The sequence below is a fragment of the Dyella sp. 05T440 genome (genome assembly GCF_056395965.1).
Map to the genome: position 1 here is coordinate 1 of NZ_JBFTKN010000008.1, position 115,343 is coordinate 115,343.

Annotated in this window: 92 protein-coding genes, 1 other RNA gene and 1 riboswitch (1 of these 94 running past the window's edge); of the genes, 28 read left to right on the top strand and 65 right to left on the bottom strand. The window is 64.5% G+C overall.

The annotated features are described in order from the left end of the window. Nucleotides 1–634 precede the first annotated feature (634 nt). On the bottom strand, nt 635–1,255 hold the full coding sequence (locus tag AC1DE1_RS11930) for a hypothetical protein (protein WP_441605283.1): 621 nt from the start codon (nt 1,253–1,255) through the stop codon (nt 635–637). A gap of 316 nt (nt 1,256–1,571) precedes the next feature. Here AC1DE1_RS11930 and AC1DE1_RS11935 point away from each other — a divergent pair, with 316 nt between their 5' ends. Continuing rightward, a complete protein-coding gene (locus AC1DE1_RS11935) occupies nt 1,572–2,381 on the top strand; it encodes an SDR family NAD(P)-dependent oxidoreductase (protein ID WP_477176696.1) in 810 nt (269 codons plus the stop codon). 163 nt (nt 2,382–2,544) lie between these two features. Further along, nucleotides 2,545–2,922 carry a DoxX family protein gene (locus AC1DE1_RS11940; RefSeq protein WP_441605281.1) on the top strand — a complete coding sequence of 126 codons (378 nt, stop codon included), beginning with the start codon at nt 2,545–2,547 and terminating at the stop codon, nt 2,920–2,922. A 54-nt stretch (nt 2,923–2,976) separates the two neighbouring features. On the opposite strand, the gene AC1DE1_RS11945 is transcribed toward AC1DE1_RS11940, so the two are convergent. The 15 genes from AC1DE1_RS11945 to AC1DE1_RS12015 all read right to left on the bottom strand — a co-directional run bounded on the left by AC1DE1_RS11945 (nt 2,977) and on the right by AC1DE1_RS12015 (nt 25,612). Beyond that, nucleotides 2,977–5,445 carry a tetratricopeptide repeat protein gene (locus AC1DE1_RS11945; protein ID WP_477176695.1) on the bottom strand — a complete coding sequence of 823 codons (2,469 nt, stop codon included), beginning with the start codon at nt 5,443–5,445 and terminating at the stop codon, nt 2,977–2,979. A gap of 116 nt (nt 5,446–5,561) precedes the next feature. Continuing rightward, nucleotides 5,562–6,902: a BatD family protein gene (locus AC1DE1_RS11950; protein WP_477176694.1), complete on the bottom strand. Its 1,341-nt coding sequence runs from the start codon at nt 6,900–6,902 to the stop codon at nt 5,562–5,564. Next, complete coding sequence (locus AC1DE1_RS11955) at nt 6,899–8,518, bottom strand: VWA domain-containing protein (protein WP_477176693.1); 1,620 nt, start codon at nt 8,516–8,518, stop codon at nt 6,899–6,901. Before AC1DE1_RS11955 ends, AC1DE1_RS11950 begins: the two co-directional genes overlap by 4 nt. 1 nt (nt 8,519) lies before the next feature. Continuing rightward, entirely contained in the window at nt 8,520–9,542 is a 1,023-nt protein-coding gene (locus AC1DE1_RS11960) for a vWA domain-containing protein (RefSeq protein WP_477176692.1), read from the bottom strand. Beyond that, nucleotides 9,529–10,029: a DUF4381 domain-containing protein gene (locus AC1DE1_RS11965; RefSeq protein ID WP_441605276.1), complete on the bottom strand. Its 501-nt coding sequence runs from the start codon at nt 10,027–10,029 to the stop codon at nt 9,529–9,531. The genes AC1DE1_RS11960 and AC1DE1_RS11965 overlap by 14 nt, the downstream gene beginning before the upstream one ends. Nucleotides 10,030–10,032: 3 nt before the next feature. Continuing rightward, nucleotides 10,033–10,983, bottom strand: a complete 951-nt coding sequence (locus tag AC1DE1_RS11970) for a DUF58 domain-containing protein (RefSeq protein WP_477176691.1) — start codon at nt 10,981–10,983, stop codon at nt 10,033–10,035. A gap of 16 nt (nt 10,984–10,999) precedes the next feature. Beyond that, nucleotides 11,000–11,980 carry an AAA family ATPase gene (locus tag AC1DE1_RS11975; RefSeq protein ID WP_477176690.1) on the bottom strand — a complete coding sequence of 327 codons (981 nt, stop codon included), beginning with the start codon at nt 11,978–11,980 and terminating at the stop codon, nt 11,000–11,002. Nucleotides 11,981–12,008: 28 nt separating this feature from the next. After that, nucleotides 12,009–14,522, bottom strand: coding sequence for a spermidine synthase (locus AC1DE1_RS11980; protein ID WP_477178430.1), 2,514 nt, complete (start codon nt 14,520–14,522; stop codon nt 12,009–12,011). A gap of 211 nt (nt 14,523–14,733) precedes the next feature. Further along, on the bottom strand, nt 14,734–16,404 hold the full coding sequence (locus tag AC1DE1_RS11985) for an arylsulfatase (RefSeq protein ID WP_477178431.1): 1,671 nt from the start codon (nt 16,402–16,404) through the stop codon (nt 14,734–14,736). 98 nt (nt 16,405–16,502) lie between these two features. After that, a complete protein-coding gene (locus tag AC1DE1_RS11990) occupies nt 16,503–17,540 on the bottom strand; it encodes an HAD family hydrolase (RefSeq protein WP_441605271.1) in 1,038 nt (345 codons plus the stop codon). A 353-nt stretch (nt 17,541–17,893) separates the two neighbouring features. Beyond that, nucleotides 17,894–19,330, bottom strand: a complete 1,437-nt coding sequence (locus tag AC1DE1_RS11995; protein ID WP_477176687.1) for a DUF1254 domain-containing protein — start codon at nt 19,328–19,330, stop codon at nt 17,894–17,896. 127 nt (nt 19,331–19,457) lie between these two features. Continuing rightward, nucleotides 19,458–20,987: a CehA/McbA family metallohydrolase gene (locus AC1DE1_RS12000; protein ID WP_477176686.1), complete on the bottom strand. Its 1,530-nt coding sequence runs from the start codon at nt 20,985–20,987 to the stop codon at nt 19,458–19,460. A gap of 73 nt (nt 20,988–21,060) precedes the next feature. Beyond that, nucleotides 21,061–23,859: a TonB-dependent receptor gene (locus tag AC1DE1_RS12005; RefSeq protein WP_477176685.1), complete on the bottom strand. Its 2,799-nt coding sequence runs from the start codon at nt 23,857–23,859 to the stop codon at nt 21,061–21,063. Nucleotides 23,860–23,988: 129 nt separating this feature from the next. Continuing rightward, a complete protein-coding gene (locus tag AC1DE1_RS12010) occupies nt 23,989–25,104 on the bottom strand; it encodes a FecR family protein (RefSeq protein ID WP_477176684.1) in 1,116 nt (371 codons plus the stop codon). Then, nucleotides 25,097–25,612 (bottom strand): RNA polymerase sigma factor, encoded by a 516-nt coding sequence (locus AC1DE1_RS12015; protein WP_441605266.1) that lies wholly within the window; start codon nt 25,610–25,612, stop codon nt 25,097–25,099. The genes AC1DE1_RS12010 and AC1DE1_RS12015 overlap by 8 nt, the downstream gene beginning before the upstream one ends. Before the next feature lie 195 nt (nt 25,613–25,807). Here AC1DE1_RS12015 and AC1DE1_RS12020 point away from each other — a divergent pair, with 195 nt between their 5' ends. Further along, a complete protein-coding gene (locus AC1DE1_RS12020) occupies nt 25,808–26,332 on the top strand; it encodes a gluconokinase (RefSeq protein WP_477176683.1) in 525 nt (174 codons plus the stop codon). Between the two features lie 362 nt (nt 26,333–26,694). On the opposite strand, the gene AC1DE1_RS12025 is transcribed toward AC1DE1_RS12020, so the two are convergent. Together AC1DE1_RS12025 and cynR are read right to left on the bottom strand one after the other, a co-directional pair. Beyond that, a complete protein-coding gene (locus AC1DE1_RS12025; protein ID WP_477176682.1) occupies nt 26,695–27,246 on the bottom strand; it encodes a cytochrome b in 552 nt (183 codons plus the stop codon). Between the two features lie 164 nt (nt 27,247–27,410). Further along, complete coding sequence (gene cynR / locus AC1DE1_RS12030; protein ID WP_477176681.1) at nt 27,411–28,298, bottom strand: transcriptional regulator CynR; 888 nt, start codon at nt 28,296–28,298, stop codon at nt 27,411–27,413. A gap of 176 nt (nt 28,299–28,474) precedes the next feature. Between cynR and AC1DE1_RS12035 the strand changes: the two genes are divergently transcribed. Beyond that, nucleotides 28,475–29,299, top strand: a complete 825-nt coding sequence (locus AC1DE1_RS12035; RefSeq protein ID WP_477176680.1) for a fumarylacetoacetate hydrolase family protein — start codon at nt 28,475–28,477, stop codon at nt 29,297–29,299. Nucleotides 29,300–29,451: 152 nt separating this feature from the next. Here AC1DE1_RS12035 and ssb read toward each other — a convergent pair whose 3' ends face one another. The 12 genes from ssb to AC1DE1_RS12095 form a co-directional block, all read right to left on the bottom strand. Continuing rightward, nucleotides 29,452–30,027 (bottom strand): single-stranded DNA-binding protein, encoded by a 576-nt coding sequence (gene ssb / locus AC1DE1_RS12040; protein WP_477176679.1) that lies wholly within the window; start codon nt 30,025–30,027, stop codon nt 29,452–29,454. A gap of 232 nt (nt 30,028–30,259) precedes the next feature. Then, entirely contained in the window at nt 30,260–30,952 is a 693-nt protein-coding gene (locus AC1DE1_RS12045) for a response regulator (protein WP_477176678.1), read from the bottom strand. Then, nucleotides 30,949–33,615 (bottom strand): ATP-binding protein, encoded by a 2,667-nt coding sequence (locus AC1DE1_RS12050; protein ID WP_477176677.1) that lies wholly within the window; start codon nt 33,613–33,615, stop codon nt 30,949–30,951. The genes AC1DE1_RS12045 and AC1DE1_RS12050 overlap by 4 nt, the downstream gene beginning before the upstream one ends. Before the next feature lie 650 nt (nt 33,616–34,265). After that, nucleotides 34,266–34,835: a potassium-transporting ATPase subunit KdpC gene (kdpC, locus tag AC1DE1_RS12055; protein ID WP_441604378.1), complete on the bottom strand. Its 570-nt coding sequence runs from the start codon at nt 34,833–34,835 to the stop codon at nt 34,266–34,268. Between the two features lie 10 nt (nt 34,836–34,845). After that, nucleotides 34,846–36,336, bottom strand: a complete 1,491-nt coding sequence (locus AC1DE1_RS12060; RefSeq protein ID WP_477179100.1) for an outer membrane beta-barrel protein — start codon at nt 36,334–36,336, stop codon at nt 34,846–34,848. 84 nt (nt 36,337–36,420) lie between these two features. After that, nucleotides 36,421–36,621, bottom strand: a complete 201-nt coding sequence (locus tag AC1DE1_RS12065; RefSeq protein ID WP_441604380.1) for a hypothetical protein — start codon at nt 36,619–36,621, stop codon at nt 36,421–36,423. Nucleotides 36,622–36,667: 46 nt separating this feature from the next. Beyond that, on the bottom strand, nt 36,668–38,749 hold the full coding sequence (gene kdpB / locus AC1DE1_RS12070) for a potassium-transporting ATPase subunit KdpB (RefSeq protein WP_441604381.1): 2,082 nt from the start codon (nt 38,747–38,749) through the stop codon (nt 36,668–36,670). Nucleotides 38,750–38,773: 24 nt separating this feature from the next. Further along, nucleotides 38,774–40,576: a potassium-transporting ATPase subunit KdpA gene (gene kdpA, locus AC1DE1_RS12075; protein WP_477179101.1), complete on the bottom strand. Its 1,803-nt coding sequence runs from the start codon at nt 40,574–40,576 to the stop codon at nt 38,774–38,776. Beyond that, nucleotides 40,573–40,665, bottom strand: a complete 93-nt coding sequence (gene kdpF, locus AC1DE1_RS12080; protein WP_121882515.1) for a K(+)-transporting ATPase subunit F — start codon at nt 40,663–40,665, stop codon at nt 40,573–40,575. The genes kdpA and kdpF overlap by 4 nt, the downstream gene beginning before the upstream one ends. A gap of 381 nt (nt 40,666–41,046) precedes the next feature. Further along, on the bottom strand, nt 41,047–42,021 hold the full coding sequence (locus AC1DE1_RS12085; RefSeq protein ID WP_441604383.1) for a VTT domain-containing protein: 975 nt from the start codon (nt 42,019–42,021) through the stop codon (nt 41,047–41,049). Between the two features lie 103 nt (nt 42,022–42,124). Beyond that, nucleotides 42,125–43,864 (bottom strand): gamma-glutamyltransferase, encoded by a 1,740-nt coding sequence (gene ggt / locus AC1DE1_RS12090; RefSeq protein ID WP_477175194.1) that lies wholly within the window; start codon nt 43,862–43,864, stop codon nt 42,125–42,127. A 192-nt stretch (nt 43,865–44,056) separates the two neighbouring features. Continuing rightward, nucleotides 44,057–45,274, bottom strand: coding sequence for an MFS transporter (locus AC1DE1_RS12095; protein WP_477174968.1), 1,218 nt, complete (start codon nt 45,272–45,274; stop codon nt 44,057–44,059). Between the two features lie 136 nt (nt 45,275–45,410). Between AC1DE1_RS12095 and AC1DE1_RS12100 the strand changes: the two genes are divergently transcribed. Further along, entirely contained in the window at nt 45,411–46,412 is a 1,002-nt protein-coding gene (locus tag AC1DE1_RS12100) for a polyprenyl synthetase family protein (RefSeq protein WP_441604385.1), read from the top strand. A gap of 121 nt (nt 46,413–46,533) precedes the next feature. Continuing rightward, nucleotides 46,534–47,010 (top strand): hypothetical protein, encoded by a 477-nt coding sequence (locus tag AC1DE1_RS12105; RefSeq protein ID WP_477179102.1) that lies wholly within the window; start codon nt 46,534–46,536, stop codon nt 47,008–47,010. A 44-nt stretch (nt 47,011–47,054) separates the two neighbouring features. On the opposite strand, the gene AC1DE1_RS12110 is transcribed toward AC1DE1_RS12105, so the two are convergent. The 3 genes from AC1DE1_RS12110 to ubiH are packed head-to-tail and all read right to left on the bottom strand — an operon-like array spanning nt 47,055 to nt 50,324. Then, complete coding sequence (locus tag AC1DE1_RS12110; protein WP_477174969.1) at nt 47,055–47,843, bottom strand: dienelactone hydrolase family protein; 789 nt, start codon at nt 47,841–47,843, stop codon at nt 47,055–47,057. Nucleotides 47,844–47,877: 34 nt separating this feature from the next. Then, nucleotides 47,878–49,098 carry an FAD-dependent oxidoreductase gene (locus tag AC1DE1_RS12115; RefSeq protein WP_477174970.1) on the bottom strand — a complete coding sequence of 407 codons (1,221 nt, stop codon included), beginning with the start codon at nt 49,096–49,098 and terminating at the stop codon, nt 47,878–47,880. After that, entirely contained in the window at nt 49,095–50,324 is a 1,230-nt protein-coding gene (ubiH, locus tag AC1DE1_RS12120; RefSeq protein WP_477174971.1) for a 2-octaprenyl-6-methoxyphenyl hydroxylase, read from the bottom strand. The genes AC1DE1_RS12115 and ubiH overlap by 4 nt, the downstream gene beginning before the upstream one ends. A 146-nt stretch (nt 50,325–50,470) precedes the next feature. Between ubiH and AC1DE1_RS12125 the strand changes: the two genes are divergently transcribed. From AC1DE1_RS12125 to AC1DE1_RS12135, 3 genes are read left to right on the top strand one after another with little or no spacing between them, the layout of a single operon-like run. Next, a complete protein-coding gene (locus AC1DE1_RS12125; RefSeq protein WP_441604390.1) occupies nt 50,471–51,076 on the top strand; it encodes a hypothetical protein in 606 nt (201 codons plus the stop codon). Between the two features lie 19 nt (nt 51,077–51,095). Beyond that, a complete protein-coding gene (locus AC1DE1_RS12130) occupies nt 51,096–51,662 on the top strand; it encodes a cob(I)yrinic acid a,c-diamide adenosyltransferase (protein ID WP_477174972.1) in 567 nt (188 codons plus the stop codon). A gap of 6 nt (nt 51,663–51,668) precedes the next feature. Then, nucleotides 51,669–52,592, top strand: coding sequence for a histone deacetylase family protein (locus tag AC1DE1_RS12135; protein WP_477174973.1), 924 nt, complete (start codon nt 51,669–51,671; stop codon nt 52,590–52,592). 10 nt (nt 52,593–52,602) lie between these two features. Here AC1DE1_RS12135 and msrB read toward each other — a convergent pair whose 3' ends face one another. After that, complete coding sequence (gene msrB / locus AC1DE1_RS12140; protein WP_477174974.1) at nt 52,603–53,007, bottom strand: peptide-methionine (R)-S-oxide reductase MsrB; 405 nt, start codon at nt 53,005–53,007, stop codon at nt 52,603–52,605. Between the two features lie 92 nt (nt 53,008–53,099). On the opposite strand from msrB, the gene AC1DE1_RS12145 reads away from it, so the two are divergent. The 6 genes from AC1DE1_RS12145 (at nt 53,100) to AC1DE1_RS12170 (ending at nt 60,082) form a co-directional block, all read left to right on the top strand. Beyond that, a complete protein-coding gene (locus AC1DE1_RS12145; RefSeq protein ID WP_477174975.1) occupies nt 53,100–55,574 on the top strand; it encodes an LPS-assembly protein LptD in 2,475 nt (824 codons plus the stop codon). 39 nt (nt 55,575–55,613) lie between these two features. Continuing rightward, nucleotides 55,614–56,963, top strand: a complete 1,350-nt coding sequence (locus AC1DE1_RS12150; protein ID WP_441604395.1) for a peptidylprolyl isomerase — start codon at nt 55,614–55,616, stop codon at nt 56,961–56,963. A 7-nt stretch (nt 56,964–56,970) separates the two neighbouring features. Further along, entirely contained in the window at nt 56,971–57,981 is a 1,011-nt protein-coding gene (gene pdxA, locus AC1DE1_RS12155) for a 4-hydroxythreonine-4-phosphate dehydrogenase PdxA (protein WP_477174977.1), read from the top strand. Next, nucleotides 57,978–58,763 carry a 16S rRNA (adenine(1518)-N(6)/adenine(1519)-N(6))-dimethyltransferase RsmA gene (rsmA, locus tag AC1DE1_RS12160; RefSeq protein WP_441604397.1) on the top strand — a complete coding sequence of 262 codons (786 nt, stop codon included), beginning with the start codon at nt 57,978–57,980 and terminating at the stop codon, nt 58,761–58,763. The genes pdxA and rsmA overlap by 4 nt, the downstream gene beginning before the upstream one ends. Before the next feature lie 87 nt (nt 58,764–58,850). Further along, entirely contained in the window at nt 58,851–59,234 is a 384-nt protein-coding gene (gene apaG / locus AC1DE1_RS12165; RefSeq protein ID WP_046972288.1) for a Co2+/Mg2+ efflux protein ApaG, read from the top strand. Beyond that, a complete protein-coding gene (locus tag AC1DE1_RS12170; protein WP_477174978.1) occupies nt 59,234–60,082 on the top strand; it encodes a symmetrical bis(5'-nucleosyl)-tetraphosphatase in 849 nt (282 codons plus the stop codon). The genes apaG and AC1DE1_RS12170 overlap by 1 nt, the downstream gene beginning before the upstream one ends. 143 nt (nt 60,083–60,225) lie before the next feature. On the opposite strand, the gene secA is transcribed toward AC1DE1_RS12170, so the two are convergent. Together secA and AC1DE1_RS12180 are read right to left on the bottom strand one after the other, a co-directional pair. After that, nucleotides 60,226–62,961, bottom strand: a complete 2,736-nt coding sequence (gene secA / locus AC1DE1_RS12175; RefSeq protein ID WP_441604399.1) for a preprotein translocase subunit SecA — start codon at nt 62,959–62,961, stop codon at nt 60,226–60,228. A 244-nt stretch (nt 62,962–63,205) separates the two neighbouring features. Continuing rightward, nucleotides 63,206–64,135 (bottom strand): M23 family metallopeptidase, encoded by a 930-nt coding sequence (locus AC1DE1_RS12180; RefSeq protein ID WP_477174979.1) that lies wholly within the window; start codon nt 64,133–64,135, stop codon nt 63,206–63,208. Between the two features lie 30 nt (nt 64,136–64,165). Between AC1DE1_RS12180 and AC1DE1_RS12185 the strand changes: the two genes are divergently transcribed. Next, complete coding sequence (locus AC1DE1_RS12185; protein WP_441604401.1) at nt 64,166–64,648, top strand: DciA family protein; 483 nt, start codon at nt 64,166–64,168, stop codon at nt 64,646–64,648. A 234-nt stretch (nt 64,649–64,882) separates the two neighbouring features. On the opposite strand, the gene lpxC is transcribed toward AC1DE1_RS12185, so the two are convergent. From lpxC to rsmI, 17 genes are all read right to left on the bottom strand, one after another. Beyond that, entirely contained in the window at nt 64,883–65,797 is a 915-nt protein-coding gene (gene lpxC / locus AC1DE1_RS12190) for a UDP-3-O-acyl-N-acetylglucosamine deacetylase (RefSeq protein WP_046972236.1), read from the bottom strand. A 461-nt stretch (nt 65,798–66,258) separates the two neighbouring features. Next, entirely contained in the window at nt 66,259–67,443 is a 1,185-nt protein-coding gene (gene ftsZ, locus AC1DE1_RS12195; protein WP_441604402.1) for a cell division protein FtsZ, read from the bottom strand. Between the two features lie 118 nt (nt 67,444–67,561). Continuing rightward, complete coding sequence (gene ftsA, locus AC1DE1_RS12200; RefSeq protein WP_121882535.1) at nt 67,562–68,794, bottom strand: cell division protein FtsA; 1,233 nt, start codon at nt 68,792–68,794, stop codon at nt 67,562–67,564. Then, entirely contained in the window at nt 68,791–69,528 is a 738-nt protein-coding gene (locus AC1DE1_RS12205) for a cell division protein FtsQ/DivIB (protein WP_441604403.1), read from the bottom strand. Before AC1DE1_RS12205 ends, ftsA begins: the two co-directional genes overlap by 4 nt. Then, nucleotides 69,525–70,460, bottom strand: a complete 936-nt coding sequence (locus AC1DE1_RS12210; RefSeq protein WP_441604404.1) for a D-alanine--D-alanine ligase — start codon at nt 70,458–70,460, stop codon at nt 69,525–69,527. The genes AC1DE1_RS12205 and AC1DE1_RS12210 overlap by 4 nt, the downstream gene beginning before the upstream one ends. Further along, nucleotides 70,457–71,896, bottom strand: a complete 1,440-nt coding sequence (gene murC / locus AC1DE1_RS12215) for a UDP-N-acetylmuramate--L-alanine ligase (RefSeq protein WP_441604405.1) — start codon at nt 71,894–71,896, stop codon at nt 70,457–70,459. Before murC ends, AC1DE1_RS12210 begins: the two co-directional genes overlap by 4 nt. Further along, a complete protein-coding gene (gene murG, locus AC1DE1_RS12220; protein ID WP_477174981.1) occupies nt 71,893–72,966 on the bottom strand; it encodes an undecaprenyldiphospho-muramoylpentapeptide beta-N-acetylglucosaminyltransferase in 1,074 nt (357 codons plus the stop codon). Before murG ends, murC begins: the two co-directional genes overlap by 4 nt. Beyond that, on the bottom strand, nt 72,963–74,201 hold the full coding sequence (gene ftsW / locus AC1DE1_RS12225; protein WP_477174982.1) for a putative lipid II flippase FtsW: 1,239 nt from the start codon (nt 74,199–74,201) through the stop codon (nt 72,963–72,965). The genes murG and ftsW overlap by 4 nt, the downstream gene beginning before the upstream one ends. A 1-nt stretch (nt 74,202) precedes the next feature. Continuing rightward, on the bottom strand, nt 74,203–75,303 hold the full coding sequence (gene mraY, locus AC1DE1_RS12230; protein ID WP_441604408.1) for a phospho-N-acetylmuramoyl-pentapeptide-transferase: 1,101 nt from the start codon (nt 75,301–75,303) through the stop codon (nt 74,203–74,205). Continuing rightward, the gene (locus AC1DE1_RS12235; protein WP_477178485.1) at nt 75,293–76,663 is read right to left on the bottom strand and encodes a UDP-N-acetylmuramoyl-tripeptide--D-alanyl-D-alanine ligase; all 1,371 of its coding nucleotides are present in this window, start codon (nt 76,661–76,663) and stop codon (nt 75,293–75,295) included. The genes mraY and AC1DE1_RS12235 overlap by 11 nt, the downstream gene beginning before the upstream one ends. Further along, entirely contained in the window at nt 76,660–78,132 is a 1,473-nt protein-coding gene (locus AC1DE1_RS12240) for a UDP-N-acetylmuramoyl-L-alanyl-D-glutamate--2,6-diaminopimelate ligase (protein WP_477174984.1), read from the bottom strand. Before AC1DE1_RS12240 ends, AC1DE1_RS12235 begins: the two co-directional genes overlap by 4 nt. After that, complete coding sequence (locus tag AC1DE1_RS12245; protein ID WP_441604411.1) at nt 78,129–79,943, bottom strand: peptidoglycan D,D-transpeptidase FtsI family protein; 1,815 nt, start codon at nt 79,941–79,943, stop codon at nt 78,129–78,131. Before AC1DE1_RS12245 ends, AC1DE1_RS12240 begins: the two co-directional genes overlap by 4 nt. Then, on the bottom strand, nt 79,940–80,212 hold the full coding sequence (gene ftsL, locus AC1DE1_RS12250; RefSeq protein ID WP_441604412.1) for a cell division protein FtsL: 273 nt from the start codon (nt 80,210–80,212) through the stop codon (nt 79,940–79,942). The genes AC1DE1_RS12245 and ftsL overlap by 4 nt, the downstream gene beginning before the upstream one ends. Then, nucleotides 80,209–81,132, bottom strand: coding sequence for a 16S rRNA (cytosine(1402)-N(4))-methyltransferase RsmH (rsmH, locus tag AC1DE1_RS12255; RefSeq protein ID WP_477174985.1), 924 nt, complete (start codon nt 81,130–81,132; stop codon nt 80,209–80,211). The genes ftsL and rsmH overlap by 4 nt, the downstream gene beginning before the upstream one ends. Before the next feature lie 56 nt (nt 81,133–81,188). Next, nucleotides 81,189–81,635: a division/cell wall cluster transcriptional repressor MraZ gene (mraZ, locus tag AC1DE1_RS12260; RefSeq protein WP_046972286.1), complete on the bottom strand. Its 447-nt coding sequence runs from the start codon at nt 81,633–81,635 to the stop codon at nt 81,189–81,191. Between the two features lie 311 nt (nt 81,636–81,946). Next, nucleotides 81,947–82,313, bottom strand: an RNA gene (gene rnpB / locus AC1DE1_RS12265) — RNase P RNA component class A. 138 nt (nt 82,314–82,451) lie between these two features. Beyond that, complete coding sequence (gene rsmI, locus AC1DE1_RS12270) at nt 82,452–83,279, bottom strand: 16S rRNA (cytidine(1402)-2'-O)-methyltransferase (RefSeq protein ID WP_477174986.1); 828 nt, start codon at nt 83,277–83,279, stop codon at nt 82,452–82,454. A gap of 93 nt (nt 83,280–83,372) precedes the next feature. Here rsmI and AC1DE1_RS12275 point away from each other — a divergent pair, with 93 nt between their 5' ends. From AC1DE1_RS12275 to AC1DE1_RS12290, 4 genes are all read left to right on the top strand, one after another. Further along, a complete protein-coding gene (locus tag AC1DE1_RS12275) occupies nt 83,373–85,226 on the top strand; it encodes a penicillin-binding protein activator (protein ID WP_441604416.1) in 1,854 nt (617 codons plus the stop codon). 15 nt (nt 85,227–85,241) lie between these two features. Beyond that, entirely contained in the window at nt 85,242–85,598 is a 357-nt protein-coding gene (locus AC1DE1_RS12280) for a YraN family protein (protein WP_441604417.1), read from the top strand. A gap of 93 nt (nt 85,599–85,691) precedes the next feature. After that, on the top strand, nt 85,692–87,185 hold the full coding sequence (locus tag AC1DE1_RS12285) for an alpha/beta hydrolase (RefSeq protein WP_477174987.1): 1,494 nt from the start codon (nt 85,692–85,694) through the stop codon (nt 87,183–87,185). Between the two features lie 47 nt (nt 87,186–87,232). After that, complete coding sequence (locus tag AC1DE1_RS12290) at nt 87,233–88,603, top strand: FAD-binding oxidoreductase (RefSeq protein ID WP_477174988.1); 1,371 nt, start codon at nt 87,233–87,235, stop codon at nt 88,601–88,603. 246 nt (nt 88,604–88,849) lie between these two features. Here the strand turns inward: AC1DE1_RS12290 and rhtC are convergent, their stop codons facing one another. Then, a complete protein-coding gene (gene rhtC / locus AC1DE1_RS12295; protein WP_441604420.1) occupies nt 88,850–89,473 on the bottom strand; it encodes a threonine export protein RhtC in 624 nt (207 codons plus the stop codon). Nucleotides 89,474–89,693: 220 nt separating this feature from the next. Between rhtC and AC1DE1_RS12300 the strand changes: the two genes are divergently transcribed. From AC1DE1_RS12300 to AC1DE1_RS12315, 4 genes are all read left to right on the top strand, one after another. After that, the gene (locus tag AC1DE1_RS12300) at nt 89,694–90,962 is read left to right on the top strand and encodes a nucleoside permease (RefSeq protein WP_441604421.1); all 1,269 of its coding nucleotides are present in this window, start codon (nt 89,694–89,696) and stop codon (nt 90,960–90,962) included. A gap of 156 nt (nt 90,963–91,118) precedes the next feature. Next, nucleotides 91,119–92,105, top strand: coding sequence for a tRNA dihydrouridine synthase DusB (gene dusB, locus AC1DE1_RS12305; protein WP_477174989.1), 987 nt, complete (start codon nt 91,119–91,121; stop codon nt 92,103–92,105). Between the two features lie 66 nt (nt 92,106–92,171). After that, nucleotides 92,172–93,095 carry an alpha/beta hydrolase gene (locus AC1DE1_RS12310; RefSeq protein WP_477174990.1) on the top strand — a complete coding sequence of 308 codons (924 nt, stop codon included), beginning with the start codon at nt 92,172–92,174 and terminating at the stop codon, nt 93,093–93,095. An 85-nt stretch (nt 93,096–93,180) separates the two neighbouring features. Next, on the top strand, nt 93,181–94,002 hold the full coding sequence (locus AC1DE1_RS12315) for a class I SAM-dependent methyltransferase (RefSeq protein WP_477175195.1): 822 nt from the start codon (nt 93,181–93,183) through the stop codon (nt 94,000–94,002). Nucleotides 94,003–94,012: 10 nt separating this feature from the next. Here the strand turns inward: AC1DE1_RS12315 and AC1DE1_RS12320 are convergent, their stop codons facing one another. Further along, nucleotides 94,013–94,738, bottom strand: coding sequence for a hypothetical protein (locus tag AC1DE1_RS12320; RefSeq protein ID WP_477174991.1), 726 nt, complete (start codon nt 94,736–94,738; stop codon nt 94,013–94,015). A gap of 105 nt (nt 94,739–94,843) precedes the next feature. Then, nucleotides 94,844–95,539, bottom strand: coding sequence for an SGNH/GDSL hydrolase family protein (locus AC1DE1_RS12325; protein ID WP_477174992.1), 696 nt, complete (start codon nt 95,537–95,539; stop codon nt 94,844–94,846). 211 nt (nt 95,540–95,750) lie between these two features. On the opposite strand from AC1DE1_RS12325, the gene AC1DE1_RS12330 reads away from it, so the two are divergent. After that, nucleotides 95,751–97,571, top strand: a complete 1,821-nt coding sequence (locus AC1DE1_RS12330) for an FAD-dependent oxidoreductase (RefSeq protein WP_477174993.1) — start codon at nt 95,751–95,753, stop codon at nt 97,569–97,571. Nucleotides 97,572–97,837: 266 nt separating this feature from the next. Further along, a complete protein-coding gene (metK, locus tag AC1DE1_RS12335) occupies nt 97,838–99,037 on the top strand; it encodes a methionine adenosyltransferase (RefSeq protein ID WP_477174994.1) in 1,200 nt (399 codons plus the stop codon). 85 nt (nt 99,038–99,122) lie between these two features. Here the strand turns inward: metK and AC1DE1_RS12340 are convergent, their stop codons facing one another. Together AC1DE1_RS12340 and AC1DE1_RS12345 are read right to left on the bottom strand one after the other, a co-directional pair. Next, nucleotides 99,123–99,770, bottom strand: a complete 648-nt coding sequence (locus AC1DE1_RS12340) for a hypothetical protein (protein ID WP_477175196.1) — start codon at nt 99,768–99,770, stop codon at nt 99,123–99,125. Between the two features lie 80 nt (nt 99,771–99,850). Continuing rightward, the gene (locus AC1DE1_RS12345; protein ID WP_477174995.1) at nt 99,851–100,972 is read right to left on the bottom strand and encodes a D-alanyl-D-alanine carboxypeptidase family protein; all 1,122 of its coding nucleotides are present in this window, start codon (nt 100,970–100,972) and stop codon (nt 99,851–99,853) included. Nucleotides 100,973–101,371: 399 nt separating this feature from the next. Here AC1DE1_RS12345 and AC1DE1_RS12350 point away from each other — a divergent pair, with 399 nt between their 5' ends. After that, nucleotides 101,372–103,234, top strand: coding sequence for an ATP-binding cassette domain-containing protein (locus AC1DE1_RS12350; RefSeq protein WP_477174996.1), 1,863 nt, complete (start codon nt 101,372–101,374; stop codon nt 103,232–103,234). A gap of 83 nt (nt 103,235–103,317) precedes the next feature. Here the strand turns inward: AC1DE1_RS12350 and ppc are convergent, their stop codons facing one another. Further along, complete coding sequence (ppc, locus tag AC1DE1_RS12355) at nt 103,318–106,023, bottom strand: phosphoenolpyruvate carboxylase (protein ID WP_477174997.1); 2,706 nt, start codon at nt 106,021–106,023, stop codon at nt 103,318–103,320. 137 nt (nt 106,024–106,160) lie between these two features. Then, nucleotides 106,161–108,656 (bottom strand): S9 family peptidase, encoded by a 2,496-nt coding sequence (locus tag AC1DE1_RS12360; RefSeq protein WP_477174998.1) that lies wholly within the window; start codon nt 108,654–108,656, stop codon nt 106,161–106,163. Nucleotides 108,657–108,796: 140 nt separating this feature from the next. Beyond that, nucleotides 108,797–108,898, top strand: a riboswitch (S-adenosyl-L-homocysteine riboswitch). A gap of 40 nt (nt 108,899–108,938) precedes the next feature. Between AC1DE1_RS12360 and ahcY the strand changes: the two genes are divergently transcribed. Next, entirely contained in the window at nt 108,939–110,372 is a 1,434-nt protein-coding gene (ahcY, locus tag AC1DE1_RS12365) for an adenosylhomocysteinase (protein ID WP_477174999.1), read from the top strand. Nucleotides 110,373–110,514: 142 nt separating this feature from the next. Here ahcY and AC1DE1_RS12370 read toward each other — a convergent pair whose 3' ends face one another. The 5 genes in view from AC1DE1_RS12370 to AC1DE1_RS12390 are tightly spaced (at most 2 nt apart) and all read right to left on the bottom strand, a layout consistent with a single transcriptional unit that may run on beyond the window. Continuing rightward, nucleotides 110,515–111,237 carry a sulfite exporter TauE/SafE family protein gene (locus AC1DE1_RS12370; RefSeq protein WP_477175000.1) on the bottom strand — a complete coding sequence of 241 codons (723 nt, stop codon included), beginning with the start codon at nt 111,235–111,237 and terminating at the stop codon, nt 110,515–110,517. Next, the gene (gene ccoS / locus AC1DE1_RS12375; RefSeq protein WP_477175001.1) at nt 111,227–111,409 is read right to left on the bottom strand and encodes a cbb3-type cytochrome oxidase assembly protein CcoS; all 183 of its coding nucleotides are present in this window, start codon (nt 111,407–111,409) and stop codon (nt 111,227–111,229) included. Before ccoS ends, AC1DE1_RS12370 begins: the two co-directional genes overlap by 11 nt. Further along, the gene (locus AC1DE1_RS12380; RefSeq protein ID WP_477175002.1) at nt 111,406–113,811 is read right to left on the bottom strand and encodes a heavy metal translocating P-type ATPase; all 2,406 of its coding nucleotides are present in this window, start codon (nt 113,809–113,811) and stop codon (nt 111,406–111,408) included. Before AC1DE1_RS12380 ends, ccoS begins: the two co-directional genes overlap by 4 nt. Nucleotides 113,812–113,813: 2 nt before the next feature. Further along, on the bottom strand, nt 113,814–114,296 hold the full coding sequence (locus AC1DE1_RS12385) for a hypothetical protein (RefSeq protein ID WP_477175003.1): 483 nt from the start codon (nt 114,294–114,296) through the stop codon (nt 113,814–113,816). Continuing rightward, nucleotides 114,293–115,343, bottom strand: partial view of a 4Fe-4S dicluster domain-containing protein gene (locus AC1DE1_RS12390; RefSeq protein ID WP_477175004.1) — the 3' portion only. It continues 503 nt past the right edge of the window; only the last 1,051 of its 1,554 coding nucleotides appear in the window; its start codon lies off the right edge, out of view; its stop codon occupies nt 114,293–114,295. The genes AC1DE1_RS12385 and AC1DE1_RS12390 overlap by 4 nt, the downstream gene beginning before the upstream one ends.

Sequence of the window (115,343 nt, forward strand, 5' to 3'; positions counted from 1 at the left end):
GTGCGCGACAAACCTACGGAGCGGTACACCGCGGCGTGGCTGTCGCGCACAGGGTGCGCTCCCACAGACAAGCMCGCGTGGCAAAGGGAAGCGGGACGACGAAAGCCGATGCGCAGCGAGGCCCCGCTTTAAGTCCTCAGCGATTCGGGCGCGTTGCGCAGCGCATTGAGGTACGCGCTGTGTACCCTCGGAGGTTGTCCCATAAGGACGCGCCTCGAGCGTTCGGGCTTATCTCAACACGATGCTGCGGGCGTTATCAGGCCATTTTCTTTGGGTTACTTTCGACGCGAAGCTAGTCCCGAGGGCTCTCTTGGGCCAGCAAAAGAAAAGTGATTCGAGCGGCGGCAGCCGATCGAAACGCCCGCCGCGCAGGCGGCACCCTGGCGTCAACGCAACAACTAAGCACCGGGGCTCTGGATGACCAGCCATGCGGCGCTTGAAAAGCCCTTCCGGCCTGCGCCGGGATGACAAGCCAAGGTCCGGCCTCCGCCGGGATGTCGCGCAAAAAAAAAACGACCTCGCCCACCGAGACGCCAAGCAGAAACCAAATCTGCGCCCAGCATCAAGATCAACACCAGCCGCACAACGATGCCAAACAAGAAAGGGCCGCCACGCGGCCCCCTCAAGCCCCACCTTACTTCGCCGCCTTCCCCTTCGGCGTCACCGTCAACGCCAACGCCTCGACATAAGTGACGACCATCATGTCGCCTACTTTCAGCTTGTTCAGTTGCGCCTGGCGCTCCGGATCCTTCACCTCGATCGTGCGGCTCTTGCCGTCCGGACCGGCCACGGTGATGGTGTGGTGCTTGAGGTCTACCGCGGTCAGCCTGCTCGTCACCGTGACGCTCTGACTTGCCTTGGCGCCCGGCTCGCTGCCCTTGGGTGCAGAAGACTGGCCTGCCGAATAGTCCACGCCTGGCTGGGCGCTGTCTGCGGACATCACCTGCAAAGCTACCGCGGCCTGATAGTGCGCTGTCACCTGATCGCCGGCCTTGAGCTTGTCGAGGTTCTGCACATCGGGGCCAGCCTGCACTGTGACTTCCTTGCCCTTGGGACCCTTCAAGGTGACCAGCCGCTTTTCCTGATCGACGGATACGACGGTTGCCGTGATCGTCTTGTCCTCGCGACCCAGCTCGTGCACCGTTGAATTGACCGCAGACTCGGAGGCAGCCTGTTGTGCCGTCGCAAACATGGGCGCGGACATCGCCATCGCCGCGGCCAGCACACATGCCGTGGAATGCTGGAATGTCTTCATGAGCTTGTCTCCTTTGGGTGTCGATCGCCGTTTGGCGGTTGGTGCGTTGGAAGGCGGACGCCAGGCGCCGGCCAGTTTCCTGGAGGGCCCGCGTGACGGTGTTTCACGTCGGCGTGATGGGCGTCCCCTCGCCCGATCATGTTCGGTCAGGACGTCGCGGCCCACGAGCGTAAAACCACCCAAGAGTGCTAGGTACTTTTACGGCTCGTGCGAACCCCATGGGGCGTGACAGGGCCGCCGGTGGGGAGCAAGCTTGCCGGCATGCATCGCGGCGAGTCACGCGATCTGGCCATCCATACTTGCGGAGTCATCGCTCATGTCCGTTGCCGAACCGCTCGACACCGTCCTTATCACCGGCGCCTCCACCGGCATTGGCGCCACGTATGCCGACCGTTTCGCCCAGCGCGGCCACCCGCTGGTGCTGGTGGCGCGCCGGGTGGAGCGTCTGGAAGCACTCGCAACGCGACTTTCCCGTGAATATCACGTGAAAGTGGACGTTTTGGCGGCCGACCTGACCTCGCAATCCGAACTCGCCAAGGTCGAACAGCGCCTGCGCGATGATGCGGCCATCGGCATCCTGGTGAACAACGCAGGCCGCAGCGGCGGATCGGTACTCGCGCAGACCTCGCCCGACGACGTGCAGGCCATGATCGCGCTCAACATCACGGCGCCCTCGCGGCTGGTCGCTGCCCTGCTCCCGCGACTGGTCACGCGCGGCCAGGGCAGCATCATCAATATCGCGTCGGCTCTGGCCATTGCGCCCGAGCTCTTCGGCGGCGCCTATGCGGCGAGCAAGAGCTATGTGCTGACTTACACCCTCGCGCTGCACAAGGAGGTGGCCGAGCGCGGCATCCGCGTGCAGTGCGTATTGCCCGGCGTGACGCGCACCGAGATCTGGACCCAGGCGGGCCTCGATGCCATCCCCGCGCACATGATCATGGAAGTCGACGAAATGGTGGACGCCGCGCTTTCTGGTTATGACCAGGGCGAAGTGGTGACGATTCCTTCGCTGCCCGACATCGAAGCATGGAACCGCTACGACGAGGCGCGCCGCCGGATGGCTCCGGAGCTGTCGCGCGACGTGGCGGCCGATCGCTATAAGAGCGATATCCCCGAAGACGCCTGAACTGAGAACGCCGGCTACGCCATTGCACGCGTGCAGGCTTATAGTGTGCTCGACCGCACCGCGCATTGGTGCGATCCACGCGGGCCTCTTACCCGCATGCCTTGCGTAGAGTCATGGGAGAACGACCATGCGATATACGTTACTGGCAGACAGCAGGGACGGCATGCTTCTGCTTGCCCGCCTTCTGCTGATGGTTCTGTTTGTTATCTTCGGATGGAACAAGATCGAGGGCTTTTCCGCGACCGTCGCTTATATGGGTTCCGTTGGCGTCCCGATGCCAGCGGCCACGGCCGGCATCGCGGTGATCATGGAGTTCGTCGTGGGACTGGCCATCGTGGTGGGCTTCTACACGCGGCCGCTGGCCTTGCTGTTGGGCCTTTATACCTTGGCTGCCGCGGTGATCGGCCACCAGTTCTGGCATATGGTCGATCCAGAACGCGTCGGCACGATGATCAATTTCTACAAGAACGTGAGCATTGCCGGCGGACTGCTGTTGCTGGTGATTGCCGGCCCCGGGAGGTACTCGCTGGACAAGCGATAAGGCGGTTCCACCGACCCTGGCGCGACGGTGCGCGCCAGGTGGCAGCTGGCCCGATCAATGGAAGACGGGCGTGTTGTCGCCGCCCAGGCTTTGCAGCAGTTCGTGCGCTTCGCGCGAACGCGGGGCCACGGCCACCAGGCGCTCGGCGTACTCCCGGGCCTTGTCCGCATGGCCCGCATCTCGCTCCGCACCGGCCAGCGCAAACAGCAGCGACGCATCGTAGGGTGACGTGCGCAGGCTTGCTTCCCATAGCGTGCGCGCCTGCTCGTTCTTGCCTGCGGAATTCAACGCCACGCCATAGACGTAAGCGAAGCGCGCATTGTCCGGTTCGGCGCGATGGGCACGCTCGAGCCATGGCATGGCCTCTTTCGTCTCGTTCTGCCGAATCAACGACAAGCCCTTGGCGTGCAGCAGGTTGGCGTTGCCTGGCACGGCGCGCAAACCGTCGTCGATCACACCTTCCGCCTGCGCCTCATGGCCACTGTTTCGATACATGTCGGCGAGATTCACGTAGGCCGGCACAAAGTCCGGCTGCAGCTTGAGCGCCTGGCGGAATGCCTGTTCCGCAGCCGCCGTGTCGCCTCGCTCAACATAGACCACGCCAAGGTTGTAGTGCGACTCCGGACGATCGGCAATCGCCGCCTGCGCCTGTTGATACGCGGTGAAGGCACGATCGCGTGCGCCACGCTGGGTGACATCGAGTTGCTCGTCCGGCACGCCGGCCAGCACGCGGCCCGCTTTCACGCGCACATCGAGTACTGCGTCGTCGGCCAGCGGCGCCGCCAGTGGTCCGCGCACTTGGGTGGGAAATGCCAGCAAGGCATCGAGTGCGGCGGCACGCATCAGCGGATCGGCGTCGGCCAGTGCGGACTGGATCGCCGGCAACGCATCGGGACTGGCGTAACGACGAAGCTCGTTGACCGCCGTGGCGCGCGCGATCACCGGCGAGCTGGCATCGGCGGCCAGCGTGGTCAGCAGGGATGACGCACCCGGCTTGCCGCGACGCGCGGCATCCAGCGCCTCGACGAAATGCTGGTAGCCATTGCGCTCGGGGCCATGCGCCCTGGCGATGGCATCGGCCGCCCACTGCGCACCTTTGTCGGCGTGACAGTTGGCGCAGGCGTTGGGCACGCCGTATTGCACGGTGAGATCCGGACGCGGCACGCGGATGGAATGATCCGGACGCGCATTGATCACCATGTAATTCTTCGACGGCATATGGCAGGCCACGCACTGCGAACCCGCGTTGCCTTCCTTATGCATGTGGTGTGCCGCGGTGTCGTATACCGCTGGGGTATGGCAGCTCTCGCACAAGGCGTTGCCCTGTGCACGGGTCTTGCCGGTATGCGGATCGTGGCAGTCGCTGCAGGTCACGCCCTTGGCGTACATGCGGCTCTGCAGGAAGGAGGCGTACACATACACCTCGTCCAATTGCTGACCGTCGGCGTGATAGCGGCCTTCGGCCAGCAGCACGGGATCGTGCGTGTCCATCAGCCGACCGGTGGGCGCGGTGTCCTTGGCGATGATGCTGCGTCGCGAATGGCAGACTGCGCAGGTATCCACCTCGCGATGCGTCGCCAGTGGCGCGCTGCGCGCCGGGTTGCCGCTGGCAGGATTGGGAATCCAGCGCACGCCCTTGCGCTCGTCGAGCGCGATGGTGAGGCCCATCGACGGATCGGCCTGCTGCGCAGCCTGGGTTGCCTTCGACCATTCCATATGACGCGAGCCTGGACCATGGCAGGCTTCGCAGGCGACGTTGATCTCGTTCCAGCTCGTCTTGAAGGTGTTGCTCGCCAAGTCGTAGTTGCGCTGCACATGGGTGGAATGGCAGTCGGCGCACATGTAGTTCCAGTTCTGGTTCAGGCGCGTCCAGTGCAGCGTGTCGTGCGCGTCGATATGCTCGCCGGGATACAGATTGAACCAGCGCTGCCCGCCTTCGGCTGCCGGACGCGCGTCCCATGACGCGCGCAGCGCCTGCAGACGGCCATCGGGAAACGCGACGAGATACTGCTGCAACGGATAGACGCCGAAGGTGTACTTCACTTCGAACTCGCCGGGCTTGCCGTCGGGACCGTCCGTCTTGACGGTATACGTGCTGCCTCGCTTGGAGAAACTGGCGACGGCGCCGTCTTGCTTCAGCGCACCTTCGAAATGACCTTCGACGGTCTGCTCATTGGCCACCTGCATGGCCAGCGCGTGATGCGATGACTGCCAGGCCTGGGTCTCTTTCGCATGGCATGAAGCACACGCTTGCGTGCCCACATAGTGCGCGGGCGGCAACGCGGCGGCAGGTGGTGTTGGCGCCGAGGCGACGGAGGCCACGGGCGTGGTGGCCACACCAGGTGCCGGCACGCGCAGCCACCAGATGCCCAGCACCACCAGCACCAGCAAGGCCACGCCGAGCGGAAGCCACCAGAGCCCGCGACGCTCTTCGGTCGACGGGGGCGCGCTTGCGGGTGCGGCGGGACGCGCGGACGCGCTCTTGCCAGAGCGCTTGCCGTGGCTCTTCCTGGAACGCCCCATGCCCTCTCCCCAAGCCTCTACGAGTGTATGCGCCGCTTCCCGTGGCGCTGTGTTTCAACAGCCGCGCGGGCATGGTAACGGGTATCTGCGATGACGCCGTGAATGCGCGCCGCGCTTCACGCGGCGGGATTGAGCGGCGGCAACGCCGACTGTTGTCGCCAGCGCCAGCGACTGCGCTTCCACTGGCGCCTTGCGGCGGCAAGCCCATCGACCAGTACGTTGGCGGACCATGGCGAACTGTTGCCGCCATAGAGGGAATCCTGCAGCGCGTTCCACTGATCGCGCAGCGCGGCATCGCCATGGCGCGACACCCAGGCGTCGATGCTGGCGGGTGCGCCATCGTCCGCGGCCCGTCGTACCCATGCATCGATGGCCTGCGATAGCACGGCCGCTGAAGTCTCGCTGCGTCGACGGCGAACGGCGCGGAATGCGACGGCTTCACGATGGCGCCAGCGGAAACGCGCATCTTTCCAGCGCTGCCATTGACTCACGCACCAGGCGCGGAAATACCAGGCGAGTCCCGCCAGCACGGCAAGCATCAAGATCGCCAGTCCTGCATCGCTGGAGAACCAGCCGATCAGCCGTGGCATGAAACCACGCTGCGGTAACGCAAATCGCGGCTTGTTCGCCGCTCCCCACCATGCATGGAAATGCACAGCGGGCACGGTGCTCTCGCGCCATTCGCGCGTGCGGCTGTCCATCCAGCGCACGCTGATCGGCGGCAGGGTATAGCGACCACGGTGATCGATCACGTAGCTGGCTGCATCCACGCGGGTGCCACCGACGAAACCGCCGTGGTTGTCCACCGCATCGCGCACCACCGGCGAGGCCGGGTACAAGGTCAAACCATCCACCGGTGCGAACTTGCTGGGCGGCAGCATCATCGCCGGCGCGCCTTCGGCGGATATCTCGATGCGACGCGTCAGTGTGTCGCCGACATGCAGCCTGCTATTGTCCGGCGTAATGGTCTGGGTGATCTTCAGCGAACGGGCGATCAGCGCCTCGGTGACGCCGGCCGGCAGCACCAGCGCCCGCACCTCCAGCGACAGGGGCTGGGTCTGCACGGCAACAGGCGTGCGTTGGGCGCCGAGATGGGCGGTGATCTCGAACGACGGAATGTCGATCGGCCCCGACATCAGGGGCGTGATCAGATACGTGCGTGAAACGCCGGACCACGACTGACCGTCCACCGTCTCCACCAGGTGTCCCGGTGTCTCAGCCGACAGCGACAGATAAGCGCCGTCGACGTGCAGCTCCGGCAGCACGGGTGCATCGATGAAGAAATCGGAGGTCAGCACGTCAACCACGATGCGGGCTGTCTCGCCCTGCATCAGCGTACCCGCCGGCTCCTGGTGCACGCGCACCCGCACTGGCGGCGTTGCGGGTGGTGCCACGGGTTCGTCGGCATAAGCGAGCACGACGCACAGATACAGCAGGCATGCCATCAGCCATTTCATGGTGGCGTTCCCGCTGTGCTGCTGGCGGGCGCGGGTGCCGGTTGGCCCTCTTCGATGCTGAACTTGGTGCGCAGGAAATCCGCAGGCGACACGCCCAGGTTGCGCATCCACACATCGGCGGGCAGCTGCGAGGGACGCTTGCCCGTCACCTGCATCTTGCCCTTGCCCTTGGCGCCCTCCTTGTCCTGCTTGACCTGGTCGGGGCGACTTTCGTCGTCCTCGTCCTCGGCCGGCACGCTCTCCCGCTGCTTCATCAGCGTGACCATCAGGCGCAGATTGGCTTCGGCGTCCGGGAAGGGATGACGCAGGCGCAGCGCTTCGTCGTAGGCTTCCTTGGCTTCCTCGTATTCGAACTGGTGGGCATAGCTGTTGCCGGTCATGAACTTAGCGTCCGCACCAGGCAAGGTTTCGAAGATCTTGCGTGCATCGTCCCAGCGGCCATGCTGGTACAACGCCCAGCCCTTCCAGGTGGGATCCTGAAAATGCCGGGCCGCCTTTTCAAAATCGCGATGCTCGTAGTACCAGCGGCCTTGCTGATCTGGGGTGAAGAACCAGTCGGCCACATGCCAGTCCGCCGCCATCGCGGATGATGGATGCATGGCCAGCCCGGCAACGCCGAGCACGAACACCCAGCGCACCATCCAGCCGCGCCGGAACCAGAACAGCGCGATCAGCACCAGCGGGTAGCACAGGAAGTAGCCATACTCCTTCCAGTGCACCGACGATTTGTCCTTGACGATCTGCAGGTGATGGACGGCCTCGCGCTGCACCCATTGCATGTCTTCGCCACCTGAGGTGATGCTGGCCAGTGGAACATGCGCTTGCGCGGAGAGCCGCTGCAGCGCGCCGTCATCAAGTTTGGCGTTGAGGGGTGTGCCATCCGATCCGGTCTGGATCTGGCCATTGGCCCCGCGCAATGGGCCGCCCTCGGTGGTGCCCACCGCCAGCATCAACACCTGCTGTCGCGAGTGCTGCCGATGCGCCACGAACGCCGGGATCTGTGCATCGTCGAACCCGCTGGTGAAGAACACGATGGTACCCGGGTCGCTTTCCGCGTTGAGCAGCTTGTCGGCCAGCGCGAGTGCGGCGCCTGCGTTGAGTCCCTTGCCGGCTGGCAGCAGGTCGGTGCTCAGCGCCGAAAGGAACATTTCCATCAATGCCGCATCGTCGGTCGGCGGCAACACCATATGCGCCGAACTGGTGTAGACGATCAGGCCGGTGCGGCCGCCCACGCGCAGGGCCATCAGGTCGCGCACTTTCTGCTTGGCGCGCTCCAGCCGCGTGGGCGAGACATCCATCGCGTTCATCGCCGCGGAGAGATCCATTGCCACGACGAGCGGCGCGCGGTCCTCCGCAAACGGCGGCGATTCCAGTTCCCACGTGGGGCCGGCGCAGGCAATGCTGCCCAGCACGAGCACAGCGCAGACCAGGTGAATGGGACGGGGACGCCAGCGCTCGCTGTCGCCGACCACCAGATGCGCCAGCAGGTGCGGCGCGATCATGCCTTTCCAGCGTTGCAGCGGGTCGTTGCGACGGCCCCACCACCACAGCAGCAACGGCCCTGCCGGCAGCAACAGCAGCCACAGCGGTCGGATGAAATGAAAACCCTGTTCCATCTCAGCTCTCCGACGTACCGGGCGACAGCCGGGACACGTCGCGGCGGCGTGCCAGCGGCGCCAACACGCCAAGCATCACCAGGTGATAGGCGATCATCAACAGCAGCGCCGCGCCCAGGGGAACGTAGTAGAGCCTGACCTTCGGCCGGTAGACCGAATGCTTCACCTTGCTGGGTGTCACGCGATCGAGCAGTGCATAGATGCCGGCCAGCTGTTCGCGGTTTTCGCCGCGGAAGGTGCGCCCGCCCGTGGCGCTGGCAATGCGCTTGAGTGCGTCCAGGTCGACGCGGTTTTCGCCTTTGGCCATCGGATCGCCGATGCCTATGGTATGGATCACGATATGGCCGGCCTTGGCGATCTCAGCGGCCTTGTCCGCGGGAATGCGGCCCGCCGTATCGTTGCCATCCGTCAGCAGGATCAGCACGCGCTCGCGTTGCTGGGAATGTTCGGTCATCTTCACGGCCACGCCGATGGCGTCGCCAATGGCCGTCTGTTCGCCCGCCATGCCCACGCGCAGCTCGTCGAGCAACTCGCGCACGGCCACATGGTCGAGCGACAACGGCGCCTGCGGAAACGCGTTGGTGCCGAACACGATCAGGCCGATGCGATCGGTCGTGCGATGGGCGATGAAATCATCGACCACGCCCTTCACGGCGCTCAAGCGATCGATGCGCTGCCCTTGTGGATCCAGGAAATCGGGCGTGGCCATGGAGCCGGACAGATCGATCGCCAGCAGCAGGTCGCGCGCCGATTCAGTGCGTTCGATCGGCGGCTCCAGATGCTGCGGTCCGGCCAGGGCCAGCACGACCAACGCCCAGCACAATGGCGCCAGCACGCGGCGCAGCCAGTTGCCACGCAATACGACGGCACCACGCGCGGGCGTTTGACCTGTAGCCTTGGTCAATTCGTCGAAGAACGGCACGCGCACAGCGCGCGTGCGTTCGCCGTACGGCGGCAACAGCCACCACACCAGCAGCGGCAGAGGCAACACCAGCAGCAGCCAGGGGTGCTCAAGCTGCCACATGGTCGTCGATCCAGTGGCGCAGCAGTGCCATCAAGGCAGCGAGTTCGTCCTTGCCGAGCTCACGCGGCCCGTAAGCGAGTGCATCGAGCTGACGCCCCGGCCCTTGCACGAATCCACCCCGGGGATAGGTCCGATCGAGATAACGTAGCCACGCTTCGCCCGTCAGCGGCGCCACCTCTTGCCGTGGCGCCCACGACAGCACCGTGCGCTTGACCAGCACGGGCAGCGCGGCCAGTGCCTCATGGCGCGTGGCCGCATCGTTCGCTGCGCGCTCGATGGCGTCCAGCTCGACCTGCGCTTCGCGCCGATAGCGATTGCGCCGCCACCTGCGCCAGCGAAAGAACGCGTACAGCAGCAAGCCGAGCACGATCAGGCCGCCGACTACCCACCATCCGGCGGTCTGCGGTGCGTAGGACACCGGCGGCGGCGCCGGAATATCCTTGAGATCCGCAATCGATGCCATCGGCTTGTCGGGAAGCAATAGCACCACCTACCTCCCGCGCAGGGCGAAGCGCCCAAGCATGCGCGCCACCTGCAGGAGCGTGGGCTGTTCGGTATCGATGGCCAGCATGGGCACGCCGCAACGCTGCACCAGTTCGACGGTTTCCTGCAGGCGCCGGTCGAACATGACGCCCAGCGGCTCGCGAACCGTCTTGCGGTCGAAATCCAGCTCCACTTGCAGCTCGCCCTCGGTGACGACGATCTTGCCCCGATCCGGTAGAGCGCGGGCGGATGGATCGAACACCAGGGCGGCGACAACGTCGTTGTGCGTGGCCAGCTCACGGATCAGCTGCAGAGTCTCTTCGTCCGCCCCCAGGAAATCGCTGACGATGAAGACCAGGTAATCGTGCGTCGCCAGATGCAGTGCGGCACGCAGCGCGGCATCCAGTTGCCCGGGATTGATGCGCACCGGATCATCCGCGCGCAAGGCCTGGTTGCTGCGCGCCAACGCGCCAAGCATCGCAAGCACGCGCGATCGGCTGCGATGGGCGCGGATGCTTTGGATATGGTTGTCATCGAACACTACCGCGCCGGCACGGTCGCCAGCCTGGAACGACATCCACGCGCCCAGTGCCGCCAACTCCGCCGCCACCACCGATTTCATCGCGCGGCGCGTGCCGTAGAACATCGAGATGCGCTGGTCCACCACGAACAGCGCGGGTCGATCCCGTTCCTCCGTGTACGAGCGCACCAGGGCATGACCCACGCGCGAGGACGCCTTCCAGTCCAGGTGGCGAAGATCATCGCCCGGCACGTAGGCTCGGATCTCCTCGAAATTGAGGCCGCGTCCGCGCAGGCGCGATGCATGTCGTCCCGCAAGAATGCTGTGATGCGGGCGGTGCGGCGTGGCTCGCAGGCGGCGCGCATCGTATTCCATCCGCGCCAGGTACGAAGGCGTGACGTAGACCGTACCAATGTCGCTGTCCGATACCGCTGCCATCGCACCGATCTCCCGCTCAGGCCGGCACGGCCACCAGCTCCAGAATCTTGTCGATCACCTGATCGGCATGGATGCCTTCGGCGCTGGCGTCGTAGGAAAGCATCAGGCGATGGCGCAGCACGGGATGCACCATCGCACGCACATCATCGGGCGTGACATGGTCGCGCCCTTCCAGCCATGCATGCACGCGCGAGGTGCGTTCCAGCGCAATGCCGCCGCGTGGACTGGAGCCGATCTGGATCCAGGTGGCCAGGGTCTTGTCGTAGTTGGCCGGATGGCGCGTGGCGTCGACCAGGGCCATGATGTATTGCTCGATCGCCGGCGCCACATGCATGGCATGGATCTCGCCACGCGCTTCGAACACGCTGGCTGGTGCGATACGCGAGTCCTGCCCTGCACCCGCACCATGGGACGCCCCCACCTCCTCGCTGCGCACCAGTTCGAGCACGCTGATCTCACTGTCCTTGTCCGGATAGTCGACCAGCACCTTCATCAGGAAGCGATCGAGCTGCGCCTCGGGCAATGGATACGTGCCTTCCTGCTCGATCGGGTTTTGCGTGGCCATCACGATGAACAGGTCCGGCATCTTGTGCGTAGTGCCGGCGACGGTGATCTGCCGCTCCTCCATCGCCTCGAGCAGTGCGGCCTGCACTTTGGCTGGCGCACGGTTGATCTCGTCGGCAAGAATGACGTTGCCGAAGATCGGGCCCGGCTGAAACTGGAATACGTTCTGGCCGTCCTTCTGGTGCAGCACTTCGGTACCGGTGATGTCCGAAGGCAGCAGATCAGGCGTGAACTGGATGCGGCGCATCTGGGTATCGAGGTTCTTGGCCATGCTCTTCACCGCACGCGTCTTGGCCAGGCCAGGCAGGCTTTCGAGCAGCAGATGACCATTGGCCAGCAGCCCCACGATCATCTGACGGATCAGCTCGCGCTGCCCGATGATGGAGGTCTCCATCTGCGCCTGCAGCGTCGCAACGGCCTCTTTCGCATTCATGTCCACTCGCTCTCCGTCGCCCACCGCATCACGGTCCGCCGCCAGCGATCCAGCGGTAATAGGGGTTCTGGCCGTCCGCCTGCATGACCAGACCGAGGGCTTCTGACCAATGGTCGCGATCGCCCTGATACGCAGCCAACCCTGACGCGTAGAAAGTGAACAGCACGTCGCGTTGCGTGCGCATGGCATTGATCAGTTGGTCGTCGGCCCCGTGCAGCGGCGGCTCGGTGCGCAGCGTCACCAGTTCCGGCAGTACGCGGACGATTTCGTTGCGCCGCAGCCATGTCCCGTATTCGATGCTCGGACGGTCGTCGGTCACCGCGGGAGTATCGCCGGCGTAGCGCTCCAGGCCGGCCCGATCGGTGACCCACGTCGCCAGCAGCGCAGCGGGCGTAGCCACGCCAACGTCGCCAAGCGATTGGGCCACAGACGGTTGGTTGAAGCGCTGCGCGATGCGTGCCGCATCCAGTTCGATCGGCTCGTTGGACCCAACCAGCAGCATTTCGTGAAGCTCGGTGGTCCACAGCGTGGCGTGCGGGAAGGCATCGAGGAAGGCACGTACCATGGCGCGCGAATCCTCGTCGTTCTGCGTGGCGATGGGCCACCATTGCGCCAGGATGCCGCCCGGCGCGAGACGCCGCGATGCCAGCTGATAGAAATCGCGCGAATACAGGTTCACCACGCCGGCGGCCGAAGGCGGCGGCGGCTCCAGCGTGATCACGTCATAGGTCTGCGGGTTGGCCAGCAGTTCGCGGCGCCCATCGCGCAGACGGATATCGAGACCCGGGTCGCTGCCCGCCTGGTAATTGCCCTTGAACTGCGCTGCGGCATGGACCACCGCAGGCAGAAGTTCGGCGCAAACGCGCGTGGTGAGGCCGGGATACTGCGACAGTGCGCCCGCCGTGATACCGGTGCCGAAACCAATCACCAGCGCCGAATGCGGCTCACCGCGATGGATGATCAGCGGCAACAAGGCCTGCAGGCGCATATAGCGCCGGGAGGGCAGCGTGTCACCCGAGTTGGACACGCCATGGATATAGAGTCGATGGAAGCGGCTGTCGCCCTGCCCCTGTGCCAGTACTGCCACCGTGCCGCCACGGCTCTCCTGATAATAGGTGAGCTCGCCCCCGCGTACCTGCGCCAACAACGTGGCGAGCTTTTGTGGCGGCGTCAGTATCGCGATCACCAACGTGCAGGCGCCCACGGCGAGCACGATCCAGCGCGATCGATCGCGCGATGTGGAACCCGCGAACACTGCAGTCACGCCCACCACCGCCGCCGCGATGGCAAGCAAGGCCAGTGAACGCACCAGTCCAAACGTCGGCACCAGCACGAAGCCCGCCAGTGCGGTGCCGGCAATGCCGCCCAGTGTGTTCACGGCCACTGCGAAACCCACACCTCGGCCACTGCGTCCCGGTTGCGCGTATAGCCGCAGCACCGCCGGAAACGCGGCGCCAAGGAGCAGCGTCGGCAGCAGCACGACCACGATGGCGGCCACGACAAATCGCGCGCACATCGCAGCGAGGCGACTGCCGGTGAGGCTCGTCATCACATTGGCCGCCTGGCTCTGCAGCGCCGGCAACCACTCGCCCAGCACGCTGACCTGCAGTAAAGCCACGAGGCCCGCCAGCGCGATAAGCGCGCCGAAGACGAACCATCCGTTGCGTACGCGATCGGCGAAACGCGCGTGGATCGCACTGCCCAGCATCAATCCGAACAGATAGACGGCCAGCATCATGGCGAACGCGAAGGCGCGCGTGGTCATGAACTGCACGACGGTCTGCGACCAGATCACTTCGTAACCCAGCGCGATGCCGCCGGCGATGGCATAGAGCGTTAGCGCGAGGCGCGCGGAACGACTGGACGCCACCGGCGCTTCCTTGCTGTCCGGCGGTACGAAGGCATGACGACGATCCAGCATCCACGCCACGGCAGCAGCAATCGCGTTGACGGCGGCCGCAGCCAGCGCCGTTCCTTGCACGCCAAGCGCTGGAAGCAATACAAACGGCGCGGCCAGCACGCCGGTAATGGCCCCTGCGGTGTTCGCCGCGTAGAGCCGCCCGCCCGTGCCGGCCACGCTGTCGCTGGCGCTGGCGCGTACCAGCACAGGCAGCGTGCCTCCCATCGCCACCGCAGGTGCGCCCACGAGCACGAAGGGAAGCAGCCAGGCGAGCCAACCGACCCGTTGCTCCCACTGCGCGAAGAGCTCGGCACTGTGCGGCAGCAGCAGGGTCGCCCCCACCCCAAGCACACCGACTGCCACTTCAAGCCATGCATAAAGACGCAAGGGATGAGAGAGCCCGTCGGCGGTACGTCCCCACCACGCACCACCGATGGCCAGTCCCGCGAAGAAGGCGCTCACGGCAATGGTGACGGCATAGACCTCCACGCCCACCACCAGCGAGAGCTGCTTGATCCACAGCAATTGATAGACCAGCGACGCGGCGCCCGAGCCGAACAACAGGGCGGCCGACCAGTGCGCTGTGGCGGCGTTGACGGGCAGCGCCACAAAGGCATGTTTTCCAACGCGTGGCGGCTTCATGGCGGGCATGGATCTCGCGCGGGACGGTATGTCATTTGAGTATACGGACCAGGCGCGCTGCGTAGAGCTACTTAAGTAACCGCGGGCAAGCGCGCCTTGCGCACCGTCACATCGAAGACAAAGTCTGCCAAAACGCAGACTGCCCGCACGGATGCGGGCAGCCTGCCTTTGACTTAGGACAAGTGGCGTTGATGCCACCTCTCGCCGGTCATTACTTGCCCTGCTTCTGCAGTTCCATCTTCAGCTGCTGGACCGCCTTGTCGATGGTGAACGAATCAGGCGACTGGCTCGGCGGATAGTCCTTGAACGTTGCCAGGAAACGCGCGGCGCGCAGGTTGGCTTCCACCGTGACGTAGGCGTTTTCAGTCTCCCAACGGTAGTAACCGGTGGTCGGACCAATATCGGCACGCTCGTACGGATCCATGCGCAGGTTGTAGAGCTTGGGCAAACGCAGGCAGGTGAACGGCTCCATCCAGATCTGCAGGCCACCGGGTGCGCGCTGTTCGCAGAACACGGCCTTCCAAGCATCCGGCGTGACGGCGCCGGGCTCCAGCGGATCCCATCGCACCGCCACGAGCTCCGCATCGTCGTCGAAATAGAAGAACTCATCGCGCGGTCTGGTGTTGTTCTGCCCTGTCAGATACGGCAGGAAGTTGTAGCCATCCAGATGCACTTTGAACGACTTGCCACCGATGCTCAGGCCCTTGGCCAACTTGTTCACGATGTCGCCTTCGCCGGCCGCCGCCACAAGGGTCGGGAACCAGTCCAGGCCAGACATCAGCGCATTGCTCACCGTATTGGGACGGATATGACCCGGCCAGCGAACCATGGCGGGTACGCGGAAGGCACCTTCCCAGTTCGAATCCTTCTCGCTGCGGAATGGCGTATTGGCTGCATCCGGCCAGGTGAAGAAGTTCGGACCGTTGTCGGTGGTGAAGACCACGATGGTGTTCTTGGTGATGCCGGCGTCGTCGAGTGTCTTGAGCAGCTTGCCGACATTCTGGTCCATCTCCCACATGCCATCGGCGTACTCATGACCCTTGCCCAGGCCAGCCTTGCCGATGTACTCCGGACGCACGTGGGTAAAGATGTGCATGCGCGTGAAGTTCATCCAGACGAAAAACGGTTGCTTGGCCTGAGCCTGCTTCTGGATGTAGCCGATCGCTGCGCCCGTCGTCTCGTCGTCGATGGTTTCCATGCGCTTGACGGTGAGCGGACCGGTGTCCTGGATCTTGCCATCCGAGAAGGTGTGCATCACACCGCGCGGGTTGTAGACCTTCAGGAAGTTCGGATCATTCGATGGCCAGTACGGACGCTCGGGCTCTTCTTCGGCATTGAGGTGGTAGAGGTTGCCGAGGTATTCGTCGAAGCCATGCCTGGTCGGCAGAAATTCATCGCGGTCGCCCAGATGGTTCTTGCCAAACTGCGCCGTGGCATAGCCTTGACCCTTCAGCGCCTGAGCAATGGTGACATCGCGGTCCTGCAGACCGGCCTTGGCGCCGGGCATGCCGACCTTCGATAGACCCGTCCGCAATACCGTCTGACCGGTGAGGAAGGTCGAGCGGCCCGCCGTACAACTGTTCTCGGCGTAATAGTCGGTGAAGATCATGCCTTCGCGGGCGATGCGGTCGATGTTGGGCGTGCGATAGCCCACCAGGCCCATCGAATACGCGCTGATGTTCGACTGCCCTACGTCATCGCCGAAAATCACCAGGATATTGGGCTTGCCGTTGTCCGACTGATTCTGCTGCTGGTCCTGGGCCGGCGGCTGTGCCTTGGCCGTGAGCGGTTGAATGGTCACGGCAGCCACGACGAGCAATGCCGTCGCGACCACCGTGGTGATCGATGTCAACAATCTGCTGCGCTGCCACGGGCGAAACATGGGAACCTCCTCATGTGCTTCACGACTGCGCAAGGCAGCCAACGGTGACACATCGTTCATGCCGCAACGGCGCCCAATGCCCTGCGCCGTCTCTTGCGCTACTGCTTTTCAGCGGGGTAGATAACTTTCCAATCGTTCTTCATGTCCACCACGGTCCAGTGCCTGGCCGTGGCTTCATCCAGTGCTTTGTCGAGCTTGCCGATCTTCGACTGGCGGTCGTACGACCACTCGCGCGCCGCATCGGTGTGATGGACCAGGCCCGCAAAGCGCGCACCATCGCCCGAGGCCGTCCACTCGAGCATCTGCTGGTCGCCGTCGGAGTTGCCGAAGGCGAAGATGGGTTTGACGCCGAGCGAGCGCTGGATGCCGACAGGTTTGCCGGGGCCGTCGTCGATCAGCGCCACCTTGGGCAGCTTGATCAGCACAGGCTTGCCGTTCTGCATCTCGTACTTCAGTTCGCCCTGGCTGCCGATGATCTGTTCCGGCGGAATGCCGTACACCGCCGGAACCCAGGCGCGCATGAAATCCTGTCCGCCGCCGGACACGATGTACGTCTTGAAGCCGTTGTCGCGCAGGTAGTGCAGCAACTCGAGCATCGGCTGGTACACCATCTCGGTGAACACCCTATGCGTCTTCGGATGCCGGGCCGTGGACACCCATTGGTTCACGTTGCGCGCGAACTCATCGGTGGTCATGCCCGAATGCGTGGCCGCCACCAGTTCGAGTATGCCCTTCTCACCCGATGCCGCGAGACCCTTCATGTCGCCCGCGAGCGCGGACTTGAATGGCTCGGTGGTCTTCCATTCCGGGTGTTGCGGCGACAGAGCCTTGACCTGGTCCAGCGCAAAGAAGAATTCAAAGTAGGCCGGTTGCTCCGCCCACAAGGTGCCGTCGTTGTCGAACACCGCGATGCGTTTTGCCGGCTCCACGAAATCGGGCGTACCGTCGGTGGTGACTTTCTTGACGAAGCTCTCGATCTGCTGCCTGGTCGCGCCATCGTTCCACGAAGGCAAGGGATCCTGCGCGGCCATGCAGGCGTTGGTCCAAGCCATGGCGACGAGCAGACAGAGTGCCGCCCAGCGACAGGCAAGCGTCCTGCGTGCCGGCGTCCCGCCGGCGCGGACTAGATCGTGCATTCGAATTACTCCCGACATATCCGATCCTTCGCTGTATCAAGCGGCCGCCGTGCAAGCTGGCAGCTGAGATCCGTGATGGGCGCAGCCTAGGCTGGGCGCCCCGGCGCAGAGGCAGCGCGCCAGCCATCACGGTCGCGAATTTGGAGGGGTCTGACAATCCGAGAGACTACGTACGTGGTGTACGTAAAATTACTCGGCACGTCCCTTGTGCTGTATCGCGCGGCGTTCGCTGTCGAGGAGACTCGGGACGCAAGAAGATGCTCGCGAGGTCGCGCCGACCCGCGACGAATAAGTCCTGGGCTGACCCGTGCTGTCCAGGTCGCCGCTCTTGTCTGCGTCGGTGTCGCAGGCCCTTACGCCTGAGGCTCGACGTCCGGCAACTTCCAGAGCTTGTCGAAGAACGCCTTCTCCGGCCCGTAGAAGCGAAACAGCAATTCGAAGGGACGCGCGGGATCGGTAGGAACCCAGTTGGCCTCCTTCCCGCCCGGCGCCCTGGGGCCGAAATAGATATCGACCGATCCATCGGCATTGGTTTGCAGGCCCGGCGTATTCGAACCGCGGCTGGCCCAGCGCATATTGCGGATAAGTGCGTGCTTTTCGCCGTCGTACGCCGTCACCGACCAATAGAGTTTGACAGGCACCTTGGCCGGCACATGCAGGCGGTAGTTTTTCCCGCCTTCCATGCGTTTGCCCTGGGCATCCTTGATCGCCAGCAGATAGAACTGCCCGGCGCCCAGATGTTTGGTGCTGAAATACGCCATGGAGTAAATCACGGCGCGGCCATCGATCGGATAGCTATCGGGGTTGCTGAAGGTGGTCATCATCCCTGCCAGCGTGTCCTGCGCGGCGGGCAACGCCCAATGGGTGTTGTCGAAGAACGGCGGGACGAACGCCTGCTCGTATCCCAGATCGATCGCCGCCTTCGCCTCCAGCGCAGCTGCATCGAAGGCCTGCCTGGTCTCGGTGGAAGGGTTGAACGACTTGCCCTTCTCGATGCCCAGCGACTTGAGCATGTCGATCATCGCCTTGTCGCGTGTGATCCAGGGCTCGGCCTGCACGAAGCGATTCAATGCCTCGAAGAATCGACTGTCATAAGGGATGGTGGCATCGAACGGTTTGTCGTACACATCCACGAACCTGGTCTCGGCGCCGCCAGCCTTGTTGGCCGTCGACAGCGGATAGAACTTGACGCGCCTGCCGTACGTCACAGCCTTGTCGATATCGGCGTCGCTGCCGCTCTTGAGGTTGGAGCGCAGGATGGCAAAACCGCGATAGGTGTCGGACGGCATCGGAATATAGCCCGCCGGTACCTTGTCCTTGTACCCCGGCGGAAGGATCAGATACTTGCCGCCTTTGCCTTTGTCGACACCGGCCGGGCCCACATCTTCCAGCGCGTTTTGCCAACTGTCGTCCACGCTACCCGTAATGGTTGCGCCCTCCTCGGCCGGAGGGATCTCCATCACGACAGGGCCGTTCCTGGTGTCGTAGAACGGCATGAAATAAATAGTGTCGGGATTGGGCGTGAGCGTCTGGTCTTTCCAGTTGACCGGCCGCGACCAATAGGCGACCTGGTTCCCACCGCCCTGCAGCTTCTCGAACGCATCCTGCATCAACTGATAGTTGACTGCCGGCATGCCCCAGATCACCGCCTCAGCCGCCCGCCGGGCAATCGTGCGTTGCTGGATATCCTTGGGGCTTGACGCTTGTGCCGCGAGAGCAGTGCTCCACGTCGCCGCCGACGCAAGAGCCAGACTGGTCACCATCGCGGTCGACAGCAGGAGCGCTTTCATGGCCTCAATCCTCGTCATCCAACGAGTGGTGCTTGCACCAGTTTGAGACAAGCCGCCCGGATCATGCCTCCGTAGTTCTACCTAATCAGGGCCGGGAGGAAGCGATTGACTGCGGCCATGCGCGCCATCAATTGAGGTAGATCGGATTGCCGACGATCAACAGGCTGCCATCGGCGCCACGCACATTGACGCGCAACCAGTGTCGCCTTCCATCGCTGCTCCAATCGAACGACAAGCTCTGCTTCGCTTCACGAATGGCCAGATCTTCCTTTGGCTGGAAGGGCTTTCCATCCACGATGATCTCCGCATGCGCCTGATCCAACGCGTCGGCATGCATCGTGATGCGAACGGTGCTTCCGGCCGGCGCGCTCAACGCATCGCCCATTTCCGCGGAATGCTCACCCACGGTCGCCACGACATCGATCGCCCGGTCGCGGGTGCCTTGCACATCAATGAAAACATGCCCGGCGCGAATGCCATCAAGGATGGCCTTCATCGACAACTCGCTTGCGTGAACCACCGTGGTCGGCAGACCGATCGCCATGCTGCCGCCGGGAAACGGCAAGGCCACCTTCGCATTGTGGTTGTCGCTGCCGCCGATCCCGGTCAGGTGGTAGCCGTGGTTAAGCTGCTCCTCCCAAAACGGAATGCCGGTGTGCTGCGGGCTCCTGGCGTCGATGCCGTTGACCGCCTCGATGGCCTGCACCAGATGCATATCGACCGGCTTTTCCGGCGTCCAGCCGCAACCCATGCAGGTTTCGTCGTTGGGACGGATGGGATGGTTGATGGAAAACACGCCGTGCAAAGCTTCAGCCTGCGTCAGCAAGGCATTCCAGTCAGGCACGGACTTGCTGCCCAGGCGAAAATCCAGCGGCTCGGTGGTGCCGAACAGGTTCGCGTGCCCCTGGAAGGTGGTCACCTCGCGCGCAGGTATCAGCAACAGATGGTCGAAGTACGGCTGCAGTTCGCGGATGTCGTTGGCCTGCGACACCGTGTTGTGATCGCTCAGCGCGATAAAGTCGAGTCCGCGCCTGGCGGCATCTTCCACGGTGAAGACCAGCGGGCACGGTGCACGCCCGTCGCCGCTCTGCGTGGGACAACTGCCATCGCTATGCGCGCCATGCATGTGCAAGTCGCCACGATACCAGCCGGCCTCCTTGCGCAGCGGTGGATTGAGCACGGCAGGCAACCACGCCGGATCTCCCGGATGGCCAAACCAGATCTTGGCCGTGTACTGAGCCTTCGACGCGGGACGGATATTGGGGATACCGAGCAGTAGCGCCCAGCGTCCCGGCTGGGTTGGACCCGGTGCGAATGACGGCGTCGCATCGACCGCGCCCACGGTGAACAGCTGCTTGCTACCGCCCGTCCAGCCGCGCAGTCCTTGCTGGCTGTGAAAACCATCGGGATCTTCAAGCCCCAGGTCGATCGTGGTGTGCTCGGCGCGCCCTGTAGACTCGAACTGCACGGTGATGCGATTGACGCCCGCCGGCACCTGGAACGGCACCTCGCGGTAACTATGGTTGTCGCTGCCGATCAACTCGCCGTGCAACACCACGTCCGGCGCGCTCTCCGTGGCACACGCCACGCCCAGCAAGGCCAGCCACAGCGCCACCAACGCCAGATACCCAAGACGGCCACGCGTACTCTCATTCATTGCTTGCTTCCCGAAACAGGACAACCGTCCCGCGCGCCGCCATGCGGAGCGACGCGCAGGACGTCAAACGAGATCAGAACCGGTACATGACCGAGGCGCGGAACGATCGACCGAGCAGCGGTCGTGCGATGAACACGCTCTTGGTCGCATCGCTGCTCGCCAGTTCGCCGGCACGCGGGTTGCCTTCGGTGAGGCCGAGCGAGTTGTTGAGGTTGTCGGCGTACAGGAAGAACGACAACTCCGGCGTCATCTGGTAGCGCGCGCTCAAACCGATGGTGTGGTACTGCGGCAGCACCACCGAGTTGGCCGTATCCACATAGCGCCGTCCTTCATACTCGTACGACATCTGCAGGCGCAGCTTGTCGTCGAACAGGTTCACGCCCGGCACCACGCGGAAGCTGTTCTTTGGCACACGGATCAGCTGGTTGTCGTCATAGTCCAGCAGCACCGGCGCGCCCGCCGTCACCGTGGTATAGGTCAGCCCCTTGTACTTGGGATCCTGCACGGTCGCGGTGTACTGCACGTCGAAATACTTGGACGGATAGAACGTGCCTTCCAGTTCCACACCGTAGGTTTCGGTGTTGGCGTAACCCGTCTGCGGGGTCGACACGCCGCTGTTCGGATCGAACACGTAGTTGCTGAAGCTGACGTTGTTGTACTTGGTGTAGAACAGCGTGGCGTACGCATCCATGTAACGGTTGCTGTACTTGTAGCCCATCTCCGGCAAGATCATCGTCTGCGTGATCGGCGTGGCGGTCGGCGTGGTGATGTACGAGCTGAGGTTGGGCAGGCGGAAGGTTGAGGTGTAACGCGCGAACACGCCCTGGTGCTCGCTGAACTGATAGTTCGCACCCAAGGTCCAGCCCAGCTTGCTGAAGCTGTGGTCGTAATCCACGAACTGGCCGGTGCCGGTGAGGATATTGTTGGTCGGCGGCGTGCCAAGATTCACGTTCTGCGACAGCTCCGTCCAGCCGGTGGTGTTCACGCGCTCCCAGCGCGCACCACCGTCGATGCGCAGCTGGTCGTTGATCTGCCATTCGTCGGACGCGTAGAACGCATTGGTGCTGGATGTGCCGCTGGCATGCGCCCACTCGTAGCCGTAGCCATAGATGCCGTTGTTGGTCAGCTTGCCCAGTGCGTTACCGTTGGCATCCACGGCGACCACGTCGAGCAGGCGCGCATTGTCGGTCGCCGTGAGGATGGCGGTAGACGAATAGCGGTCGAAACTCTGGTTGAAGTGCGCGTAGTAGTAGCCAAACGTCACATCGTGCGTCTGGTCGCCGAATTCGAACTTGCGCAGCAGGCGCGTGTCGCTGGTGAACTCGTTCATCGGCATGGTGATGCCGCGCAGACCACCGGTCACGACCAGGCCGTTGTTCGGGCTGGCATTGTAAGCCTGCCCATTGTCCACATACTGCAGCTGCATGCCGGCGGCGTTCGGGTAGTACTTGGTGAGCTGCTTTTGTGCGGTGGTGAAGAAATCGCCCGTGGTCTGCACCGCATTCGGATAGACGCCGTTGCGCACGGTATCCGTATCGCTGTAACGCAGGTCTTCGGCAATTTTCCAGCCGTCGCCCAGGTTGTAGTCGAACTTCACCGTGAACTGCGTGCGCTTGACCTGCGTGCCCAGGCTGTTGTCGAAGTTGTACAGGCTGCCGTTGCCCTGGATCATCTGGATGTGTTCGGTCTCCGGGCCGGCCAGCGTGCCGTAGTTGCCGTTGAAGCCCGGCACGGCCTGCAGGTCGCCACTGGCATTGCGATACATCGGGATGCCAAGGTCCAGCGCGACCTTGTCGTCCAGGCGCTTGATATCGAAACTGAGGCTGCCGTTCTCGAACTGCTTGGACAGCGTGGCGCGCAGCTGGCCACCCTGGTCGTTGGTAAAGCCCGGGCTGCGGATGCCGTTGTCCTGGCGATAGAAACCACCGGTGCTCAGCTTCCAGCCATCGCCGATCGGCGTGCCATACCAGAAGTCCAGGCGGTTGAGCCCGTAGTTGCCCAAGGTGTACTTCACCAGGCCCTCGGCGGATTCACCCACCTGGCGCGGGATGAAGTTGATCGCGCCGGCCGGCGCATTCGAATAGAAGATCGACGACGGACCACCGCGCACCACTTCGATGCGATCGATGGTTTCATCCAGGCGGAACGCCTGATCCGCATTGAGATAACCAAGCGCCGGATCGTGCTGCACCGGAATACCGTCTTCGAGCAGGTTCACCGAGCCAAAGCCGTCCACCGGAATACCGCGGGCGCGGATATTGCCGCTCGCTTCGCCGCCCGACGCTTCCACCCAGAAACCCGGCACCGACTTCAGCGCCTCGGTGACGCTGGTGGGGTTCTGCATGCGCAGGCGATCTTCGTCGATGGTGGTGATCGAGTAGCTGGTCTGGGCCTTGGTGCGCTCATCCACGCCGGAGCGCGCCGTCACCACGACTTGATCCAGATCCTTGGTCGTCTTGCCATTGCCGGACGCGACCGTCGCATCACTCGCCGCTGCAACGCCTGCACTACCGGCCGTCGTCACCGCAGCGGAGGCCGGATTGCCCGCATTGGCTGCCACGTTTCCCGGGACGATCGTCACCGTGTTCGGCGTGACCAGGCGGTAGCTCAGGCCCGTGCCTGCCAGCAATTGACGCAACTGCTGCTCCGGCGGCAGACCGGCGTCGGCACCGGGACTGCGGATGGTGTCGGAGATCTCCGAACCATAGACCACCTGCATGCCCGCTTCGTGCGAGAAATTCTCCAGCGCCTTGGACAGCGGCATCGCTGCGATGGCGCTGGTGTGCACCGTGGCGTTGGCTTGGGCGAACGTGGCCAGCGGAAGAGTGACGCCGAGCACGAGGGCGATTTGTAATGCCAATCGATTGCGCATGAGGAGTAACAACCTTGAGTGAGGTAGATGACTGGCCGGTCTGTGACGCTTGCTGCGTTTTTTTCGGCCTATACCTTTCAAGAGCCTCGTTTTGCGCAACCGGGCACCTCCGATTGCATGAATCTTTTCTTACAGGCGCCCGGCTTTCGTGTCAGTTTGATTCGAGGCGACGATGCGCACGCGGTTGCTCTCTTCCACGACGCGCACATCCGGCAGCGTGGCAAGGTAGGCCGCGAACGCCTGCGGATTGTTGGCGTGGAAGATGCCGCTGATACGTTCATCGGCGATGCTTGCGTTCTCGATCACCAGGGGTTTGCTCGTGTAGGCATTGAAGCGCCTCGCCACGTTGCCGATGGTTTCGTGCTGGAAGCGAATCTCCGATGGCAGCCACGCAGTGACCTTGGCCACCTGCGCAGGCTGCTTGATGATCGCGCCCGAGACATTCAGCGAAATCTGCTGCCCCGTGGTGAGATCCGCCACCGGATCGGCGTTCAACAGCGCCGCGAGCCCGCCCTGCTTCGATTCATCGGCGGCATTGAGCACGCGCACGCGACCGCTGATCACGGTGAGCGTGTCGCCGCTGGCATCGCGCTTCACATCGAAGACGGTGCCGATGTCCTGCAACACATGGCCGCCCACGTTGACCAGCATGGGTCGACGCGCATCCTTGCCCACGTCGAACAACGCGTTGCCCTTGATCACCTCGATGCGCCTGAAGCGTCCATCGAAATGCACGTCGATCACGCTGTTTCGATCCAGCTGCACCAGGGTGCCGTCGGGCAAGGTGACGGCACGTACCGCCGCCACGTCGCCCTTGAAGCTCCGCTCCACCAGGCCGTTGGCATCGCGCCAGTAACCGACGCCAAACCATGCCGTCACTACCGCCGCCACCAGTGCGGCCACACGCATCGCCGCCCGACGGGCCCGTCCGGGCCGCGCCACGTCTTCCTTGCGAATGGCGCTGCCCACCAGGGGAAACATCACCACCGGATTATCGCGGCCAGCCTGATCCACCAGCTGCTCGACCGTGAGCGTCTTCAGCGCGGCCGCGGCCTTGAAGTCGCCGTGCATCTGCACCACCGCGAAATACTCCGCCACGTGGCGCGGCGAAGCGCGCAGCCAGCCGAGGAAGGCCACGCGTTGGCGTTCCGTCAACGGCTCCTGTTGCTCGATATACCAGGACACCGCCTGCTCGGTGATGCGACGCGCCTGCCGGGCGGCGTCAAATTGCGAGGAATTATTCATAGTCGGCCATCCTTTGCCGGCACGCCGCCAGGCCCTTCACGACGTATTTCTTCACCATGCTGGTCGAGATGCTCATGCGATCGGCGATTTCGCGATACGACATCTCGTCGCGGTAATGCATGATCAGCACAGCCTTGCACTTGGGCGACAGGCGATCGATCAGCACGCCGAGGCGCTGCTTGCGAAGGTCGCTGTCCATGTCCGCTTCGAGATTGGTGGGTGCAGCCAGCTGCTCCACCACCTGCTCCAGCTCATCGCTGCCCAGCGGCGCCTGCTGGCGGAGCACGGCATGCTCCTTCACCAGGTTCGCGGCCACCGTGAACAGATAGGCCTCCGGGCTGCGGATATTGGCCGCATCCGCCGGCTCGATCCGCAACAGGCGCAGATAAACCTCCTGCACGAGGTCTTGCGCATCCCAGCGATGCGCCACGCGGCGCAGGAAGTACTTGCTCAGCGTCGCGCCCTTCTCCGCGAACAACGCCGACCACGCCCCATGCTTTTCCCGCACCGCTCCTCCTTCGACCGTGTTCGCCGAGGAAGGCTACGGCACTCAGACGGCACGGAGCCTAGGGGGGTGTTATGACGGCTTCGTGACTTCGATGGCCTGTGCATGACAATGGTGGTGTTGGTCACAGTATCCTCGGGGAGCTCGGCGCGACGCGGGCCACCACTCAGTCACGGGATGTCATGCATGCAAAACCCGATGCGCGCAATCGTCGTCATGGGCGTCTCCGGCTGCGGCAAGACCAGCGTTGCCGCCGCCCTGAGCGAACGCATCGGCGCACGCATGATCGAAGGCGACGCCTACCATCCCGAACACAACGTGCAAAAGATGAAGGCCGGCATCGCGCTGACAGATGCCGACCGCCAGGGCTGGCTGGAGCAGTTGGCCGCGGAGCTCGCCAGTGTCACGGCCACCGGCCAGGTCGCCGTCCTCGCCTGCTCGGCACTCAAGCGCCGCTATCGCGATACGCTGCGCGCCGGCGTGGCGGAGCTCGGCTTTGTCTATCTTGAAGTATCACCCGAAGCCGCCGCCGAGCGCGTCAGCCTTCGCTCCGGTCATTTCATGCCCGCTACGTTGGTTGAGAGCCAGTTCCGTGATCTCGAATCTCCAACGGCGGAGCCGCGGGTATTGAGCGTGAGTGGCACCGATCCACTACACGTCATCATCGATCTAGCCCAGCGCTGGTGGAACGCAGGCAATGCGTTGACCCCACGCGATCGCTGACGCTATCTGCAGCGCGCCGATGCTCCCTTCAGCAAGTGGCACCTGAGTAAGCCGATCCGCCTTTTTGCGAACTGATGGAACGCCCATGCGTGGCTCGCGATGGCGACCTGTGCTGCCGATCGCCCCGTGACGTGGTAGATGATGAATCCAGCTATCACCAAGAAGACGTCGACACCGGATCTAGCTAGTACGCTCGCCAGTGGCTTCGCCCCATGCGTGCGCATCGGCTGGATGTCGCTGTAGAACGCCTTGAGTGAGGCGATGTCACGCAATCCCAGACTGTTTCGGTAGCGCATGCCTCGACCCTCCCTTCAATTTCGTGCGATCTAATGCGGCAGCAGGCGAACGTCACTTGCAGCCAATCACAACATCCGTTTGGCTACGCCATCGCGATTGATCAGCAGATGCTTCAGGACTGCGCCGAGATGAAGGATGAGAAGGCCGCCGAGCGCCAGAGCGAGATCGACGTGGATGGTCCCGAACAGAACGCGCAGCGACTCGCTGGGGGCGAAAAGATCTGGCCAATTCCATAGACCAAAAAAACTGACCGGGTGATCACCGGCGACGCGATGCGCGTAGCCGGCAAGCGGTAGCACCAGCATGGCCAGATAAAGCAAGCCATGGACGCTGTGCGCTATCCCCACCTGCCAGGACGGGATACTGCCCGGCAGCGGCGGCGGTCGGTGGCCCAGACGCCAGATGATCCGCGCTACCGCCAGCCATAGCACGACTGCTCCGATCGAGCCGTGCCAGAACAAGATGCTGTTCCACTCCGGCGACTTGTGAGAGTAGCCAGGGAATCGCTCCATCCGCAGCCCGATGACCAGGTTAGTCAGTATGAACAGAGCCACCAGCCAATGCAGAACTTTGGCGGTGCGTGTGTAGCTTGGGGCGGCAGATACGGGAACCAGCATGGGGATAGGGACCTTGTCGAATGGACTGAGCGCCAAGCCCTTCGATGCCAGGCGCTATCCACATAACCGGGCCGCGGTCCGATTTATTCCAGCAAGCGCAAGCGCGGCTGAGCGCGCGTCCCTGAGAGGATCGGGTGCCCGAGGCCACCCGTCCTTGAGCCGCCCTACTTCCCGACAAATCCTTCGGCGACATCCTGCGCGATGGCAATGAAGGCACGCGTCGCTCCAGAGCAATAGGCACTACGGCGGCGCAGCAGAGCAGCGCGACGCGCCCCCAGTGCGGGCTGCAGTTTTATCGACACGAGCCCCGGCCGTACGACATTGGCTGGCAGGAGCGTTGCCAGGTCATTGTGGCGCACGATCTCCATCAGAGCCTCGATCGAGTTTGCTTCGACGATGATGGTCGGCCGAAGATTCTTCCCATGGAAATACTGGTCAGCCAGCCTGCGCGTGGAGAACGATGTATCGAGTATGGCCAAGGGCATCTGTGCCAACTCCTTGGCCGTTACCATCGCTTTATGCGCGTCCCTATGCCCCTTGCCGACGATCAACATGGGACGCTCTTCGTGCAACGGCGTCGCCTCGATGTCTTCCGCGGGAAGGTCTCCAAAGCCTATGCCCAGATCCAGCGCATCGTCACGCAGTGCCGGCTCGATGACTTCCTGCGATGAAACGCGGACCGTCAGCGTTATGCCGGGGTAGCGCTTGCGGAAGCGCTGAAGCACCGGCCCGATGAAATAGCTGGCGACGCTGGGTGTCACGCCCAGTCGCAATGTTCCCGTGGAAAGATCCTCGACATCGCGGACCGCACGCGTCGCCTGATCCAACTCCTCCAAGGCGCGCGCCGCATGTTGAAGGTAGATTGCTCCCAGATCCGTAGCGCGGACCTTGCGGCCGGAACGGTCGAGCAGTTGCGCGCCCACGCGCTCTTCCAGCTCCTTGATCTGTTGTGACAGCGCTGGCTGCGAAACATGCAGCGCCTGGGCCGCGCGGGTAAAGCTCCCATGCTCGACAACCGCCTTGAGATAGCGGACATGGCGCAGGACGGTCACCTATAACCCCCAGATTATGGCTACGCTAAGAAATCGGTCTTGGACAGTTATAGCTCGACGCCGTAACTTTTTCACCAGGCGAGCACTGGGTGCATCGTCTGCCTATCCAGAGCCATGCTTAGCCTCGCTCACGTCCGCCATGCGGAACGTAGCCATCGATCAGTGGAGATTTGACCATGCAACAGTTTGCGCGAGTCCTCACCAGCAACGGCGTCGTCCCGGTCATCCTGAAGGATGGCAAGCACCTGGATCTTCGTCCGATCCTGCCTGACATCACCGCGGATGCCATTGGCAGCGGCATTTTGAACGCGGTCGATACGACCGTCCTCTCTCCTGTCGATGGCGACTTCAGCTTCCTCTCGCCCATCGCGGATATTCGCCAGGTTGCCGCTACCGGCTTCAATTACCGCAAGCACATCGAAGAGTTCAAGATGACGCCGCCGACCGAGCCGGAAGTCTTCATGAAAGCCACCAGTTCGTTGTCAGGCCCGAATGACCCGATCTCGCGCGGCCCCAATCCCAATGTGAAACTTGACTGGGAGGTGGAACTGGCGATCGTGATCGGGCGCGAAGCGACCGATATCACGGCCGGGGATGCACCTGGCCATATCTTCGGTTTCGTGTGCATCAACGACGTTTCCGATCGCGATACCCAGGTCGACAAGCAAGGCCAGCAGCATCTGGTACGCGCCAAGTCGCGCCCCGGCTATTCCCCCGTGGGCCCGTACCTGACCACCGGTATCGACGGCATGACGCTCGATGTGTGGACCAAACTCAACGGCAACTATGAGCAACAGGGCAACACCGGCGACATGCTTTTCTCCATCAACGACATGCTGGCCTATTTCTCGACCCACATGACGCTGCTGCCGGGCGACCTGATTGCAACAGGCACGCCCCCTGGCGTCGGCTTCGGCAAGAATCGCTTCATGCAGGTGGGCGATGTTCTTGAATGCGGCATCACGCATCTGGGTGCGCAGCGGCACGAGATCCGCCGCTGAGCGTTCGCGATCATGGATCTTGACGGCGCTCCGTCGCCAGGCGAGACGAACGCATCGCCACCGGCGCAGAAAACGCCAGTCGCAAAAAAGCAAAACCCCCGAAAAATCGGGGGTTCATGCTTCAAGACCGTCTGGCCGTTCCAGGGTATGCCCTAGAACGGGATATCGTCGTCATCAAAGCTGTTGTTCTGTGCCGGCGGAGCCGACTGGCGCTGCTGGTTGCCCTGGTTGTCGCCACCACGCGAGCCGCCGCCGAAATTGTCGCCGCCGCGGGCCTGGCCGCCACCGTAGTTGCCGCCGCCTTGGCGCTGCTGGCCGCCACCACCACCACCACCGCCACCCTGGGCGCGCTGGAAGTTGCCGCCGCCGCTGCCGGCCGCGCCGCCTTCCGTACCGCCGCCGAGCATCTGCATTTCGGCCGCGATGATGTCAGTGCTGAAGCGCTCGACGCCGTCCTTGTCGGTGTACTTGTCGGTGCGCAGAGAGCCTTCGATATACACCTGGCGACCCTTCTTCAGGTATTCGCCGGCGATTTCAGCGAGGCGGCCGAACAGCTTCACGCGGTGCCACTCGGTGCGTTCCTGCTTCTCGCCGCTCTGCTTGTCGGTCCAGTTCTCGGAAGTCGCGATGCGGATGCTGGTAATGGCCGTGCCATTGCCGGTGTAGCGGGTTTCCGGATCGGCGCCGAGGTTGCCGACGATGATGACTTTGTTGATGCCACGTGCCATGGATGGGTTTCCTCTGTGAGCCGGCGCTGCGTTCTTGGGCAGTCAGCACCGGGATGTTGGTCCGGCGGCCATCATAACCGTGCCCCGGGCGCGGAAGACAGGATTGACCTGCGCCGGGGAACCGTGAATCGAGCCAGCCTTCGCCCTGCCCCAACGTGCGGGGTGGACGAAAAAACGTCCGGGAATCAGATCACTAAGCGCTCTCAGGGGCTGCGACACCCGAGCAGGCGGCTCAGACCCCGCTGATAAACCGGTAGCCCACCCCCGGCTCGGTCTTGAGCCAGCGGGGGGTGGTCGGGTCGTCGCCCAGCTTCTGGCGCAACTTGCCCACCACGATGCGCAGATAGTGGCTGTCGTGGGTATGGGTGGCGCCCCAGATCTCGCGCAGCAGCTGCTGCTGGGTCACCACGCGACCGGCGTGGCGCAGCAGCAGCGCGAGCACGGCGTACTCCTTGCGCGTCAACGAGAGCTGCGCGCCCTCGAGCCACACTTCGCGCCGACCAAGGTCGATGACGAGCCTGCCGTCGTCATAGCGCTGCATCGCTTCGGGCTCACCCTGACGGGTACGCAGCAGTGCGCGCAGGCGTGCCATCAGCTCCTGGATGCCGAAAGGCTTGGTCACATAGTCGTTGGCGCCGGCGTCGAGCGCCTTTACCTTTTCGCTTTCCGAATCGCGAACGGAAAGCATGATGACGGGCACGTGCGTCCACTGGCGCAACTCGGCGAGCACTTCATGCCCTTCGCGGTCCGGCAAGCCGATGTCGAGTATCACCAGATCGGGCGAACGCGTCGCGGCCAGGGCCAGGCCTTCCGCTGCATTGGCCGCGAGCAATACCTCGTAGCCCTCGGCGCGCAGGCCGATGTCGAGGAACTTGCGGATCTGTGCCTCGTCGTCGATGACCAGGACACGTGCGGCGGAGGTCATGCGTGGTTGGTCGGCGGCGCCGGCAGCGGCAAGGTGATGCGAATGGTGGTGCCAATGCCGTCGCCCGGCAAGGCCTCCACGCTGCCGCCATGCGCGCCGATCATGCCGCGGCAGATCGCCAGGCCAAGGCCGGTGCCCTGCGGCGCGCGATCGCCGCGCGATACGGAGTAGAACATGTCGAAGATGCGGGCGCGTTCGTCTTCCGGGATGCCCGGCCCACGATCGACCACATCGATCTGTATCTGCTCGCCCTTGGGACGCACGACCACGCGCACGGCCTGGCCCGGCGGCGAGAAGCGCGCGGCATTCTCCAGGATGTTGAACAAGGCCTGCTCGATCAGGGCCGGATGCACGTAGAGCAGCAAGGTCTGCGGCGGCAGCTCAATGTCGACCTTGAGGTCGGGAAACAGCTTGCGCAAACGAGTGGTGGCCGCGGCGACGATTTCGGCGGCATCGGTCCAGTCGCGATTGAGCTTGAGCGTGCCGTGACCGAGCTTGGTCATGTCGAGCAGGTTCTGGATGTAACGGTCCAACCGCTGCCCTTCGCCAAGAATGGCTTCCAGCAATTCCTGGCGTTCACTGGGCGGCAATTGGTCGCCATAGCTGGACAACGTGCCGGCAGAACCAATCATCGAGGCCAGCGGCGAACGCAGGTCGTGCGACACCGAGGAAAGCAGCGCATTGCGCAAACGCTCGGTCTCGCCCTGCACGCGCGCGCCCTCCAGTTCCTCGGCCAAGCGTGCGCGCTGCAGCGCCTGGCCGATGTCCTGCACCATGGTCAGTGCCAGGCTGCGCTCGTCGGTGGACGGTTCGCCCTGCCCCGCGGGTAGGCGCAGTGCGGCGACGCCCAGATGATTGTCGTCGCTGCCCAGCGGCAACACCCAGCAAGGCGCCGCGTTGAGCGTGTCGGTAAAGCGGCCCGCCTGCTCCGAGTGCTTTTCGCTCCACTCGGCCGCACCCAGATCCTGCGAGGTCAGATCGAAATCACGCGGCGACGACGCCACCACGCGCAACACCTGGCTCGCGTCGCGCGCCAACACCGCCACCTCACAGCGCATGACATGCGCCAGCGCCGAAGCGCCCACGCGTCGGATACCTTCGGCATCGGTGCTGGTGGAAAGCCGCTGCCCGAGCGCGAGCAGGGCGCGCGCCTGCGCATGGGCGGTGCGCAGGGACTCGACCTGACTGGCCAGCTTGGTAGCCAGGCGGCTCGCCACCAGGGCGGCGACGAGGAACAGGCTGACCGCCAGCACATCGTCGAAGTTGGCGATCATCAAGGTGTAGCGTGGCGGCGCAAAGAAGAAGTTGTAGCCGATGAAGCACAACAACGCCGTATAGACGGCCACCGCCATGCGCGTCCTCACGGCCACCACCAGCACGGCGGTGAGAAAGATCAGTGAGAGGTTGGCGACGGACAGGTAACGGTCGGCGATGAACGACAACCCGAATGCCACCAGCGTGGCGAGCGTCGCATAGATGTATTCGCCGCGACGTCCGGACCCTCCCGGCATACGCAGGCGCAGCCGCGACTTTGCCCGCTCGGCCGGCGTAGCGATGATGGTGAGTTCCAGATGCGCGCCACGACGCAACAGCAGCTGGGTCAGCGAACGGCCGAGCATGCGTGCCAGCGGACGTTCGCGCGTACGGCCAAGGATGATCTGGCCGATGCCTTCGCGATCGGCATGGGCGATGAGTTCATCCGCGATGGCGTGACCGCGCAATATCACCGTATCGCCACCGAGCCGACGCGCGAGACCCATGGCCGCATCCAGTCGCTCGCTGCGCGCCTTGTCCAAAGCGGCGCCCGTATCGACGAAGGCTACGCTCCACGGTGCGCCACGCCGTTCGGCAATGCGGCGAGCGATACGTACAAGATACTCGCTCTGCGAGTGACCATCGATGGCGGCCAGCACGCGCCGGCGCACCGGCATCGCGCCGCCGCGCGCGAGCATATGTTCGCGCAGATCGCTGTCCACATGACCGGCAACGGTATCCACCGCCAGCTCGCGCAAGGCGACCAGGTTGGTCGGCGAGAAGAACGCATCGAGCGCCGCCGCCGCCGTCTCGGGCACATAGACCTTGCCTTGCTTCAAGCGCTGGATCAGCTCGCGCGGCGGCAGGTCGACCAGCACGATGTCGCGTGCACGATCAAGGAAAGCATCGGGCACCGTTTCGCGCACGGTGACGTTGGTGATCCGACGCACCTGATCGTTGAGACTTTCCAGATGCTGCACATTGAGCGCGGAATACACCTCGATGCCCGCTTCGAGCAGCTCGGCAATATCCTGCCATCGACGCTCATGGCGACCGCCCGGCAAGTTGGTATGCGCCAGTTCGTCGACCAGGATGATGTCGGGGCGTCGCGCGAGCGCCGCATCAAGATCGAACTCGGTGAAGTCGCGCCCCTTGTAATTCACCTTGCGGCGCGGCAGCTGCTCAAGCCCCTCGAGAAGCGCAGCCGTTTCCTGCCGCCCATGCGTCTCCACCAGACCAATCACCACATCGATGCCCTGGCGCTTTAGCTCCCGCGCCGCAGACAACATGGCGTAGGTCTTGCCCACACCCGGCGCTGCGCCAAGGAAAATCTTCAAGCGGCGCGTGCGCTCTTCCTGCATGGCATCCAGCAGGGCATCGGCACGTGCTTCGCGAGTGGGTTCGGACATGGGTGTCGTTGGGGATGTGATGGGATAAGGGTAGGACTTGGGGTTCGGTGCGGATAGTGCTTCAAGCAGATAGCAACGTTACCGCGAGCACCCGCCCCTTACCCCAACCCTCGCCCCACAGGGGAGAGGGAGAAGTGCAATGCACCGCGAAACCTGGCAAACAAAGGGCAATGCGAAGCGAGCCTCCGCTTTAAGTCCTCAGGGATTAGGGCGCGTTGCGCAGCGCTTTGGAGTATCCCCTGTGTACCCTCGGAGGTTGTCCGATCACGACGCACCTCGAGCGTTCGGGCTTATCCCAGCACGATGCTGCGGGCGTTATCAGGCCATTTTCTTTGGGTTACTTTTCTTTTACTCCGGGCATCCTGCCCTCCGCCCTTCGGGCCGGCTTCGCCGTTCGCACGCGCTCCTGCGCGTGCGTGGGCCAGCAAAAGAAAAGTGACTCGAGCGGCGGCAGCCGATCGAAACGCCCGCCGCGCCCCACAGGGACTAGCTTTGCGTCGTAGGCGGCACGCTGGCGGTAACGCGACAACCAGAAACCGAGACTCTGGATCCCATCCTGCGCCAGGACGACGGCAAAGATGAAACGTTCCCGCGAGCACCCGCCCCTCACCCCAGCCCTCTCCCCGGTGGGGAGAGGGAGAAGTGATGACTCACCGCCCATCCAATGCCAAATTCAACTTAAGCACATTGACCCGCGCCTCACCCAACATCCCAAACTGCCTCCCCGTCGTCGCCATGATCACCATCGCCCTCACCTGCGACTCGCTCAACCCGCGCACCTTCGCCACCCGCGCCACCTGATAAGCCGCCGCCGCCGGCGAAATCTCCGGATCCAGACCGCTACCCGATGCCGTCACCAGATCCACCGGCACCGCTGCAGTGTTCGAAGGATCCGCGGCACGCAGCGCTTCAATGCGCTGCTTCACGGCATCCGTCAACGCCGGATTCGTCGGCCCGAGGTTCGAGCCCGACGACGACAGCCCATTATTGGGTTGCGGCGAAGTCGCCGAAGGACGACCCCAGAAATACTTGGGGTCGTCGAACGACTGGCCGATCAGCGTGGAGCCGATCGGCTTGCCTTCCCTGTCGATCAGGCTGCCGTTCGCCTGCGACGGGAACAGCACCTGGGCGACACCGGTGACCACCAGCGGGTAGGCCACGCCGGTGATCACGGTCATCAGGAGCAGCATCACGATGGCGCTGCGAATCAGCTTAGCCATGGGTTTCACCTTAGTAGTGGAGGATCGCGTCAACCAGCGCGATCGCCTGGTAGTTCTTCTTGCCGGCGTTGTACGCATTCACGTCGTAGGAGTGCTCGTAACGGATCTCCGGACGGATCTCCAGGTCCGAGGACACCCAGTGCGTCAGGCCCAGCGTGTGGCTGCTGTACTTGGTGGCGTAGCCGGTGCGCTGGCCCTTCTGGTCGTTGTAGAACTCGTTGCGGAACGAAATCATGTTGCTCGAGTTCAACTCGAAGTTGAGGTAGTTCACCACGCCGTACTCGCCCGCCTTGCCCGGATACGGCGACGACGCCACCACGCCCGGCTCGCCATCCGGCCCGAAGCCCGGAACGTTGCGGCCGTACATGTAGTAAGCCTCGGTCTGCATGTGCACGCTCTGGCTGAAGCGGTGGCCCCAGGTCATCACGTACATCTGCACGTTGTTGTAGTTGTAGTCCGAGGTGTTCCAGTTGTTCACGCAGGGGTAGAGCATGTCATTGTTGTCTTTCGACACCCAGCGCACGCAAGCCTGAAGCGACGGGCGCGCCGAATGATTCCAAGGTGCAACGTCGTTGCTGGCATTGACGCCAAGCTGCACCGTCCACTGGCTATTGAGCTTGGTGGTGGTCATCACGCCGGTCTGGGTATAGGGGTCGACCGTGTACAGGATCGAATGGGTAACCAGATAGTTCTGCGGCGAGAACTGGGCTTCGATATCCGGCAGCGACAACCAGCGGCCCACGCGAACCACCATGCCCTCTGCCACCGAAGGAATGTACAGGTCGTAGTAGAACAGCATCGGATCGATGCCATAGACCTTGCCCGGCAGCGGACCATTCGAATTGGGATGGTTCAGCAACTGATTGCTGAACACGCCCTTGGTGATCGTGTAGTGATAGTCGTAGCCGTACAGGGTGGAGATGTTGAAACCCCAATCCAGGTGATCGGTCTGCACGGTGTCTTCGACGCGGGTGATGTTGAACACCAGCTGGTCGAATTCCACGCGATTGGGGCGCGTTGCGTAGGACAGCGGATAGTTCGTGAAGCTGGACGAGCTTGCATTGGCCGACGGGTTGATCCAGCCGTTGATCTCGATGCGGTTGCGCTTCATCCAATTACCGACCTTGATGCACGAGAGCGCTTTCTGCAGCGGGTACTGGCCGTAAGCCACCGGCACGCCGATCGGGGCGGGCACGCCACCGAGCTGCCACTCGCTGTTGGGAAACGGCGGTGAATCGAGCGGTGCGTCCATCGCGCGGCGCGGTGCGGCGGGCGCATTGGGATCGGCCGGCTGCGCATCGGCGCGATAGGCCGCGCCGAGACGGGAGAAGAAACCCTGCGAGCAGTCGTCGCCGGAAGCCGCCGGCGCACCGGCCGAGCCGTCATCGAGACCTGCCGCCGGCGTCACGTCGGTGCCGGCGACCGGCGCCACCGCAGCAGCAGCTTCGCCCGCGGGGGCGAGAGCCATCAACAGTGCAAACGAAAGAAGCTTCTTGGACATCATGGGTGTTCCTGAAACCGGCTCGGGGCGAGCCGTCCTTTTCTGTGGGTAGAGAGGGGTGGGCCGCTGTGCCGCGGCCTCACGTCAAATGCCGGCGTAACCGCCGAGCACGTATTCGTCCTGTTCGCTGTTCGGCGCCTGGGTGTCGCGCGTTTGAACGCGCGGGCGACCCTGCACCGGCAATGCGATCACCACGTCGCAGGCGGAGTCGTCTGATGAGAGACGAAGCTCCATGTCTGGGTGGGTGTCGTCGGGCAGCGAAACAGAAAGCTTGAGTACTTGCATGGCAAAGACTCCGTAGATTCCAGTAGTGCGTCAGTAATGAGGGGGCTTAGGCAAGACCGCAGAGCACGAGCAACATGTCGATCACTTTGATGCCAAGGAACGGCACGACGATGCCGCCAAGGCCGTAGACCAGCAGGTTGCGACGCAGCAGCGCACCGGCGCCCAACGCACGGTATTTCACGCCCTTCAGCGCCAACGGAATGAGAAAGATGATGATCAGCGCGTTGAAGATCACCGCCGAGAGAATCGCGCTCTGCGGCGTGGCGAGCTTCATCACGTTGAGCGTGTTGAGCGCCGGGTAAGTCGTCGCAAAAGCCGCTGGGATGATGGCGAAATACTTGGCCACGTCATTGGCGATCGAGAAGGTGGTGAGCGAGCCGCGCGTGATCAGCATCTGCTTGCCGATCTCCACCACTTCGATCAACTTGGTGGGATTGGAGTCGAGATCGACCATGTTGCCGGCTTCTTTGGCCGCTTGCGTACCGGTGTTCATCGCCACCGCCACGTCAGCCTGGGCCAGCGCCGGCGCGTCGTTGGTGCCATCGCCGCACATCGCCACCAGGCGGTTCTCGGCCTGGATCTTGCGGATCAGCTTGAGCTTGGCTTCCGGCGTGGCTTCGGCGAGGAAGTCATCGACACCTGCTTCCGCAGCAATCGCGGCGGCAGTCAACGGATTGTCGCCGGTGATCATGATCGTCTTGATGCCCATGCGACGCATCTCGGCGAAGCGTTCGCGGATGCCGCCCTTCACGATGTCCTTCAGCTCGATCACGCCCAGCGCCGTGGCGGCTTCGGTGACGATCAGGGGCGTGGCGCCGCGGCGGGCGATGTCCTCGGCCATGCGCTTGACCAGCGGCGGCAAGTGGCTGCCGTTGGATTCCAGGTAGCGTTCCACCGCATCCAGCGCGCCCTTGCGGATCTGGCGATTGCCGAGATTGACGCCGCTCATGCGGGTCTGCGCAGTGAATGGCACGAACTCGGCGTGACCTTCTTCCAACTGGCGCTCGCGGATGCCGAAGCGTTCCTTCGCCAATACCACGACGCTGCGGCCTTCCGGCGTTTCGTCGGCCAGCGAGGCCAGTTGCGCAGCGTCGGCGAGGGTATGTTCATCGACGCCCGGCGCCGGCAGGAAAGCCACGGCCTGGCGATTGCCCAACGTGATCGTGCCGGTCTTGTCGAGCAGCAGCACATCCACATCGCCGGCCGCTTCCACCGCACGACCCGAGGTGGCGATCACGTTGGCGCGGATCATGCGATCCATGCCTGCGATGCCGATCGCCGACAGCAGTGCACCAATCGTGGTCGGAATCAGGCACACCAGCAGCGCCACCAGCACGGTCAGCGTGATGGGGTTGCCCGCGCCGGCCGCCTGCACGCTGTAGATCGAATACGGCAGCAGCGTGGCGCAGGCGAGCAGGAAGATCAGTGTGAACTTGGCCAGCAGGATGGTAAGCGCGATCTCGTTCGGCGTCTTGCGACGCGAGGCGCCCTCCACCATCGCGATCATGCGGTCCAGAAAGCTCTCGCCCGGGTTGCTGGTGATGCGCACCACCAGCCAGTCGGACAGCACTCGCGTACCACCGGTGACGGCGCTGCGATCGCCGCCGGACTCGCGGATCACCGGCGCGGATTCGCCCGTGATGGCGCTCTCATCAACGCTTGCCGCGCCGACCACCACTTCGCCATCGCCCGGCATCTGTTCACCCGCTTCCACCAGCACGTGGTGACCCACGCGCAATTCGGTCGACGGCGTATAGGTGATCGGCGCGTCCTTGTAAGGCGCCGACAGGCGCTTGGCCACCACGTCCTTGCGCGAGCCACGCAGCGCAGCGGCCTGCGCCTTGCCGCGACCTTCGGCCAAGGCCTCGGCGAAATTCGCGAACAACAGCGTGAACCACAACCAGATGGTCACCCAGAAGATGAAACCGGTCGGCGCTTCGCCGTGGCCGGTCAGCGCCTGCACCCACAGCAAGGTGGTCAACACGCTGCACACGAACACCACGAACATCACCGGGTTGCGGAACTGCTGCTTCGGCGAGAGCTTGCGGAACGAATCGGCGATCGCCTTGAGGATCAGGTCGCGATCGAAGCTGCGAACGCCGTGGACAGGGGTATGAGTCGTTGTCATGGATATGCTTCCTTCGGGCGCTGATCAGCGCACCGACATCAGGAATTCGGCGATCGGACCAAGCGCAAGCGCAGGCAGGAAGGTGAGCGCGCCCACCACCACCACGACGCAGGCAAGCAAGGTGACGAACAGCGGCGTATGCGTGGGCAACGTGCCCGCCGAGGGCGGCACGTGGCGCTTGGCGGCGAGCGAGCCGGCCATGGCGAGCATGGCGATGGCGAGCAGGAAGCGCGACAGATACATGCACACGCCCAGCAGCACGTTCCAGAACGGGGTGTTGGCGGAAAGTCCACCGAACGCACTGCCGTTGTTGTTCGCTGCCGACGACACGGCGTACAGCACTTCGCTGAAACCGTGCGCACCCGGATTGGACACACCGGCCACGCCAGCTGGCGTCATCACCGCAATGGCCGTGCAGATCACCACCAGGGCGCAAGGCACCAGCACGGCGAGACTGGCCATCTTCATTTCGTGCGCTTCGATCTTCTTGCCGAGGTATTCCGGCGTGCGACCTACCATGAGTCCGGCAATGAACACCGCGACGACGGCGAACGCGAGCATGCCGTAGAGACCCGAGCCCACACCGCCGAAGATCACTTCACCCAGCTGCATCAGCCACATCGGCACCAGGCCGCCCAGCGGGGTGAGCGAGTCGTGCATGGCATTGACAGCGCCGCAAGAGGCTGCCGTGGTGATGGTGGCGAACAGGCCGCTGGCGGCGATGCCGAAGCGCGTTTCCTTGCCTTCCATATTGCCGCCCGCCTGCAGCGCGGAGGCTTGCTGATCCACGGCCAGGCCGTGCAGCGCAGGATTGCCGGCCTGTTCGGCGGCGATGGCGCCAAAGCAGAGCGGGACAAAAATAAGCAGCATGGTGGCGAGGATCGCCCAGCCCTGGCGGCGATCGCCCACCATGCTGCCGAAGGTGTAGCAAAGACCGCCCGGAATCAGAAAGATCGCCAGCATCTCGATGAAGTTGCTGAAAGGCGTCGGGTTCTCATACGGATGCGCGGAGTTCGCATTGAAGAAACCGCCGCCATTGGTGCCCAACTGCTTGATCGCGATCTGCGAGGCAGCCGGTCCCATCGGCAAGGTCTGCGTGGTGACCGTGGTCGACTTGGTCATGTCCTTGCCGGCCGCATCCTTCACCGTGTTGCCGGCGGCATCCTTCACCGTTTCCACGGCCGTCGTGTTCTGCACCAGCGGCACATCCACGTAGGACTTGAAGTTCTGCACCACACCCTGCGAGGACAGCAGCAGTGCGACGACCAGCGAGAACGGCACCAGTACGTAAAGCGTGGTGCGGGTCATGTCGACCCAGAAGTTGCCCACGCTGTTGGCGCTGCGACGCGTGAAGCCACGAACGACCGCCAGCAACACCGCAATGCCGGTCGCTGCGGAGAGGAAGTTCTGCACCGCCAGGCCCAGCATCTGGGTCAGGTAGCTCATGGCGCTTTCGCCGCCGTAGGCCTGCCAGTTGGTATTGCTGGCGAAGCTGATCGCGGTATTCATCGCCAGGTCCGGCGACAGCGCATCGAAATGCTGCGGATTGAGCGGCAACCACTGCTGCGTGCGCTGCAGTGCATAGACCGCAAACAGGCCGAGCATGTTGAACACCAGCATGGCGATGGCGTAACGGCGCCAGCCCATCTGCTCATCGCTGCGCACGCCGGCGAGGCGGTAGAGCAGACGCTCCAACTTGCCGCCCACGCGATTGACGCCGTTGGGCGTATCGGCAAACGCCATGGCCATGTATGCGCCGACCGGCTTGATCAGCACAAGCAGCACGGCCAGGAAAAGCACAACCTGGAAGAAATCGAAGGTGGTCATTCGAACCACTCCGGCTTGAGCAGAGCCACGCACAGGTAGCCCGTCAAGGCCACCGCGATCACGGCAGCCACGAGGTAGAAAGCGTTCATAGGTGGATCTCCCGCAGGAAAAGCGCGCGCCAGCAACGTCGTCGCCCGTGGCGACGACAGGCGATCAGGGACGGCGACCGAGGCGATCGCAGATCAGCAGAAAGCCGAGCGCCGCCGCAAACAGCACGATCGAAAAAAGCAGATAAAGGGCGTCCATTGAAGTCCGACTCACCGTCTTAGTTAACGGTGCAAATTGTCGGAAGCGGCGCATAAGAAAGGGGTAGCGAATTCACCCGGCCGCGTATAGAAACCGTAAAAATTTGCCCGGGGGCGTCTCGGGCGCCGTTTCCCCTGTGGGAGCGCACCCTGTGCGCGAACGCGGCCGAACAGGCCGCCCTACGGTCGGCGGTCGCGCACAGGGTGCGCTCCTACACGATCGGATCAGACCGCGTGGGAAATCACGTCGCCGTCATTCGCCGCCGGCGCGCGATTGACCGGATAGCCAGCCTCATCCCAGGCATCCAGCCCGCCCAGCAACGGGCGCACCCGCTTGTACCCGCGCGACATCAGCGCCTTGGCCACCAGGGCAGCCGAGGCCTCATTCGGGCACGTGCAGTAGATCACCAGCTCCGCATCGAGCGGCACGGCGTTGACGATGATGTCGACGCTGTTCACATCGGCCAGCAAGGCGCCGGGGATGATGCGCGAATCGAGCATGCGCGCCGCTTCCGAACGCACGTCCACGATGGCCGGATTGCGGCCCTTGTTGAGTTCGTCGTTGAGTTCCTGCACGGTGATGCGCGCCATGCGCAAGGCGCGGATCAGGCGGTGGCGCTGCCACCATTTCATGATGATGTAGAGCACCAGCAGGCTGCCGATCAGCATCAACGCCACGCTGCCGGCATTGGCCAGCGTGACCAGCAACTCATCGATCTGGGTCGAGAACACATAGCCCAGGCTCACCGCCACACCCACCCAGAGCAGCGACCCCAGGCCATCGAAAAACACGAACGGTGCCGTCCGCAGACCCATCGCACCGACCAGTGGGGGCGCCACGGTGGAGAGACCCGGCACGAACTTGGCGAGCAGCAATACGCCGCCGCGCCAGCGCTGGAAGCGCAGTTCCGACTGCTTTACGCAGGAATCGGGCGACAGCGAGATCCGGCACAGCGTGCGCATCACGCCGCCACCGAAATAGCGGCCTGCGGCATACCAGGCGTAGTCGGCCAGCAGGCAGGCCAGCACCGCCACGGCGACCACGCCGGTCAGCGGCAGACGCTCGGTCGACGCCAAAGCGCCCGCCACGATCATGGTCGGTACGGCCGGCAGCGGCACGCCCGCCTGCTCGATGAGCACGTTGACGAATACCAGCAGCAGCCCGTATTGGGCGATCAGCTCGATGATGTGGTGGGCCATGGCAAACCTCGACCGATGACATCTTGCGGCCCCTCCATCATTGGGGCCGGCGCTCGTAAAAACAATCGATTTTTCGTCTAAACAGGCTGACCCGATCTCAGCCTCAGTAGCCGACGACCTCGCCATCCTTGCGCATTTCGGTGGCACCCCAGTACACCCGCTGCTTCGGGTCGAACATGATGGCCTCGTAGCCGCCGAAATTGCCCGTACCCGCTTCGATCGTATAGCCGCGTCGTGTCAATTCGGCCTTCACGCCAGCGTCAAAACCCGATTCCATCTCCACCTTGCCGATGCCCAGCGAGGGCTCGCCGGTGGGCTCGGCATTGCCGTAGTGGCGCCAGCGCGCGGCATCACCGGCGTCCTGCACGTTCATGCCGAAATCGATGATTTTGGTCAGCACCTGCACATGAGCCTGGGGCTGCATGTCGCCGCCCATCACGCCGAAGGCCAGCCACGGCTCGCCATCCTTCATCGCAAAGCCCGGAATGATGGTGTGGAACGGCCGCTTGCCCGCGGCGTACACGTTGGCGGCCTTGGGCTTGAGCGAATACAGCTCGCCGCGATCCTGGAACATGAAGCCCAGCCCGTCGGCCACCAGGCCCGAGCCCATGCCGCGATAGTTGGACTGGATGATCGACACCATCATGCCGTCCTTGTCCGCGGTGGTGAAATACGTGGTGTCGCCATTGAACAGGCGCGGATCGCCAGGACCGATCGACGGGTTGGCGTGATCCAGATGGATCTCCTTGCGCCGCTGCTCCCCATAGGCTTCGGAAATCAGGCCCTTCATCGGCACATTGACGAAGTTCGGATCGGCGTAGAACTTGGCGAGATCTTCATAGGCCAGGCGCTTGGCTTCCAGCATGGCGGTGATGGCATCGGCGCTGCCCACACCCATCTTGCGCAGGTCGAAACCCTTCAGTATCTGCAGCATTTCCAGCGCCGCGAAACCCTGCCCGTTCGGCGGCAGTTCGTAGACGTCGACACCGCGATAATTCACCGATTGCGGCGTCACCCATTCGCCGTGATAGCTGGCGAAATCCTCGTAACGCAGGTCACCGCCGATGCGCTTGAAATAGGTGTCCATGGTGTGGGCAATAGCACCCTTGTAGAACGCATCGCGGCCGCCTTCGGCAATCAGGCTGAGCGTGCGGGCGAGATCGGGATTGCGAAACACCTCGCCTTCGGCAGGCGTGTGTCCATCGATCAGATACGTGTGGCGGGCGTTGTCCAATTCCTCGATCAGCCCCTTCTCGCGCTCGAACGCGGCGAAGTTGCCCTTCCAGTACTTGGCCACCAGCTGGGTGATGGGAAAGCCGTCCTTGGCATAGGCGATGGTCGGCGCCAAGTCGTCGGCGATCGGCAGCTTGCCGAACTTCTCGTGCAGCGCGAACCACGCATCGACCGTGCCCGGCACGGTGATCGGCAGCGAACCCACCGAGGGAATGTGATCCTTCACCGGCATGCCCGCCTTGGCATACGCGGCCTTCACCTCGGCCTGCATCTTGGCCAGGTCGCGCCCCTTCGCCGACGGGCCGGAGCCGTTGTAGCCATAGAGCTTGCGCGTTTTAGGGTCCCACACGATCACGAAGCAGTCGCCACCGATGCCGTTGAGCACCGGCTCCATCAGGCCGAGCGCGGCATTGGCGGCAATCGCCGCATCCACCGCGCTGCCGCCCTTCTTGAGGATATCGATGGCGACCTGCGAGGCGAGGGGCTGCTCGGTCGCGGCCATCCCGTGTTGCGCGATCACCGGCGAACGCGAGGCCCAGGTGTTGCCCGAGTAGCGATCGCCGCGGCTGATCTCCTGGGCCGTGGCGTGCCCTACGTAAAAGCTCGTCATCGCGGCGAGGGCCGTGACAGCGTAAAGACGCGATAGGCGGGATGGGCGTGCAGACATGGGCGGCCTCGTCGATGGTCAAATCGCGCGACGGCGGCGAGCTCAGCCGCCCCGTCACGTCAGCCCGACGTCATACACTGCCGGGCGATCCGATGCCAAGGAACGCCGCCGCATCTTTGAGCATCCGTGGCCGCGTTACGCGCCGCCGGCAGCAGGGGCGGTATCCAGACCTGCACGTCCTGCCTCGATACGACGAGCGCCGAGCAGCACCAGCGGCAACCAGACCAGGGTGAGCGCCGCCGCGCAAAGAAATACGCCATCGGTGCCGAGCCGGCCCAGCGCGATGCCGCCGACCGCGCCGCCGACGAAGGCGCCCAGGAACTGGCTGGTCGAATACGCGCCCATCGCCGCACCTCGCATCGAGCCGGGCGCCAATTGCGAGACCAGGCTGGGCAGCGCCGCTTCCAGCAGATTGAAGGCGGAGAAGAACACCGCCGCCGCCACCCCCAACACCGCCACGTGATCGCCGGACAGGCCAAATCCCAGCAACCCCAACCCGGTCGCGACGACACATACAGCCACCAGGTTCAGGCTTTGCGCGAGATCGCGCATGCGATGCAGGCAGGCGCCCAGCACAAAGGCCGCGATCACCATCACCGGCAGATAAAGCTCCCAATGACGATTCACCGGCAAATGCAGTCGGTTGGCCAACAGCAGCGGCAAGCCCACGAAGCTGGCCGTCAACAACATGTGCAGAAAGAACACCGACCCGTTGAGCACCAGCATGCGGCCATCACGCAACATCGACAAAACACTGGCCCAGTTGGCTGCTGCCGGCGCGGACGCCCGCTCCGGGGTGGGCACGATCAGCCACAGCAGCACGAGCGCCGCCAGGGCCAGGATGGAAGTGGCCGCGAACAGGCCGGAGAGGCCGGCCACGGCTTCCAGCGGCGGACCGAGAATCAGCGCCAGCAGAAACGCCACGCCGATGGATACGCCGATGATGCCCATGACCTTGCTGCGGTTTTCATGGCGCGTCAGGTCGGCGGCCAGGGCCGTGCCCGCACCCGCCACCGCGCCCATGCCCTGCAGGGCACGTCCGATCACGATGCCCAGCAGCCCGTGCGACATGGCCGCCACCAGGCCGCCGCCGGCAAATACCAGCAAGCCCAGGGTGATCGCCGGCTTGCGGCCGATGCGATCCGACAACAGGCCCAGCGGTATCTGCAGCAGGACCTGCCCCAGGCCATACACGCCCAGCGCCAGCCCGATCAGCCACGGCGTGGCGTCCGGCATCTGCTGCGCGTACAGCGAAAACACCGGCATGATCAGGAACAGGCCAAACAAGCGCAGGCTGATCACACAGGCCAGGGTCAGCGCGCTGCGTCGTTCAAGTGGGGAGAGTTTGCTCACCGGGGCTTCTTAAAAGGGTCGCATGAGTCACCGATTATACGTTTGACCCCAAAAAACCAACCGTGGTGCCGTGTCGCGGCGGTTTCTTGCGCCCAACTCTCTCTATAATCCCGTGATACGACGCTATGACTGCCTCATGACCACGACCCAAGCCGACACCCGCCGCTCTGCCGACTTTGCCGCCGTTCGAGGGCTCGCCGCTGCAGACATGCACCGGGTCGACTCCCTGATCCGCCAACGCCTGTCGTCGGACGTGGTGCTGATCAACCAGATCGCCGACCACATCATTGCCGGCGGCGGCAAGCGCCTGCGCCCGATGCTGCACGTGCTGGCGGCCAACGCTGCCGGCTACCACGGCGAGCATCACATCAAGCTGGCCGCAGTCATCGAGTTCATCCATACCTCCACCCTGCTGCACGATGACGTGGTGGACGAATCGGACCTGCGCCGCGGCCGCAAGACCGCCAACGCCCTGTGGGGCAACGCGGCCAGCGTGCTGGTGGGCGACTTCCTCTATTCGCGCTCGTTCCAGATGATGGTCGAGCTCGATGACATGCGCATCATGCGCATCCTGGCCGACACCACCAACACCATCGCCGAAGGCGAGGTGCTGCAGCTGCTCAACATCGGCAACGCCGACGTCGATGAAGCTGCCTACCTCAATGTGATCGAACGCAAGACGGCCGTGTTGTTCGCCGCCGCCACCGAGCTCGGCGGCCTGCTGGGCGGCCTGCCGGTGGAACAGTGCACCGCCCTGCGCCGCTACGGCATGCAGCTGGGCTACGCCTTCCAGATCGCCGACGACCTGCTCGATTACACCTCGGACGCAGGCACCCTGGGCAAGAACATCGGCGACGATCTGGCCGAAGGCAAGCCGACGCTGCCGCTGATCTACGCGCTGCAGCGCGCCGATGCCGAACAGAAGCAGTCGCTGCGCCACGCCATCGAACATGGCGGCCTCGATTCGCTCGACCGCATCATCGCCGCCATCCGCGATTCCGGTGCGCTCGAACGCACCCACGAACGCGCCGTGATGCACGCCGATGCCGCACGCGATGCACTGCGCGCCCTGCCCGATTCGCCGTGGCGCGACGCCATGGCGACGCTGGCGGACTATTCGGTGCAGCGCAGCTTCTGATTTTTCACGCGTGGCCCGCGACTCCCGCGTCACCGATCGACGGCGCCGGGCGGGCCTTTCCTGAGGCGACACCCCAAGCCATACTCGTTCTTGAACTCCCCGAGTGTTCAAGGACGACATGATGCCCAAGCCCGACCCACAGTGGATGGTGGACGCGTTTCATCCCTACCGCATAGCGCTGAACGGCGACGCGCTGGCGCCGTGGCAGATGATCGCCATTGCCGTCATCACCGTCGTCATCGCGCTCGTCAATGAATCGCGTGGATACGCGAAAAGGAAGAAACCGTTCCCCGGGTTCCGCAGCGGCGTGCTGATGGGCATGCTCGTGGCGACCACGATGCTCGGCCCGCTCAGCTGGATTTCTTACCGGGTGCTCTCGTCTGGCGCCATCCGATGCCTCATGAAGCGCTGCCAAGGCACGCAATTCACTGATATCAGCGGCCGCAGGCATTACGACAGTGATCGCTACGTCTCCATGACGTTCGATCCAGCCTTCTTCTGGACGAGTTACCTCATGATGTCGTGCTTTACCGTCATCGCGCTGATGTTGCTTTTTTCATGCATCCGCGCCTGCCTGCACTGGCGCGAACTCGACTGAGCGGCGGGCGACGAGGCGCGTCATGCGCGCCTCGTCCAAGCGCTTCAAGGGGTAGCCGTGAACGCCCCATGCAGCCAATCGCGCATCAAACGATAGCTACGCTGCGCCGCACGTTCGTCATAAGCGCACCCGGCGCTGTGCTGATCGGTTTCAGTGAAGCAATGCACCGCATTGCCCAGCACCACGAACTGCCAGTCGGCCTTGCTGCCGCGCATTTCGTCCATGAACTTGTCGGCGTCGGGCATGGTGCCCTTGTCGTCGGCGCCATTCATCACCAGCACGCGCGCCTTGATGTTCTTGGCCAGCGACGGGTCGTCGGTCTGCAGGCCGCCGTGGAACGACACCACCGCGGCCACGTCGGCGCCGCTGCGAGCCAGGTCAAGCACGGCGGAGCCGCCGAAGCAGAAGCCGATGGCGGCCAGCTTGCTGACGTCGATCGGCGCGCTCTTGCCCTGCGCCTTCAATTGCTCCAGCGCCAGGTCGATGCGTTTGCGCATCAGCGCGCGGTCGGTATACAGCGGCTTGGTCGCGGCCTTGGCCTGGTCGTCGTTGGTCGGGCGGATCTTTTCGCCGTACATGTCGGTGACCAGGATCACGTAATCCTTGCCCGCAATGCCTTCGGCCTTCTTGATGGCGCCATCGTTCACGCCATACCAGTTGGGCACCATCACCAGGCCGGGACGCTTGGTGGCGACGGCATCGTCATACACCAGCACGCTATGGAAGGTGGTGCCGTCCTGCGTCCATTCGACCGGCTTTTCCACCATCTTCGCCTGCGCGGCGAACGCGGCTCCTGACAGCAACAGCAAACTGCAAAGACGGGCAATGCGCATGACGTCCACTCCTGGTTGCGGGGTTTCGAACGGTCTACAGGCCGGCGGCGTGTTCCGCGAGTCTGCGTTTGATCGGTGACAACTTGTCGATGAGGCGCACGCCCAGACCACGCGCGGCCACCAGCGGCGAGGCCTGCCACGCATAGATGCGCGCCAGCGCATCGAAGCCCAGCGCGTCCATCGTGTCGGCACTGCGGCGGCGGCGCGCATAACGGCGCAGCACGTGGGGCGCGGCGATATCGCTGCCGGCATCGCGAGCAGCGACCAGGGTGTCACGCAGTTCCACCACATCACGCAAGCCCAGGTTTACGCCTTGTCCTGCCAGGGGATGCACCGCATGCGCGGCGTCGCCGAGCAGCACGAAGCGCTCGGCCTGATAGGTTTCGGCCAGCTGCAGGCGCAAGGGGAACGCCGCACGTGCGGTGGCGCCGGTGATGCGTCCGAGCCTGAAATCGCTGGCCACGCCGAGCGCGTCGAAGAACGCCTGATCGTCGAGCGCCAGTACACGCAGCGCTCCTGCTTCGGGTAGCGACCACACAATCGAGCTGCGACCGTCCGCCAGCGGCAGCAAGGCCAGCGGTCCGGTATCGAGAAAGCGTTGCCAGGCGGTGCCTTCGTGCGCGCGCTCCGTCGTGACATGCGCCACCACGCCACGCTGCGCATAGTCCCGCCCATGGGTTTCGATGCCCGCCATCGCGCGCAACGGTGAGGCAGCGCCATCGGCGGCAACCAGCAGACGTGCGGAAATCGTCTCCGCCTCCGCTCCCTGCAGGCTCAGCTGCACGCGATCCTCGAGCACCTCGTAGCCTCTGACTTGTGCGGGGCACAGGCGACGCACGCCGGCGGACTCCAGCGCCTGCCAGAGCTGCCATTGCACGAGATTGTTCTCGACGATGTAACCAAGCAGGTCGCGGTCCTGTTGCGCGGCATCGAAGTGGATGACCGCACCGCTCGCGGCATCCCATACGTGCATCTGCGCATAAGGACTCGCGCGCGACGCGCGGATGGACGTCCAGACGCCCAGGTCCTCAAGCAAGGTGATCGACGATGGCGCCAATCCCACGACGCGCAAATCCACTTCGTCTTGCACCGACCACGGTGCCGGCGCGCGGGCCTCGAGCAGTGCGGTGGCAAAGCCGGCACGCGCCAGCGCCAATGCCGTCGCCGCGCCGACCATGCCGCCACCCACCACGGCCACGTCAAGCGCAGGACCGCGACGACGCGATTCGCTGCGGGCGATCGATGTCACGCTCATGGCAGACGCTCCAGCACGGCCTTGGGCGGCTCGCCGCGGAAACCCATGCCACGCCGCGCCAGCAAACGCTGCAACGGCGGCAGGCGATCGAACGCCAGCATGGCCAAGGAACGCAACGGCGCCAGCAAGGGTTGCGGCAGGCAGGCCAGTTGCACCAGTCCATGGCTCATCGCCATGGTGCCTTCGCGATCCGGCGCACGGCGGGCCGCGTAGTTCGCCAACAAGTCTTCGGAACCCGGATCAGAGGCGTTGGTCAGCATCTCGGCCAGCGTCAGCGCATCGCGCAATCCCAGGTTGAAGCCTTGCGCGCCAATCGGATGCACCGTTTGCGCGGCATTGCCCACCAGCACCGCCCTCGTGGAGACCAGCGAACGCGCCGCCACCCGCTGGATCGAATAAGGGTGGCGCTTGCCGGGACGGCTCAGCCGCCCCAGCCGCCAACCGAAGCGCTCTTGCGCCAGCGCGATAAAGGCCTCGTCATCCATCGCTTCGACGGCCTTGGCTTCGGCTTGCGACACGGTGAGCACGAGTCCGCAACGACGATTGGCGAGCGGCAGCAGGGCGATCGGTCCGTGGTCGGCAAAGCGTTCGTAGGCACGCTGCGCGTGGTCGCGCTCCGGCGTCACCGTGCAGACAAACAAGGTCTGGCGATAATCATGGCGCTCCGCCTCGATGCCCAACCGTTCGCGCACGAACGAGGCGGTGCCATCGGCGCCGACCAGCAGCGGCGTCTCGATCTCGACGACCTCGTCCTTGGTCTGGATGCGCGCGCGCCAACCATCGGCCACCGGCTCCAGCGACTCCACCCGCGCGGGCGCCAGGCGGCGCAGGCGCGTGCATTCGTCCAGCCGCCGCAGCAGTGCCGCGCCCAGTTCGCGCGCAGGCAGCGTCCAGCCCAGGGCATCCACGCCCTGCCGCGCCGCATCCATCTGCACGCTGCCGAACTCGCCGGCCCGCGTGACGTGGATGTGATGGATCGGCGTGGCCTGGGCCGCGGCGTGTTTCCACACGCCAATGGCAGTGAGGCCGTTCACGGTAGCGCGCGCCAGGGCGAGGTTGCGTTCGTCGTAGCTGGGCTGATCGCCGATGCGTGGCGCCGCCGCTTCGACCATCACGGCATCGATGCCGGCCGCGTCCAGGGCGATGGCCAGGCTGGCGCCGACCAGTCCGCCGCCGACGATGAGCACCGGCCGCGTGGCAGCAGGCTGGGAGGATGAGTTCGTCATGACGCCGCATGATACGCGCCGGGGATGCTCTGAACTATGACGTGTGGAAGGCCCGACGACAGCGAGCCGCTGGACCCCGGGCCTGACTCTGCCCAATTGCGATAGACTTGCCGCTTGCATTCGACGCGACCTTTTTGGAGCAGCTCATGGCTAAGACGCAGACCCAGCGCCTAGGCATCTTCCTGGCCTTGGCCGTGGTGATGGCCGCGACCCGTATTCACCTTTCGCTGTTCCATCACGATGTGTGGGATGCCTCGTGGGGCATCTTCTTCCTGGCCGGCTTCTGGCTGCGCGGCTCAGTGCGCTGGGCGTTGCCCCTGTTGCTGGCCGAGGCCGTGCTGGTGGACTACCTGGTCATCAGCAACCAGGGCATCAGTTTCTGGGATCACTACTGCGTCTCGGCGGCTTACTGGGCCCTGGTCCCGGCATACGCCAGCCTGTGGCTGGGCGGCAGCTGGCTGGCCGGCCAGAAGCTGGGCCTCAACGCGCGCAGCCTCGGCTTCACCGTGGCCGCCCTGCTGGGCAGCTGGCTCGCCTGCTACGTCATCTCCAACGGCAGCTACTACTGGCTGAGCAGCACCGTGCCGCAGCCGCGCAGCTTCGCCGCATGGTTCGAGAACATGGTCGACTGGTACGGCTTCTTCCTCGAGACCACGGTGCTTTATGTGGCGCTGGGTCTGGTGGTGCATGGCCTGGTGGTGCAGCTGTCGCGCATGCTCGGTCACGCTGATTCCTCCAAGCTGTCGCACTGATCTCCATAGGCAAGCCGCGATGGGTAACCGTCTTTCGAAGATCTACACGCGCACGGGCGACGACGGCAGCACCGGTCTGGGCGACGGTTCGCGCGTCGCCAAGGATTCATTGCGCGTTGGTGCCTACGGCACGGTCGATGAGCTCAACAGCACGATCGGCATGGTGCTGGCCTGCGATGGCGTGGGCGAGGATGTGCGCGAAACGCTGACCCAGGTGCAACACGACCTGTTCGACCTGGGCGGCGAGCTTTGCATCCCGGGCATGGCGATGGTCCATGACGCCGATATCGACCAGCTCGAGCAAGTACTCGATCACTTCAACGATCCGCTGCCGCCGCTGAAGGATTTCATCCTGCCGGGCGGCGGCATGGCCGCGTCCTGCTGCCATCTGGCACGCACGGTGTGCCGACGCGCCGAGCGCGAGGTGATTGCGCTGGGTCGCGTGGAAGAAGTCCGCCCGCAAGCGCAGCGCTACCTCAATCGCCTGTCCGACCTGCTGTTTGTGCTCGCGCGCGTGCTGGCCCGTGCCAGTGGCCACGGCGAAGTGCTGTGGCAGCACGAGCGCCGCCGCAAGCCCCAGGCGTGACCCTCGATGCTGCGGCTCTACACCCACGCCAGCTGCCTGCAGCACGATCCCGGTCCGGCCCAGCCTGAGTCGCCCTCGCGCCTGCGCTCGGTGCTGCAGGCGCTGGATCAGGACCGCTTTGCGGCACTCGATAGAGTGGAAGCGCCGCGCGCCACGCGCGAGCAGTTGCTGCGGGTGCACACACCGGAGCATGTCGACCGCATCCTCGCGATCACGCCCGAGCAAGGCACGGTGCGCCTCGACGAAGACACCCTGATGTCGCCCGGCTCGGCCGAAGCCGCCCTGCGGGCGGCCGGCGCCGTGGTCGCAGCGGTGGATGCGGTGCTGGGAGCCGAGGGTGGCATGGCGTTTTGCGCGGTGCGCCCACCGGGCCACCACGCCACGCCCGATCGCGCGATGGGTTTCTGCCTGTTCAACAACATCGCCGTCGGCGCGGCCCATGCCATCGCCGCGCACGGGCTCAAGCGGGTCGCCATCGCCGACTTCGATGTGCATCACGGCAATGGCACGCAGGACATCTTCGCCCGCGAGCCGCGCGTGATGTTCATCTCCAGCCATCAGATGCCGCTCTATCCGGAAACCGGCCGCGCCGACGAACACGGCGTGGGCAACATCGTCAACGCACCACTTTCTCCCGGTGATGGCTCCTATGAATTCCGCGAGCTGTGGGAGGGCGTGCTGATTCCCAAGCTGCACGCGTTCAAGCCGCAGCTGCTACTGGTGTCGGCGGGCTTCGACGCCCATCGCAACGATCCGCTGGCCGACCTGCGCCTCGGCAGCGAGGACTACGCCTGGATCACCCAGCGCCTGGTCGACGTGGCCCGCGCGCACGCGCAGGGTCGCGTGGTGTCGACCCTGGAGGGTGGCTACAACCTGCTCGCCCTGTCCACCAGCGTGGCCGCCCACGTGGGCGAGCTGCTCGACGCCTGAGCCCTGGCCATCAGGCGCCGGACGGGCTGAAATCCAGCGCCACCGAATTGATGCAATAGCGCAGGCCGGTCGGCTTGGGGCCGTCCGGAAAGACGTGCCCCAGATGCGACTCGCAGACAGCACAGCGCACCTCGGTGCGGCGCATGCCGTGCTTGTCGTCCTGCATGAGGCTGATGGCCTTGCGCGTCAGTGGCTGGAAAAAACTGGGCCAGCCGGAACCCGAATCGTATTTGGCCTCCGACGCGAACAAGGGCGCCTGGCAGGCAACGCAGACGTAGGTGCCTGCGATCTTGTGCCGGTACCACTTGCCGCTGAAGGGCGGCTCGGTGGCGGAACACCGGCACACCGCATATTGCTGCGGCGTCAACTCGGCACGCCATTGGTCGTCGCTCTTGCCCGTTTTCTGCTCGCTCATGCTGAATCCTTCTCCCGGCGTGCGCTATCCAACTGCCGTCCACGAGGCCTTTCTGCTAGTTTTACGAGCCTCACAGCCGACAGACTGCCATCGTGACGCCCAAGCTGCCTCCGCGCCACCTGCCCCCTCGCCGCCTGCTGGCGGTCGCCGCTGCCCTTGCCTTGTTCGGTGGCCCGGTTGAGGCCCAGTCGGCAGCCGAAGCGCAACCCGCACCCAGCCAGCCCAGCGCCCCCACCACGCCGAGCGTGGCGCCGCCGGCGGCGTCGAACTGCCCGCTGGGCGCGTTCCGCTGCCCGACGCGGCCGCTGAACTACAACATGTGTCGCCCCAACGCGATGCTGTCGTTCTACGACCCGACCATGAGCAAGGACAGCTCGGTCCGCGAGACCTCCAATACCTATGTCGCCGCCCAGCGCGTGGACAGCTCCAACCAGAGCGTCTATCACCTGGAAGGCGACGTGAAAATGGACCGCGCCGACCAGCGCATGCAGGCCGACGTCGCCGACTACAGCGACGACACCACCGACTACGACGCGCGCGGCAACGTGCGCTATCAAGAAGTTGGCCAGCTGGTGTCGTCCGACCATATGCGCGGCAACCAGGATGCGAGCACGTCGATCGCGGACAACGTCAGCTACCAGATGCTGACCAATCGCGGCAACGGCGTGGCCACCCAGGGCCAGATGCTGGACGACCAGCGCAGCCGTTATTTCAACGCCACCTATTCCACCTGCGACGTGGGCAACCACGTGTGGGAAATCCATGCGAAGGACATCCGCATGGACAAGGAAACCGGCGAAGGCGTGGCGCACGACGCCACCATGTACTTGTACAACGTGCCGTTCTTCTGGCTGCCCACGTTCACCTTCCCGATCAACGATGATCGCAAGAGCGGCTTCCTGACCCCGACCGTCGGCAACTCCAGCCGCTCGGGTTTCATGATCAGCGCGCCGTATTACCTGAACCTCGCGCCGAACTACGACGCCACGCTCGACCCGCGCATCTACACCGATCGCGGCGTGATGCTGGCGAGCGAGTTTCGCTATCTCGTACCGGGCAGCACGGGCCAGGTGAACCTGGAGTTCCTGCCGCATGACAACGGCGCGAACGATCCCGACAGCACGGAAAACACCAAGGGCACCGATCGCTGGTTGCTGAAGCTTTACGACTCCACCCATCTGTACGGACCGTGGTCGCTCAACGCAGGCATCAACCTGGCCTCGGACCGCAACTATCTGCGCGACTTCGGCAACGACTTCTATACGACCACGACCAGCCAGCTGACTTCGTCGACGTATATCAACGGCGCGGGCAAGTGGGGCGCAGCGTTCTGGAACGCCAGCTTCGGCGCGGACTACTACCAGAATGCCGACTACTCGCTGCCGGACACGTCAGTGCAGTACAAGCGCTGGCCGCGCGCGACCTTCAACGTCGACTACCCGATCAACCGCTGGTTGGACGTGGGCGCCAATACCGAAGCGGTCGCCTTCCGCAAGGAAGACTCCGTCGAGGGCAACCGCCTGGATCTCTATCCGTACATTCAGGCCGATTTCCGCGGTGCAGCCTGGTTCGTAAAGCCCAGGGTCGCATATCGCTACACGGGCTACGACCTCACCGGCAACACGCAGCAATACGGTTATTACGGTCTACTCAGTTCCGGCACGACGTCGCCGTTCACCAGCAACTCGCCAAGCCGCTCACTGCCCATCGTGAGCGTGGACAGCGGCCTGGTGTTCGATCGCAGCACGTCGCTGTTCGGCACGGGCTACACGCAGACGCTTGAGCCGCGCCTGTATTACCTCTACGTGCCGTACCGCAACCAGAACAACCTGCCGTTGTTCGACACCAACCTGATGTCGTTCGATACCTGGGAGCTGTTCACGCCCAACACCTTCTCCGGCGCCGACCGCCAGGAGAACGCGAACAATCTCAGCGCCATGTTGACCTCGCGCTTGCTGGACGACAACGGCGTGGAGCGCCTGTCGGCGAGCTTCGGCCAGATCCGCTATTTCACCCAGCAGCGGGTGCAGATCCCCACCACCAACAACACGGCTCCGGCACCCACCAACTGGTCCGGCTCCGACTACATCATCGACCTCACCACCCAGCTCAATGACGACTGGAAGTTGATGTCGCAGTACCAGTGGAACCCGAATCTGGATCTCACGGACCTGGGCGCCATCACGCTGCAAAAGCGCATCAAGACCGACGGCATCCTCAATTTCTCCTACCGCTACCGTCGCACCCCCGGCACGGAACTGCCCCTGCTGGAACAATACGACGCTTCGATTGTCTATCCCGTCTCCGACCGCTGGCGCCTGATCGGCCACTGGACCTACTCGGTGCTCGACAAGAAGACCGTGGAGGCCCTGGCCGGCGTGGAGTACGACAGCTGCTGCGTGGCCCTGCGCCTGGTCGGCCGCCATTACGTCAATACCTACGACTACACCACCACGCTTGGCTCGGCCAACACGGCGATCATGTTCGAGGTGGAGTTCAAGGGCATGGGCGGCTTCACCGGCCAGTCGGAAAACGCCATCCGCAATGGTATTCTTGGTTATCAATAACTTCCCCTATCGCCCACGGCGATCGAAGGCCCCGTACTGATGAAGCAGCCTCTCGCGTTGTTCCTGCTCGCGGTCGCCACCGCGACCGCCCTGCCCGCCCATGCCCAGCTGCTGCCCCAGGCCGCAGGCCAGGGCAAGCAGCCGCTCGACCGTATCGTGGCGGTGGTGGACGAGGGCGTGATCCTGCAGAGCGAGCTGAACGAGGCCGTCCGTTCGGTCCAGCAGCAGTACGCCAGCAATCCCGGCCAGTTGCCGCCGATCGACGTGCTGCGCCGCCAGGTGCTTGACCGTCTGATCCTGATGAAGCTGCAGGTGCAGCGCGCCGACGACCAGGGCATCCGCGTCTCCGATGCGGACGTCGACCAGGCCGTGAACGCCGTGGCGCAGCAGAACAAAATGACGCCGGAGCAGCTGCGCGCCGCCGTGGAAGCGGACGGCAACAGCTTTGCCGCCTTCCGCCGCCAGCTGTCCGACCAGCTCGTCGCCCAGCGCCTGCATGACAGCGTGGTGCGCGACCAGGTGAGCATTACCGACAGCGAAATCAACAACATGCTGGCCAGTCCGTCCTACAAGGCGGGTGAGGTCCACCTGGCTCACATCCAGGTGAGCCTGCCGGCCGGCGCCACCGCCGCCGACATCAAGGCAGCTCAGGACAAGGCCAACCAGGCCGTCGAAGCCATCAAGGGCGGCATGGATTTCCACGCTGCAGCCATCCGCTATTCCGATGCACAGGACGCGCTCGATGGCGGCGACCTGGGCTTTCGCCGCATGGACGAGATCCCGCCGGCTTTTGCCGATGCGGTCGGCAACATGAAGGCGGGCGATGTCTCGCCGGCCATGCGCGGCCCCACCGGCTTCCACATTCTCAAGCTCATTGAGCAGCGTGCGCCGAGCCGCCAGGTGGTGCAGGAATACCACGCCCGCCAGATCCTGATCCGTCCCAGCGAACTGCTGACCGCCGAACAGGCTCACCAGAAGGCCGAGGACATCTACAGCCGCCTGGTCAACAAGCATGAAGACTTCGCCAAGCTGGCGAAGGAAAACTCCAAGGACGACACCACCGCCAACAATGGCGGCGACATGGGCTGGTTCATGCAGAACGACTGGGGCTCGACCATTGCCCAGCACCTGGGCGAGCTGAAGGACAATCAGGTGTCCCCGCCGTTCCAGAGCGAAGCGGGCTGGCACATCCTCGAGCGCCTGGGCACCCGCCAGAGCGACCGTACCGATGAGTTGTCGCGCAACCAGGCACGCCAGGCGATCGGCAACCGCAAGGCCGAGCAGGCCTATGAGGATTACCTGCGCGACATGCGTTCCGGCGCCTATGTGAACATCCTGGTGCCCGAGCTGCGTGACCCCAACGCGCCGCAGCCCGAAAAGTCGTCCTGAGGTCGCATTGAAGACCCAGACCCTGCCCCGACTGGCCATCACCGCAGGTGAGCCAGCGGGGATCGGTCCCGAGCTTGTCATCCGATTGGCCGCCACTCCGCTGGCGGCCAATTTCGTTGCGGTGACCGATCGCGGCCTGCTTGAACGCGCAGCCCGGCGCTGCGGGCAAACGGTCGAGCTGATCGACGACGACGGCAGCGACATCGTCGAGCGCCAGCCCGGCCAATTGCGCGTCCACCACATCGCGCTCGGCGCCACCGAGACACCGGGCACGCCCGATCCTGCCAATGCGCAGCACGTGCTCGCCACCTTGGCTGAGGCGGCCGATGGCTGCCTGCAGGGTCGCTACGCCGCCATCGTCACCGCGCCGCTCCAGAAGGCCTCGATCAACGAAGCCGGCATACCCTTCAGCGGCCACACCGAATTCTTCGCCGAACGCGCGGGCGCCGAGGTAGTCATGATGCTGGCCAGCCCGGAGCTGCGGGTGTCGCTGGCCACCACGCATCTGCCGCTGTCGGCCGTACCCGCCGCGATCACCAGTGAGGCGCTGGTGCGCGTGCTGCGCATCGTGCATCGCGAGCTGCGTGAAAAGTTCGGCCTGGCCGAGCCGCGCATCGCCGTGCTTGGACTCAATCCGCATGCCGGCGAAGGCGGTCACCTCGGTCGCGAGGAACTGGACACCATCATCCCCACGCTTGAAGCGCTGCGCGCCGAAGGCATGCAGCTGCTGGGCCCGCTGCCCGCCGATACCGCCTTTGTGCCGGCGCTGCGCGGGCGCTACGACGCGGTGCTGGCGATGTATCACGACCAGGCGCTGCCGGTGCTCAAGAGCGAAGCGTTCGACCGCACGGTGAACCTCACGCTTGGCCTGCCTTTTATCCGCACCTCCGTCGACCATGGCACGGCGCTTGATCTGGCCGGCACCGGTCGCGCGGATCCGGCCAGCCTTATTGCAGCAACAAAGATGGCGCTTGAGCTCGTGGCACGACGCCGCGACATCGCGCAAGGACAAGCATGAACGCCCGCCCCAAGAAAAGTTTCGGCCAGCACTTCCTGCACGAGAAGCGCTATATCGAGCGCATCGTCAGCGCCATCTCGCCGCGTGCGGATGATTTCGTGGTGGAGATCGGCCCCGGTGAGGGCGCGCTCACGCTGCCGCTGCTCGCGGCGGCCGGCAAGCTCACCGCGATCGAGCTGGATACGGATCTGATCCCCGGCCTGCAGGCGCGTGCCGCCAGCGTCGGCGAGCTCAGCATCATCCATTCGGACGTGCTGAAGGTGGACTTCACCGCGCTTGCCCATCGCCATGGCGTGGAACGGCTGCGCGTTGCCGGCAACCTGCCGTACTACATCTCCAGCCCCATCCTGTTCCATTGCGTGGAGCACGCCGCCGCGATCCAGGACATGCACTTCATGCTGCAGAAGGAAGTGGTCGATCGCATGGCCGCGGAACCCGGCAGCAAAGTCTATGGACGTCTGTCCGTGATGTTGCAGCTGGTCTGCCGCGTCGAGCCGCTGTTCGTGGTGCCGCCGGGCGCCTTCCGGCCGCCGCCGAAGGTGGACTCGGCCGTGGTGCGACTGGTGCCGCTGGGTCCCGATCAGTTGCCCGATGCCGATCCCGAGCGCATTCATGCCATTGTGAAGGCCGCTTTCGCGCAGCGCCGCAAAACGCTGAACAATGCCCTGAAGAACGTGATGGACTCCAGCGCCATCATGGCCGCCGACGTGGACCCCAAGGCCCGCGCCGAAACACTTTCACCCCAGGACTACGTCCGTCTCGCCCGTGTTCCGCACGGTTGATACGCGACCCGTCGCTCGATGGCCCCCGATGCCATCGAGTGGCCTGCAGCTTTACCCATGCGCCCCGACAACCCGTACAATCGGGCCATGAATGAAAGATCTTCCTACACGATCGACGTGCAGGTCGAACCCCGCTTTGTCCCCGACCAATCTCGTCCCGGCGACAACCGCTACGTTTTCGCCTACACGATCACCCTGCACAACGCTGGCGATATCGCCGCGCGCCTGTTGACGCGTCACTGGGTCATCACCGACGCCAATGGCAAGGTCGAAGAAGTCACGGGTGAAGGCGTGGTGGGCGAGCAGCCGTGGATCCGTCCCGGCGACGAATACGAATACACCTCGGGCGCGGTACTGGAGACCTCGGTGGGCATCATGCAGGGCAGCTATCAAATGCTGGCCGATGACGGCACCCACTTCGAAGCGGCGATCCCGCCGTTCACCCTGTCGATTCCACGTACCCTGCACTGATGGCTACGTACGCAATCGGTGACGTGCAGGGCTGTCATCCCGAACTTGTACGCCTGCTCGACAAGATCCGCTTCGATCCCTCGGTGGACAAACTGTGGTTTTGCGGCGACCTGGTCAATCGCGGCGGACAGTCGCTGCAGACGCTGCGGCTGATCCACAGCCTGCGCGAGCAATCGGTCGTCACACTCGGCAACCACGATCTCAGCCTGCTGGCGATCGGCCAGCGCCGCCCTGAAGCGCAGTCCAAGGTGAATCCGGAACTGCGCGAAGTGCTGTTTGCCGACGACGCGCCGGTGCTGCTGGAATGGCTGCGCTCGCAGAAACTGCTGCATCACGACGAGCAGCTCAACTGGACGATGGTGCATGCGGGCCTGGCGCCCATGTGGACGCTACGCCAAGCCCAGCGCTCGGCGCAGGAGATCGAGCGCGAACTGGGTGGCCCGCGCCATCCGCGCCTGCTGAAGAATCTGTTCGGCAATCGCCCCGCCGCATGGAACAGCCGCCTGCAAGGCGTCGAACGCATGCGCGCATCGATCAATACGCTCACGCGCATGCGTTACTGCGACATCCAGGGCCGCATCGACTTCGAAAGCAAAGGTGTGCCCGGCACGCAAAAGCCCGGCATGTATCCGTGGTTCGAAGTGCCCGGCATGCGCCGGCGCGAGACGCGCATCGTCTGCGGCCACTGGTCGGCGCTGGGCCGTTTCGCGGGCATCGGCATCTACGCGATCGATACGGGTTGCGTCTGGGGCGGACAGCTCACGGCGATGCGCCTGGACACCGAAGAACCGCAATACATCACCGTCAATGCCGAGCCTTATCGAAAGAAGGTTCCTGACGGGGATTGAGCGTTGCGGGAGCGCACCCTGTGCGCGACTGCGGCGTCGTGATGTTCATTGCTCCGTTGGCTGTCGCGCACAGGGTGCGCTCCCACAGACAAGCAAGACAATCCTGAGCAGAAAAAACCCCGCTTTCGCGGGGTTTTTGTTTATCAGCTGAGCTGACCGTGGCAATGCTTGTACTTCTTGCCAGAGCCGCAGGGGCAAGGATCATTGCGGCCGACGCGCGGCCCGTCCTGATCGGACGTACGGGCCGGCGCGGCCATGCTGCCGGCGGCCACCGCCTCGGCATCCATGCCCAGCGCACCCACCGGCGCACCACCACCGCTCGCCAGCATCTGGCGTTGCAGGCGGTCGGCCAGGCGCTGCTGCTCGGCTTCCATCGCGGCGACTTCTTCCTCGCTGCGCACGCGCACGCGCGCCAGCATCTGCACCACTTCTGCCTTGATGCGGTCGAGCATGCTGGAGAACAGCTCGAACGATTCGCGCTTGAACTCCTGCTTGGGCTGCTTCTGCGCATAGCCGCGCAGATAGATGCCTTGACGCAGGTAATCCATGCTCGCCAGGTGTTCCTTCCAGGCGTTGTCCACCACGCTCAGCATGATGTGCTTTTCAAGCTGGCGCATGGTCTCCACGCCGGTCTGCTGTTCCTTGGCCTTGAACAGCTGCTCGACCGCCTGGCGCACGTGCTCCAGGATCATCTTGTCGTCGATCTCATGCTGCTGATCGATCCAGGCCTTCAGATCGATCGACAGGCCGAACTCGCTTTCCAGCTCGCGATCCAGACCTGCGATATCCCACTGCTCGTCGATGCTGTCGGCCGGCACGTGGCGACGCACCAGTTCGGTCACCACATCGTCGCGGATGTCGGCGATCGTGTCGGACACATCGTCCACCACCAGCAGTTCGTCGCGCTGGGCGTAGATCACCTTGCGCTGGTCGTTGGCGACGTCGTCGAACTCCAGCAGGTGCTTGCGGATGTCGAAGTTGTGCTGCTCGACCTTGCGCTGCGCCTTTTCGATCTGGCGGCTGACCATGCGGTCTTCCAGCGCATCTTCTTCCTTCATGCCGAACATGCGCATCCAGCGACCGACCCAGTCGCCCGCGAAGATGCGCAGCAGGTTGTCTTCCAGCGACAGGTAGAAGCGCGATGAACCCGGATCGCCCTGACGGCCCGAACGACCGCGCAACTGGTTGTCGATACGACGCGATTCGTGACGCTCGGTACCCACGATGTGCAGGCCACCGGCAGCGAGCACCTTCTCGTGCAGCTTCTTCCACTCGGCCTTGGCCTTGGTGCGGTCGGCGTCGCTGGCGTCTTCCGGCAGCAGCGCAAGCGCCGCTTCCAGGCTGCCGCCCAGCACGATGTCGGTACCGCGACCGGCCATGTTGGTGGCGATGGTGACGGAACCCGGCGCACCGGCCTGCGCCACGATGTGCGCTTCGCGCTCATGCTGCTTGGCGTTGAGCACCTCGTGCGCGATCTTTTCCTTGCGCAGCAGGTCCGACAGCAACTCGGACACTTCGATCGAGGTGGTGCCTACCAGCACCGGCTGTCCGCGCTTGTGGCAATCCTTGATGTCCTCGATCACCGCGCGGTACTTGGCCTGCTGGCCAAGGAAGACCATGTCGGCGTTGTCCTGGCGGATCATCGGCTTGTGGGTGGGGATCACCACCACTTCCAGGCCGTAGATCTGCTGGAATTCGTAGGCTTCCGTATCGGCCGTACCGGTCATGCCGGCCAGCTTCTTGTACATGCGGAACAGGTTCTGGAAGGTGATCGTGGCGAGCGTCTGGTTCTCGCGCTGGATCGGCACGCCTTCCTTCGCTTCCACCGCCTGGTGCAGGCCATCGGACCAGCGACGGCCCGCCAGCGTACGGCCAGTGAACTCATCGACGATGATCACTTCGCCATCGCGCACGATGTAGTCGACGTCGCGGTGATAGATCGCATTGGCGCGCAACGCGGCATTCAAGTGATGCACGACGGCCAGGTTCTTCGAATCGTACAGGCCGCTGTCCGCGTCGATCACGCCGGCCTGGCGCAGCAGTTCGTCAGCGTGCGACATGCCCTCTTCGGACAGATGCACCTGCTTCTGCTTTTCGTCGACGAAATAATCGCCGGCGGTGTCTTCCTTCTCCTGGCGGATCATCTTCGGCACGATCTTGTTCACCGCCAGATACAGCTGCGGGGAATCTTCGGCCGGGCCGGAAATAATCAGCGGCGTGCGCGCTTCGTCGATCAGGATGGAGTCGACTTCGTCGACGATGGCGTAGTGCAGGCCGCGCTGGTAGCGCTGGTCCTTGCTGAGCGCCATGTTGTCGCGCAGGTAGTCGAAACCGAATTCGTTGTTGGTGCCGTAGGTGATGTCGGCCGAATAAGCCACGTGCTTGTCGGAGTGATCCATGCCCGGCCACACCACGCCCGTGCTCAGTCCGAGGAAGCCGTACAGCTTGCCCATCTGCGCCGAGTCGCGGCGAGCGAGGTAGTCGTTCACGGTGACGACGTGCACGCCCTTGCCTTCGAGGGCGTTGAGGTAGACCGGCAGCGTACCGACCAGGGTCTTGCCCTCGCCCGTGCGCATTTCGGCGATCCGACCCGAATGCAGCACCATGCCGCCGATCAGCTGCACGTCGTAGTGGCGCATGCCGAGCACGCGCTTGGCGCCCTCACGCACAACGGCAAAGGCTTCCGGCAGCAGCTTGTCCAGCGCCTCGCCGCCGGCGACGCGCTGCTTGAACTCGTCCGTCTTGGCGCGCAGCGCCTCGTCGCTCAGCTTCTCGAACTCGGGTTCCAACGCATTGATGCGCGCAACATTTTTGGAGAGCTGGCGCAGCACACGTTCGTTGCGGCTGCCAAAAAGGCTCGTCAGGGCACGATTGAGCATCGATCTTCCGGATCTAAGATTCATGAACGGCCTGCCGGGCAAATCCAGGCAGGACGAAAGGATTGATGATACTAGGGTCGGCGGGCTATCCCAAACGGCGCGTCACTACAGGCATCGGCCGGCACCGAGACACAGCATTCCCTTGCGGGTACGCCGCAGACTCCCCCGATCATCGTCCCGTTCATGGAGTGGCGGCACGCCAGAAAGCTTTCAAGGGCGGCCTCAGCCACCCTTATGGGCGCGCTCAGCGATGGTTCTTCACAAAGGCCAGCGGATTGACCACGCGGCCCTTGTACCAGACCTCGAAATGCACATGGGAACCGGTGGAACGACCGGTGGAACCGGCCTCGGAGACCACGTCGCCAACGTGGACGCGCTGGCCCGGGCTGACCTCCAGCCTGCTGTTGTGGGCGTAGCGGGTCATGTAGCCATTGCCGTGGTCGATCTCGATGACCTCACCGTAACCCGTGCGCTCGCCGGCGTAGGTGACCATGCCCTCGGCCACCGCGTGGACCGGCGTGCCCTTGGGCGCCGAGATGTCCAGACCCGTGTGGTAGGCGCTATGACCGCTGAACGGGTCCGGGCGACCACCGAAATAAGAGGAGATATAGCCTTCGACCGGCATCCCGGTGGGCTTGAGATTGGACTCGATCTTTGCGTCCAGCAGCAGACTCTGCAGGGCCGAAAGCTGCGCCTGCTGGCTGTCGAACTGACTGGCCAGCTGGTTGATGCTGATGTCCAGGTTCTGCGGCAACGAGTAACCGCTGTCCGCGCTGTCTTCCTCACCGCCGACCGCCGGCTGCTCGTCGAAATTGAATTCGCCATCGTCCAGCTTGCCGACCTGGGTCAGGCGCTCGCCCAGGGCATTCAAACGGGTGGACTGCGCCTGCAACTGGCCCAGCTTGACCGCCAGCGCGTCGATATCGCGCTGAGCGTCCTTGCGTACCCCGCCCAGCTGCGCGTTCTGCTGCTGCACCTGTTGCCGAAGGCGGCGAATTTCCGCCAGCGCCCGGTCATGCGGACTGGCCACCGCCATGGCCACGGCGCCACCCAGACCCGCACAGGCGAGTACGCCAGCGGCAGCCACCGCAAACAGGCGCCAGCGCAGGCGTCGATCGGCGAGGTTCCAGGTTTTCGGCACCTTTTTGGTGCGGGACACAAGTATGATTTGCATATTGTTCTACGTCAGAAGATGTCGGCATCCATGCAGCGCGATGACTCAAAGCCTTATCGCCGCTCCGGTTCCGGCCTCAAAGCCATTACCGATTACGGCCCGATTGCCTCACTGGCCCGCAAAGCCCGTGAGCTTGATGCCTTGGATCGTGCACTGCGCCAGACGTTACCGTCACCACTCCGCGAACAGGTTCGCTTCGCCAACCTGAAAGACGGACGCCTCGTTTTTCTGGCTCCCTCGCCGGCTCTGGCCGCCAGGCTGCGCCTGCTCCAGGCGCAAATCCTCTCGACCGCACGTGCCGTAGGCACGTACGCCAGTTCAGTCACCGTGAAAGTGGCCCCCCAACCACCGACAGAAATCGTGCCGGATCGGTCAAAACCGCTTTCGCCAGCTGCGGCCTCTCACTTGAGAGCCGCCGCAGCCTCAACCACAGACCCCGAATTGCGGGAACTGTTCCTCGAGTTGGCGTCCATCGCCGAAGTTTCTGATTCCCGATCCGACGAAACCCCCTGACGCCGGGTTCCGGCTTGCTACTCCATTGACGCACTTCCCAGGCACCGGCCCTGGGGTCGGTGCTCATGGGTTTATACCACGCCCCCACGGACCCGATAGACCCTGATGTCATCAGTACGTGAACAGCTGCCAATAGAAGGCGCGAGGTATATCACAAAACGAACGGCCGCGTCCCTGGGACGCGGCCGTTCAGTTTGTTCAGGTTTGTCGGGGACTTAGCCGATCGCGAGGCGATCAGATCGCCTGTGCCGGGTGGGCGTAGGAGATCGGCGAGGTGGCCGGATCGTCCGCGAAGCTGACCTCTTCCCAGGCCGTGGCGTCGGCCATCAGGGTGCGCAGGAGCTTGTTGTTGAGCTCGTGGCCCGACTTGTGGGCGTAGTAGGCGCCGACCAGGCTGTGGCCGAGCAGGTAGAGATCGCCGATCGCGTCGAGGATCTTGTGCTTGACGAACTCGTCCTCGTAACGCAGGCCGTCTTCGTTGAGCACGCGGTAGTCGTCGAGCACCACGGCGTTGTCCATCGAGCCGCCGAGCGCGAGGTTGTGTTCGCGCAGCATTTCGATGTCGCGCATGAAACCGAAGGTGCGAGCGCGGCTCACTTCCTTCACGAAAGAGGTGGTGGAGAAATCGATTTCGGCACGCGAGGTGCGCTTGCTGATGATCGGGTGGTTGAACTCGATCGAGAAACCGACCTTGAAGCCTTCGAACGGCTCAAAGCTCGCCCACTTGTCGCCGTCCTGCACCTTGATCGGCTTCTTGATGCGGATAAAGCGCTTGGCGACGTTCTGCTCTTCGATGCCGGCCGACTGCAGCAGGAACACGAAGGGACCGGCGCTGCCGTCCATGATCGGCACTTCCGGAGCGGACAGGTCGACATAGGCATTGTCGATGCCGAGGCCCGCCATCGCCGAGAGCAGATGCTCCACCGTCGAAACGCGGACTTCGCCATTGACGAGCGTGGTCGAAAGACGCGTGTCGCCGACGTTGTCGGGGCGTGCGTAGATTTCGACCGGCGGATTGAGATCGGTACGGCGGAACACGATGCCCGTATTGGGGGCAGCGGGGCGAAGCGTCATATACACCTTGTCGCCGGTATGCAGACCGACGCCGGTGGCGCGAATGATGTTCTTGAGCGTACGCTGCTTGATCATTTTTTTGGTACCTGTAAGGGGCAGCAGCCAATTTAGGGAACGGATGCTAACACAGTCTTAACCTGTGAAAAGGCGATCCGCGCCACACACACTGTTCACCCTTTCATGCTCCTTTCATTCACGAACGATTTCCGTTCGTGGGGTGCGCAGCACTTATCCAAGTACTTTCAATGACTTAACTGAAGCGCAACGCCCCGAACCGGGACGGGATCCGGTTTCGGGGCGTCGGACCAAGCCAGGAATCCATCCTGGCCGGTCATGCTCATCCGTGAGGCATGGCCCTACTACTCAAGAACGAGCACCGGAACGCCGTCAGTCAAGCCACCTCCCGCCCCGAAGGGCGGAAAAGCGGACTCGGGCAAGGGTTCCGCCGAGGCGGATCCCATGCGCGATTCGTTACTGACAAGTGAAACCGGCGATTTGTTCAATTTTTCTTCAAATTATTTGCCCAGTCAGCTTGTTCAGTCCGCCTGACGACGCAGGAACGCCGGAATGTCCAGGTAATCGAAGCTGGGGTCGGCGCTCTTGGCCGGGCCACCGGTCTCGACGCGGCTGGTGGTGGTGACCTCCGGCTGGGCGTAGTCGACCACTTCGTTGCCGGTGCCGGTACGCAGCACGACAGGACGCGGACGCTGGCGCATCTCCACCTGCTGGGCAATCACCGGGCGCTGCGGCTGACGGGCGGCGGTGGCGCGGTTGAGGCCGGTGGCCACGACCGTGACGCGCACGTCGTCCTGCATTTCCGCATCGAGCGAGGTGCCCATCACCACGGTGGCGTCTTCGCTGGCGAAGTCATGGATGATGCGACCGATCTCGTCAAATTCGCGCATGGTCAGGTTGGGACCGGCCGTGACGTTGACCAGGATGCCGCAGGCGCCGTTGAGATTGACGTCTTCCAGCAGCGGGTTGTTGATGGCGGCCTCGGCGGCAGCCTGGGCGCGGTCGTCGCCACGGGCGGTGCCCGAACCCATCATCGCCATGCCCATCTCGGACATCACGGTACGCACGTCGGCAAAGTCGACGTTGATCAGGCCCGGGGCGGTGATCAGGTCGGCGATGCCCTGCACGGCGCCCAGCAGCACGTCGTTGGCGGCCTTGAACGCATTAAGCAGCGTCACTTCGCGACCGAGCACCGACAGCAGCTTCTCGTTCGGCACGGTGATCAGCGAGTCGACGTGCTGCGACAGATCCTCGATGCCCTTGGCGGCGACCTGCATGCGGCGGCGACCTTCGAACGGGAACGGCTTGGTAACCACCGCGACGGTGAGGATGCCCTTTTCCTTGGCGAGCTGGGCCACGACCGGGGCGGCGCCCGTGCCGGTACCACCACCCATGCCGGCGGTAATGAACACCATGTCCGCGCCTTCGAGCATTTCCTCGATGCGCTCGCGGTCTTCCAGTGCGGCCTGGCGGCCCACTTCCGGATTGGCGCCGGCACCCAGTCCCTTGGTGACATTGGCGCCCAGCTGCAGGTGCGTACGCGAGCCGCAGCTCTTCATGGCCTGCGAATCGGTATTGGCGACGACGAACTCGACGCCTTCGATGTTTGCATTAAGCATGTGTGCCACGGCATTTCCGCCGCCGCCGCCCACGCCGATGACCTTGATTACTGCATTGGGTGCGAGTTTTTCGATGAGTTCAAACATTTCCCGTCCTCCGTAGAGCATCGTTGTCGTTGTAACCGCGGGTGCTGACATTCCTGTCGCCCCGAGGTGGCGGACGAACATCCATTCGTCCTGGGCCAGGCCTCATGCCCTGCCCAAATCAAAAATTCTTGGTAATCCAACCGCGCAACTTGTCCACCAGGCCGCCCACGCTGCCGCCGCTGGGTCCGCTGACGCGCATGCCGCCCGAGCGCGAGCCATGCAACAGCAGGCCCACGCCGGTGGAATGCAGCGGATTGGCGACGACCTCGCCCAGGCCGCTCACGTGCTGCGGCACGCCGATGCGCACCATCTTGTGGAAGATCTCCTCGGCCAGCTCGAGCGCACCTTCCATGCGCGACGCGCCGCCGGTGAGCACCACGCCGGCCGCCACCAGGCTTTCGTAGCCGGAGCGGCGCAGCTCGTCCTGCACCATCTCGAAGATTTCCTCGTAGCGCGCCTGCACCGACTGGGCCAGCGACTGGCGTGCGAGACGGCGCGGCGGACGATCGCCCACGCTCGGCACCTGGATGGTTTCCTCGGCATGCGCCAGCTGCGCCAGCGCGCAGGCGTACTTGATCTTGATCTCTTCGGCATGCGCGGTCGGCGTATGCACGCCATAGGCGATGTCGTTGGTCACCTGGTCGCCGCCCACCGGCAGCGACTTGGTGTAACGGATCGCGCCCTGTGTATAGATGGCGATGTCAGTGGTGCCGGCGCCGATGTCGACCAGGCACACGCCCAGCTCGCGTTCGTCATCCGTCAGCACCGACTTGGCACTGGCGACCGCCGACGGGACCAGCTCGTCCACCGTGAGACCGCAGCGCTGGATGCATTTGCTGATGTTCTGCACCGCCGCGGCAGCGCCGGTGACCAAGTGCACGCTCGCTTCCAGGCGCACGCCGCTCATGCCGACCGGCGAGCGGATGCCATCCTGGCCGTCGATGCGATATTCCTGCGACTCCTTATAGAGGACCTTGCGGTCCGCCGGGATCGCCACGGCGCTGGCGGCTTCGAGCACTTGCTCCAGGTCGCCCGGGGTCACTTCGCGATCGCGGATCGGCGCGGTGCCGTGCGAGTTCTTGGTTTCCAGGTGGCTGCCGGAGATCGAGGCGTAGACCGAGCGGATATCGCAGCCTGCCATCAGCTCGGCCTCTTCCACCGCGCGCTGGATGGAGTGCACGGTCGATTCGATATCCACCACCGAGCCGCGCTTCATGCCGCGCGACACGTGCGTGCCGATGCCGATCACTTCGATCGGTTCGCCAGGCTCGTACTCGCCCACGATCGCCACCACTTTCGAGGTGCCGATGTCGAGGCCGACGACTAGCTGCTTGTCGTTCTTGGTCTTCATGTGCGGGGTGAGCCTCCAGCGTTCACGGTGTTCGCCTGGGGCGGCCATCGAACGGCAAATCCATTGGTGTATCGAAGATCGGCATAGGCGAAGCCCTCGGAGTGGCCCGCCATCAGTTGTGGGTAGACATCGAGGAAACGGCGCAGGCGACGGCCCGCCTGCTCGCGATCGCCGATGACGATCTGTGCACCGCTGCTCGTGGTGAGACTCCAGCTGCCACGCTCGGTGAGCGAGACGCCGGTGATTTTCAATTTGGTATTGGCGAAGGCCTTCTGCGTTTCCGCGTAGAAGCTCACCACTTCGGCCAGGCGCGCATCCGGTCCGCGCAGATCCGGCAGATCGCTGTTGGCCGACACGTCCGGCACGTCGAACACCAGGCCCTGGCGGCTGATCAGCTGCTTCTCGTTCCAGCGCGCAAACGGCTGGCGCTCGTAGATGCGCAGGATCAACGTGTCGGGCCAGCGCTTGCGCGCCTCCACCGACTCCACCCACGGCAGCGCGGCCACGGCTTTCTGTACACCATCGAGATCGAGCGCGAAGAACCCTTTGCCGAGGCGCGGCATGACCACCGAACGGAGCGAATCCTCGGTGACATGCTTGAACTCGGCTTGCACCATCAACTGGGTCACCGGCCAACGATTGGCCGCAAACCATCCGCGCAGCACGCCGACGATCGGCAGCGCCACGAGCGCGATGGCCAAAACCCAGGCAACGAGGCGGACGGTTCCCCTCACACGCCCTCCCGGAAGCTCGTTTCCAGCACGCGCCAGCACAGCGTCTGGTAGTCGATGCCGGCGACGGCGGCCGCCTTGGGCACCAGCGAATGCGAGGTCATGCCCGGCGCGGTGTTCACTTCCAGCAGCCAGTTGCGGCCCTGCTTGTCGCGCATCACGTCCACGCGGCCCCAGCCCGAGCAGGCCAGCGCGTCAAACGCACGCAGCGCCAGCTCCTGCATCTCGCGCTCGTCGTCGCCGCGCAGACCCGGGCAGATGTACTGGGTGTCTTCCGCGATGTACTTGGCGTTGTAGTCGTAGTACTCGCCCTTGGGCACGATGTTGATCGTGGCCAGCACCTGGCGATCGAGGACGCCGACGGTGTACTCGCCACCTTCGATCAGCGTTTCCATCAACATGTCGCCGGGATACTTCTGCGCCAGCTCGACGGCGGCATCGAGGCCGCTTTCGTCGAACACGCGCGTCACGCCGACGCTGGAGCCTTCCCAGGCGGGCTTCACGATCAACGGGAAACCAATCTCGCGCGCAGCGGCATGCACATCGGCACCGCGCGGCAGCGCCTTGAACTTCGGCGTGGGCAGTCCGATCGCCTGCCACACCAGCTTGGCGCGGATCTTGTCCAGCGACAGCGCGGAACCCAGCACGCCCGAACCAGTGAATGGCACACGCAGCGACTGCAGCGCGCCCTGCAGCTCGCCGTTCTCGCCGCCACCGCCGTGGAGAATATTGAACACGCGGGCGAAGTGACCGGCACGTACGGCATCGAGCAGGGCCGGAATGCCGTCGATGGCATGCGCATCGACGCCGCGCGCCTGCAGCGCCGCGAGCACGTTGCGACCGGAATCCAGCGAGACCTCGCGCTCGGCCGAGCTGCCACCCATGACAACGGCGACGCGGCCAAACTGTGCGGGATCGGTAATCGTCTTGCTCACTTGTGGGTCCTCAAATGGCCAGCATTGGCCAGTTCCACCGCCGCCGCGCCGATATCGCCGGCGCCGAGCAGCAGCAACAGATCGCCGTCGCGCAGCAGCGCGGGCAGCGTTTCCTTGAAATCGCGCGGATGATCGATCAGCACCGGATCGACCTTGCCGCGTGCGCGCACGGCACGAGCCAGGGCACGGCCATCGGCGCCCGCGATCGGCGCTTCGCCGGCCGCGTAGATTTCCGTCAGCACGAGCACGTCGGCTTCAGCGAGCACGTTGGCGAAGTCATCGAGCAGATCGCGCGTGCGGCTGTAGCGGTGCGGCTGGAAGCCGACCACCAGGCGGCGATCCGGCCAGCCACCGCGTGCGGCGGCGAACACGGCCGCCAGTTCGCGCGGGTGATGACCGTAGTCGTCGACCAGCAGCACGTTGCCCTGATCCAGCGCGATCTCCCCGCGGCGATGGAATCGGCGACCCACGCCCTGGAACGCTTCCAGCGCACGGGCGATCGCTTCGGCTTCCACGCCCAGCTGCCAACCGATGGTGGCGGCGGCCAGTGCATTGAGCACGTTGTGGCGACCCGGCAGATTCAGCTTGACGTGCAGCGCCTCGTTGCGGCCCGGCAGCCACAGGTCGAAATGCATTTCGAAGCCGTGCTGCGCGAGGTTGCTCGCCCGCACGTCGGCATCCTGGGTGTCGATGCCATAGGTCATCACGCGGCGCGTGGTCGACCTGGCCAGCGCGGCGACTTCCGGATCGTCGACGCACAACACAGCCAGACCGTAGAACGGCAGGCGGTGCAGGAAGTCGTCGAACGCCTTCTTCACCTGCGCGAAGTCGTTGTTGTAGTTCTCCAGATGATCGGCGTCGATATTGGTGATCGCGGCGATCACCGGCGACAACATCAGGAACGAGCCATCCGATTCATCGGCTTCGGCGACGATGTACTGGCCGGTGCCCAGGCGCGCATTGGCACCGGCGGCATTGAGCTGGCCGCCGATCACGAAGGTCGGGTCGTAGTTTGCTTCGGCCAGCACGCTGGCGGCGAGGCTGGTGGTGGTGGTCTTGCCGTGCGTGCCGGCGATGGCGATGCCACGACGGAAGCGCATCAGCTCACCCAGCATCTCGGCGCGCGGCACCACCGGAATGCGCGCGGCACGCGCGGCCTGCAGTTCCGGGTTGTCGGCCTTGATGGCGCTGGAGGTGACGACCACGTCGGCGTCGCCGATGTGCTCGGCCGCGTGACCCACGTGCACCACGATGCCCAGGCTGGAGAGGCGCTGCGCGGTCGGCGAGTTGGAGCGGTCGGAACCGGACACGGCATAGCCGAGGTTGTGCAGCACTTCGGCGATGCCGCTCATGCCCACGCCGCCGATGCCGATGAAGTGCACGCGGCGGAAGGTGGTCATCAGATCTTCGTGCGCTAGCAGGCGACGCGGCGTCATGCGGCCACCTCCATGCAGGCACGGGCGATCACGTCCGCGGCATCGGGCTTGGCCAGCGTGCGTGCGGCCTCACCCATCGCGATCATGCGCTCACGATCATCCAGCAACGCTTCCAGGCGCTGCGCCAACTGCTGTACGTCCAGGTCCTTCTCCTGCATCAACTCGGCCGCATGCGCGGCGACCAGCGCCTCCGCATTGCGGGTCTGGTGGTCGTCCACCGCATAAGGGAACGGCACGAGCACCGCGCCGAGTCCGGCAGCGGTGAGCTCGGCCAAAGTCAGTGCACCGGCACGGCACACGGCGAGATCCGCCCATGCATAGGTGCCGGCCATGTCTTCGATGAAGGGCACGATCTGCGCCTCGACGCCGGCTTTCGCATAGGCCGCACGTGCTTCATCGATGCCGCGGTTGCCGCACTGGTGCAGCACTTCCGGGCGTTGCGTCGGTGACATCAGCGCCAGCGCCTGCGGCAGCGCGATGTTGAGCGCACGCGCGCCGAGGCTCCCGCCGAGCACCAGCAGGCGCGGTCGACCCGTGCGACCAGCCATGCGCTCGCGCGGCGACGGCAGGCTGGCGATGGAAGCGCGCACCGGGTTACCGACCCACTCGGCGTTCGGCAAGGTATCGCTGAAGCCGGCGAGCACGCGCTGCGCGTGGGCGGCCAGCTTGCGATTGGTGAAACCGGCGACACGGTTCTGTTCGTGCACCAGCAAAGGGCGACGGGTGAGACGCGCCGCAACGCCACCGGGTCCGGCCACGTAGCCGCCCATCGACAGCACGCTGCGCGGCTTGATCCGGCGCAAGGCAGACAAGGACGAGAGCAGCGCGCGCGCCAGCATCATCGGCGCCATCAGCCGCGTCTTGAGGCCTTTGCCGCGCAGGCCGCCCACCGGCACGGTGATCAGTTCGATACCGTGCGCCGGCACCACCTTGGTTTCCATGCCGCCCTCGGCACCCAGCCAGACCACGGGCACGCCGTGCAAGCGCAGCGCTTCGGCCACGGCCAGGCCGGGGAAGATATGGCCGCCGGTACCGCCGGCCATGATCAGCACGGGACGCTGTGCGCTCATGCGGTCACCGCCTCGCGTCCGGGGGCCACAGCAGCGGCGTTTGCATCGGGCACGGCGTTGGCCGGCATGCGCGTGGCCATCTGTCGCGCATCGATCGCGCGATTGATCTCATAGGTGGTACGCAGCAGCACGCCCGCCATCGCGCAGGTAAGCACGATGGACGAACCGCCGTAGCTGATCAGCGGCAGGGTAAGACCCTTGGTCGGCAACGCACCCAGGTTCACGCCGATCGACACCATCGCCTGCAGGCCGATCATCATCGAGATGCCACAGGCCACGTAGCCGGCGAAGCGCTGGCCGATCTCCATGCCCTTGGCGCCGAGATACAAGCCGCGCCCCACGGCAACGCCGAACAGCATCATCACGAACAGGATGCCGGCAAGACCGAATTCTTCGGAAATCACCGCAAAGATGAAGTCGGTGTGGGCTTCGGGCAGATAGGACAGCTTCAGCACGCTGGAGCCCAGACCGACGCCGGTCCACTCGCCGCGGCCGATGGCCATCAGCGACTGGGTGAGCTGGAAGCCGTCGTTGAACGGATCGGCCCATGGATCGACGAAGGAGGTCAGGCGACGCATGCGGTACGGCTCGAACTTGGCCACGAACCACAGCAACGCGACCACCGGCAGACCCATGCCGCCGAGGTAGACCGGATTGGCACCGCCCATCCAGATCATGCCGATGGTGACCGCGATCATCAGCGTGGCGGAGCCGAAGTCAGGCTGCACCAGCAGCATCACCACGAACAGGCCCGCCACCATGATCGGCTTGAACAGCCCCCAGAAACTGGTTTCCACACTTTCGCGGTGGCGCACGAGATAGCTGGCGACGTACACCACCAGGATGAGCTTCACCGCTTCCACTGGCTGGAACGTGGTGATGCGGAAGTTGAGCCAGCGGTGTGCGCCATTGAGCCGCATGCCGATGCCCGGCACGAACACCAGGGCCAGCAGCAGGACCGCGCCGCCAAACATCATCCACGCATGCTTTTCCAGCAGCTTCAGTTCGGTGCGCATGGCAAAGGCTGCCAGCGCGACTCCCAGAGTCAGGAACAGCAGGTGGCGCTTGAGGAAATAGAACGCACCCATGTGCTGGCTGTCGGCCACCGCAATGGAACTGGACGTCACCATCACGACACCGACGCAGGCCAGACCGACGAGTGCGATCACCAGCAGCATGTCGAAGCTGCCGCGGGGTCCCTGTCGTCGTTTGGCTTGGGTGGCGTCGAAGATCATCTCAGCGCACCTTCAACGTGGCGAGGCCGATCAGCACCAGCACGACGCTGATGATCCAGAAACGCACGATCACGCGGGGCTCGGGCCAGCCCTTGAGTTCGAAATGGTGATGGATCGGCGCCATGCGGAACACGCGCTTGCCGGTCATCTTGAAGCTGGCCACCTGGATCATCACCGAGGCGGTTTCCATCACGAACACGCCGCCCATCACCAGCAGCACGATTTCCTGGCGCACGATGACTGCAATGGCGGCCAGGGCGGCGCCGATGGCCAACGCGCCCACGTCGCCCATGAACACTTGCGCGGGATACGTGTTGAACCACAGGAAGCCCAAGCCCGCGCCGGACAGCGCGCCGCAGAAGATCGCCAGCTCGCCCGCACCGGGAATCGACGGAATGCCCAGGTATTCCGAGAACACGCGGTTACCGGCGAGATAGGCGAACACGCCCAGCGCACCCGACACCAGCACGGTCGGCATGATGGCGAGGCCGTCGAGGCCGTCGGTGAGGTTCACCGCATTGGAGAAGCCCACGATCATGAAGTAGGCGACCACCACGAACAGGATGCCCAGCGGCAGCGCGACCTGTTTGAAGAGCGGCACATATAGCGCGGTCTCGGCGACCGGAGCGCCGCTCGTCGCATGAGGCGCCGTGTAGTAAAGAAATAGCGCGGCAGCGAGACCGAACACCGACTGCCAGAAATACTTCCAGCGCGAGGCCAGGCCGCGGCTGTCCTTCAGCACCAGCTTCTTGTAGTCGTCGTAGAAGCCGATCACGCCGAAGCACAGCAGCACCGCCAGCACCAGCCACACGTAGCGGTTGTGCAGGTCCGTCCACAACAGCGTGGAAAGCGTGACCGCGAGCAGGATCATCACGCCACCCATGGTCGGCGTGCCGGCCTTGGATAGATGCGTCTGCGGGCCGTCCTTGCGCACCACCTGCCCGGCCTTGAGATCGGCGAGCTTCTGGATAAGCGTGGGGCCAAACAGCAGCGACATGGACAGCGCGGTGAGCGCGGCCATGATCGTGCGGAACGTGATGTACTGGAACAGGTGCAGGGCAGTGAAGTGCCTGGCCATCCAGTCTGCGAGTTCAAGCAGCATCGGATGCGCCCTCCCCATTTCCCTTACTGCCGCGCAGTGCGGCTACGACTTGATCCATGCCGGCGGAGCGCGAGCCCTTGATAAGGCAGGTGACGCCGCTGTGCAGTTGTTGTTTGAGTGCGGCGGTCAGCGCCGCCTTGTCGGCGTAGTGTTCGCCGCGCTCGCCGAAGGCCTTGATCGCCGCTGCGCTCAGCGGGCCCACGGCGAACATGCGATCGATGCCCTGCTGGCGCGCGCGCTCGCCGATGCCGGCGTGCAGCGCCATCGCGTTGTCACCAAGTTCCGCCATGTCGCCCAGTACCAGCCAGCGCTCGCCGTCGGCCAGCGCGAGCGTGTCGATGGCAGCGCCGACCGAGCCGGGATTGGCGTTGTAGCTGTCGTCGATCAGCGTCCAGCCGGCGGGCATGCGCTCCAGCTGAAGGCGGCCGGCGACGCCAGGCACCTGCTCGAGACCTTCCACGATGGTGTCGAGCGGCACGTCGAGAGCGAGCGCAATGGAAGCCGCCGCCAGTGCATTGGCGATGTTGTGGCGACCCGCCAGCGGCAGGTGGACATCCGCGTCGCCCACCGGCGTGCTCAGCACGAAGTGCGAGCCGTCCACGCGCTGGTCGACGATATCCGCGCCGATGTCCGCCTTGTGCGTGAGACCAAAGCGCAGCTGGCGACGCGACCCGGCCAGGCCCGCGAAGAAGCTGGCGAACGCATCGTCCGCATTGATGATGGCCACGCCGTCGACCGGCAAAGCCTGATACAGCGCGCCCTTGGTTTCGGCCACGCCTTCCACGCTACCCATGCGCTCAAGATGCGCCGGCGCAATGGTGTTGACGAGGCTGATATCGGGCCGCGCGATGGCAGCCAGATAAGCGATGTCGCCCGGCTTGCCGGCGCCCATCTCCAGCACGGCGAACTCGGTGTCCTGCGGCATCGCCAGCAAGGTCAGCGGCAGGCCGAGCTCGTTGTTGTAGTTGCCGGCGTTGACATGGGTACGGCCGTGGCGCGACAGGATGGAGGCGGTCAGCGTCTTCACCGTGGTCTTGCCATTGGAGCCCGTGATGCCGATGACGCGCACATTGCTCTGCGCGCGCATCGCACTGGCCAGATCGCCCAGCGCCAGCGCGGTGTCGTCCACCACCACCTGAGGCAGCGGCGAGTCGACTTTGCGCGTCACCAGCGCAGCGGCAGCGCCGCGAGCCATGGCATCGGCCAGAAAATCATGGCCGTCGACGCGCTCGCCCTTGATCGCGACGAACAGATCGCCTGCCTGCACTTTGCGCGTATCGATGGTCACCCGCATGACGTCCACATCGGCACCGATCAGGTGGCCGCGGGCCCACAGGGCGATGGCGCTCAGACGCATCATGCGCGCACCTCCAGCGCCTGGCGTGCAACCGCCAGGTCGTCAAACGGGCGCTTGCCGTGCGCGCCTTCCTGATAGGTTTCGTGACCCTTGCCGGCGATCAGCACCACGTCGCCGGCCTGCGCCGAAGCCAAGGCCAACTGGATCGCCTGCGCGCGGTCGCGCTGCACCGTGGCCAGGTCGGGCTTGCGCAGGCCGGCCACGATCTGCGCCACGATGACGTCGCCATCTTCGCCGCGCGGGTTGTCGTCGGTCACGATGATGCGGTCGGCCAGGCGCTCGGCGATGGCGCCCATCTGCGGACGCTTGCCCGCATCGCGCTCGCCGCCGCAGCCGAATACGCAGATCAGCTGGCCTTCGCAGTGCGCGCGCAATGCGCTGAGCGCCTGCTCCAGTGCATCCGGCGTGTGGGCGTAGTCAACCACCACCAGCGGCAGCTGCGAAACGCCGCCCAGGCGGTTCATGCGGCCGTTGATCGGTTCCAGCGATTCCACTGCTTCGATCATGCGCTCGAACGATTCGCCGAGCGCACCCAGGCAGGCGATCACTGCAAGCAGGTTGGCGACATTGAAGCGGCCGAGCAGCCGGCTGCGCACGGCATGCGAGCCCCACGGCGTCTGCACGTCGAAGGCCAGGCCTTCGGCCGAGGTGACGATGTTCACCGCGCGCACGTCGGCGTCGGCGTGATTTTCTGCGCTGAGGCGCAGCGCCTGAACACCCTGCGGCAGGCGCTGGGCGAGCGTGCGGCCAAACGCGTCGTCGATATTGATCGCCGCCGCCTGCAGCGAGGGCCATGCGAACAGCTTGGCCTTGGCTTCGCCGTAGGCTTCCATGCTGCCGTGGTAATCGAGATGGTCGCGGGTGAGATTGGTGAACGCGGCGACGTCGAACGCCACCGCGGCCACGCGGCCCTGCTCCAGCGCATGCGAAGACACTTCCATCGCCACGTGCGTCGCGCCGTCATCACGGAACGAAGCAAGCAAGCCCTGGACGTTGATCGCATCCGGCGTGGTGCGCTCGCCTTCGTTGATGCGGCCATGCAGCCCCGCGCCCAGCGTGCCGATGGTGGCGGCGCGATGACCCAGAAATTCCAGCGCCTGCGCGAGCAACTGCACGGTGGAGGTCTTGCCATTGGTGCCGGTGACGCCGATCACGCGCAGCGCTTCGGACGGGCGCCCGAAGAAGCGCGAAGCGATCTCGCCGACCTTTCCGTGCAGGCCATCGACCCACAGCACCGGCACGTCCAGTCCTTCGACATGCGCCGGGGGCGCTTCGGCCAAAACGACACGGGCACCGCGCTCCGCTGCGCCGCGCGCAAACGAGATGCCGTGCTCGCGCGTGCCGCGCAGCGCGAAGAATGCATCGCCCGGACGTACCTGGCGCGAATCCAGCGTGAGTCCTGAAACGACGATATCGCCGACACCAGGGGTCTCGGCGATGCCTTGGAGCAGCTGATCGAGGCGGGCGCTCATGGCGTGGCTCCCTCGATCGGTGCGTCGTCCACTGTTTCAACCGTGGGCTGTTTGTTGCCGGTCAAACCGTTCTGTCCTTGCAACGGCCCGCCGACATACCAGCGGCCGATGTTGTCTGGGGGCACATCCATGAGGCGCAAGGCGCCGTCCATGACTTTGGCGAAGACGGGGCCGGAGACCAGCGCGCCGTAGTAGCTGCCCTTCTTGGGGTTATCGATCACCACCACCGCCGCCATGCGCGGATTGGACGCCGGAACGATGCCGGCGAAGGCGGCGCTGTAGTTGTTCTTGGAGTAGCCGCCGGCGCTCGCCTTGTGCGCCGTGCCGGTCTTGCCCGCGACGCCATAGTTGGGAATCCACGCATACGGCGCGGCGGTGCCGCCCGGCTGCGTCACCGACACCATCATCTGCACCAGCTCGTTGGCGATCTTCTGATCGATGATCTGCTTGGCGTCGTTGTCCGAGCCCTTCACGAAGGTGGGCAGATGCATCACGCCGTTGTCGGCGATGGTGGCGTAGCCGTTGGCCAGCTGCAGCGGCGTCACGTTGAGGCCGTAGCCGTAGGCAAGAATCGCCTTCTCCAGCATGCCCCAGCTCTTGCCCGGCTTGAGATAGCCCGAGGCTTCGCCCGGAAAGCCGCTGTTGGTGCTGTTGCCGAAGCCGAAGGCACGATAGGTGTCGTACATCAGCATGGTGTCGAGCGTCATCGATACCTTGGCGGCGCCGATGTTGCTGGACTTGGCCAGGATGCCGGTGGGCGACAACAAGCCATAGGCGTGCGTGTCGCGGATGTCGTGCGAGATGTAATAGAAGTGGCCGTTGCCGGTGTCGATCATCGGACCGGTCGGCGTGTACTTGCCGCTGGAGAGCGCAGCGGCCATCACGAACGGCTTGATGGTGGAGCCCGGTTCCACCACGTCGGTCATCGCGCGATTGCGGCGGCTGGATGCGTTGCTGCCGCGCAAGGCATTCGGGTTGTAGGTCGGCCAGTTCACCATGGCCAGCACTTCGCCGTTGCGCACGTCGATGATCACCATGGAACCGGAGTCGGCATCCGACTGCTCGATGGTGTTCTTCAATTCGTTATAGGCGAGGAACTGGATGCGACGGTCGATGCTGAGCGTGATGTCGCGACCCGGCTGCGGCGCGCGCACCAGGTCCAGATCCTCCACCACATGACCCTGGCGATCGCGAATGACGCGCTTGCGACCTTCCTTGCCGGCCAGCCAGTCGTCGAACGCCAGCTCGAGGCCTTCCTGGCCGTGATCGTCGATATTGGTGAAACCCAGCACGTGCGCTGTCACCGGACCGGACGGATAGAAGCGGCGGAACTCGCGCCGACCATCCACGCCCGGCACAGCCAGATCGAGCACCACCTGCGCGGCATCCGGCGACATCTGGCGCTTCAGATAGACGAACTCGCGCTCGGAGCGCTGCGCCAGATACTGCTTGAGCGCATCCGGATCCATGCCGATGGCCTTGGCCAGCGCCGGCAGCTTGTCTTCGTTGTCCAGCACTTCGGCCGGATTCGCCCAGATCGAGACCACCGGCGTCGACACCGCGAGCGGCTCGCCGTTGCGATCGAAGATGGTGCCGCGCGATACCGCGATGGGTACTTCGCGCAGGATGCGGGCGTCGGCCTGGTTCTGATAGAAGTCCTTGCGGACCACCTGCATGTCGAACGCGCGCGCTACCAGGCCCAGCGACGCGGCAGCCAGCACGCAGCTCACCACCAGCATGCGGCGGCGGGCGCTGGGCGCCACACCGTTGCGGCGCGAAGAGGATGAGGATGTGCGCTGGCGCGGCTTCATCGACGCACCAGCTGGATGTCTTGCGGCTTGGGATTGAGCATGCCCAGCGCCTGGCGGGCCTCGTCGTCGACGCGACGCGGCTCGGCCCAGGTGGCCTGCTCCAGTTCCAGCTTGCCGTATTCGATATTGAGGTCGTCGCGCTGGTTCTGCAGGCGGGTCAGCTCGACGAACAACACGCGGCTCTCATGGCGCGTCCACACCACGGCAATGGCGCTGGAAAGCACCGCCGCGATCAGGATGAACATGAAGAGGCCGCCGAGTACCTTCATGCGAGCTTCTCCGCCACGCGCAGCACCGCCGACCGGGCGCGCGGATTGACGGACAGCTCGGCATCGGAAGGAAACTGGGCCTTGCCCACCGCCGCCAGGCGAGCAGGCGCAGCCGCTACCGGCGGACCACGGCGGCTGCCTTGCACGCGACCGGAGTGGTCGCGGATAAACAGCTTCACCGCGCGATCTTCCAGCGAGTGGAAGCTGATGATGGACAAGCGACCACCGACCGTGAGCAGCTCGAGCGCCGCGTTGAGGCCATGCTCCAGCGCGTCCAGTTCGCCGTTCACATGGATGCGCAGCGCCTGGAAGCTGCGCGTGGCCGGATGCTTGCCCGGCTCACGGCGGCCGATCAGGCGCTCGATCAGCGAGGCCAGTTGGCCGGTGCGGGTGATCGGGTTTTCCACGCGGTCTTCGACGATGGCGCGGGCGATCTTGCGGCTGAAGCGCTCGTCGCCGTAGTTCCACAGCACGTCGGCGATCTCTTTTTCCGAAGCGTGCGCCAGGAAGTCCGCGGCGCTTTCGCCCTGCGTGGTGTCCATGCGCATGTCCAGCGGCGCGTCAGCCATGAAGCTGAAGCCGCGCGCGGCCTCGTCGAGCTGGGGCGAAGACACGCCGAGGTCGAGCAGGATGCCGTCGAGGCCGCCGGCGGTTTCGTCCCACTCAGCCATGCTGGAAAAATTGGCGTGGCGAATCGACACGCGCGGGTCGCTGGCGAATTCGGCCTGCGCGGTGGCAATGGCCTGCGGATCGCGATCCATCAGCATCAGCCGACCGTCAGGACCCAGGCGTGACAGCACCGCGCGAGCGTGACCGCCGCGTCCAAAGGTGCCATCGAGATAACGCCCGCCAGCCTGCACGGCGAGTCCCTCCACTGCTTCACCCAGCATCACCGGGATGTGCACTAACTGCTCGGCCATGCCGCCGCACTCCCGCTCCCGTCCCGTTCCATCTGCCGCGCTGCCACCGTTGCCGGTTACAGCTGCAGCTCCGCCATCTCGTTGGTGATCTCGTCTTCGCCGATGGTCTGGCGGATCTTGGCCAGGTGAGCCTGCTCGCTCCAAAGCTCGAACTTGTTGCCCATGCCCAGCAGAACCGCTTTCTTCTCGATGCCCGTAGTCGCCCGCTGGCTCGCCGGCAGCAGGATGCGTACAGCCGAATCGGGCTCGACGACCGCCGCGGCACCGACCAGCTTCATCTGCATGTCGCGATGAGCCGCCTTGACCTTGGGAAGCGCGTTGACCTGGTCGCGCACCTTTTCCCACTCCGCGTACGGGAACAGCCACAGGCAGCCCGACTCGAAGGGGTTGTAGGTGATCACCAGACGATTGGCGCAGGCGTCGGCCACCAACTCGCGATACGCGGTCGGTATGGCCAGCCGGCCTTTGTCGTCAACAGTGATGGCGGTTTCGCCCTGGAACACGGCCAATAGACTCCACGAATTCCCACGATTTCACACAGGAACCCACGATAGTCTCGCCCCCTGAGACTGTCAAGGAAATTTTTCTTGTGAATCAATGAGAAAGGCAATGATCTGGCAGTAATTCCAGCCCTTTCTGAGGAAACACTCGAAGGTGTTTGAAAGGTTAGGTTTTTTTACTTTTCAACCATGCCATCCGTCACGCCCGGCGAGGCTTTTCAGGCGATCGGATATGAATCGCCGTTCATGGCCCGCCGCACGGCCGCCACCACCCCGCCGATGACGGCGAGAGAGGTGACGACCGGTCGTGAAGGAGGTGGAGTCGGCCTGTAAGCCGGGTTCTGTACGCCTTGCGGCGCGACAGTCATTCCTCTCGGCCTGGCGTCACCGCCAGGCTCCAGCAACCTACCCGGGAACAACGCGGGCCGCGTTATCGTTCCCCTATTTGGTCTTGCTCCGAGTGGGGTTTACCGTGCCACGCGACGTTAGCCCCGCGTGCGGTGCGCTCTTACCGCACCCTTTCACCCTTACCACGCGCACCCGAAGATGCCGTTCGGCGGTCTGCTCTCTGTTGCACTGGCCGTCAGCTCACGCTGCCCAGGAGTTACCTGGCACTCTGCCCTGTGGAGCCCGGACTTTCCTCGATGCGCTTGCGCGCGACGCGACTGTCCGGCCGACTCCGCTGCGGATTCTAGTGGATTTATGTCTCGCCAACCCGCGAGGCGCTGAAAAAGATCTGTAGGAGCGCACTTGTGCGCGACCGCGGAGCGCTGATGTGCCGCGGTCGCGCACAAGTGCGCTCCTACACAAACAGCGGTTTTAGCCTTCGTAGAGGAGTTTGCGCGGCGCGCCGGTAATCGCGGCCGCGAGCTTGGCGGCTTTTGCCGGGGGCAGCTCTTCGCGCAGGAGGGCAAACACACGGCGGCCTTCCGCTTCGCGTGCATCGGTCTCTTCGCCGCGACCCGCCACCAGAATGACGATCTCGCCGCGCTGCTGGTTCGGATCGCTGGCCACGCGCGCAGCCAGTTCGCCCAGCGGTTCGCCGATCACGGTCTCGAACAACTTGGTCAGTTCGCGCGCGAGCACGCCTTCCCTCGTCTCACCAAAGATGTCGCGCATGTCGGCAAGACTCTCGGCCACGCGGTGCGACGACTCATAGAAGATGAGCGTGCGACTGTCGCCCGCAAGTTCCTGCAAACGCGTGCGACGCGCGGCGGCCTTGGGTGGAAGAAAGCCCTCGAACACGAAACGATCGCTGGGCAGCCCTGCCACGGAAAGCCCGGCAATCGCCGCACATGCACCCGGCACCGGCACGCAACGAATGCCGGCCGCGCGCGCCGCGCGCACCAGGCGAAAGCCCGGATCGCTGATCAGCGGCGTGCCCGCATCGGAGATGAGCGCCACCGATTCGCCACCCTGCAGCCGGCGCACGATGGCCTCGACCACGTCGCGCTCGTTGTGCTCGTGCAGCGCCACCAATGGCGTGCCGATGTTGTAGTGCATCAGCAAGGGCCGGCTGTGCCGGGTGTCCTCGGCCGCAATCACCGCCACCGATTGCAGCGTCTCGATGGCACGCGCGGAAAAGTCATCGCGATGACCAATCGGCGTGGCGACCACCCATAGCAGACCTGGCTGAATCTGTGACATCTTGCTGTTTCCTATGCATCGGGGCGGCAACCCAATGGGCTATCATCGCCCATCCGCCGACCATGTCGTCAAAAAGCTCGAAGGGATTTGGCCATGCGCTTGACCCGCGCCGCAGGCGTTGCCCTGCTGATTTCACTGGCACTGAGCGGCTGCGTGCCGCCGGCCGCGCAACGATCGCCGGCCGAAATCGCCGCCAGCCAGCAAGCCGACGCGCTGGTGCAACAGGGCAAGTTCGACGAGGCCGCCCAGGCCTATCTGGCGCTTGCCCAGACCGGCGGCAACCGCGACCACTATCAACTGCTCGCCGCCGAAGCCTATCGACAGGAAGGCCAGCTCGATCGCGCCGCGCCGCTGCTCGATGGCATCCGTCGCCAGCGACTGAGCGGCGACGAGCCTTCGCGACTGGATCTGCTGCAGGCCGAAATGGCGCTGAAGCAGCACAACGCGCCGCGCGCACTGCAATTGACCACCCAACCCAATATCAGCGTGCCACCGGCACTGCAGCTGCGTCTGCTTGAGCTGCGCTCGCAAGCCATGCAGCAGACCGGCGATCTCTGGGGCGCGGCCCGCACGCGCGTGGAAATGGACGGCCAATTGAGCGGCCTCGACCAGGCGCAGAACCGCAAGCAGGTCGTCGCCCTGCTCACCCAGCTGGGTGTCGATCCCTTGAAGCAGCGCGCTGCGGCGATGCAGCCCAGCGACCGCATGCTGCCGTGGGTCAACGAAGCGCTGACCCAGCTTGGCGTCGCCGTGGCGCATCCCGCGCCCGCGCTGGAACAGGAAGTGGGCACGCTGATGCCGGGCGAAGGCGCCAACGTGCGCGAAGGCTTCAAGATGCCTGCGCATGTCGCTTTGCTGTTGCCGACCAGCGGCAATCTCGCTGCCGCAGGCACCGCCATCCGCGAAGGTTTCTTCGCCGCCTATGCCGATTCCGCGCACAACCACATGCCGCGCCCACCGGTGAAGGTCTACGACAGCGCAGGCACGTCGGCAGGCGCCATCAAGGCGTACCAGCAAGCCGTCGCCGATGGCGCGCAACTGATCATCGGGCCGCTGACGCGCGGCGAGGTGTCGGCGCTGTTCGGCCTGCCCCAACTGCCGGTGCCGCTGCTCGCACTCAACCATCCTGACGACAAGAGCCTGCCCGCCAGCGGCGTGAGCGAATTCGGCCTGCTGCCGGAAACCGAAGGCGCCCAGGCGGCTGACCACATGGCCGACAACGGCATCGTCAATGCCTTCGTCATCGTCAGCAACGACGACTTCGCGCAACGCGCGTCCAAGTCGTTCAAGGCGGAACTCGAAGCGCGCGGAGGCAAGGTCGCCGGCGTAGGCAACCTGCCCGGCAGCGGCGTCAACTTCGCCTCGACCATTTCGGGCCTGGGCATGCCGACCGACAGCGGCGACGCCAGCGCCAACAAGGACACTGGCATCTTCATCAGCATGCGTCCGCAGCAGGCGCGACTGTTGCTGCCGCAGCTCAAGCTGGCCAAGATCAATCTGCAGGCGTACGGCACCTCGCACATCTATGCCGGCGTCGATGATGCAAGCGCCAACCGCGATCTCGAAGGCGTCGAATTCTGCGACTCGCCATGGCTGTTCGACGTGCAACCGGGCCTGCCCAATCACGGCGATATCGCTGGGCAGCTGCCCGCGGCACGGGGCACCTCCGCGCGCCTGTTTGCCTTCGGCATGGACGCCTGGAACCTCGCACCCTATGTCGACTGGCTGCGCGCCCATCCTGGCAGCTATCTGCCGGGCGCCAGCGGGCAGCTGACCTCCGACCAGTTCGGCCGCGTCCGTCGCGTGCTGGTATGGGCCAAGTTCCAGGATGGCCTCGCCCGCCCGCTCAATGGCAGCCTGCAGATGGATAGCGCACCGGCCATGGCGCCGCCGACCGACGCCACCACGCCGCAGGCGCTCCAGCCCGAGCAGTCCACCACCCGTTAAAACGCGCACGCCTTGATGCGCGCTGCCGGCGCCGCTTTCGAACAACGCGCCTGCGCCGAACTGCAGCGCGCCGGCCTCAAGCTGCTGGCGCGCAACTACACCACGCGCTACGGCGAGCTGGACCTGGTGATGCTCGATGGCGGCACCGTGGTGTTCGTGGAGGTGCGCCATCGCCTCACCAGCGGCTGCGGCAGCGCGGCGGCCTCGGTCAACGCCAGCAAGCAGGGCAAACTCATCCGCACTGCCGAGCTGTGGCTGGCCGATCATCCACAACACGCCCATCGGGCATGCCGGTTCGATGTGGTGGGTTATGACGGGCCGGTCGATCGTGTCGACATGCGCTGGTGGCGCGGCGCCTTCGAGGCCGGCTAGGTTGCTGCACCGTCGTCGACGGTTTGCACATATCTGGCGGCGCACACTGCTGGCAACGGTCGCCATCCGGTGACGCCAGGGCGCGGGGGCATCATGGTTCGCATGCTGATCGGTATCGGCAAATGGACGGCCATCATCATCCTGGTCTTCCTCGTTTCCCTGTTGGCCATCCGTGCGTGGGATTCACAGCAAGGCGACCCGCTCGCGCCCTGGCAGACCTTCGTTCCCGATGAACTTTCACCCTCGCAGATCGATGCCACCGACTGGGCCGGCTATCTGGCCGCCGAGCAAAAAGCATTCGCCCAAGTGAAGGCGGAAGTCACCGACAAGCTGGACCCTGCGCAGCGTGTCGTGGTGAATCGATACTTTGACGGCGCCCCGATGTATCCGGGGCATTTCGCGCACGACTGGAATCGCTCGTACGTGCTGGAGCCCACCGGCACGCCGGTAGGCGCGGTGGTGCTTATCCATGGCCTGAGCGATTCACCCTATAGCCTGCGCGATGTCGCGCAGCTATACCGCGCCCATGGCTTCGTGGCGATCGGCTTGCGCGTGCCAGGCCATGGCACGGTGCCGGCAGCACTGACCACGGCGGACTGGCCCCAGTGGCTGGCGGCGACACGCCTGGCCATGCGCGAAGCGCGGCGCCGCGTGGGACCTAACCTGCCCATCCATATCGTGGGTTATTCCAACGGGGGCGCGCTCGCGGTGAAGTACACGCTGGATGCGTGCGAACACACCGAGCTGCCCATGCCGACGCGGCTCGTGCTGCTCTCGCCGATGATCGGGGTCACCAGCTTTGCGCGGTTCGCCGGGCTGGCAGGCTTGCCGGCGCTGTTGCCGCGTTTTGCCAAGGCCGCGTGGCTGGATCTGCTGCCCGAGTACAACCCGTTCAAGTACAACTCGTTCCCGGTGAACGCGGCGCGTCAGTCCTATCTGCTGACTGACGCCATCCGTAGCCAGATGCTGCGCATGGCACGCGATCGCCAGCTTGGCCGCTTGCCGCCTATACTCAGTTTCCAATCGGTGGTGGACGATACGGTGAGTGCTTCGGCCGTGATGCATACGCTCTACGCGCATGTGCCCGCCAACGGCAGCGAAGTCGTGTTGTTCGACGTGAACCGCAATCAACGCTTCGACACATTGCTCAAACCGAGCGCGCTCACTGCGATCAATCGCATGCTTCCATCGGGGCCACAGGCCTATCGCAGTACGGTCATCGCCAACGCGGCAGTGAATGACGACCATACCGTGACACGCACGACGGAGCCCGGCCAGAGCGCGGCCAGCACGGCGCCGCTGTCCATCCCGTACCCGGACACGATCTTTTCGCTGTCGCATATCGCGCTGCCCTTTCCGCCCAGCGATCCGCTGTACGGAACCGCGCCCGACCTGTCCGAAAACTTCGGCATTCGACTAGGCACCCAGGCGCCTCGTGGCGAACGAGGCACGCTGATCCTCAATTTCGATGCAGCGCTGCGCATCAGCTCCAACCCGTTCTACCCCTATGTGCGCGACCGGATCGAGGCGCTGCTTCCGACCGCCACCGCGCAGCCAACGGCGAAGCTTGCCGAACCCGCGCATTGACCGACGCATCAGGCGCAACCGGCAGCGGAGAGTGGGATACTCCCGGCATGAAGCTTCCCGATGCCCTGCTCGATACGCTACGCGCGCATTTTCCAGGCGAGTCCATGGCCACCGGTATGGCCGAACGACTTGCCTACGCCTATGACAATTCGCGGCGCAACGCACTGCCCGATGCCGTGGTGTTTCCCACCACCCACGAACAGACCGAGGCACTGATACGCGCGTGCCGCGAACATCGCGTGCCGGTGATCGGGCGAGGTCGCGGCACCAATACCACCGGTGCGACGGTTCCCATCGAGGGCGGCGTGGTGGTGAGCTTTGAGCGGATGAATCGCATCCTGCGCATCGACCCGGACAATCGACTCGCCGTGGTCGAGCCGGGCGTGCTCAATGGTGACCTGCAACAGGCCTTGAAGCCGCACGGGTTCTTCTGGCCGCCCGACCCTTCGTCGTCGCCCTGGTGCAGCATTGGCGGCAACCTCGCCTGCAACTCCGCCGGCCCGCGCACGGTGAAATACGGCAGCCCGCGCGAAAACACGCTTGGCTTGCGCGCGGTGGCCGGCACCGGTGAAGGTTTCCGCTGCGGCACCTATACGAGCAAGGGTGCGACGGGTTACGACCTGACGCGCCTGCTGATCGGCTCCGAGGGCACGCTGGCGCTGATCACCCAAGCCACGCTCAAGCTCACGCCCAAGCCCTCGGCGCTGCGCACCATTCGCGCCACCTATCGCGATGTCTCGGCAGCCGCTCGCGCGGTGGCACGGATCATGGCCCAACCGGTCACGCCCTGCGCGCTGGAATTCATCGACGACGTGGCGTTGAAACTCGCTCGCGCCTACGGCGGCGACACCGTGCCGCTGGCCGCCGCGATGCTGATGATTGAAGTGGACGGCGAACCGGAGACCTTGCCGAGCGCCGTGGACGCAGTCTCCCGCGCCGCCCGCGGCGATGGGCTGGAAGATCTGCGCGTGGCCGAAACCGCCGAGGAAACGCAGGCGCTGTGGTCGGCCCGCAAGGCGCTCTCCCCCGCTCAACGCACCATTTCGCCCAACAAGATCAACGAGGATGTAGTGGTTCCCGTGAGCCATCTGCCTGAGCTGGTCGATGGCATCAAACAACTGGCGAAGAAACACGACGTGCTGATCGTGAGCTTCGGCCATGCGGGCAACGGCAATCTGCACGTGAATTTGTTGCCACGGGACGAGGCGGAGCGCGAACGTGCGCATGCCTGTCTTGCCGAGGTGTTCGCGTTGGTGATTTCGCTGGAAGGCACGCTGTCAGGCGAGCACGGGATCGGCCTGGTGAAGAAGCAATTCATGCCGCTCGCGCTGGAGCCGTCGACATTGCAGCTTATGCGCAACGTGAAGGCTGCCTTCGATCCCGAGGGCATCCTCAATCCGGGCAAATTGCTGCCCTGACTTGCGTCGACGAGGTATCACCTCTGCAGGAGCGCACTTGTGCGCGACAAACCTTCACTGAGCGGAAACGGGTGACGCTGCGGTCGCGCACAAGCTGCGCTCCTACAAGGGTCAGGCCATGTGTTCCGGCGAAGTCTCACCCCTGTGGGAGCGCACCCTGTGCGCGACAAACCAACGGAGCGGCAGCCTGACAGGGGACGGTCGCGCACAGGGTGCGCTCCCACAAGGTGAGGCGCAGGTTTTCGGTCACGCTTTGCGCGCAAAGATCAGGTGCAAACCGAACGCCACGAACACTGCGCCCGCAAACCCATCGATCCAGCGCGACAGCCTGAGGTAGCCGCGACGCATGGCCGGCAAGGCGAACACGCCTGCCACCAGGGTGAACCACACGAACGTCTCGACGACGACCAGGGTCCACAAACCCCAGCGCGTGGCAGCGTCGACGCGGTCGCCGAGAAACGCGGAGAACACGCTGCCGAAATAGATCACCACCTTGGGATTGGAGAGGTTGGTGAGCAGTCCCGCGCGCAAAGTGGTCCAGTCACTCTGCTGCAGTACGGCGTGCGGCTCGCTCGCGGCTACCGGCGCCTTGATCGCGCCGCGCAGCATCTTGATGCCCATCCAGGCCAGGTAGAGGCCGCCGGCAATGGAGATCAGCCGCTCCAGCCAGGCCAGCCGCTGCAGCAGCAATTGCAGGCCCGCCAGGGCCAGGGCGGACCAAACGACCACGCCCAGGGTGATGCCCAGCACGCCGAACATCGCCTGGCGCCGCGTGCGGCTCACCGCGGTCTGCGACACAAAGAAAAAGTCCGGACCAGGGCTCAGCAAAGCCACCAGATGTACCAGGGCAATGGTCAGGAACAGGCTCACGGGCGTCTCCTTGGGGAATGGGGCCGGTTTCTTCGTGGCGGCGCAGCTTGTCGCCACCGCGGTGGTCCTCTAGTCTGCCCGTTTTGGCACGGCCTTGGGACGTCCCAAGCCCTCTGCAGGGGATCAGCGGCTCGTCCACACAGGTCCGGCTCGCGCCAGCCCTGGAGGGATGGGCGCGCCGCCCCTCACCCGTCACCACTACCCACACAGACATACGCTGATGAATCTGCGACTGCGCCTGATCGCCATGAACTTCCTGCAATTTTTTGTGTGGGGATCGTGGCTGCTTACCATTGGCGCGTACTGGTTCCAGACCAAGCAGTGGTCGGGCGCGCAGTTCGGCGCGATCTTCTCGACCATGGGCATCGCCTCGCTGTTCATGCCGTCCATCGCGGGCGTGATCGCTGACAAGTACATCAATGCGGACAAGCTCTACGGCATCTTCCACATCTGCGGCGCCGGCGTGCTGTTCTGCGTGCCGATGGTGCAGTCGCCCGGCCTGATGTTCTGGGTGATGCTGATCAACATGATGTTCTACATGCCGACCATCGCGCTCTCCGTGGCGGTGGCATTCAACGCGCTCAAGAGCGACGGCAAGGACATCGTGCGCGATTTCCCGCCGATCCGCGTGTGGGGCACGGTGGGTTTCATTGCCGCGCTGTGGACGGTGAGCCTGCTGCACCTGGAAACCTCCTCGGGCCAGTTCTACGTGGCCTCGGGCGCGTCGCTGCTGCTGGGCCTTTACGCTTTCACGCTGCCGCCCTGCCCGCCGCGCTTCCAGCGCAGGGACAACCAGTCGTGGCTGGACACGTTCGGCCTCACCTCGTTCAAGCTGTTTCGCGACGCGCGCATGGCGGTGTTCTTCACCTTCTCCATGCTGCTGGGCGCGGCCCTGCAGCTGACCAATGCCTATGGCGATACCTTCCTGCACGACTTCGCCAAGATGGATGCGTACAAGGATCTGGTGGCGGTGCGTTACCCCGCCATCATCATGTCCATCTCGCAGATTTCCGAAACGCTGTTCATCCTGGCCATTCCCTTCTTCCTGCGCCGCTTCGGCATCAAGACGGTGATGCTGATCAGCATGCTGGCGTGGACGCTGCGCTTTGGCCTGTTCGCTTATGGCAATCCGGGCTCGGGCCTGTGGATGATCGTGATGTCGTGCATCGTGTACGGCATGGCGTTCGACTTCTTCAACATATCCGGCCAGTTGTTCGTGGAAGGCCAGAGCGACCCGTCCATCCGCGCCAGCGCGCAGGGCCTGTTCATGCTGATGACCAATGGCGTCGGCGCGGTGCTGGGCAGCTCGATCAGCGGCCTGGTGATCGAGGCGTTCTTCACCTATCCGGACCAGAGCAAGGACTGGCACGGCATCTGGATCACCTTCGCCAGCTATTCGTTGATCGTGGCGGTGTTGTTCATGGTGCTGTTCAAGCACAAGCATGATCGTGCCGCGGCGGAAGCGTTGGCGGCCAAGCTGGCGCACTGAGCCATACCCCTTCCACCTGTGGGAGCGCACCCTGTGCGCGACAGGCGCCCGGGCACCCCGCGATAACCGGTTGTTGCGATGGCACTCGGACGCCCGTCGCGCACAGGGTGCGCTCCCACAAAAGCGCGGGATTTTCTGGCCGGGTACAATAGGCGGATGCAGATCGGCCCCTACCGCATCGACCCGCCCGTGGTGCTTGCTCCCATGGCCGGCGTCACCGACAAGCCTTTCCGCCTGCTGTGCAAACGGCTGGGCGCGGGTCTGGCCGTGTCGGAGATGACCAACGCCGATCCCCGCCTGTGGCGTACGCGCAAGTCGCTGCAGCGCATGGACCACGAGGGCGAACCCGAACCGGTGAGCGTGCAGATCGCCGGCTACGATCCGGCGATGCTGGCCGAAGCGGCGCGCTATAACGCCGACAACGGCGCCCAGATCATCGACATCAACATGGGCTGCCCGGCCAAGAAGGTCTGCAACGTGTGGTCGGGCTCGGCGCTGCTGCAGGACGAGCCGCTGGTGGCGCGCATCGTGAAGGCCGTGGTCGACGCCGTGGACGTACCGGTGACGTTGAAAATCCGCACCGGTTGGGATCGCCAGAACAAGAACGCGCTGACGATTGCGAAGATCGCCGAGGACGCCGGCATCGCCGCGCTCGCCGTGCATGGCCGCACGCGTGCCGACAAGTACGAAGGCGACGCCGAGTACGAGACCATCGCCGCCGTCAAGGCGAGTGTGCGCATTCCGGTGTTCGCCAATGGCGATGTGGTAACGCCGCAACAGGCCAGGCATGTGCTCGATGTCACCGGCGCCGACGCCGTGATGGTGGGGCGCGGCGCACAGGGCCGGCCGTGGATCTTCCGCGAGATCAGCCACTACCTCAGCACCGGTGAAACCCTGGCGGAGCCCACGCCCGCCGAGGTGTGCGACATCCTCGTCCATCACCTGGAACACCTCTACGCGTTCTACGGCGAAATGCAGGGCGTGCGCATCGCGCGCAAGCACCTGGGCTGGTACGCGAAGGATCGTGCGGAAAACGCCGCGTTTCGCCATGTGGTGAACCAGGCAGAAAACGCGCTGGATCAGTTGCGCCTCACGCGCGAATATTTCGACGGTTTGCAGGAAGGCACGCGCCTGGCGGCCTGAGTTCGCCGCAAGCCTTTGCGTGATGCTTCAAGGCATGATGGACAAGTCCCACCACCATCGCCCTCCATGACACTCCCGCTGTCCAACAGGTCCTCGTCCACCTGGCTGTTGCGCCAGTGTCTCCTGCTTGTCGTCGTCGTGCTCTTGAGTGGCTGCGAGGCGACCCTGTTCGCCGGCCTCAACGCCACCGACCAGCATCGCGCCATCACGCCGCGTAGCGACATCGTCTTCGACAGCGAGCATGGCTTGGCCTTGGACGTGTATGCACCGGCGCAAGCCAGCCATGCGCCTGTCGTGGTGTTTTTCTATGGCGGCACATGGGTACGCGGCGAGCGTGCCTGGTACCGCTTCGTGGGCACGGCGCTGGCGGCGCATGGCGTGATCACGGTGATTCCCGACTACCGCAAATATCCACAGGTGACTCTCGAGGGCTTCATGCAGGATGCCGCAAGCGCCGTCGCCTGGGCGCACGCGCACGCAACGGAGATCGGCGGTTCGCCGGACGATGTCTTCGTGATGGGCCACTCCGCCGGTGGCCAGATTGCCGCACTGCTGGCCACGGATCCGCACTGGCTGGCGGCGCACGACATGAAGCCTGCCGATCTTGCGGGATTCATCGGTCTGGCCGGTTGCTACGATTTCGTACCCGTGCCGCAGGACGACGCCATCATGCTCGGTGTGTTCGGCGGCACGCCGGAACAGCAGCGCCGGGGGCAACCGGTGTCGTACGTGCGCGGCGAGGAGCCACCCATGCTGTTGCTGCAAGGCACCGACGACGACGAAGTGGAACCGTCAAACGCCATCTCGCTGTACCGCGCCAGCCAGGCCACGCACGGCGACAGCACGTTGCGAACCTACCCCGGCGTAGGCCACGAAGCGCTGCTGTTTGCACTGTCGCGACCGCTGCGTGATGGTGCGCCAACGCTGGTCGACACGCTGACGTTCATCCAGTCCCATCCTCAGGCGAAGCCGCCGGGCGCGTCGCACTGACCGCGGCGCGACACCTTCTCTCGACAGGCGCCGGCGTAGAGTAATCGGCCTGCACTCCTCAGCGAGGGGATAGGCCTTGAACAGCATCGTCACCGGTGAGTTCCCCTATATCCACGGCTTTTCGTCCGAGGAGCAGTCGCGGCTGACGCGCCAGGCGCGCATGTTCGAAAATATCCTGTTCAGCCGCATCGATTTCAGCGAAGCCAAACAGCTGCTGGAAGTGGGCTGCGGCGTGGGCGCGCAGACGGAAATCCTGCTGCGGCGCTTTCCGCACCTGGAACTGACCGGCGTGGATCGCTCCGAGGCGCAGTTGGCAGCGGCCGAGCGCAATCTTGCGCAGTCGGCATGGTGCACGTCGCGCTATACGCTGCAGCAGGCCGATGCCACCGACCTGCCGTTCCCGGATCGCAGCTTCGACGCTGCCTATCTGTGCTGGGTACTGGAACACATGCCCAGCCCTGCGCGCGTGCTCAGCGAAGTCCGCCGCGTGCTGAGCCCGGGCGCGGTGGTCTACGTGACCGAGGTGCTCAACTCGTCGTTCTTCCTCGATCCGTACTCGCCGCACCTGCTGCGTTACTGGATGGCCTTCAACGACTACCAGTACGACAACGGCGGCGATCCGTTCATTGGCGCGAAGCTCGGCAATCTGCTGCTGGCGGGCGGCTATCGCGACGTGCAGACCGAGGTGAAGAGCTTCCACCTCGACAACCGCCAGCCCGGCAAACGCAAACAGATGATCGAATTCTGGCAAGAAGTGCTGTTGTCGGCAGCCGACCAGCTGGTGGCTGCCGACAAGATCGACACCGCCACGGTCGAAGGCATGCGCGGCGAATTGCAGGCCGTGCGCAACGATCCGAACGCGGTGTTTTTCTTCGCCTTCGTGCAGGCGCGGGCGCTGGTCTACTGAGAGGAACGCATCACCCGGCGAGCTTCGACGACTGCAGCTCCTCGGTGTAACGCGACGAGCGCACACCCTTGCTGTCGTAGTACTCCTCGACGGACTTCACGAAGCGCTTCTGCTCGGGCACATACCAGAACGCCTTGTACAGGCGACCGCTCGCCGTGTGCGGATGGGTGACCTGGCTCTGCGAAACGCTCACCGCGCCGTCCGCATCCACATGACCGCGCGCATCGCTGGATACGGAAGGCGCCACGACGGCGCTCCACTGACCCTGCGCCTCGATCTTCAGTGCCTTGAACGCGCCGGCCGGTACCTGCACGTCTTCCCAGCCGACGACGGTGTATTCGCTCCCGAAGGTTTCGCTGGTGTGCTGGCGGTTCGGATTGGCTTCGGTGTACTCCACGCGCCACTTCTTGCCTTGCGTGAGCGGGAACGCCAATGGCCGGTTCACCACTTGCTGCTTGCCATTCACATCGCGCGAACGGCTCCAGTCGAGGCCAACCAGATGCTCGACGGCTGGCTGGCTGGAGCCGTCCTGCTTGTTGGCGACCAGCACGCTGTCGCCTTCGATTCGCTCGACGGTGACGGTTTCATTCTTGCGCGACCACCCTTGCGGGCCCGACTCCACCGTATCGACGTAAACCCAGCTGTCGCCCGCCTTCAATGCCGGCGCCTGCACCGACTGCGCGCACACCGTGCCGCACAGCAATCCCGCTGCCAAAAACCACCACCGTCCAATCATGACGCCTCCCCTGTTGGTTGCTGGCGCAGGCTAGCCGAACACCAAAGCAGGTTCATGCGACAGGGACGCAGGAAGCTGTGCGCAGGCAGCGCACAGCGAGGGAAATCAGGCGCCAGGTTTCACCACGAAGCCATACGCCGCCAACACCGGCTTCAGCGTGGCAATCCACAAGGCATAACCGGCCGGCAGCATATGCAGGCCATCCGGGCGGAACAGCTCGGCGCGCGGCTTGCCTTGCGCGTCCAGCATCACCGGGGCGATGTCCACGAAGCGCACGTTCTTCTGGGTGGCCGCCCAATCGCGGATTTCGTTATTGGCCGCCTTCATGCTCGGCCAAAGCGCGAGGCGCGCGATGCTGGGCTTGATCGAGATATAGACGATCGGCACGCCGGGCACGCCTTCGCGCGCACGCGCGACGAACTGCTGGAACGAGGCGAGCACCTGGTCGGGCGTCGCGCCATCGTTGATGTCGTTGTCGCCGGCGTACATCACGATCAAGTTGGGCTTATAGGGCCACACGATGCGGTCGGCGTAATAAGTCGAATCGGGCAGCGCCGAACCGCCAAAGCCGCGGTTGATCACCGGAATGCCGGGAAAATCCTGCCCCAGCGACTTCCAGAACTGGATGGAGGAGCTGCCGATGAACAGCACGCCATGCTGGGCAGGCGGATGCTCGTGATCAGCGGCAACGAAGGCAGCGATATCCGGCTGCCAGTGCGAGGGCGGCGCGCTGTCCGCGTGCGTGATGGCCGAAGCCAGCAGAGAAATCAGGCCGAACGCCAGCCAGCTCAATCGCTTCATTCGCTCGCTCCTACATCAGGTGGGGAGCGTTCGATTATGGATGTCTCGACAGGTATGTCCAACTTGCTCAGATGAACGGGGCGACCCATGGGCACCTCCGGTCACCGCCAGCCCGCCACTTGTCCCAGCAAGGGCGCTATTGGTCACTCCACGCTTGTCCTGCATGCTCGCCGGGGCACAGTGACGACATCTCATGCCGCCGGAGTCCACCATGCATCGCCGCGATCTGCTGAAGGCTGCGCTCGCCCTGCCCTTGCTGCCCTGGGCGCTGTCGCCCTCGGTCGCCACGGCGCGCGAGGCGCTCAAGGGCATCACCCATCTGCGCGCGCGGGTACGTCCCGGCGATCCGGGCTGGCCCAGCGAGGCTCAATGGGAGCAGCTCAGGCGCGCCGTCGGCGGTCGCCTGCAACGGCTGCAGTCGCCGTTCGAGCACTGCGACGGCGGCAATGCCGCCTGCCAGGAGGCGCTGAAGCAGGTCAGGAATCCGTATTTCCTCGGCGACACGCCCTCGCTGACCCAGACCAGCGGCTGGGTGGACGCCTGGACCTCGCGTCCCAGCGTTTACGCCGTGGCCGCCGAGCAGACCAGCGATGTCGTGGCGGCGGTGAACTTCGCCCGCGAACATCACCTGCGACTGGTGGTGAAGGGCGGCGGCCACAGCTACCAGGGCACCTCGGACGCGCCCGACTCCCTGCTGATCTGGACGCGCCACATGAACCAAATCGCCCTGCATGACGCGTTCGTGCCCCAGGGCTGTGCCGATACGCAGGCGCCACGTTCCGCGGTGACAGTCGAAGCGGGCGCCATGTGGGTCGATGCATACACGGCGGTCACCACCCAGGGCGGGCGCTATGTGCAAGGCGGCGGCTGCATGACGGTAGGCGTGGCAGGCCTGGTGCAGAGCGGTGGCTTCGGCAGTTTCTCCAAGCGCTTTGGCACGGCCAGCGGAAATTTGTTGGAGGCCGAAGTGGTCACGGCGGACGGCAAGGTCCACGTGGTCAACGCCTGCCGCGAGCCGGAACTGTTCTGGGCCATCAAGGGCGGTGGCGGCGGCAGCATTGGCGTGGTGACCAGGCTGACCCTGCTCACGCACGAGCTGCCGGACACCTTTGGCGCGGTCTTCGGCGCCATCGAAGCCGATTCCGACCAGGCGTTCCGCGCGTTGATCGGGCAAACCATGCGCTTCTACCGTGATGCCTTGTTCAATCCGCACTGGGGCGAGCAGCTGAAGTTCCACGGCGGCAACATGCTGCACCTTTCGATGGTGTTCCAGGGCCTGAGTCAGCAGGAGGCCGAACAGGTGTGGGCGCCGTTCTTTGCATGGATCAGGGCGCGCCCGGCGTATCGCTTCAAGGAGGAAGCCCACGTCATCGCCCTGCCCGCGCGGCATTTCTGGGACGCGGAATTCTTCCGCCAGCACGCGCCGCAATTGATCGTGTCCGACAGCCGCCCCGACGCACCGCGCGATCACGTGCTATGGGCCGGCGACGAAGGACAGGTCGGCCAGTTCATCCACGGCTATCGCTCGGGGTGGCTGCCGCAGTCGCTGCTGGAGGAGCGTCAACTCGATGCGCTCGCCGACGCCATGTTCGAGGCAACGCGCCACTGGGGCTATTCGCTGCACTTCAACAAGGGCCTGGCCGGCGGCCCCACGGATGCCATCGCACGTTCGCGCGACACCGCCATGAACCCGGGCGCGATGGACGCCTTTGCGCTCGCCATCACCGGCAGCGAGAGCGAGCCGGCCTTCCCCGGCATGCCGGGCGCCACGCCCGACCTCGACAAGGCCCGGCGCGAGGCGGCCCGGATCGACCTGTCGATGAATGCCCTGCTCAAGGTCGCGCCGGGCGCCGGCTCCTACGTCTCGGAGAGCAACTACTTCGAGCGCGACTGGCAACGCTCATTCTGGGGCGCCAACTACCCGCGCCTCGCCGCCGCCAAGCGCCGCTACGACCCGGACGGCTTGTTCTTCGTCCATCACGGCGTGGGCAGCGAGGACTGGAGCGATGACGGATTCAGCCCCCGCCGCTGAGGCAACCATCCAGGCCCCCGCCTGCACCCAGCCAGGGACCGCCTGGGACATCCTTGGAGTATTCTGAGGGCTTGCCCTGCCGCCCCAGGGCGGCCCAGGCATGCCCGGGAGTGCCCCGGAATGAGCCGCAAAGCCGTCCAAATGGCTGAATCGGCATGAAATCGTCATGTCCCGGCTGCAAGCTGAGGCTGCAATCCCGGGGTAGGCCGTGTATCATGCGCCACCCCCTTTCATCTCTCTATCCGTAAGGAAGGATATATACCGCGATGAGCAACTTCCTCTTCACCTCCGAGTCGGTTTCTGAAGGCCACCCGGACAAAGTCGCCGACCAGATCTCCGATGCCGTCCTCGATGCGATCATCGCGCAGGATCCGCGTGCGCGCGTGGCCTGCGAAACGATGGTGAAGACGGGCGTGGCGATCGTCGCCGGCGAGATCACCACCAGCGCCTGGATCGACCTGGAAGCGCTGACCCGCAAGGTCATCGTCGACATCGGCTACGACTCTTCGGACGTCGGCTTCGACGGCGAGACCTGCGGCGTGCTGAACCTGATCGGCAAGCAGTCGCCCGACATCAACCAGGGCGTGGACCGCAAGAAGCCGGAAGAACAGGGCGCTGGCGACCAGGGCCTGATGTTCGGCTACGCGACCAACGAAACCAAGGACTTCATGCCGGCTGCGATCTACTACTCGCACCGTCTGGTCGAGCAGCAGGCCAAGGTCCGCAAGAAGAAGAACTCGCCGCTGCCGTGGCTGCGTCCGGACGCCAAGAGCCAGGTCACCCTGCGTTACGAAGACGGTGTCGCCACCGCCATCGACGCCGTGGTGCTGTCGACCCAGCACGATCCGAGCGTGAAGCAGAAGGATCTGATCGAAGCCGTGCGCGAGCACATCCTCAAGCCCGTGCTGCCGGCCAAGCTGCTGCACAAGGGCACCAAGTTCCACATCAACCCGACCGGCAAGTTCGTGATCGGCGGCCCGGTGGGCGATTGCGGCCTGACCGGTCGCAAGATCATCGTCGACACCTACGGCGGCTGGGCCCGTCACGGTGGTGGCGCGTTCTCGGGCAAGGATCCGTCCAAGGTTGACCGTTCGGCTGCCTACGCTGCGCGTTATGTCGCCAAGAACATCGTGGCTGCCGGCATCGCCGACCGCTGCGAAGTGCAGGTGAGCTACGCCATCGGCGTGGCCGAGCCGACCTCCATCTCGGTCACCACCTTCGGCACCGGCAAGATCGCCGACGAGAAGATCGAGAAGCTGATCCGCAAGCACTTCGACCTGCGCCCGTACGGCATCATCAAGATGCTCGACCTGGTGCACCCGATGTACCAGCAGACCGCCAGCTACGGTCACTTCGGCCGCACCCCGTACGAAGTGAAGGGTCCGGACGGCAAGACCTACACCGCGTTCTCGTGGGAAAAGACCGATAAGGCCGAAGCGCTGCGCGCCGATGCCAAGCTGAAGTAAGCACCGCTTGCTTCAACACGAAAACGGGCCGCGAAAGCGGCCCGTTTTTTTGGAAGATGCGGTGTCGCTGTCTCGAATCGTCGGCCTAGCGAACGCGCGTGAAGTAGTTCGTCTTCATGACGGGCGTGCCGCTTTGTCCGGGATAAACCGCTGTCTCGACCATCGTATGTCCATCGGGCAGTGCCGAATAAATACGCGTCGAAACCAGCACGCCCTCCTTCTGCAGCGCCATCACCAGCACATTGGGCGCCGGCTGCTTGAACGTCCCTGTGTCCGCCTCGGGACTGTTCGTGATGACCGTGGACGATCCATCGAGTACCGGCGTGCTGGCGGAATGCACCTCTTCGCCGGGGCGATAGACAATATCGACGTGCATGTTCCAGGTGTTGCTGCCTGCATCGCCAAACGTAAACCGCACGCTCTTCGGACGCTGTTCGGGCGGCGCCGGCATGCGTGAGGTGTCCAATGACCAGCTGCCAAGCAGCGGGGCATTGATGGCGTGTTTTGCAGAGGCGTCTGTCGATGATCCGAGTGGCGCAGCCACAGTCAGCGAGGACGCCAGGGCGACAACGGATGCCAAGACCAAGGCTTTGAGCGTGAGCTTCATGTCCTGTCCTTTTCTTCCCAGGTTTGCGGGGTCGACGCTCAGAGTGTCTTCCATCAACGTGCGCTGAGCCCAGGGGCCAACATGTTGGCTTTGAGTTGCGACGACATCTTTTCCACGCGACGGCATCGCCGACACCGCATCATCCCCCCAAAACAAAACGGGCCACCCGCAGGCAGCCCGTTATCGCAATCTGGTTTGACCAACGCTTACTTGTCCGGCGACCCACCAGCCGAGGCGACCTTCTGGCCAGCAGCCGCAGCGACCTTGGTGCTGCGGGCGGTGGTGGCGGGACAGGTGGCGCCTTTTTTCTTCTTCGAGCAGGTCGCCGCGGTGGCGACGGTGTCCGCCTTCGAACCGCGGCGATGGTGGCGGCGCGAGGCCGGCGTGGCGTCGGCCAGGGCCGTGCCCTTGGCGGCGACACTGCCCTTGCCGCGGCGGGCCTTGCCGCTGGCCAGGCCTGCCGGTGCTTCGCCAGCCTGGGCCACCAGTTCGGACGGCGTTTCCTGGTTCTCGAAACCGTCGTCGAGCAGGCGCGCCATCAGGCGGTCACGGGTGGCGGCGGTGCGACCGCCCATCACCACGGAGAACAGGCGGCGACCATCCTTGACGGCGGTGGAGGCGAGGTTGAAGCCCGAGGCATTGGTGAAGCCGGTCTTCAGGCCGTCCATGCCGGGGTACTTGTCCATCAGGTTGTTGTGGCCGCGCACCAGGTGACCGCGGAACATGAAGTCCTTGGTCGAGAACAAATGCGCGTACTGCGGAAAGTCGTGGTACAGCGCCATGGCCAGCTTGCTCATGTCGCGGGCCGTGGTGGTGTCTTCCGGGTCGGGCAGGCCCGAGGCGTTGGCGAAACGCGTGTTGCTCATGCCCAGCAGCTGGGCCTGCGCGTTCATCATTTCGACGAAGTGACCTTCCGAACCGCCCAGACCTTCAGCGACCACGGTGGCGGCGTCGTTGGCGGACTTGGTGATCATGCCGAGCACGCAGTCTTCGACCGTGATGGTCTGGCCGTTGCGCAGGTCGAGCTTGGTCGGCGCCTTGGCGGCAGCCCACGAGGAAACGGGAAGCTCCTGATCCATCTTGAGCGTGCCGTTCTGGATCGCCTGGAAGGCGAGGTACATCGTCATCATCTTGGCCAGCGAGGCCGGATGGTTCGGCTCGTCCGCATTCACCGCAGTGATGACCTGGCCGTCGGTTTCATTGATGACGATGGCGGCATAACCCGCATGAGCCACGCTCGCGAAACAGCCGGCGACGCCTACCAGCATGGCCAGTAGACCTTGGCGCCAGGATGCTCCCCTGGCCAGCGTGTTGGACTTGATAGCCACCCCAGTTCCTCGCTCTCGCCACCGCTTCAACCGGCGTTACAAACCCTGAACCGCAACACAGCGCCACGGGTCAAGACAATACTTGAATTACATCACATAAGTCCATGTTTCCATGGACGATAAAACAGCGACGGCGCATCGGCGCCGTCGTAACGTAAATTTCACCGTGAAAGCGATGTCTACGCGTCAAGGGAGTGTGCCCGCAAATGGCGTATGGCGAAAGGCTTATTTGCGTGTAGGCGCGAACTTTTTTCGTTAAAAAACAATTACTCCGCCAGACGCCCGCCCCGCTCACCGGCCACGGCTTTTTCTCCTCTAGCGTTCCCTATCGGCAGACGCGCGTCGGGATTGAGCAGCAAAAGCGAACGATCGACACGACGCATCCCCTAAAATGTCCGGATGTCCCTAATCCAACTTCAGCGCGTCGACTTCAGCATCGGCGGCCCCCTCCTGCTCGAACATGTCGACCTCTCCATCGAGACGAACGAGCGCGTGTGCATCGTCGGTCGTAATGGCGAAGGCAAATCCACCTTGATGAAACTCATCAGCGGCGAACTCAAAGCCGACGATGGCGAAGTGCGTGTGCAAAACGGCGTCGTCGTTGCGCGCATGGCGCAGGAGGTGCCGCAAGACACGGCCGGCAGCGTGTTCGATGTGGTCGCGCAAGGCCTTGGCGACCTGGGTCGATTGCTCGCCCGTTACCATCACCTGCTCGCCGAAGGCGACATGGATGCGCTGGGCGATGTGCAGACGCAGATCGAAGCGCAGCACGGTTGGGATCTCGACCGACGCGTCACCGATGTGTTGACGCGGCTTGAGCTTCCCGGCGATACCGATTTCGCAGCGCTCTCGGGCGGCATGAAGCGTCGTGTGCTGCTTGCGCAGGCGCTGGTGCGCAAGCCCGACGTGCTGCTGCTCGACGAGCCCACCAACCATCTCGACATTGAAGCCATCGGCTGGCTCGAAGCATTCCTGCGCCAGTTCGAAGGCAGCATCATCTTCATCACGCATGACCGTAGTTTTCTGCGCGCACTGGCCACGCGCATCGTCGAGATCGATCGCGGCCAGCTCACCGACTGGCCCGGCGATTACGACAACTACCTGCGTCGCCGCGAAGAACGCCTGCACGCCGAGTCGCAGGCCAACATCCACTTCGACAAGAAGCTCGCGCAGGAAGAAGTGTGGATCCGCCAGGGCATCAAGGCACGGCGCACGCGCAACGAAGGCCGCGTGCGCGCCTTGAAGGCGTTGCGCGTGGAACGTTCGCAGCGTCGCGAACTCTCCGGCAACGTCAAGATGACCATGGCCAATGCGCAGGCCTCGGGCAAGAAGGTGATCGACCTGGAGCACGTGCACCAGAGTTACGGCGGCCGCGTGCTGATCGAAAACCTGAGCACCACCATCATGCGCGGCGACCGCGTGGGCATCATCGGCCCCAACGGCGCCGGCAAGAGCACGTTGCTGAAGATCATGCTTGGCGAACTCAGGCCCGATCGCGGCCACGCCACGCTGGGCACCGGCATCCAGATCGCCTATTTCGACCAGCATCGCGTGCAGCTCAACGACAAGCTCAACGCGCTGGACAACGTGGCCGAAGGCCGCGAATTCATCGAGCTCAATGGCTCGCGCAAGCACATCATCGGCTACCTGCAGGATTTCCTGTTTTCGCCGGAACGTGCGCGTGCGCCGATCACGCGACTGTCAGGCGGCGAACGCAATCGACTGCTGCTCGCCAAGCTGTTCGCGCAGCCGTCCAACCTGCTGGTGATGGACGAACCAACCAACGACCTGGACGTGGAAACGCTGGAGCTGCTGGAAGAGCTGCTCACGCAATACCAGGGTACCTTGCTGCTGGTGTCGCATGACCGCGAGTTTCTCGACAACGTGGTATCCAGCACGCTGGTGCTCGAAGGTCACGGCAAGATCGGCGAATACGTGGGCGGTTACACCGACTGGCTGCGCCAGCGTCCGTCGGCATTGGCGCCTTCGATCAAGTCGCTTGAGAAGACCGTCGCAGTCGCCGCGGCGCCAGTCGTAGAGGCAAAGCGCAAACTCAGCTACAAGGATGCGCGAGAGCTGGAGCAGTTGCCGAAGAAGATTGAAACTTTGGAAGCCGACATTGCCGCGCGCAGCGAGGCGATGAACGATCCGGAGTTTTTCCGGCAGGATAATGCCGCGCTGACCAAGGCGAATGAGGCGTTGTCCAAGTTGCAGGCGGAGTTGGATACGGCTTACGCGCGCTGGGCAGAGTTGGACGCTTGAGGTTGCGTGTGTCGCGCACAGGGTGCGCTCCCACAACGAGCACTCCTTTGTGGGAGAGCACCCTGTGCGCGACTGCCTCAGTCTCAACCCGTATTCTGCAACCCCTGCGACACACCATTCACGCAGGCCACCAGCGCAGCAAGCAACGCTTCGTCGCTTTCCCCACCTTCGCGCCAGCGCTTGAGCAGGTCGACCTGAAGCAGGCTCATCGGATCGACGTAGGGATTGCGTAGATCAATCGAAGTCGCCAGGCGTGGCGCATTCTGCAGCAGGCTGTCGTTGCGCTTGAGCTGCATCAGCCAGTGGCGGGTGCGCTCGAATTCCTCGCGAATCAGGCCGAAGAACGGTTCGTGCAGCGAGCCGGCGAGTTTGGAGAACGCCTCGGCGATGCCAAGGTCGCTCTTGGCCAGCACCATCGACACGTCGTCCAACATATTGGCGAAGAACGGCCAGTCGTGCGCCATTTCGGACATCGCATGTTCGCCGTACTGCGCGGCGCCAAACTCCAGTGCGGTGCCCAGCCCGTACCAGCCCGGCAGAATCGAGCGGCACTGCGTCCACGCGAACACCCACGGGATCGCCCGAAGATCCTGCACGCCGCGCATGCTGCGGCGACGGGCGGGGCGCGAGCCCAGCGTCATGCGCTCGATCACATCGATCGGCGTGGCCGAGCGGAAGTAGTCGACGAAGCCCTCGCGATCAACGAACGCCCGGTAATGCTCGCGGCTACGCGCTGCCAACAGGCTCATGCGATCGCGCCAGGTGTCTTCGCGCGCCTCGTGCGTGCGCGGGCGCAGCGATGCACGCAATACGGCACCCACGGTCTGCTCGAGATTGCGCAGGGCCAGTGCGCGTATTCCATATTTGCGGTGGATCACTTCGCCCTGCTCGGTCACGCGCAACACGCCGGCCACCGAACCGCGCGGTGATGACATCAAGGCGGGGGTGATGCGCGAGCCACCGCGACTCGCCGAGCCGCCACGACCGTGGAAGAACGACAGGCGAATATCGGCATCAGCCGCCACGTCCAGCAACTCCACCTGAGCGCGCTGCAAACCCCAGCGAGAAGCTAGCGTGCCGCCATCCTTGCCGCTGTCGGAATAGCCGAGCATCACCCACTGGCGATTGCCACGCGAAGCGAGATGATCGCGATAGACGGGATCGTCCAGCAGTGCGCGCAAGGTCGCCGGCGCATTGGTCAGGTCGTCCACTGTTTCGAACAGCGGCGCCACGTCCAGCGGTACGCGTCCCTCCTTGCTGAGACCGCCGTAGCGCGCCAGTGCCAGCACCGCCAGCACGTCCGCTGCAGAACGCGCCATGCTGATGATGTACAAGCCCAGCGAATCCGCACCGTAGCGACCGCGCGCCTCGCGCAATGTGGCGAACACATCGTGCAGCGCAGTGACAGTGGCGTCGTCACTCTTGGGTAGCGAATCCTGGCCACCTGCATACGGGCGCAGGCGCTCGGCGCGCTCATGCGCATCACGCGAGGACCAGTCCTCGTCCTTCAACAGTTGCCCCAGCGCATCGTCGTGCACGCGCGAATCCTGGCGCACATCCAGACGCGCGAGGTGAAAGCCGAACGTGCGCACGCGCCAGATCAGTCGACGCACCGCATAAGCGCCCGCGTGCAGGCCATGGTGGTCGATCAGGCTCACCGCGATCAGGCGCAGGTCGTCCAGCAGTTCGTCGGCGCAGGTGTAACCCTCGGGATGATCGTCCTCGAGCGTGGCCTGCAGACGCGCACCGATGATGGTAAGCAGGCTGCGGTACGGCATGTCGGCATGGCGCGGCCGCACCATGGCCGCGGCTTCCGGAAAACGCGTGCGATAGTCGAGCAGGCGGTTGGCCAGATCGCTGCCCACATGCACGCGATCTTCCGTCTGGCTCAGCAGGCGCGCGAGGCCGGCGATATCTTCGATGTAATGCTCCAGCACATGCGCGCGCTGGGTGGAAAGACTGTTGGCAATGGTGGCGGCGCCGACATTCGGATTGCCGTCCATGTCGCCGCCCACCCAGGTGGCAAAGCTCAGCAGGCGCGGGATCGGCACGGCCACGCCGTAGACGGTTTGCAACGCATCGGCCAACGATTCGTAAAGGGCCGGCACGATGCGATAGATGGGATTGGCGAGATAGAAGCCGACGTGGTGATGCTCGTCCTGCACGGTGGGGCTCACCGACGAGGCTTCGGCAGTCTGCCACCCGGCGCTCAAGGCCATGAAGATGCGGTCGTCGTCTTCCTTGCGTTCCTGCGGCGTGCGCGTGGGATCGAAATTGTCGACCAGGGCGCGCACGATGGACTGCTCTTTTTCCAGCAGAGAGCGACGCACGGCTTCAGTCGGGTGCGCGGTGAAAACTGGTTCCACCTGTAACCGTTCCAGCCATTCGATCAGCTCGCCTGCTTCCACGCCTTGCGCCTTCAGCCGCATCAGTACGTCGAGCAGCGACTCGGGCTGAGGTGCTCCGCCTTCACGCTGATAGTCGCGACGACGGCGGATGCGATGGATGCGTTCGGCGATATTCACCGCCTGGAAATAGGTGGCAAAGGCACGCGCCAGCGACTCGGCCTTGTCGGTATCCAGCCCGGTAAGCAGGCTGCCCAGCACATCCAGCGGTGCTTCTTCCACGCGGCGCTCGATGGCCGCGGTACGGATGCGCTCGACCTCCTCGAGGAAGTCCGGCGAGATCTGCTCGGCCAGCATATTGCCGACCAGGGTGCCGAGGCGGCGGACGTCTTCGCGCAGAGGCGCGTCGTGCGGGGCGAACTCAGGACTGCGGTGCTGGTTCATCGATGCCACGTTGCGGATGTCTGGACGTCCAAGACTACCCCAAGCGGAGGACTTTTGTGCATTGCCACAAAATCGTTCAGCGACATCAAGAAAGCGGGACGAATGCAACGTCCCGCTCCCTGTTCAAACGTTACGACTCAGGGCGCAGCCATCGCCTTGCCCGCGGGCTTGGCCTGCTTCACGTACAGGTCCAGCCAGCTGTTCATCTCCGCCAGCATCTGCATGATCGATTCGCGCGCACGATAGGCATGCGCCTCGTTCGGCAGCAGGACCAGGCGCGAGGTGCCGCCCAATCCCTTGATGGCGGCATACATGCGCTCGCTCTGGATCGGGAAGGTGCCGGAGTTGTTGTCCTGTTCGCCGTGGATCATCAACAGCGCGTCCTTGATGTTCTCCGCATAGTTGAATGGCGACATCGTGTTGTAGACGTCCGTCGCCTGCCAGTAGTTGCGTTCTTCCGACTGGAAGCCGAACGGCGTCAACGTGCGGTTGTACGCGCCGCTGCGCGCGATGCCTGCCTTGAACAGGCGCGTATGCGCGAGCAGGTTGGCGGTCATGAACGCGCCGTACGAATGGCCGCCCACCGCGATGCGATTGCGATCGGCCACGCCACGGCGCACCACTTCGTCAACAGCGGCTTCGGCGCTGGCGACCAGCTGCGGGATGTAGGTGTCGTTGGGCTCTTTGCTGCCCTCGCCCACGATAGGCACGGAGAAGTTGTCCAGCACCGTATAGCCCATGGTGAGGAAAGCCTGCGGGCCCCAGTAGCTGATGCGGTTGAACCTGTATGGCGAGTCGGTGACCTGCCCGGCCGCATCCGCCGATTTGAACTCGGCCGGATAAGCCCACATCAGCATCGGGCGCGGGCCATCCTTCTTCGGATCGTAGTTGGGCGGCAGATACAGCGTGGCCGTGAGTTCCACGCCATCCTTGCGCTTGTAACGGATCTGCTCCTTCTTCACGCCCTTCAACTGCGGCAGCGGATTGGGAAAATGGGTGAGCTCGTGCAACTTGCCGTTCGCGGCCAGATCACGCACGTAGTAGTTGGTCGGCTCAGTGGGCGACTCGCGCGAGATCAGCGCACGCGTGCCCTGCGCATCGAGCAAGACCTGCGGGTCCTCGTAGTAAGGCGCCTGCGACTGGAACAGCCGCGTGCTGCTGCCCGACTGCAGGTTCACGCGGTCGATGAAGGGACGATCGCCTTCGGGCGAGGCGCCTTCGCCGAGGCGGTAGATGTTTTGTCCGTCGGCGGTGACGATAAGGCGCGATTGACCGTGCTCGTCGAGCATGGTCGCGGGCGTGCCGGGATCGCGATAACGATCTTCCGACGAGCCCTCGCGTACGAGGGCCGGCGCTTGCGCCGGGTGATCGGGCGATACTCGCCATTGCTTCACGCGGCGCGTTTTCCACCAGAACTCGTCGATCAGCGCCAGATCGCCGTTGGCCCAGTACGCACCCGCGTAGCGACTGCCAAGCTTGGCCAGCGTCACTGGCGCCTGTTCGAACGGCGCCGACTGCATCTGTACGATGTCGCGGATATCAGACTTGCGTGCCGGATCGCCGCCGTCCTGCGCTTCGGCCCACACCAGCGTGGCCGGTGCATCGGCACGCCAGGTGATCTCGCGCACGCCGGTGGGCACGGCGTCGTTGCCGGTGGGCAGGCCTTCCACCAGCGGCAGATGGGCGATCTCCTTCACCAGCTTGCCATCGCGATCGAGCACTTCGATGCGACGCGGGAAGCTATCTACGGGAACGAGGTAGGAGAACGGACGCTCCACGCGTTCGCGCAGCAAATAGTGCCCATCAGGCGACGGTGCGAGTCCAAGCGTCAGGGCAGGCTCGCCGAGCTTGGTGACCTTGCCGTCCAGCGACACCAGCGCGGACTGCGAGCGCAGGTAGTACTCGAACAGCTTCGCATCGTCTTCGTTGCGCAGCATGTCCTCGTAGGTGCGGATGGCCTTCACGCCACTGCCTGCCTGCGTCTGCTGCGTATCGGGACCAGTCGGTATGCTGTTGCCGACCGGTGCTGCGCCCTGCCCCTCTGGCTGCAACTGCACCAGCAGCTGCGAGCTGTCCGGCATCCAGCGATAGCCGCGGCCGGCCACGGTGTTCAACGGCAGCGAGATCAGGCGACGTGCCGAGCGCGCGCCGATATCGACCAACCACAATTCATTGGTGCCTTCGCGCGCATTGACCTGGTTGAAGGCCAGATAGCGCTGGTCCGGCGACCACGCGGACGTCGCGATGGAGAGCGGTTTGGGCAGACCCTGCGGGCGGATTTCCTTGCCGGTGGCCACGTCCATCAGCCACAGGTCGCTGCCGAATACGAAGCGGCTCTGCGCATAAGTGCGGGGGTTGATGCGCAGGCCGGCCAGTTTCAGTTCCGGCTGCGCCACTACGTCGATGCCTGGCAGTGGCGGCGTCTGGGTGAGCGCCAGCAGATCGCGATGCGGGCTGATCGACAGCTGTGGCGGGCGCGGTGCATCCACCAGGGCCTGCAAGGGTGCGGGCGGTGCGAGATAGCCCGAAGCCGGCGCCGTGACGGGCGCTGGGGCCTTCGAATCGGCGAGCACGAGCGGTGAGGCGGCCAGCAGCAAGCCGGCGAGAATGAAACGGCGCAGCGACCTATCCATACGAGGCAGTCCCCTGTGTCATGACTCCTGCGACATTAACCCTTGGGCGGCCAGCGGAACCAGGCCATCAGTCATGGTTCGGCTGAACCGGAGGGGCGCCGGCCACGAAACCATCATCGAGGGACGCTATACTCATGCGTCCCGTCGAGGGGCGCTGCGACCGCGGCTCCGTGCACACCCAAGCGTGTTCCACGAACCCGGCCAGGCTCGACGGATTTTTCCTGTAACGGCGCCCGGTTAACGATGCGACTTGTTCAGTCGCAACACCCGGAGCTAAGCCAAATGAACGCAGTTACCAAGGATTCCGCCTCGCAGGACTTCAAGGTCCGCGATATGTCGCTCGCCGATCTCGGCCGCCGCCGCATCCGCATGGCCGAAGAAGAAATGCCGGGCCTGATGCAGATCCGCGCCCGCTACGCCAAGGAAAAGCCGCTCAAGGGCGTGCGCCTGTCCGGCTCCCTGCACTGCACGAAGGAAACCGCCGTGCTCGCCGAAACCCTGCGTGAGCTGGGTGCCTCGGTGCGCTGGGCCTCGTGCAACATCTTTTCGACCCAGGACGACGTGGCTGCCGCCCTCGCCGCCGGCGGCCTGCCGGTGTTCGCCTGGAAGGGCGAGACGCTGGAAGAGTACTGGGAGTGCACGCTCGACATGCTGACCCACCCGGGTGAGCTTGGCCCGCAGCTGATCGTGGACGACGGTGGCGACGCCACCTTGTTCATCCACAAGGGTGTGGAACTGGAAGACGGCAGCGACTGGGTCAACACGCCCAGCGGCAACCACGAAGAGCAGGTCATCAAGGACCTGGTCAAGCGCACCGCCGCCGCGCGTCCGGGCTGGTTCAAGAAGATCGCCGCCGAATGGAAGGGCGTCTCCGAAGAGACCACCACCGGCGTGCATCGCCTCTATCAGCTCGCCGAAGCCGGCAAGCTGCTGGTGCCGGCGATCAACGTCAACGACTCGGTGACCAAGAGCAAGTTCGACAACCTGTACGGCTGCCGCGAATCGCTGGCCGACGGCATCAAGCGCGCGACCGACCTGATGGTCGCCGGCAAGGTGGCCGTGGTGTGCGGCTATGGCGACGTGGGCAAGGGTTGCGCGCATTCGCTCAAGGGCTTCGGCGCTCGCGTGATCGTGACCGAGATCGACCCGATCAACGCCCTGCAGGCCGCGATGGAAGGCTTCCAGGTCACCACCATTGAAGACACCCTGGGCCTGGGCGACATCTACGTCACCACCACCGGCAACAAGGACATCATCACGCTGGAGCACATGGCGGCGATGAAGAACAACGCGCTGGTGTGCAACATCGGCCACTTCGACAACGAGATCCAGATGGATCGCCTGAACACCGCCAAGGGCGTGTCGCGCGAAACCATCAAGCCGCAGGTGGATCGCTACACGTTCGAGCAGACCGGCCGCAGCATCTACATGCTGGCCGAAGGCCGCCTAGTGAACCTGGGCTGCGCCCATGGCCACCCGAGCTTCGTGATGTCCAACAGCTTCTCCAACCAGACGCTAGCCCAGCTCGACCTGTGGGCGAACAAGGACTTCTACGACAAGACGGTCTACCGCCTGCCCAAGAAGCTGGACGAAGAAGTGGCTCGCCTGCACCTGGAGCAGATCGGCGTGAAGCTCACCAAGCTGACCCCGGACCAGGCTGCGTACATCGGCGTGCCGGTGGATGGTCCGTACAAGCCGGATCATTACCGTTATTGATCGTTGCCTTCGGGTAGATCGAAAAGGGGCCGCCGCAAGGCGGCCCCTTTTTTTGGGCGGTGAGGCGAACGGCGTCGCGCACAGGGTGCGCTCCCACAGTTGGGCGTGCGACAAACCTGTGGGAGCGCACCCTGTGCGCGACTCAACGAAGCGACCCACACCCCAACCACCCCATCAGCCCATGCAGCGACGGCACCTGCACCAACCACGGCCCCGCCATCGTGATCACGCCAGCCAGCAGCACGAACGTTGCCACACCTCGTCGCGCACCCGCATGCTGCGTCCACCGACCCACACGCGCACCGGACCACGTGAGCGGCACCATCACCAACCAGGTACCCAGGCCGAAGGCAGCCATGGTGACGCCGCCATTCAACGCATTCGCCTGCAGCCATGCTCCCGCCAGCATCGTCGCGCTGAGGCCACACGGCATCCATCCCCACAACATGCCCGCAACGATGCGACGCTGCGCCGTGTTCGCGGGAAGCAGGCACCGCTGCAAAGGCTGCAGCCATCGCCACAGCTGCACTCCCGGGCGTCCCAGCAACCGCAAGCGCCCTCGCTGGTCCAGCAGACGCAACGCCGCCAGTACCAGCACCACGCCCATCATCACGCGCGTAGCGATCACCAGCGCATGCCACTCGAACAATCGCAACACGCCATCGCCGATCCCGCCGACCAGCGCGCCCGCCAGCACATAGCCCAGCACGCGGCCAGCATTCAACTGCAGCGACGCGAGCAGTCCATGACGCGGCGACCACACGGAAAACCCGGTTGCGATGCCGCCGCACATGGCCGCGCAGTGCATACCGCCCACCAAGCCGGTCAATAACGCCGCCGAAACGGCGAGCACGTCAATCGACATCGGCGTCCCTGGAGGCGTGCGGCGCATCAGGGCGCGCATCGTCGCGCAGGATATCCAGCGCAGGCGTATCTATATCGTCGAATTGCCCTTTGCGGACGGCCCACACGAAGGCGCCAATCGCAAACGCAAGCAGCATCAAACTCAGTGGCACCAGCATGAGCAGGATGATCACGGCGTCACACCCGCCTTCGCTGGCCGCACCAAACGCAACGCATTGAACGTCACGGCCAAGGAGGATGTGGCCATGCCGAGTGCGGCCAAGGCAGGCGTCACATGCCCAGTGATCGCCAGAGGCAGCGCGAGCAAGTTGTAACCCACGGCCCAGGCGAAGTTCTGGCGGATGATGCGCTGTGTCCGCCGCGCCAGCACGATGGCAGCGGGAATGCGCAGCAACGATGGCGAGGTCAACACCATGTCGGCCGCGCGCTGCGCCAGCGAGGCACCCTCGCCCATGGCAATCGACACATCGGCGCCGGCGAGCACCGGCGCATCGTTCAGGCCGTCTCCCACCATCGCCACGATGCGTCCTTTCGCCTGCAGCGCACGCACCAGTGCCAGCTTGTCTTCCGACGACTGGCGCGAATGCGCCTGGCCGATCCGCAATTCGCGCATCAAGCGCTGCACCGCTGTGGCGGCATCGCCGCTGGCAAGATGGATCTCGACGCCCAAGATGCGCAGCGCCGCGATGGTCTCCGCTGCACCAGCGCGCACGCTCTCTTGAAGACAGAACCTGGCGACCGCTCGCTTGCCGTCACCCAGCCAGAGCTGGCCGTCGTCGTCACGAGAGGCTGCAAACGAGGCTCGGCCGAGTCGCCACCACGTTCCTTCGATATGGCCCTGGACGCCGAGTCCCGTGATTGTGCGCACGTCCTGGGCTTGCAGCGATGTGGTGATGCCGGCAAAGGCCTGGGCAATGGGATGGCCACTATCTCGCTCCAGTGCGGCCGCCATCTGCAGAGCAACAGCGGACGAGATATCCCCAAAGGTCTGCACGTCGCCCACGGCGAGCTGCACGCTGGTCAGCGTGCCCGTCTTGTCGAACACCATGTCGCTGACACGCGCGAGATGCTCCAGGCCTCCCTCGCGGATGGAGAGCACGCCTAGTCGCGCCAAGGCGCCGTGGCTTGCCGCCAGCGCGGTCGGCACTGCCAGTGACAGCGCACATGGGCAACTGACCACCAGCAGCGACAGCGTGACTTCGAACGCTCGCGCCGGCTCGTGGATGCGCCAAACGCTGTAGACAATCACCGCCAACACGATCAACACCGATACGAACACGCTGCCGATGCGATCGGCGACGCGCGCCAGGCGCGGTCGTTGCGATTGCGCCTGCTCGACCAATCGGGCCAGCTGCGACAATCGCGTGGCAGCACCGATCCGGGTCACTTCGATACGCGCGGGAATCTCGCGACATACGGTGCCTGCATAAATCGTCGCTCCCGGCGCGCGAGTCATCGGCCGCGACTCACCGGTAAGCAGCGCCTCCTCGAACGAGGCTTCCGCACCGAGCAGGCACCCATCGGCAGGCACCACTTCGCCCACGGCTACGCAGACGATATCGCCCACCTGCAGTGACGCCACGGGCACGGACTCCCTGCTGCCGTCAGCGCGCTCGCGCACCGCCAAGGTGGGACGTGCTCGCGCAAGCGCATCCACCTGCGCACTGGCGACGCGGCGCGCGCGCTGCTCCAGCAGGCGCGCCGTGAGCAACAGAAACACGAACATCGTGGCGGCGTCGTACCAGATCTGCGCGCCGCCACGGGCGGTTTCCACCATGCTGGCGAAGTAAGCCAACAGCGTCGAGCTGGCGATCAAGGTGTCCATGCCCGGATGGCGCTGCCGCAGCTCGCGCCAGCAGCCCTGCAGAAATGGCCAACCGGAGAAAAACACCACGGGCGTGGCGACCAGCAAGGCGACCCAGCGGAAGAAGTCGCGTGTCGGACCGGCCATGTGATGGCCGAAATCCAGATACAGCGCCTCGGAAAACATCATGGTCTGCATCGCGCCAAGACCGGCGATGCCCAGGCGCATCAGCCATCGGCGCTGTTCGGCCACGCGCTCGCGTTCGCGCGCAGCGCCGGTGGCCAGATACGGGCGATAGCCGAGCATCGCCAGACGTCCGAGCAAGTGCGACAGTCGAACCCGCGCTGGATGCCAGCCGATGCGGATGCGCCCGGTCACTGCGTTCGCACTCGAGTCGAATACGCCCGGCTCACGCCGCAGCGCCTGATCGATCAACCACGCGCATGCGGCGCAACGCATGCCATCGGTCAACAGGGTGATTTCAAGCCCGCCGGCCACGGGCACCGCGTGTTCGCCGAGCAGGTCGTCGCGGTCCCAGCTGGCCAGATCGGCCATCTCTTCGACGCGCGTTGCTGCCGCGCTGCGCAGACGGTAGTAGTCGCCGAGCTCGGATTGGCCAATCCACTCCGCCGCCGCACCACAGCCGTGGCAACAGAAGCCGCGCAGCTCGCCGTCGACCTCCTGTTGCACAGGAGCGAGCGGCAGCGTTTCGCCGCAGTGGTAGCAGAGGAGTGCCCGACCGGACGGGTCGGCGTCGACGTCGCGGTCCACGATCAGGGCGTCAGGCGTATCGCTCGCGCCTGCGCCGTCCAATGTCCGTGCAGCGACCAGGCCTCATTGTCCGGGCTCAATTCCACCGCCCAGGCTTGCCCGCCGTCCAGCGAACCGACGCCGCGCCAGCCCAGTTCGCTGGGCGATAGTTCAATCATGCGTTCCGCAGCGTGCGAGTCGCCAGCCCGCAGCGTCAGTCGCAGCTTGCCGCCACGCGGGAAGTCGCCGTCCATGGGCACGGCTTCGATCATGTCGCCCTTCAAGCGAAGCACCAGACCCTTGGTGGCGACTTCCGTGGAGGGCTCATCGTGCGCCGATACCAGCAGCTTGCCGACTCGCGTGGCCTGCGTGATGGTGTCCATGTCTTCGCGACCGGGACGCACGGCCGCAAACAACAAGGCGAAGCCGATCGCCACGGAAGCCAGCGGCAGACCCACCAGCATCCACACCATCGGTTCGCGCCAGGTACTGCGTGTCTGGTTCATGGCAAAGGTCCAAAGAAGCTGCTTTTGACGTCGACACCGACGTTCGCGTCGAGGTCGCGCACGTGGAAGGTCACCTCATGGCGGCCGGTGATGTCCGCCGCCGTCGTGACGGTCAGCGGCACCGAAAGCACCTCGCCGCTCTCGGCACGCACGGCTTGCACGCCACCGCCCAGTCGCAGGTCGGGCAGATCAGCCGAACTCACGTCGATCGCGAAGTGGTGTGGCGTTTGCGCCTTGTTGACCAGCTTCAGCGTGTAAGCATTCTGGATGTCGCCGTCGGCATCCTCGCTGTACATCGCATTGCGATCGCGCAGCACTTCAGCCATCACAGGACTGCGATGGGTGACGCCATAAAACCAGCCGCTCATCAGAGCCAGCAGCAATGCGCCATAGGCCAGCACACGTGTGCGTACGAGTCTGGCCGGCTTGCCATCGATCTGGTTCTGGGTGGTATAGCGAATCAGGCCCTGCGGATAGCCGACCTTGCCCATCACCTCGTCGCAGGCATCAATACACGCGCCACAGGCAATGCATTCGTATTGCAGACCGTTGCGGATATCGATGCCGACCGGACACACCTGCACGCAGATCGTGCAATCGACGCAGTCGCCCAGCTCTTCCAAAGAAAACTTGGGCAACGGCGCAGCCTGTTCGCCCAGCGCCGCGAGCGTAATCGTGCCACAGGCCTGCGCGCGATGATCCGCGGCGGAAGGATGCTGACTGGCGCGGAACACATAGTCGTAGGCCGTGACGGTGTCGAGCAGCCCGCGCGCCCGGCTCAGCACACTGGCAAGACCACGCTTGCGCGGACCGCGTGGCTCGCCGCGCATCGGGTCATAGGCGATGAGCAAGGTGTTGCGGTCGAACATCGCACTCTGGAAGCGCGCGTAGGGGCACATGTACTTGCAGACCTGCTGCCGGAGGAAGCCGGCATTGCCCCAGGTGGCGAATGCATAGAACAGGATCCAGAACGCTTCCCACCCGCCCCATCCCAAAGGCGTGCGCCGCGCCAGCTCGCCGATCGGACTGAAGTAACCCACGAAGGTG

What these genes read in the sequence shown, in the direction of transcription:
- AC1DE1_RS12005 (WP_477176685.1), bottom strand. Translation starts at nt 23,859, where the DNA reads ATGCGCAATCGATTGGCATTACAAATCGCCCTCGTGCTCGGCGTCACT.
- AC1DE1_RS12330 (WP_477174993.1), top strand. Translation starts at nt 95,751, where the DNA reads ATGCATCGCCGCGATCTGCTGAAGGCTGCGCTCGCCCTGCCCTTGCTG.
- AC1DE1_RS11940 (WP_441605281.1), top strand. Translation starts at nt 2,545, where the DNA reads ATGCTTCTGCTTGCCCGCCTTCTGCTGATGGTTCTGTTTGTTATCTTC.
- ggt (WP_477175194.1), bottom strand. Translation starts at nt 43,864, where the DNA reads ATGACGAGCTTTTACGTAGGGCACGCCACGGCCCAGGAGATCAGCCGC.
- AC1DE1_RS11975 (WP_477176690.1), bottom strand. Translation starts at nt 11,980, where the DNA reads ATGAATGCGAAAGAGGCCGTTGCGACGCTGCAGGCGCAGATGGAGACC.
- rsmA (WP_441604397.1), top strand. Translation starts at nt 57,978, where the DNA reads ATGAACGCCCGCCCCAAGAAAAGTTTCGGCCAGCACTTCCTGCACGAG.
- AC1DE1_RS12050 (WP_477176677.1), bottom strand. Translation starts at nt 33,615, where the DNA reads ATGTCCGAACCCACTCGCGAAGCACGTGCCGATGCCCTGCTGGATGCC.
- AC1DE1_RS12085 (WP_441604383.1), bottom strand. Translation starts at nt 42,021, where the DNA reads ATGGCCCACCACATCATCGAGCTGATCGCCCAATACGGGCTGCTGCTG.
- AC1DE1_RS11960 (WP_477176692.1), bottom strand. Translation starts at nt 9,542, where the DNA reads ATGTGGCAGCTTGAGCACCCCTGGCTGCTGCTGGTGTTGCCTCTGCCG.
- AC1DE1_RS12285 (WP_477174987.1), top strand. Translation starts at nt 85,692, where the DNA reads ATGGTTCGCATGCTGATCGGTATCGGCAAATGGACGGCCATCATCATC.
- AC1DE1_RS12115 (WP_477174970.1), bottom strand. Translation starts at nt 49,098, where the DNA reads ATGAGCGTGACATCGATCGCCCGCAGCGAATCGCGTCGTCGCGGTCCT.
- murC (WP_441604405.1), bottom strand. Translation starts at nt 71,896, where the DNA reads ATGACGCCGCGTCGCCTGCTAGCGCACGAAGATCTGATGACCACCTTC.
- AC1DE1_RS12280 (WP_441604417.1), top strand. Translation starts at nt 85,242, where the DNA reads ATGCGCGCTGCCGGCGCCGCTTTCGAACAACGCGCCTGCGCCGAACTG.
- AC1DE1_RS12100 (WP_441604385.1), top strand. Translation starts at nt 45,411, where the DNA reads ATGACCACGACCCAAGCCGACACCCGCCGCTCTGCCGACTTTGCCGCC.
- AC1DE1_RS11985 (WP_477178431.1), bottom strand. Translation starts at nt 16,404, where the DNA reads ATGTTTCGCCCGTGGCAGCGCAGCAGATTGTTGACATCGATCACCACG.
- ubiH (WP_477174971.1), bottom strand. Translation starts at nt 50,324, where the DNA reads ATGACGAACTCATCCTCCCAGCCTGCTGCCACGCGGCCGGTGCTCATC.
- AC1DE1_RS12245 (WP_441604411.1), bottom strand. Translation starts at nt 79,943, where the DNA reads ATGAAGCCGCGCCAGCGCACATCCTCATCCTCTTCGCGCCGCAACGGT.
- metK (WP_477174994.1), top strand. Translation starts at nt 97,838, where the DNA reads ATGAGCAACTTCCTCTTCACCTCCGAGTCGGTTTCTGAAGGCCACCCG.
- AC1DE1_RS12300 (WP_441604421.1), top strand. Translation starts at nt 89,694, where the DNA reads ATGAATCTGCGACTGCGCCTGATCGCCATGAACTTCCTGCAATTTTTT.
- AC1DE1_RS12110 (WP_477174969.1), bottom strand. Translation starts at nt 47,843, where the DNA reads ATGCGCATTGCCCGTCTTTGCAGTTTGCTGTTGCTGTCAGGAGCCGCG.
- AC1DE1_RS12275 (WP_441604416.1), top strand. Translation starts at nt 83,373, where the DNA reads ATGCGCTTGACCCGCGCCGCAGGCGTTGCCCTGCTGATTTCACTGGCA.
- AC1DE1_RS12010 (WP_477176684.1), bottom strand. Translation starts at nt 25,104, where the DNA reads ATGAATAATTCCTCGCAATTTGACGCCGCCCGGCAGGCGCGTCGCATC.
- ftsZ (WP_441604402.1), bottom strand. Translation starts at nt 67,443, where the DNA reads ATGTTTGAACTCATCGAAAAACTCGCACCCAATGCAGTAATCAAGGTC.
- AC1DE1_RS11950 (WP_477176694.1), bottom strand. Translation starts at nt 6,902, where the DNA reads ATGAAATGGCTGATGGCATGCCTGCTGTATCTGTGCGTCGTGCTCGCT.
- AC1DE1_RS12170 (WP_477174978.1), top strand. Translation starts at nt 59,234, where the DNA reads ATGGCTACGTACGCAATCGGTGACGTGCAGGGCTGTCATCCCGAACTT.
- AC1DE1_RS11995 (WP_477176687.1), bottom strand. Translation starts at nt 19,330, where the DNA reads ATGAAAGCGCTCCTGCTGTCGACCGCGATGGTGACCAGTCTGGCTCTT.
- AC1DE1_RS11990 (WP_441605271.1), bottom strand. Translation starts at nt 17,540, where the DNA reads ATGCACGATCTAGTCCGCGCCGGCGGGACGCCGGCACGCAGGACGCTT.
- AC1DE1_RS12130 (WP_477174972.1), top strand. Translation starts at nt 51,096, where the DNA reads ATGGGTAACCGTCTTTCGAAGATCTACACGCGCACGGGCGACGACGGC.
- AC1DE1_RS12065 (WP_441604380.1), bottom strand. Translation starts at nt 36,621, where the DNA reads ATGCAAGTACTCAAGCTTTCTGTTTCGCTGCCCGACGACACCCACCCA.
- AC1DE1_RS12235 (WP_477178485.1), bottom strand. Translation starts at nt 76,663, where the DNA reads ATGATGCGTCTGAGCGCCATCGCCCTGTGGGCCCGCGGCCACCTGATC.
- AC1DE1_RS12325 (WP_477174992.1), bottom strand. Translation starts at nt 95,539, where the DNA reads ATGAAGCGATTGAGCTGGCTGGCGTTCGGCCTGATTTCTCTGCTGGCT.
- kdpF (WP_121882515.1), bottom strand. Translation starts at nt 40,665, where the DNA reads ATGAACGCTTTCTACCTCGTGGCTGCCGTGATCGCGGTGGCCTTGACG.
- lpxC (WP_046972236.1), bottom strand. Translation starts at nt 65,797, where the DNA reads ATGATCAAGCAGCGTACGCTCAAGAACATCATTCGCGCCACCGGCGTC.
- AC1DE1_RS11930 (WP_441605283.1), bottom strand. Translation starts at nt 1,255, where the DNA reads ATGAAGACATTCCAGCATTCCACGGCATGTGTGCTGGCCGCGGCGATG.
- AC1DE1_RS12290 (WP_477174988.1), top strand. Translation starts at nt 87,233, where the DNA reads ATGAAGCTTCCCGATGCCCTGCTCGATACGCTACGCGCGCATTTTCCA.
- AC1DE1_RS12105 (WP_477179102.1), top strand. Translation starts at nt 46,534, where the DNA reads ATGCCCAAGCCCGACCCACAGTGGATGGTGGACGCGTTTCATCCCTAC.
- mraY (WP_441604408.1), bottom strand. Translation starts at nt 75,303, where the DNA reads ATGCTGCTTGAACTCGCAGACTGGATGGCCAGGCACTTCACTGCCCTG.
- kdpA (WP_477179101.1), bottom strand. Translation starts at nt 40,576, where the DNA reads ATGACCACCTTCGATTTCTTCCAGGTTGTGCTTTTCCTGGCCGTGCTG.
- AC1DE1_RS12320 (WP_477174991.1), bottom strand. Translation starts at nt 94,738, where the DNA reads ATGATTGGACGGTGGTGGTTTTTGGCAGCGGGATTGCTGTGCGGCACG.
- AC1DE1_RS11980 (WP_477178430.1), bottom strand. Translation starts at nt 14,522, where the DNA reads ATGAAGCCGCCACGCGTTGGAAAACATGCCTTTGTGGCGCTGCCCGTC.
- AC1DE1_RS12310 (WP_477174990.1), top strand. Translation starts at nt 92,172, where the DNA reads ATGACACTCCCGCTGTCCAACAGGTCCTCGTCCACCTGGCTGTTGCGC.
- AC1DE1_RS12180 (WP_477174979.1), bottom strand. Translation starts at nt 64,135, where the DNA reads ATGCAAATCATACTTGTGTCCCGCACCAAAAAGGTGCCGAAAACCTGG.
- ahcY (WP_477174999.1), top strand. Translation starts at nt 108,939, where the DNA reads ATGAACGCAGTTACCAAGGATTCCGCCTCGCAGGACTTCAAGGTCCGC.
- ssb (WP_477176679.1), bottom strand. Translation starts at nt 30,027, where the DNA reads ATGGCACGTGGCATCAACAAAGTCATCATCGTCGGCAACCTCGGCGCC.
- AC1DE1_RS12240 (WP_477174984.1), bottom strand. Translation starts at nt 78,132, where the DNA reads ATGAGCGCCCGCCTCGATCAGCTGCTCCAAGGCATCGCCGAGACCCCT.
- AC1DE1_RS11970 (WP_477176691.1), bottom strand. Translation starts at nt 10,983, where the DNA reads ATGGCAGCGGTATCGGACAGCGACATTGGTACGGTCTACGTCACGCCT.
- kdpB (WP_441604381.1), bottom strand. Translation starts at nt 38,749, where the DNA reads ATGACAACGACTCATACCCCTGTCCACGGCGTTCGCAGCTTCGATCGC.
- rsmI (WP_477174986.1), bottom strand. Translation starts at nt 83,279, where the DNA reads ATGTCACAGATTCAGCCAGGTCTGCTATGGGTGGTCGCCACGCCGATT.
- AC1DE1_RS11945 (WP_477176695.1), bottom strand. Translation starts at nt 5,445, where the DNA reads ATGGGGCGTTCCAGGAAGAGCCACGGCAAGCGCTCTGGCAAGAGCGCG.
- AC1DE1_RS12000 (WP_477176686.1), bottom strand. Translation starts at nt 20,987, where the DNA reads ATGAATGAGAGTACGCGTGGCCGTCTTGGGTATCTGGCGTTGGTGGCG.
- AC1DE1_RS12360 (WP_477174998.1), bottom strand. Translation starts at nt 108,656, where the DNA reads ATGGATAGGTCGCTGCGCCGTTTCATTCTCGCCGGCTTGCTGCTGGCC.
- AC1DE1_RS12385 (WP_477175003.1), bottom strand. Translation starts at nt 114,296, where the DNA reads ATGAACCAGACACGCAGTACCTGGCGCGAACCGATGGTGTGGATGCTG.
- AC1DE1_RS12370 (WP_477175000.1), bottom strand. Translation starts at nt 111,237, where the DNA reads ATGTCGATTGACGTGCTCGCCGTTTCGGCGGCGTTATTGACCGGCTTG.
- ftsA (WP_121882535.1), bottom strand. Translation starts at nt 68,794, where the DNA reads ATGAAGACCAAGAACGACAAGCAGCTAGTCGTCGGCCTCGACATCGGC.
- rsmH (WP_477174985.1), bottom strand. Translation starts at nt 81,132, where the DNA reads ATGGCCGAGCAGTTAGTGCACATCCCGGTGATGCTGGGTGAAGCAGTG.
- ftsL (WP_441604412.1), bottom strand. Translation starts at nt 80,212, where the DNA reads ATGAAGGTACTCGGCGGCCTCTTCATGTTCATCCTGATCGCGGCGGTG.
- kdpC (WP_441604378.1), bottom strand. Translation starts at nt 34,835, where the DNA reads ATGGCTAAGCTGATTCGCAGCGCCATCGTGATGCTGCTCCTGATGACC.
- ftsW (WP_477174982.1), bottom strand. Translation starts at nt 74,201, where the DNA reads ATGATCTTCGACGCCACCCAAGCCAAACGACGACAGGGACCCCGCGGC.
- AC1DE1_RS12150 (WP_441604395.1), top strand. Translation starts at nt 55,614, where the DNA reads ATGAAGCAGCCTCTCGCGTTGTTCCTGCTCGCGGTCGCCACCGCGACC.
- secA (WP_441604399.1), bottom strand. Translation starts at nt 62,961, where the DNA reads ATGCTCAATCGTGCCCTGACGAGCCTTTTTGGCAGCCGCAACGAACGT.
- AC1DE1_RS11955 (WP_477176693.1), bottom strand. Translation starts at nt 8,518, where the DNA reads ATGGAACAGGGTTTTCATTTCATCCGACCGCTGTGGCTGCTGTTGCTG.
- AC1DE1_RS12045 (WP_477176678.1), bottom strand. Translation starts at nt 30,952, where the DNA reads ATGACCTCCGCCGCACGTGTCCTGGTCATCGACGACGAGGCACAGATC.
- ppc (WP_477174997.1), bottom strand. Translation starts at nt 106,023, where the DNA reads ATGAACCAGCACCGCAGTCCTGAGTTCGCCCCGCACGACGCGCCTCTG.
- AC1DE1_RS12025 (WP_477176682.1), bottom strand. Translation starts at nt 27,246, where the DNA reads ATGCTGGTTCCCGTATCTGCCGCCCCAAGCTACACACGCACCGCCAAA.
- msrB (WP_477174974.1), bottom strand. Translation starts at nt 53,007, where the DNA reads ATGAGCGAGCAGAAAACGGGCAAGAGCGACGACCAATGGCGTGCCGAG.
- dusB (WP_477174989.1), top strand. Translation starts at nt 91,119, where the DNA reads ATGCAGATCGGCCCCTACCGCATCGACCCGCCCGTGGTGCTTGCTCCC.
- AC1DE1_RS12125 (WP_441604390.1), top strand. Translation starts at nt 50,471, where the DNA reads ATGGCTAAGACGCAGACCCAGCGCCTAGGCATCTTCCTGGCCTTGGCC.
- AC1DE1_RS12135 (WP_477174973.1), top strand. Translation starts at nt 51,669, where the DNA reads ATGCTGCGGCTCTACACCCACGCCAGCTGCCTGCAGCACGATCCCGGT.
- AC1DE1_RS12060 (WP_477179100.1), bottom strand. Translation starts at nt 36,336, where the DNA reads ATGTCCAAGAAGCTTCTTTCGTTTGCACTGTTGATGGCTCTCGCCCCC.
- AC1DE1_RS12035 (WP_477176680.1), top strand. Translation starts at nt 28,475, where the DNA reads ATGCAACAGTTTGCGCGAGTCCTCACCAGCAACGGCGTCGTCCCGGTC.
- AC1DE1_RS12020 (WP_477176683.1), top strand. Translation starts at nt 25,808, where the DNA reads ATGCGCGCAATCGTCGTCATGGGCGTCTCCGGCTGCGGCAAGACCAGC.
- AC1DE1_RS12185 (WP_441604401.1), top strand. Translation starts at nt 64,166, where the DNA reads ATGCAGCGCGATGACTCAAAGCCTTATCGCCGCTCCGGTTCCGGCCTC.
- AC1DE1_RS12340 (WP_477175196.1), bottom strand. Translation starts at nt 99,770, where the DNA reads ATGCCGTCGCGTGGAAAAGATGTCGTCGCAACTCAAAGCCAACATGTT.
- AC1DE1_RS12350 (WP_477174996.1), top strand. Translation starts at nt 101,372, where the DNA reads ATGTCCCTAATCCAACTTCAGCGCGTCGACTTCAGCATCGGCGGCCCC.
- apaG (WP_046972288.1), top strand. Translation starts at nt 58,851, where the DNA reads ATGAATGAAAGATCTTCCTACACGATCGACGTGCAGGTCGAACCCCGC.
- murG (WP_477174981.1), bottom strand. Translation starts at nt 72,966, where the DNA reads ATGAGCGCACAGCGTCCCGTGCTGATCATGGCCGGCGGTACCGGCGGC.
- AC1DE1_RS11935 (WP_477176696.1), top strand. Translation starts at nt 1,572, where the DNA reads ATGTCCGTTGCCGAACCGCTCGACACCGTCCTTATCACCGGCGCCTCC.